This is a genomic window from Caballeronia fortuita (genome assembly GCF_001544835.2).
Classification (GTDB): domain Bacteria; phylum Pseudomonadota; class Gammaproteobacteria; order Burkholderiales; family Burkholderiaceae; genus Caballeronia; species Caballeronia fortuita.
Genome location: NZ_FCNX02000023.1, coordinates 1 through 102,380, shown reverse-complemented (window position 1 = coordinate 102,380; position 102,380 = coordinate 1). Strand labels below are relative to the sequence as shown.

The following is a 102,380-nucleotide window of genomic DNA, read 5'->3' as shown; positions in this document are numbered from 1 at the left end:
GCCGATGATAGTGCGGATTCCCGTGTGAAAGTAGGTAATCGTCAGGCTCCTCATGCTCCAAACAAAAACCCCACCCCGCAAAGGTGGGGTTTTTGCGTTTCGTCTTCACTATAAGTGAAAGCCTCGGTTATATCGGGTCGTAATAAACGCTTGACAACACCGCGTTGTTACCCCATAATCGATAGTTCTCTGCGGAGGGGTGCCCGAGTGGCTAAAGGGGGCAGACTGTAAATCTGTTGGCTTACGCCTACGTTGGTTCGAATCCAACCTCCTCCACCAGAATATAAGCGGTCAGGGAATCCAACCCTCGCGGGTGTAGCTCAATGGTAGAGCAGAAGCCTTCCAAGCTTACGACGAGGGTTCGATTCCCTTCACCCGCTCCAGTGTCGGTTTTGTAGTGCCCATGTGGCTCAGTGGTAGAGCACTCCCTTGGTAAGGGAGAGGTCGGCAGTTCGATCCTGCCCATGGGCACCAGCTGTATCAGTCCAGTAAGTTGCGCGCGGCGCAAGGTGCGAAAATCCTGTTAGGAGTCGAAAATGGCCAAAGGTAAATTCGAGCGGACCAAGCCGCACGTGAACGTGGGCACGATCGGTCACGTTGACCACGGCAAGACCACGCTGACGGCAGCGATCACGACGGTGCTGACCAAGAAGTTCGGCGGCGAAGCCAAGGCGTACGACCAGATCGACGCGGCGCCGGAAGAAAAGGCACGTGGTATCACGATCAACACCGCGCACGTCGAGTACAAAACGGCAAACCGCCACTACGCACACGTCGACTGCCCGGGCCACGCTGACTATGTGAAGAACATGATCACGGGCGCCGCGCAGATGGACGGCGCGATCCTGGTGTGCTCGGCCGCTGACGGCCCGATGCCGCAAACGCGTGAGCACATCCTGCTGGCCCGTCAGGTTGGCGTGCCGTACATCATCGTGTTCCTGAACAAGTGCGACATGGTGGACGACGCCGAGCTGCTCGAGCTCGTCGAAATGGAAGTGCGCGAGCTTCTCTCGAAGTACGACTTCCCGGGCGACGACACCCCGATCATCAAGGGTTCGGCAAAGCTGGCGCTGGAAGGCGACACGGGCGAGCTGGGCGAAGTGGCGATCATGAACCTGGCCGATGCGCTGGACACGTACATCCCGACGCCGGAGCGCGCTGTGGACGGTTCGTTCCTGATGCCGGTGGAAGACGTGTTCTCGATCTCGGGCCGCGGCACGGTGGTGACGGGCCGCGTCGAGCGCGGCGTGGTGAAGGTCGGCGAGGAAATCGAAATTGTCGGTATCAAGCCGACGGTGAAGACGACCTGCACGGGCGTGGAAATGTTCCGCAAGCTGCTCGACCAAGGTCAGGCAGGCGACAACGTCGGTATCCTGCTGCGCGGCACGAAGCGTGAAGACGTGGAGCGCGGCCAGGTTCTGGCCAAGCCGGGTTCGATCACGCCGCACACGCACTTCACGGCTGAAGTGTACGTGCTGAGCAAGGACGAAGGCGGCCGTCACACGCCGTTCTTCAACAACTACCGTCCGCAGTTCTACTTCCGTACAACGGACGTGACGGGCTCGATCGAGCTGCCGAAGGACAAGGAAATGGTGATGCCGGGCGACAACGTGTCGATCACGGTCAAGCTGATCGCCCCGATCGCCATGGAAGAAGGTCTGCGCTTCGCAATCCGCGAAGGCGGCCGTACCGTCGGCGCCGGTGTCGTGGCGAAGATTATCGAGTAAGAGCCAGAGATCTTCTCGGTAGCAAGTGTTTCGGGGTCGGCGCAGTCCGTCGGCCCCAAATGGTTTAGGGGTATAGCTCAACTGGCAGAGCGTCGGTCTCCAAAACCGAAGGTTGGGGGTTCGATTCCCTCTGCCCCTGCCAAAATTCATGCGCCAAGTGGCGCTGTTTAAGGTGTTATGGCGAATCCTTCCGTCGAAACTGTAAATACTTCCGGCGACAAGTTCATGTTGGTGGCGGGCGTATTGTTGGTCTTGGCCGGGTTCGTTGGATTCTTCTGGCTTTCCGGCCAAGAATGGTACGTCCGCGGCGCAGCGCTTGCTGTTGGTGTCATCGCGGGTGTCGCAGTTGGCCTTCTCTCTGCGCCCGGCAAGGGATTCATCGCCTTCGCCAAAGACTCGTACAAAGAAGTTCGTAAGGTTGTCTGGCCAACGCGCAAAGAGGCCACGCAAACGACCTTGGTGGTCTTCGCGTTTGTTCTGATCATGGCCATTTTCCTTTGGCTTAGCGATAAGTCGATCGAATGGGTGATTTTCTCGGCGATTCTGGGTTGGAAATGATATGAGCGATACTCCGACATCCCCGAGCGGAAAGCGTTGGTATGTGGTGCACGCCTACTCCGGCATGGAGAAGAGCGTGCAACGTGCGCTTCAAGAGCGCATCGAACGTGCAGGCATGCAAGATCAGTTCGGTCAGATCCTCGTCCCGACCGAAGAAGTGGTTGAAGTGAAGGGCGGTCACAAGTCGGTCACCGAGCGTCGTTTCTTCCCGGGCTATGTCCTGGTCGAGATGGAAATGACGGATGAAACGTGGCACTTGGTCAAGAACACGGCCAAGGTTACGGGATTCGTCGGTGGTGCGCGCAATCGCCCGAGCCCGATCTCGCCGCGCGAAGTCGAAAAGATCATGTCGCAGATGCAGGAAGGTGTCGAGAAGCCGCGGCCGAAGACGCTTTTCGAAGTTGGCGAGATGGTTCGCGTGAAGGAAGGCCCTTTCACCGACTTCAACGGCAATGTCGAAGAAGTGAACTACGAAAAGTCCCGAGTACGCGTCTCCGTGACGATCTTCGGGCGCTCGACGCCGGTCGAACTCGAGTTCGGTCAGGTCGAAAAGCTTTAATCGAATACATCGCGCGTGGCTCCCGGGCCATCGCGCGATTCGCGCTTACGGTCCGCGTAATGGCCGTTGAGGAGCGTCAGTAGCCGGCAACGTCGAAGGCGCGCTATCACTCACCGAACGCTCACGCGTTCAGCAGAGGTTTTCAACATGGCAAAAAAAATCATCGGCTTTATCAAGCTGCAGATTCCTGCAGGTAAAGCCAACCCGTCGCCGCCGGTCGGTCCGGCACTGGGCCAGCGCGGCCTGAACATCATGGAGTTCTGCAAGGCGTTCAACGCGCAGACTCAAGGCATGGAGCCGGGTCTGCCGGTGCCGGTCGTCATCACGGCGTTCGCGGACAAGAGCTTCACGTTCATCATGAAGACGCCGCCGGCTACCGTTCTGATCAAGAAGGCAGCCGCAGTGCAGAAGGGTTCGAGCAAGCCGCACACCGACAAGGTCGGCAACATCACCCGCGCTCAAGCGGAAGAAATCGCGAAGACCAAGATGCCGGATCTTACGGCAGCTGATCTGGACGCTGCCGTGCGCACGATCGCTGGCAGCGCGCGTTCGATGGGCATCACTGTGGAGGGCGTGTAAATGGCTAAGCTTTCTAAGCGCCTTCAGGCATTCGCAAGCAAGGTCGATCGTCAGAAGATGTATCCGATCGACGACGCACTGGCTCTCGTGAAAGAATGCGCGAGCGCAAAGTTCGACGAGTCGATCGACGTTGCCGTGCAACTCGGCATCGATGCGAAGAAGTCGGACCAGGTCGTTCGTGGCTCCGTCGTGCTGCCGGCCGGTACCGGTAAGTCGGTGCGCGTGGCAGTGTTCGCGCAAGGCGACAAGGCCGAGCAAGCTCGTGCAGCTGGTGCGGACGTGGTCGGTATGGAAGACCTGGCTGAGCAAGTCAAGGCCGGCAACCTGAATTTCGACGTTGTGATCGCTTCGCCCGACACGATGCGTGTCGTCGGTACGCTCGGTCAGATCCTCGGCCCCCGTGGCCTGATGCCGAACCCGAAGGTTGGTACGGTCACGCCCGACGTCGCTCAAGCGGTCAAGAATGCGAAGGCGGGTCAGGTTCAGTTCCGCGTCGACAAGGCCGGTATCATCCACGGCACGATCGGTCGCGCATCGTTCGAGCCGGCATCGCTGCGTCAAAACCTGGCTGCGCTGATCGAAGCGCTGCAAAAGGCAAAGCCGGCGACGAGCAAGGGCGTGTACCTGCGCAAGATCGCTGTGTCGAGCACGATGGGTGTCGGCGTTCGCGTGGATCAGTCCACGCTCGCGCAACAGTAAGAATTCGAGCGCGATCGTGTGATCGCGCTTCATATGGGCTTTGGGCGGTTGCGAGATTGCAGCTTTGAGTCGCGCAACCGGTTGTCAAAGACCGTTGGTGGGGATGCAGCAGGCAGGCATCGCCTTAATTCAAGCCAACGCAGATGGCGAACCCGGAACAGTTTTGCAGTGGTGGAAATCGGTTCTCGAGCGTCGTGAGATGTCTCACCAACCGATCGAAATACTCCTAACAGTCGGACGCCGTTGTCGAACGTGGTGCATGAGGGTAGTTCGCCCGAGTGCATCGAATCTGGAGGTTTAACCGTGCCACTGAACAAAGAAGATAAGCAGGCAGTCGTCGCTGAAGTCGCCGCGCAAGTCGCGAAGGCTCAGACGATGGTGCTCGCTGAGTATCGTGGGATCACGGTTGGCGATCTGACCAAGCTGCGCGCGAAAGCGCGTGAGCAACAAGTGTATCTGCGCGTGTTGAAGAACACGCTGGCGCGTCGCGCCGTCGAAGGTACGCCGTTCGCTCCGCTGGCCGAGCAGATGACCGGTCCTTTGATCTACGGCATCTCGGAAGATGCCATTGCCGCTGCCAAGGTCGTCAACGACTTCGGCAAGAGCAATGACAAGTTGATCATCAAGGCTGGTTCCTACGAAGGCAACGTGATGGACAAGGCAGGCGTGCAAGCGCTGGCCAACATCCCGAGCCGCGAAGAACTGCTCTCCAAGCTGCTGTTCGTCATGCAAGCACCTGTTTCCGGCTTTGCGCGTGCTCTGGCCGCGCTGGCTGAAAAGAAACAAGGCGAAGCTGCATAACGTTCGCGCTTGGGCGCTAGCCGCTTAAGTTGGGCAAAGCTAGATCGCTAGCTCGATCCGAATTCAAATTAGGAGTATTTCAAATGGCAATCGCAAAAGAAGACATCCTCGAAGCCGTTGGCTCGATGTCCGTTCTGGAACTGAACGAGCTGGTCAAGGCGTTCGAAGAGAAGTTTGGCGTGTCGGCTGCTGCTGTTGCAGTCGCTGGCCCGGCGGGTGCTGGTGGCGCCGCTGCTGCTGCTGAAGAGCAGACCGAGTTCACCGTGAACCTGCTCGAAGCAGGCGCGAACAAGGTTTCCGTGATTAAGGCTGTTCGTGAACTGACGGGTCTTGGCCTGAAGGAAGCGAAGGACCTGGTCGACGGCGCGCCGAAGCCCATCAAGGAAGCCGTGCCCAAGGCTGCTGCTGAAGAAGCCAAGAAGAAGCTGGAAGACGCTGGCGCGAAGGCTGAAATCAAGTAAGTTTCATTGCGCTACGCGAAGGCTGGCGGTTTTTCACCGCCGGCCTTTTTGTGCTTTGTGGGGACGCAGTTTTCATGCTTGCCAGCAAGCATAAATGTCCCCATAGAAGCCAAAGAAAACGCTCGGATCCGCAAATTATTCCGATTGTTTTCTTTGTCTTCTGAAGCGACTGCAGAAGGCAAGTTTGGTCGGGTAGCGGGAAACACAGGCATCCGCTGCCGTCAGCCAGCGGTTGGTAGCGGCCAACCACCAAGCTTCTAGATTCGCGCGTCCTCCCCGGACATTCGCGCGGGTCTCAGTCGGTGAACACCGGGCTGTGACATCGAGGTATCCCGCCTCGGTAACGCCCGCCGTGATTCGGAGATCGTATGCAATATTCCTTCACCGAGAAGAAGCGTATTCGCAAGAGTTTCGCGAAGCGCCCCATCGTTCACCAAGTTCCCTTTTTGCTGGCGACCCAGCTTGAATCATTCCAGACGTTTCTGCAAGCAGACACGTCGTCGTCGCAGCGCAAGTCGGAAGGCTTGCAGGCTGCGTTCAGCTCCGTTTTCCCGATCGTCTCGCACAACGGCTTCGCGCGGCTCGAGTTCGTCAGCTACATGCTGTCGTCGCCCGCTTTCAACATCAAGGAATGCCAGCAGCGCGGCCTCACGTACTGCTCGGCACTGCGCGCGAAAGTGCGCCTGGTTCTGCTCGACAAGGAATCGCCGAGCAAGCCGGTCGTCAAGGAAGTGAAAGAACAGGAAGTGTACATGGGCGAAATTCCGCTCATGACGCCGACGGGTTCGTTCGTCATCAACGGTACCGAGCGCGTGATCGTGTCGCAGCTCCACCGTTCGCCTGGCGTGTTCTTCGAGCACGACAAGGGCAAGACGCATAGCTCCGGCAAGCTGCTGTTCTCGGCTCGTATCATTCCTTACCGCGGCTCGTGGCTCGATTTCGAATTCGATCCGAAAGACGTGCTGTACTTCCGCGTCGACCGTCGCCGCAAGATGCCGGTCACGATTCTGCTGAAGGCCATCGGCATGACGCCGGAGCAGATCCTCGCGAACTTCTTCGTGTTCGACAACTTCGGTCTGATGAGCGAAGGCGCGCAGATGGAATTCGTTCCGGAGCGTCTGCGCGGTGAAGTCGCGCGCTTCGACATCCAGGATCGCGACGGCAACGTCATCGTCACGAAGGACAAGCGCATCAACGCGAAGCACATTCGCGACCTCGAAAACGCCAAGACGAAGTTTATCTCGGTGCCCGAGGAGTACTTGCTCGGCCGCGTGCTGGCGAAGAACGTGATCGATCCGGAAACGGGCGAAGTGATCGCGAACGCCAACGAAGAAATCACGGAAACGGTTCTCGAAAAGCTGCGCGAAGCGAAGGTCAAAGATATCCAGACGCTCTATACGAACGATCTGGATCAGGGCCCGTACATCTCGTCGACGCTGCGTATCGACGAAACCGCCGACAAGATGGCCGCGCGCATCGCGATCTACCGCATGATGCGTCCGGGCGAGCCGCCGACCGAAGAAGCGGTCGAGGCGCTGTTCAACCGTCTGTTTTACAGCGAAGATGCGTACGACCTGTCGAAGGTCGGCCGCATGAAGTTCAATCGCCGCGTCGGCCGTGACGAAATCATCGGACCGATGACGCTGCAGGACGACGACATCCTCGCAACGATCAAGATCCTCGTCGAGCTGCGTAACGGCAAGGGCGAAGTGGACGACATCGACCACCTCGGAAATCGTCGCGTGCGTTGCGTCGGCGAACTCGCGGAGAACCAGTTCCGCGCGGGTCTCGTGCGTGTCGAACGTGCCGTGAAGGAACGCCTCGGCCAGGCCGAAAGCGAAAACCTGATGCCGCACGACCTGATCAACTCGAAGCCGATTTCGTCGGCGATTCGCGAGTTCTTCGGTTCGTCGCAGCTCTCGCAGTTCATGGACCAGACCAACCCGCTGTCGGAAATCACGCACAAGCGTCGCGTGTCCGCACTGGGACCGGGCGGTCTGACGCGCGAGCGCGCGGGCTTCGAAGTTCGCGACGTGCATCCGACGCACTATGGCCGCGTGTGCCCGATCGAAACGCCGGAAGGTCCGAACATCGGCCTGATCAACTCGCTCGCTCTGTACGCGCATCTGAACGAATACGGCTTCCTCGAAACGCCGTACCGCAAGGTCGTGGACAGCAAGGTGACGGATCAGATCGACTATCTGTCGGCGATCGAAGAAGGCCGCTACGTGATCGCGCAGGCGAATGCCGCCGTCAGCGAAGACGGCACCCTGACCGACGAACTCGTCTCCTCGCGTGAAGCGGGCGAAACGCTGATGGTCACGCCGGACCGCATCCAGTACATGGACGTGGCGCCGTCGCAGATCGTGTCGGTGGCTGCATCGCTGATCCCGTTCCTCGAGCACGACGACGCGAACCGCGCGTTGATGGGTTCGAACATGCAGCGTCAGGCCGTGCCTTGCCTGCGTCCGGAAAAGCCGGTCGTCGGTACGGGCATCGAGCGCACGGTGGCGGTCGACTCGGGTACGACGGTTCAGGCGCTGCGCGGTGGCGTGGTGGATTACGTCGACGCGGGCCGTATCGTGATTCGCGTGAACGACGATGAAGCCGTCGCCGGCGATGTCGGCGTGGACATCTACAACCTCATCAAGTACACGCGTTCGAACCAGAACACGAACATCAACCAGCGTCCGATCGCGAAGGTCGGCGACAAGGTTGCGCGCGGCGACGTGCTGGCTGACGGCGCGTCGACCGATCTGGGCGAGCTCGCGCTTGGCCAGAACATGCTGGTCGCGTTCATGCCGTGGAACGGCTACAACTTCGAAGACTCGATTTTGATCTCGGAGAAGGTCGTCGCTGACGATCGCTATACGTCGATCCACATCGAAGAACTGAACGTCGTTGCTCGCGACACGAAGCTCGGACCGGAAGAAATCACGCGCGACATTTCGAATCTCGCGGAAGTGCAGCTTGGCCGTCTCGACGAGTCGGGCATCGTGTACATCGGCGCGGAAGTCGAAGCGGGCGACGTGCTCGTCGGCAAGGTCACGCCGAAGGGCGAAACCCAGCTGACGCCGGAAGAAAAGCTGCTGCGCGCGATTTTCGGCGAGAAGGCATCGGACGTGAAGGACACGTCGCTGCGCGTGCCGTCGGGCATGAGCGGCACGGTGATCGACGTGCAAGTGTTCACGCGCGAAGGCATCACGCGTGACAAGCGCGCGCAACAGATCATCGACGACGAACTGAAGCGCTATCGCCTCGATTTGAACGACCAGCTGCGCATCGTGGAAGGCGACGCGTTCCAGCGTCTCGCGCGCATGCTGAACGGCAAGGTTGCGAACGGCGGTCCGAAGAAGCTCGCGAAGGGCACGAAGATCGACCTCGCGTACCTCGAAGATCTCGACCACTATCACTGGTTCGACATCCGCCTCGCCGACGAAGAAGCAGCGGCTCAGCTGGAAGCGATCAAGGATTCGATCGAGCAGAAGCGTCACCAGTTCGATCTCGCGTTCGAAGAGAAGCGCAAGAAGCTCACGCAAGGCGACGAACTGCCGCCGGGCGTGCTGAAGATGGTCAAGGTGTACCTCGCGGTCAAGCGTCGTCTGCAGCCCGGCGACAAGATGGCGGGTCGTCACGGTAACAAGGGTGTTGTGTCGAAGATCGTGCCGATCGAAGACATGCCGTACATGGCCGATGGCCGTCCGGCCGACGTCGTGCTGAATCCGCTCGGCGTGCCGTCGCGGATGAACGTGGGTCAGATTCTCGAAGTGCACCTGGGCTGGGCCGCGAAGGGTCTCGGCTGGCGTATCGGCGAAATGCTGGCGCGTCAGACGAAGATCGAGGAACTGCGCCAGTTCCTGACGAAGATCTACAACGAATCGGGCCGCAAGGAAGAGCTGGAAAGCTTCTCCGATGACGAAATCTTCGAACTCGCGAAGAACCTGCGCGAAGGCGTGCCGTTCGCAACGCCGGTGTTCGATGGCGCAACCGAAGAGGAAATGGGGCGTGCGCTCGATCTGGCGTATCCGGACGACATCGCCACGAACCTCGGCATGAACTCGTCGAAGAATCAGGTTCAACTGCACGATGGTCGCACCGGCGAGCCGTTTGAGCGCAAGGTCACGGTCGGCTACATGCACTATCTGAAGCTGCACCACCTGGTCGACGACAAGATGCACGCGCGTTCGACCGGTCCGTACTCGCTCGTCACGCAGCAGCCGCTGGGTGGTAAGGCGCAGTTCGGTGGTCAGCGCTTCGGTGAAATGGAAGTGTGGGCACTCGAAGCGTACGGCGCGTCGTATGTGCTGCAGGAAATGCTGACGGTCAAGTCGGACGACGTGACGGGCCGGACGAAGGTTTATGAGAACCTCGTCAAGGGCGACCACGTGATCGACGCGGGCATGCCGGAATCCTTCAATGTGTTGGTGAAGGAAATCCGCTCGCTCGGTATCGATATCGATCTGGACCGCAACTAATCGGACTACGGAGAGAAAGCAATGAAAGCTCTGCTCGATCTATTCAAGCAAGTCCAACAAGAAGAAGTTTTTGATGCGATCAAGATCGGCCTCGCGTCGCCCGACAAGATTCGTTCTTGGTCGTTTGGCGAAGTGAAGAAGCCGGAGACCATCAACTACCGCACGTTCAAGCCGGAGCGGGATGGTCTGTTCTGCGCGAAGATCTTTGGTCCGATCAAGGACTATGAATGCCTTTGCGGCAAGTACAAGCGCCTGAAGCATCGCGGCGTGATCTGCGAAAAGTGCGGCGTCGAAGTGACGCTGGCGAAGGTGCGTCGCGAGCGGATGGGTCACATCGAGCTCGCGTCGCCGGTCGCGCACATCTGGTTCCTGAAGTCGCTGCCGTCGCGTCTGGGCATGGTGCTCGACATGACGCTGCGCGACATCGAGCGCGTGCTGTACTTCGAAGCATACGTGGTGATCGATCCGGGCATGACGCCGCTGAAAGCGCGGCAGATCATGACGGAAGAGGATTACTACAACAAGGTCGAAGAGTACGGTGACGAATTCCGTGCCGAAATGGGCGCGGAAGGCGTGCGCGAGCTGCTGCGCGCGATCAACATCGACGAACAGGTCGAGACGCTGCGCACGGAACTGAAGAACACCGGTTCCGAAGCGAAGATCAAGAAGTATGCGAAGCGCCTGAAAGTGCTCGAGGCTTTCCAGCGTTCGGGCATCAAGCCGGACTGGATGGTGCTCGACGTGCTGCCGGTGCTGCCGCCGGAACTGCGTCCGCTCGTGCCGCTCGACGGCGGCCGTTTCGCGACGTCGGACCTGAACGACCTGTATCGCCGCGTCATCAACCGTAACAACCGGTTGAAGCGTCTGCTCGAACTGAAGGCGCCTGAAATCATCGTCCGCAACGAAAAGCGGATGCTGCAGGAAGCCGTCGATTCGCTGCTCGACAACGGCCGTCGCGGCAAGGCGATGACCGGCGCGAACAAGCGTCCGCTGAAGTCGCTCGCCGACATGATCAAGGGTAAGGGCGGCCGCTTCCGTCAGAACCTGCTCGGTAAGCGCGTCGACTACTCGGGCCGTTCGGTGATCGTGGTCGGCCCGACGCTCAAGCTGCATCAGTGCGGTCTGCCGAAGCTGATGGCGCTCGAACTGTTCAAGCCTTTCATCTTCAACAAGCTGGAAGTGATGGGCGTGGCTACGACCATCAAGGCCGCGAAGAAGGAAGTCGAGAACCAGACGCCGGTGGTGTGGGACATTCTCGAGGAAGTCATTCGCGAACATCCGGTCATGCTGAACCGTGCGCCTACGCTTCACCGTCTCGGCATTCAAGCGTTCGAGCCGGTGCTGATCGAAGGGAAGGCGATTCAGCTGCACCCGCTCGTCTGCGCGGCGTTCAACGCCGACTTCGACGGTGACCAGATGGCCGTTCACGTGCCGCTGTCGCTCGAAGCGCAGATGGAAGCGCGCACGCTGATGCTGGCGTCGAACAACGTCTTGTTCCCGGCCAACGGCGATCCGTCGATCGTGCCGTCGCAGGATATCGTGCTGGGCCTTTACTACGCGTCGCGTGAAGCGATCAACGGCAAGGGCGAAGGCATGACGTTCACGGGCGTGTCGGAAGTGATCCGCGCGTACGAAAACAAGGAAGTCGAACTGGCTTCGCGCGTCAACGTGCGTATCACCGAAATGGTGGCGAACGAAGACACGAGCGAAGGCGCGCCGAAGTTCGTGCCGAAGATCTCGCTGTACGCGACGACCGTCGGCCGTTCGATCCTGTCGGAGATTCTGCCGCCGGGTCTGCCTTTCACGGTGCTGAACAAGCCGCTGAAGAAGAAAGAAATCTCGCGCCTGATCAACACGGCGTTCCGCAAGTGCGGTCTGCGCGAGACGGTGATCTTCGCCGACCAGTTGATGCAGATGGGTTTCCGTCTCGCGACGCGCGCCGGCATCTCGATCTGCGTGGACGACATGCTCGTGCCGCCGCAGAAAGAGACGATCGTCGGCGACGCCGCGAAGAAGGTGAAGGAGTACGACCGCCAGTACATGTCGGGTCTCGTCACCGCGCAAGAGCGCTACAACAACGTGGTCGATATCTGGTCGGCGACGTCGGAAGCGGTCGGCAAGGCGATGATGGAGCAGCTCGCGACGGAACCCGTCACGGATCGTGACGGCAACGAGACGAAGCAGGAGTCGTTCAACTCCATCTACATGATGGCCGACTCGGGCGCGCGCGGTTCCGCGGTGCAGATTCGTCAGCTCGCCGGTATGCGCGGCCTGATGGCGAAGCCGGACGGCTCGATTATCGAGACGCCGATTACCGCGAACTTCCGCGAAGGTCTGAACGTGTTGCAGTACTTCATCTCGACCCACGGTGCACGTAAGGGTCTGGCTGATACGGCACTGAAGACCGCGAACTCGGGTTACCTGACGCGTCGTCTCGTCGACGTGACGCAGGATCTCGTGGTCGTCGAAGACGATTGCGGCACGTCGAACGGCGTGGCGATGAAGGCGTTGGTCGAAGGCGGTGAAGTTGTCGAAGCGCTGCGTGACCGTATCCTCGGTCGCGTCGCGGTGGCGGACGTCGTCAATCCGGAAACGCAGGAAACGCTGTACGCGTCGGGCGATCTGCTCGATGAAGACGCGGTCGAAGAGATCGAACGCCTCGGCATCGACGAAGTGCGCGTGCGCACGCCGCTTACGTGCGAAACGCGTTATGGCCTCTGCGCCGCGTGCTACGGCCGCGACCTGGGCCGCGGTTCGCGCGTGAACGTCGGTGAGGCAGTCGGTGTGATCGCTGCTCAGTCGATCGGTGAGCCGGGCACGCAGCTGACGATGCGTACGTTCCACATCGGTGGTGCGGCATCGCGCGCGGCGGTGGCTTCGACGGTGGAAGCGAAGAGCAACGGTACGCTGCGCTTCACGGCCACGATGCGTTACGTCACCAACGCGAAGGGCGAGCAGGTCGTCATTTCGCGTTCGGGCGAGGCGATCATCGCGGACGACTTCGGTCGCGAGCGTGAGCGTCACAAGATCCCGTACGGCGCGACGCTGCTGCAACTCGACGGCGCTGCGATCAAGGCCGGCGCGCAACTGGCGCAATGGGATCCGCTGACGCGTCCGATCATCACCGAGTGGGGCGGTACGGTGAAGTTCGAGAACGTCGAGGAAGGCGTGACGGTTGCGAAGCAGATCGACGACGTGACCGGTCTTTCGACCCTGGTCGTGATCGACGTGAAGCGTCGCGGCTCGCAGGCTTCGAAGAGCGTGCGTCCGCAGGTGAAACTGCTCGACGCCAACGGCGAGGAAGTGAAGATCCCGAACACCGAGCATTCGGTGCAGATCGGCTTCCAGGTCGGCGCACTGATCACCGTGAAGGATGGTCAGCAAGTGCAGGTCGGTGAAGTGCTGGCGCGTATCCCGGTTGAAGCGCAGAAGACGCGCGACATTACCGGCGGTCTGCCGCGCGTGGCCGAACTGTTCGAAGCGCGCTCGCCGAAGGACGCCGGCATTCTGGCGGAAGTCACGGGCACGACGTCGTTCGGTAAGGACACGAAGGGCAAGCAGCGTCTCGTCATCACGGACCTCGAAGGCAATCAGCACGAGTTCCTGATCGCGAAGGAAAAGCAGGTTCTGGTGCACGATGGTCAGGTCGTCAACAAGGGCGAAATGATCGTCGACGGTCCTGCCGATCCGCACGACATCCTGCGCCTGCAGGGTATCGAGGCGTTGTCGCGCTACATCGTGGACGAAGTGCAGGACGTGTACCGTCTGCAGGGCGTGAAGATCAACGACAAGCACATCGAAGTGATTGTGCGTCAGATGCTGCGCCGCGTGCAGATCGTCGACAACGGCGATACGCGTTTCATCCCTGGCGAACAAGTCGAGCGTTCGGACATGCTCGACGAGAACGACAAGATGATCGCGGAAGACAAGCGTCCGGCGACGTACGACAACGTGCTGCTCGGTATCACGAAGGCATCGCTGTCGACCGACTCGTTCATCTCGGCAGCATCGTTCCAGGAAACGACGCGCGTGCTGACCGAAGCGGCGATCATGGGCAAGCGCGACGATCTGCGTGGCCTGAAGGAAAACGTGATCGTCGGCCGTCTGATTCCGGCCGGTACGGGTCTCGCGTTCCACAAGGCGCGCAAGGCGAAGGAATCGTCGGATCGCGAGCGTTTCGACCAGATCGCGGCCGAAGAAGCCTTCGACTTTGGTACGCCGGAAACCCCGGCAGCGGAGCAGCAACAGCCGCACACCAACGAGTAAGCGTCTTACGCTCGTAGCACCCGCAAACCGCTCAGCTTCGGCTGGGCGGTTTTTTTTCGTCTGCACGTGCCGCTGCCGCCATCGTCCGAATGGCTAACGTCGTTTTGACAGGCGGATGCGTTGGTAGAATTCGTTATCTCTCTCGTCGCAGTGCGCGCTCTTGTCCATGTCCCGGTCGCTCGAAATACTCAACGAAATCTTCGGCTATCCCGCGTTTCGCGGACAACAGGCGGAGATCGTCGAGCACGTCGCGAACGGTGGCGATTCGCTCGTGCTGATGCCGACAGGCGGCGGCAAGTCGCTGTGTTATCAGATTCCGTCACTCGTGCGGCGCGAGTCGGGGTTCGGCGCGGGAATCGTCGTGTCGCCACTCATCGCGTTGATGCAGGATCAGGTGGCCGCGTTGACCGAAGTTGGCGTGCGCGCGGCGTATCTCAATTCGACGCTCTCCGGCGCCGAAGCCGCCGCGACCGAGCGTGCGCTGCGCAATGGCGAGATCGACCTGCTGTACGTCGCGCCGGAACGCCTGATGACGCCGCGCTTTCTCGACTTGCTCGACAGCGCGCCGGTCGGTCTCTTCGCGATCGACGAAGCGCATTGCGTCTCGCAATGGGGCCACGATTTTCGCCCGGAGTACATCCAGCTTTCCGTGCTGCACGAGCGGTTCCCGGACGTGCCGCGTATCGCGCTCACCGCGACCGCCGACGCGATCACGCGCGATGAGATCGTCCATCGTCTGGCACTCGACGACGCGCGCATTTTCGTTTCCAGCTTTGACCGGCCGAACATCCGCTATCGGATCGTCGAAAAGGACAATGCGCGCTCCCAATTGCTCGACTTCATTCGCGCCGAGCACACGAACAAGGACGGCACGACCGACGCGGGCGTCGTCTACTGTCTGTCGCGCCGCAAAGTCGAGGAAACGGCGGACTGGCTGAAAGGGCAGGGCGTCCGCGCGCTGCCTTATCACGCGGGCATGGAGTTCGAGACGCGGCAGAAGCATCAGGAGATGTTCCAGCGCGAGGAAGGCATCGTCATGTGCGCGACGATCGCATTCGGCATGGGCATCGACAAGCCGGACGTGCGCTTCGTAGCGCACCTGGATTTGCCGAAGAGCGTCGAGGGCTACTATCAGGAAACCGGGCGCGCGGGCCGTGACGGCTTGCCCGCGAACGCGTGGATGGCCTACGGATTGGGCGACGTCGTGCAGCAACGCAAGATGATCGACGAATCCGACGCCGACGACGCCCACAAGCGCGTGCAGACCGGCAAGCTCGATGCGCTGCTCGGGCTCTGCGAAGCCGCGTCATGCCGCCGCGTGCGTCTGCTCGCGTACTTCGGCGAGACGAGCACGCCGTGCGGCAACTGCGATACGTGCATCGAACCGCCCGCCTCGTTCGACGCCATGCGCGAGGCGCAGATGGCGCTGTCGTGTGTGTATCGGGCGCAGAGGGCGAGCGGATTTCACTTCGGGGCCGGGCATCTGATCGACATTTTGCGTGGCACGCGCAGCGAAAAGGTTTTGCAACGCGGACACGAGAAGATCTCGACGTTCGGCGTCGGCGCCGCGCTTTCCGAGGCGGAATGGCGGGCAGTGTTCCGTCAACTGGTCGCGTTCGGCTATCTGGCTGTCGATCACGACGGCTTCGGCGCACTGGTTCTGACCGACGCCAGCAAGCCCGTGCTCAAGGGCGAAGAGCACGTCACGTTGCGCAAGTACGTGAAGCCGACGCGCGCGCGACAGTCCTCCAGCCGCACGGGCGAGCGCGCCGATCCTACCGCCGGCATGTCGCCGCGCGAGAAAGCACGCTGGGAACGCTTGCGCGCCTGGCGCGCGGAAACCGCGAAGAGCGACGGCGTGCCCGCGTATGTCATCTTTCACGACGCCACGCTCGCGGAGATCGCGCGGAGCGACCCTGACACAGTCGACGATCTGCGTCATATTCCCGGCATCGGCGTGCGCAAACTCGAGCGCTTCGGCGACGAACTGCTCGACGTCGTCGGTTCGGATTGAAGATCGTCGCTGGAAATTGCGTCGAAATCGATGCAACGTATTGACCCGATTGCGATTTTCGGAATATCATGCTTGGTTCTCGTTTTTGGTTCTTCTTCGGATCTGGCCTAGCGTCGGACGCGAATCGTGGAATTCAGTGGCGAGACTGTTGAACACGCAATTCATTGCGCTTTGCCCGTAAATGTTGCGTGGATTTCGTTCATTTTTAGGATTAGACAATGCCAACCATCAATCAACTGGTTCGCAAAGGCCGCACGTCGGAAACGACGAAGAGCAAGTCGCCGGCCCTGCAGGACTGCCCGCAGCGTCGCGGCGTGTGCACCCGCGTGTACACGACGACGCCGAAGAAGCCGAACTCGGCACTCCGTAAGGTCGCCAAGGTTCGCCTGACCAACGGCTTCGAAGTCATTTCGTACATCGGCGGTGAAGGCCACAACCTGCAAGAGCACTCGGTCGTGCTGATTCGCGGCGGCCGTGTGAAGGACTTGCCGGGTGTGCGTTACCACATGGTTCGCGGCTCGCTGGATACCCAGGGCGTCAAGGACCGTAAGCAAGCTCGTTCGAAGTACGGTGCGAAGCGCGCTAAGGCTGGCAAGTAAAACGCCGGTCTGCTGCAAGAAATCAGGTCGCCGCAAGGCGGTTTTAGGCGGTGGTGCCGGAATAGCCGGTGCTGTCGAGTAAGTGGTCACCCGGCCAAGCTGGTTAGTCGAATAGATGGATCGGGTTAGTTGGTGACCGCGGAGCGGGAAAGTCGCTCCAACTGAAAAGGTAAAGGAAGAATCATGCCGCGTCGTCGCGAAGTCCCCAAGCGGGAAGTGTTGCCGGATCCGAAGTTCGGTAACGTAGATGTAGCCAAGTTCATGAACGTGCTGATGCTCTCCGGCAAGAAGTCGGTTGCCGAGCGTATCGTGTACGGCGCTTTTGAGCAGATCCAGACCAAGGGTGGCAAGGACCCGCTGGAAGTGTTCACGGTTGCGCTCAACAACGTGAAGCCGGTGGTCGAAGTGAAGAGCCGTCGCGTTGGTGGTGCCAACTATCAAGTTCCGGTCGAAGTGCGTCCCTCGCGTCGTATGGCATTGGCGATGCGTTGGTTGCGTGAAGCCGCGAAGAAGCGCAGCGAAAAGTCGATGGCCCTGCGTCTCGCAGGTGAACTGCAGGAAGCGGCGGAAGGCCGTGGTGGCGCGATGAAGAAGCGCGACGAAGTTCACCGCATGGCAGAAGCCAACAAGGCATTCTCGCACTTCCGTTTCTAAGCTCCCGCTCACCGGGCAAACGGAAAATCAGGGCGGGTGCGCTAGTTTTGGCGCCTCGCCCGTTTGTGTTAAGACGCCGCCGGCAATCCGCCGGCGCGTCGACCGAAAAAGGATCCAAAGTGGCTCGCAAGACACCTATCGAGCGCTACCGCAATATCGGTATTAGCGCTCACATCGACGCCGGCAAGACGACGACGACCGAGCGCATCCTGTTCTACACGGGCGTGAACCACAAGATCGGTGAAGTTCACGACGGCGCAGCAACGATGGACTGGATGGAGCAGGAGCAGGAGCGCGGCATCACCATCACGTCGGCTGCTACGACGGCCTTCTGGAAGGGCATGGGCGGCAACTATCCCGAGCACCGCATCAACATCATCGACACCCCGGGACACGTCGACTTCACGATCGAAGTGGAGCGCTCGATGCGCGTTCTCGACGGCGCGTGCATGGTCTACTGCGCGGTGGGCGGTGTGCAGCCGCAGTCGGAAACCGTGTGGCGTCAGGCGAACAAGTACAAGGTTCCCCGTCTCGCGTTCGTCAACAAGATGGACCGTACCGGCGCAAACTTCTTCAAGGTCTACGACCAGCTGAAGACCCGCCTGAAGGCGAACCCGGTTCCGGTCGTGGTGCCGATCGGCGCGGAAGAAAACTTCAAGGGCGTCGTCGACCTGCTGAAGATGAAGGCGATCATTTGGGACGAAGCGTCCCAAGGCACGAAGTTCGACTACGTCGATATCCCCGCTGAACTCGTCGACACGTGCAACGAGTGGCGCGAGAAGATGATCGAATCGGCTGCGGAAGCCAGCGAAGAGCTGATGGAAAAGTACCTCGGCGGCGAAGAGCTGAGCGAAGCGGAAATCGTCAAGGCGATCCGCGACCGGACCATCGCGTGCGAAATCCAGCCGATGCTATGCGGCACTGCGTTCAAGAACAAGGGCGTGCAGCGCATGCTCGACGCCGTGATCGACTTCCTGCCGTCGCCGGTCGACATTCCCCCGGTTACGGGCGAACTCGAGAGCGGTGAGAAGGCCGAGCGTCGCGCAGCCGACGACGAGAAGTTCTCGTCGCTGGCGTTCAAGATCATGACGGACCCGTTCGTCGGTCAGCTGATCTTCTTCCGCGTGTACTCGGGCGTCGTGAATTCGGGTGACACCGTGCTGAACGCGACCAAGGACAAGAAGGAACGTCTGGGCCGTATTCTGCAGATGCACGCGAACCAGCGCGAGGAAATCAAGGAAGTGCGCGCGGGCGACATCGCCGCAGCCGTCGGCCTGAAGGAAGCAACCACGGGCGACACGCTGTGCGATCCGCAGCACCCGATCGTTCTCGAACGCATGATTTTCCCGGAGCCGGTGATTTCGCAGGCAGTCGAGCCGAAGACGAAGGCTGACCAGGAAAAGATGGGCCTGGCGCTGAACCGTCTCGCGCAGGAAGATCCGTCGTTCCGCGTCCAGACGGACGAAGAATCGGGCCAGACGATCATTTCGGGCATGGGCGAACTCCACCTCGAAATTCTGGTCGACCGCATGAAGCGCGAATTCAACGTGGAAGCGACCGTCGGCAAGCCGCAGGTTGCATACCGCGAAACGATCCGCACGACGGCGGCAGATGTCGACGGCAAGTTCGTCAAGCAGTCGGGTGGTCGCGGCCAGTACGGTCACGCGGTCATCACGCTCGAACCGAACGAGCAGGGCAAGGGCTACGAGTTCCTGGACGAGATCAAGGGCGGCGTAATTCCGCGCGAATACATCCCGGCCGTGGACAAGGGTATCCAGGAAACGCTGAAGTCAGGCGTGCTGGCTGGCTTCCCGGTCGTGGACGTGAAGGTTCACCTGACGTTCGGTTCGTACCACGACGTCGACTCGAACGAAAACGCGTTCCGTATGGCCGGCTCGATGGCCTTCAAGGAAGCAATGCGCAAGGCAAGCCCGGTCATCCTCGAACCGATGATGGCCGTGGAAGTCGAAACGCCTGAAGACTACATGGGCAACGTGATGGGCGACCTGTCAGGCCGTCGCGGTATCGTCCAGGGCATGGAAGACATGGTTGGCGGCGGCAAGATCGTCCGCGCCGAAGTGCCGCTGTCGGAAATGTTCGGCTATTCGACGTCGCTGCGCTCGCTGACGCAAGGCCGCGCTACGTACACGATGGAATTCAAGCACTATGCTGAAGCTCCGCGTAACGTCGCCGACGCGATCATCAACGCCAAGGGCAAGTAAGCCCGCAAGTAATTCGGCGCAAGCCACAAGCTTTAACCGATAACCAAACTTTGAACGAAGGTAATCATGGCAAAAGGTAAATTCGAGCGGACCAAGCCGCACGTGAACGTGGGCACGATCGGTCACGTTGACCACGGCAAGACCACGCTGACGGCAGCGATCACGACGGTGCTGACCAAGAAGTTCGGCGGCGAAGCCAAGGCGTACGACCAGATCGACGCGGCGCCGGAAGAAAAGGCACGTGGTATCACGATCAACACCGCGCACGTCGAGTACGAAACGGCTAACCGCCACTACGCACACGTCGACTGCCCGGGCCACGCTGACTATGTGAAGAACATGATCACGGGCGCCGCGCAGATGGACGGCGCGATCCTGGTGTGCTCGGCCGCTGACGGCCCGATGCCGCAAACGCGTGAGCACATCCTGCTGGCCCGTCAGGTTGGCGTGCCGTACATCATCGTGTTCCTGAACAAGTGCGACATGGTGGACGACGCCGAGCTGCTCGAGCTCGTCGAAATGGAAGTGCGCGAGCTTCTCTCGAAGTACGACTTCCCGGGCGACGACACCCCGATCATCAAGGGTTCGGCAAAGCTGGCGCTGGAAGGCGACACGGGCGAGCTGGGCGAAGTGGCGATCATGAACCTGGCCGATGCGCTGGACACGTACATCCCGACGCCGGAGCGCGCTGTGGACGGTTCGTTCCTGATGCCGGTGGAAGACGTGTTCTCGATCTCGGGCCGCGGCACGGTGGTGACGGGCCGCGTCGAGCGCGGCGTGGTGAAGGTCGGCGAGGAAATCGAAATTGTCGGTATCAAGCCGACGGTGAAGACGACCTGCACGGGCGTGGAAATGTTCCGCAAGCTGCTCGACCAAGGTCAGGCAGGCGACAACGTCGGTATCCTGCTGCGCGGCACGAAGCGTGAAGACGTGGAGCGCGGCCAGGTTCTGGCCAAGCCGGGTTCGATCACGCCGCACACGCACTTCACGGCTGAAGTGTACGTGCTGAGCAAGGACGAAGGCGGCCGTCACACGCCGTTCTTCAACAACTACCGTCCGCAGTTCTACTTCCGTACAACGGACGTGACGGGCTCGATCGAGCTGCCGAAGGACAAGGAAATGGTGATGCCGGGCGACAACGTGTCGATCACGGTCAAGCTGATCGCCCCGATCGCCATGGAAGAAGGTCTGCGCTTCGCAATCCGCGAAGGCGGCCGTACCGTCGGCGCCGGTGTCGTGGCGAAGATTATCGAGTAAGATATCGGGCTTGCTCGATTGAACTCGAAGTAAAGCAGTAGCAGTACCTACCGGGACCGGGCGTTCGCTCTCCGCGAGCGCCCGGTCCCATGCTCTTTTGCCAATGTGCGGTGCAATACCGCCTCGCTCTTTTCAAGGAATCGTCATGCAGAACCAGAAAATCCGCATTCGTCTGAAGGCTTTCGACTATCGTCTGATCGATCAATCGGCAGCTGAAATCGTCGATACGGCGAAGCGGACTGGCGCGATCGTCCGTGGCCCGGTGCCGCTGCCGACGCGTATTCAGCGTTTTGACATCCTGCGTTCGCCGCACGTCAACAAGACGTCGCGCGACCAGCTCGAAATCCGTACCCACCAGCGCCTGATGGACATCGTCGATCCGACGGACAAGACCGTCGACGCGCTGATGAAGCTCGACCTGCCGGCTGGCGTCGACGTCGAAATCAAGCTGCAGTAAGTCTTCAGAGCTCCGCTGGCCTGCCAGACGGAGCTAAGTCTTTGATTGCTTGCGGGATTCGAAAAGCCTTGTTATACTCCAAGGCTTTTCGCGCCCATGCACATGCAAAGGCGCAAGATAGCCGGCCCAGTTTCTCGTAACGAAGCCGGCATTTGTAAATCAGCCCCGACCAATCGCAGTCGGGAATGGAGAAAACGATGAGCCTTGGACTCGTAGGTCGCAAGGTTGGCATGACCCGTATCTTCACGCCTGAAGGGGACTCGATCCCCGTCACCGTGCTGGACGTGTCGGACAACCGCGTGACGCAGATCAAGACCGTTGAAACGGATGGTTATACCGCCGTTCAGGTTGCATTCGGTGCTCGCCGCGCATCGCGCGTGACGAAGCCGCTGGCGGGTCATCTCGCCAAAGCCGGTGTTCAAGCCGGTGAAATCCTCAAGGAATTCCATATCGATGCAGCCAAGGCAGGTGAACTGTCGAACGGCGCTGTCATCGCTACGGATATCTTCGAAGTCGGCCAGAAGGTCGATGTGCAAGGCACGTCGATCGGTAAGGGCTACGCCGGCACGATCAAGCGCTACAACTTCGCCTCGGGTCGCGCGACGCACGGTAACTCGCGTTCGCACAACGTTCCGGGTTCGATCGGTATGGCGCAGGATCCGGGTCGCGTGTTCCCGGGCAAGCGCATGACCGGCCACCTCGGTGACGAGACCGTGACGGTTCAAAACCTCGAAATCGCCCGCATCGACGCTGAGCGCAATCTGCTGCTCGTCCGCGGTGCTGTTCCGGGTGCGAAGGGCGGCAAGGTCTTCGTGACCCCGGCCGTCAAGACGCGTGCTGTGAAAGGAGCGAAATAATGGAACTTAAGCTCCTGAATGCCAATGGTCAGGAAGGCGCTGGCGTGAACGCATCGGACGTCGTGTTCGGTCGCGATTACAACGAAGCCCTGATTCACCAGGTCGTCGTCGCCTATCAGGCGAACGCACGTAGCGGCAACCGCGCGCAGAAGGACCGCGAGCAGGTCAAGCACACCACCAAGAAGCCGTGGCGCCAGAAGGGTACGGGTCGCGCTCGTGCCGGTATGTCGTCGAGCCCGTTGTGGCGCGGCGGTGGTCGCATCTTCCCGAATTCGCCGGAAGAGAACTTCTCGCACAAGGTCAACAAGAAGATGCATCGCGCGGGTCTCCGCTCGATCTTCTCGCAGTTGGCTCGCGAAGGCCGTATCGCCGTGGTTGAAGACTTCGTGCTCGAAGCGCCGAAGACCAAGCTGCTGGCCGAAAAATTCAAGGCGATGGGTCTCGACTCCGTGTTGGTCATCACCGATACGGTTGACGAAAACCTGTACCTCGCGTCGCGCAATCTGGCCCATGTGGCCGTTGTCGAGCCGCGTTACGCCGACCCGCTCTCGCTGATCTACTTCAAGAAAGTGCTGATCACGAAGGCTGCGGTCGCTCAGATCGAGGAGTTGCTGTCATGAGCGAAGTTCGCAAAAACGATCATCGTTTGATGCAAGTTCTGCTCGCGCCGGTGATCTCCGAAAAGGCGACGCTGGTTGCCGACAAGAACGAACAAGTCGTGTTCGAAGTCGCGCCGGACGCCACGAAGCAGGAAGTGAAGGCTGCTGTCGAGCTGCTGTTCAAGGTCGAAGTCAATTCCGTCAATGTGCTCGTCACGAAGGGCAAGGCAAAGCGCTTTGGCCGCTTCAACGGCAAGCGCAAGGACGTGAAGAAGGCGTACGTCTGCCTGAAGCCCGGCCAGGAAATCAACTTTGAAGCGGAGGCCAAGTAATCATGGCAATCGTGAAAGTTAAGCCGACCTCGCCGGGTCGCCGCGCGATGGTCAAGATCGTCAACAAGGATCTGCATAAGGGCAAGCCGCACGCAGCGCTGCTCGACTCGCAATCCAAGTCGGCGGGCCGTAACAACAACGGCCGTATCACCACGCGTCACCAGGGCGGTGGTCACAAGCAACACTATCGTATCGTCGATTTCCGTCGCAACAAGGACGGCATCCCGGCAAAGGTCGAGCGTCTCGAGTATGACCCGAACCGTAGCGCGAACATCGCGCTGGTTCTGTACGCAGACGGCGAGCGTCGCTACATCATCGCGCCGAAGGGCGTGACGGTCGGCACGCAGCTGATGTCCGGTTCGGAAGCGCCGATCCGCGCAGGCAACGCCCTGCCGATCCGCAACATCCCGGTCGGTACGACGATCCACTGCATCGAGATGCTGCCGGGCAAGGGCGCGCAAATGGCGCGTTCGGCTGGCACGTCCGCCATGCTGCTGGCGCGCGAGGGCGTCTATGCTCAAGTGCGCCTGCGTTCGGGTGAGATTCGCCGCGTGCACGTCGAGTGCCGCGCGACCATCGGCGAAGTGGGCAACGAAGAGCACAGCCTCCGCCAGATCGGTAAGGCCGGTGCGAATCGCTGGCGCGGTATCCGTCCGACGGTGCGTGGTGTTGCAATGAACCCGATCGATCACCCGCACGGTGGTGGTGAAGGCCGTACTGCAGCAGGTCGCGATCCGGTGAGCCCGTGGGGCACGCCGACGAAGGGTTATCGCACCCGCAGCAACAAGCGCACGACGACGATGATCGTCCAGCGCCGTCACAAGCGTTAAGGAGTAGGCAATGACACGTTCTGCTAAAAAAGGTCCGTTCTGCGACGCTCATTTGCTGAAGAAAGTTGAGACGGCTGCGTCCACGCGTGACAAGAAGCCGATCAAGACCTGGTCGCGTCGCTCGACGATTCTGCCGGACTTCATCGGCCTGACGATCGCCGTTCACAACGGCCGTCAACACGTTCCGGTTTATGTCACGGAAAACATGGTCGGCCATAAACTTGGCGAGTTCGCACTGACCCGTACGTTCAAGGGTCACGCGGCCGACAAGAAGGCCAAGAAATAAGGGGCAATCAAGATGGAAGTGAAAGCAATTCATCGCGGTGCCCGCATCTCGGCGCAGAAGACGCGCCTTGTGGCTGACCAGATTCGTGGTTTGCCGGTCGACAAGGCGCTGAACGTTCTGACGTTCTCGCCGAAGAAGGCGGCGGGTATCGTCAAGAAGGTCGTGCTGTCTGCGATCGCGAATGCGGAACACAACGAAGGCGCCGACATCGACGAGCTCAAGATCACGAGCATCTACGTCGACAAGGCTGCTTCGCTGAAGCGTTTCACCGCACGCGCAAAGGGTCGCGGTAACCGCATCGAGAAGCAATCCTGTCACATCACTGTGACGGTCGGGAATTAAGGAGCCAACGATGGGACAGAAAATTCATCCGACTGGCTTCCGTTTGGCCGTCAGCCGCAATTGGGCTTCGCGCTGGTACGCGAACAACAACAATTTCGCGGCGATGTTGCAGGAAGACATCGGTGTTCGTGAATACCTGAAGAAGAAGCTGAAGAACGCTTCTGTCGGTCGGGTCGTCATCGAGCGTCCGGCGAAGAACGCGCGCATCACGATTTACAGTTCGCGTCCGGGCGTTGTCATCGGCAAGAAGGGCGAGGACATCGAATCGCTGAAGGCTGAACTGCAGAAGCGCATGGGCGTTCCGGTTCACGTCAACATCGAAGAGATTCGCAAGCCGGAAACCGATGCTCAGCTGATCGCTGATTCCATCACGCAGCAGCTCGAGCGCCGGATCATGTTCCGCCGCGCGATGAAGCGCGCGATGCAAAACGCGATGCGTCTTGGCGCTCAAGGCATCAAGATCATGAGCGCGGGCCGTCTGAACGGTATCGAAATCGCTCGTACCGAGTGGTATCGCGAAGGTCGCGTGCCCCTCCATACGCTGCGCGCCGATATCGACTACGCGACGTCGGAAGCGAAGACCACGTACGGCATCATCGGCGTGAAGGTGTGGGTCTACAAGGGCGACACGCTGGGCCGCAACGAAGCGCCGGTGGTGGAAGAAGTGGCTGAAGAAAAGCGTCCGCGCCGCAACGCACGTCCGGGTGGCGATCGCCGTCCGCGCCGTGACGGTGAAGGCGCTCCGGCTGGCGCGCGTCGTGGTGCACCCCGTCGCGCTGGCGGTGACGCGAAGACTGGAGAATAACGATGCTGCAACCGAAACGCAGAAAGTATCGCAAAGAGCAAAAAGGTCGTAACACCGGCAAGGCGACGCGCGGAAACGCGGTGTCGTTCGGTGAATACGGTCTGAAGGCTATCGGTCGCGGCCGTTTGACCGCGCGTCAGATCGAAGCGGCGCGTCGTGCAATGACGCGTCACATCAAGCGTGGCGGCCGGATCTGGATCCGTATCTTCCCGGACAAGCCGATTTCGCAAAAGCCGGCCGAAGTGCGTATGGGTAACGGTAAGGGTAACCCGGAGTACTACGTCGCTGAAATTCAACCGGGCAAGATGCTGTACGAAATGGACGGTGTCTCCGAAGAACTGGCGCGCGAAGCGTTCCGTCTGGCCGCAGCCAAGCTGCCGCTCAAGACGAACTTCGTGGTCCGTCAGCTCGGCGCCTAAGGAGTAAATGATGAAGGCAACTGAACTTCGCCAGAAAGACCAGGCCGCGCTCAACAAGGAGCTGTCGGATCTGCTCAAGGCGCAATTTGGCTTGCGTATGCAACTCGCGACCCAGCAGCTCACGAACACGAGCCAGCTGAAGAAGGTCCGTCGCGACATCGCACGCGTGCGCACCGTCATGACCGAGAAGGCGAACCAGAAATGAACGATAGCGTAAAAACCTCGCTCAAGCGGACGCTGGTCGGCAAGGTCGTCAGCAATAAGATGGACAAGACGGTCACCGTTCTGGTCGAGCACCGCGTGAAGCATCCGATCTACGGCAAGTACGTCGTGCGTTCGAAGAAGTATCACGCGCATGACGACGCGAACACGTACAACGAAGGCGATCTCGTCGAAATCCAGGAAACTCGTCCGATTTCGAAGACGAAAGCCTGGGTTGTGTCGAAGCTGGTCGAAGCCGCTCGCGTGATCTAAAGCTGAAGTTGTAGGACAGCGATGCTGTAAGTAGCTGTATCGCAGTAAGTTTCGCTTGCAAGACCGAGATTATTTGTTATAATCTCGGTCTTCCCTCTTTGTGGGAGCCCCGTCGCGGGCGAAATTGGTGGGGGAAGCCGGTTCGGGCGCCAGCCTGTGCCGACAGATTCACCGGATTGCGATGGCGGGTTTCGTCTGCCGTTGCTGCCTGTTCTAACCCAAGCAGCCATTTGGCTGACGGGACCAAGACTGACCGGCTGTGCCATGGTGGTGCAATCGGATTAAGTTGGGAAAGATAAACCATGATCCAGACCGAAACTCGGCTTGAAGTGGCCGACAACACGGGTGCGCGTGAAGTCATGTGCATCAAGGTGCTCGGCGGCTCGAAGCGTCGTTACGCAAGCATTGGCGACATCATCAAGGTGACCGTCAAGGAAGCGACGCCGCGCGGACGCGTCAAAAAGGGCGAAATCTACAACGCCGTGGTCGTTCGTACGGCCAAGGGCGTGCGTCGCCAGGATGGCTCGCTCATCAAGTTCGACGGCAATGCCGCCGTTCTGCTGAACACGAAGCTCGAGCCGATCGGCACGCGTATTTTCGGGCCGGTTACGCGTGAACTGCGTAGCGAACGATTCATGAAGATCGTTTCGCTCGCTCCGGAAGTGCTGTAAGGAGTCGCGATGAATAAGATTCGCAAGGGTGACGAAGTCATCGTCACCACCGGCAAGGACAAGGGCAAGCGCGGCACCGTGCTGGTCGTTGCGGACGACCGTGTGACCGTCGAGGGCATCAACCTCGTCAAGAAGCACGTGAAGCCGAACCCGATGAAGGGTACGACGGGCGGCGTGGAAGCCAAAACGATGCCGCTGCATATTTCGAACGTCGCATTGGTCGACGCGAACGGCAAGGCATCGCGCGTTGGCATCAAGGTCGAAGACGGCAAGAAGGTTCGCTTCTTGAAGTCGACCGGCGCCACGTTGAACGCCTGACGCGGAGTTAAAAATGGCTCGTCTGCAAGAGATTTACAAAGAAAAGGTTGTACCGGAACTGGTCGAAAAGTTCGGTTACAAGTCGGTTATGGAAGTGCCGCGCCTCACCAAGATCACCCTGAACATGGGTCTTGGGGAAGCCGTCGCTGACAAGAAGGTGCTTGAGCACGCCGTTGGCGACCTCACGAAGATCGCGGGTCAAAAGCCTGTCATCACGAAGTCGCGTAAGGCAATCGCTGGTTTCAAGATCCGCGAAGGCTACCCGATTGGCACGATGGTTACCCTGCGTGGCAATGCCATGTACGAATTCCTGGACCGTTTCGTGACGGTCGCGCTGCCCCGCGTGCGCGACTTCCGCGGCGTGTCGGGCAAGGCGTTCGACGGCCGCGGTAACTACAACATCGGTGTGAAAGAGCAGATCATTTTCCCCGAAATCGACTACGACAAGATCGACGCGCTGCGTGGGCTGAACATCAGCATCACGACCACCGCGAAGACCGACGAAGAAGCAAAGGCACTGCTCGCCGGCTTCAAGTTCCCGTTCAGAAACTGAGGTTACCGTGGCTAAACTGGCACTGATCGAACGTGAAAAGAAGCGCGCGCGCCTGGCAGCCAAGTACGCTCCGAAGCGTGCTGAGCTGAAGGCTGTGATCGACGACGCAAGCAAGTCGGACGAAGAGCGCTACCTCGCGCGTCTGGCGCTGCAACAACTGCCGCGTAACTCGAACCCCACTCGCAAGCGTAACCGCTGCGCGATCACGGGTCGTCCGCGTGGCACGTTCCGCAAGTTCGGACTCGCACGCGGCAAGATTCGTGAAATCGCTTTCCGCGGCGAAATCCCTGGCCTGACCAAGGCGAGCTGGTAATAGGAGAAACATAAATGAGCATGAGTGATCCTATCGCCGATATGCTGACTCGCATCCGCAATGCGCAGATGGTCGAGAAGGTTTCGGTGACTATGCCCTCGTCGAAAGTCAAGGTTGCGATTGCGCAGGTTTTGAAGGACGAAGGTTATATCGACGACTTCGCAGTGAAGGCTGAAGGCGCGAAGATCGAATTGAATATCGCGTTGAAGTACTACGCTGGCCGTCCGGTGATCGAGCGCCTCGAGCGCGTTTCGAAGCCTGGCCTGCGCGTGTACCGCGGTCGCAACGACATTCCGCAGGTCATGAACGGCCTGGGCGTTGCAATCGTGTCGACGCCGAAGGGTGTGATGACCGACCGCAAGGCGCGCCAGAACGGCGTCGGTGGCGAAGTCATCTGCTACGTCGCTTAACGCCTAAGGAGAAGAAACATGTCTCGAGTAGGTAAAAGCCCGATCGCGCTGCCGCAAGGCGCGGAAGTGGCCATCAAGGGCGACGTCATCACCGTTAAGGGCCCGCTCGGCACGATCTCGCAACCGGCGAACAAGCTGGTGACCGTGACGAACGACAACGGCACGCTGAAGTTGGCTCCGGCCGACGAAAGCCGTGAAGCAAACGCGATGTCCGGCACGATGCGCGCCCTGGTGGCGAACATGGTGCAGGGCGTTACCAAGGGTTTCGAGCGCAAGCTGACGCTGGTTGGCGTCGGTTATCGTGCGCAAGCGCAGGGCGACAAGCTGAATCTGTCGCTGGGTTTCTCGCACCCGGTGGTGCACCAGATGCCGGAAGGCGTCAAGGCTGAAACCCCGTCGCAGACCGAAATCGTGATCAAGGGCATCGACAAGCAGAAAGTCGGACAGACCGCAGCAGAAGTGCGCGGCTATCGTCCGCCTGAGCCGTACAAGGGCAAGGGCGTGCGCTATTCCGACGAGGTCGTGATCCTCAAAGAAACGAAGAAGAAGTAAGGGTGCGCAATCATGGATAAGACTCAATCTCGCCTGCGCCGCGCTCGTCAGACGCGTATCAAGATCGCTGAGCTGCAGGTTCCGCGTCTGGCCGTGCATCGCACGAATACGCATATCTACGCGCAAGTGTTCTCGGCATGCGGTACGAAGGTCGTGGCAAGCGCCTCGACGCTCGAAGCTGAAGTGCGCGCCGAACTCGCCGACAAGTCGGGCAAGGGCGGCAACGTCAATGCCGCGACCCTGATCGGAAAGCGTATCGCCGAAAAGGCCAAGGCTGCCGGCATCGAATCCGTCGCCTTTGACCGCTCGGGTTTCCGCTACCACGGCCGCGTGAAGGCGCTGGCTGATGCGGCGCGTGAAGCCGGGCTCAAGTTCTAAGGGAAGAATTCGTCATGGCAAAGATGCAAGCGAAAGTTCAGGCTGACGAACGCGACGACGGCCTGCGCGAAAAGATGATTTCGGTCAACCGCGTGACCAAGGTCGTGAAGGGTGGCCGTATTCTCGGCTTCGCCGCACTGACCGTGGTTGGCGACGGCGATGGCCGGATCGGCATGGGCAAGGGCAAGGCCAAAGAAGTTCCGGTCGCTGTTCAGAAGGCAATGGAACAGGCCCGCCGCAACATGTTCAAGGTGCCCCTGAAGAACGGCACGCTGCAACACGAAGTGCACGGCAAGCACGGCGCATCGGCAGTCCTCCTCGCTCCGGCGAAGGACGGTACTGGCGTGATCGCTGGCGGCCCGATGCGCGCAGTGTTCGACGTGATGGGCGTGCAAAACGTCGTGGCCAAGAGCCACGGTTCGACGAACCCGTACAACCTCGTTCGTGCGACGCTGGACGGCCTGCGCAAGCAGTCGACCCCGGCAGACATCGCGGCGAAGCGTGGTAAGTCCGTCGAAGACATTCTGGGCTAAGGTGGTCACCATGTCTGAAAAAACTGTCAAGGTTCAGCTCGTCAAGAGCCTGATCGGGACCCGCGAATCGCACCGCGCAACGGTGCGTGGCCTCGGCCTGCGTCGCCTGAACTCGGTTTCCGAGCTGCAGGACACGCCGGCAGTGCGCGGGATGATCAACAAGGTCTCGTACCTCGTTAAGGTCATCGCCTGAGCGCGACCTACGGATCCAAGGAGTTGAACATGGAATTGAATAACCTGAAGCCGGCGGAAGGCGCGAAGCACGCTAAGCGTCGCGTCGGTCGCGGTATCGGCTCGGGCCTCGGCAAGACCGCTGGTCGCGGTCACAAGGGTCAGAAATCGCGTTCGGGCGGCTTTCACAAGGTCGGCTTCGAAGGCGGTCAGATGCCTCTGCAGCGTCGTCTGCCGAAGCGTGGCTTCACGTCGCTGACGAAGGAATTCGTCGGTGAAGTGCGCCTGGCTGATCTCGAGAAGCTGCCGGTCGACGAAATCGATCTGCTGGCGTTGAAGCAAGCAGGTCTGGTCGGCGAGCTCATCAAGAGCGCGAAGATCATCAAGACCGGCGAGATCACGCGCAAGGTCACGGTGAAGGGCCTGACGGCAACGAAGGGCGCCCGCGAGGCAATCGAAGCCGCTGGCGGCTCGTTCGCCGAGTAACGCGCTAATCGCCGTTACTAGCACTAGCATCGGAGAAGGTACTTGGCTAACAGCCCGAGTCTCGCAAAAACCGGTCGAAGCGCGGCGAAATTTGGCGATCTGCGTCGGCGTGCAGTGTTCCTGCTGCTGGCGTTGATCGTCTACCGCATTGGTGCGCATATTCCGGTACCCGGCATCGATCCGGATCAACTGGCGAAGCTTTTCCAAAGCCAGTCGGGCGGCATCCTCGGCATGTTCAACATGTTCTCGGGTGGCGCTCTGTCGCGATTCACGATCTTTGCGCTGGGCATCATGCCCTACATTTCGGCGTCGATCATCATGCAGTTGCTGTCGATCGTGTCGCCGCAGATGGAGGCGTTGAAGAAGGAAGGGCAGGCAGGACAACGGAAGATCACGCAGTACACGCGAATCTTCACCGTGGTTCTAGCGACCTTTCAGGCGTTCGGTATTGCAGTCGCGCTGGAAAATCAGCCGGCTCTGGTGCTGGACCCCGGCATGGTGTTCCGGCTGACGACGGTCGTCACGCTAGTGACGGGCACGATGTTCCTGATGTGGCTCGGTGAGCAGATCACGGAACGCGGTCTCGGCAACGGCATCTCGATCATCATCTTCGGTGGTATCGCGGCGGGCTTTCCGAACGCAATCGGTGGTCTGTTCGAGCTGGTTCGCACCGGTTCGATGAGCATCATCTCGGCGATCATCATCGTGGTTCTGATCGCGGCGGTCACGTATCTGGTCGTGTTCATCGAACGTGGTCAGCGCAAGATCCTCGTGAACTACGCGAAGCGCCAGGTCGGTAACAAGATTTACGGCGGACAGTCGTCTCATCTGCCGCTGAAGTTGAACATGTCGGGTGTGATTCCGCCGATCTTCGCGTCGTCGATCATCCTCTTCCCGGCAACCATCCTGAACTGGTTCAGTTCGGGTACGCGCACCAACTGGTTCGCGAACACGCTGCACAGCGTGGCCGAGGCGCTGAAGCCCGGTCAACCCGTGTACGTGCTGCTGTATGCGTTGGCGATTGTCTTCTTCTGCTTCTTTTACACCGCACTGGTGTTCAACAGCCGTGAGACCGCCGACAACTTGAAGAAGAGCGGTGCTTTCGTTCCGGGTATCCGTCCGGGCGATCAGACTGCACGATATATCGACCGCATCCTCACGCGTCTGACGCTGGCTGGTGCGATCTACATCGTATTCGTGTGCCTGCTGCCTGAGTTTCTGGTATTGCGCTGGAACGTGCCGTTTTATTTTGGTGGAACGTCGCTGCTGATCATTGTCGTCGTCACGATGGACTTCATGGCTCAGGTGCAGTCGTACGTTATGTCGCAACAATATGAATCGCTGCTCAAGAAGGCAAACTTCAAGGGTGGCAACGTCCCGATGCGTTAATAAGGACTATGGCCAAAGACGATGTTATCCAGATGCAGGGTGAGGTCATCGAAAACCTGCCCAACGCTACTTTCCGGGTGAAATTGGAAAATGGCCATGTCGTCCTGGGACATATTTCCGGAAAGATGCGGATGCACTACATCCGCATCCTGCCGGGCGACAAGGTTACGGTTGAATTGACGCCTTACGATCTGTCTCGTGCACGGATCGTGTTCCGGGCGAAGTGATTTGAAAAAAGGGTAATATCATGAAAGTGATGGCATCGGTTAAGCGCATTTGCCGCAATTGCAAGATCATCAAGCGCAAGGGCGTTGTGCGCGTGATTTGCAGCTCTGATCCGCGCCACAAACAGCGTCAAGGCTGAACGCCGCGCTTTTGCTTGCGCTTTTTGTTTGAGGAAAAACAATGGCTCGTATCGCAGGGGTTAACATCCCGAATCACCAGCATACCGAGATCGGCCTGACGGCAATCTTCGGCATCGGTCGCACGCGTTCCCGCGGCATTTGCACGGCAGCTGGTGTGGAATTTTCGAAGAAGGTCAAGGACCTTACCGACGCAGACCTCGAAAAGCTGCGTGACGAAGTGGGCAAGTTCATCGTCGAAGGCGACCTGCGCCGTGAAGTGACGATGAACATCAAGCGCCTGATGGACTTGGGTTGCTACCGCGGCATGCGCCATCGCAAGGGCCTGCCCCTGCGTGGCCAGCGCACGCGCACGAATGCCCGTACGCGCAAGGGTCCGCGTCGTGCAGCGCAATCGCTGAAGAAGTAAGCGGAACTGACAGTTACAGGAAAACGTAATGGCTAAGGCTTCGAACAACTCCGCGGCGCAACGCGTTCGCAAGAAGGTCAAGAAGAACGTCGCCGAGGGCGTGGTTCACGTTCACGCGTCGTTCAACAACACCATTATCACGATCACCGACCGTCAAGGTAACGCGCTCGCTTGGGCGACCTCGGGTGGTCAGGGCTTCAAGGGTTCGCGTAAATCGACTCCCTTCGCAGCTCAGGTCGCAGCCGAGTCGGCTGGCCGCGTGGCAATGGAATACGGCGTGAAGAACCTCGAAGTGCGGATCAAGGGCCCCGGTCCTGGCCGCGAATCGGCGGTGCGCGCGCTGCATGGTCTTGGCATCAAGATCACCGCGATCTCCGACGTGACGCCGGTCCCGCACAACGGCTGCCGTCCGCCGAAGCGCCGTCGTATCTAATACGTCGACGCAACCGCATGTTGCCTGTCGATGCGCGAGTATCGACGGGTTTCGTGCGTTAGTAAGTTTTGACTAAGCCCACCGTTCGGCCCAAAGGGTTCGGACTAGCGCAGACCGAAGTTCAACGGAAGTCTGCGTGATCAATATTTAAGGATGCAACGTGGCACGCTATACCGGTCCCAAAGCAAAGCTGTCCCGCCGTGAAGGCACCGATCTGTTCCTGAAGAGCGCACGCCGCTCCCTCGCCGACAAGTGCAAGCTCGACAGCAAGCCCGGCCAGCACGGCCGCACGTCGGGCGCGCGTACGTCCGACTACGGCACCCAGTTGCGCGAAAAGCAGAAAGTGAAGCGTATCTACGGTGTGCTGGAACGTCAGTTCCGCCGCTACTTCGCTGAAGCCGACCGCCGCAAGGGCCCGACGGGCGAAAACCTGCTGCAATTGCTCGAGTCGCGTCTCGACAACGTCGTCTATCGCATGGGCTTCGGCTCGACGCGCGCTGAAGCTCGTCAGCTCGTCAGCCACAAGGCGATCATGGTGAACGGCCAAGTCGCGAACATTCCGTCGCTGCAAGTGAAGTCGGGCGACGTCGTGTCCGTGCGCGAGCAGTCGCGCAAGCAGGCTCGTATCGTCGAAGCGCTCTCGCTGGCGCAGCAAGGCGGCATGCCGAGCTGGGTGTCGGTCGACGAGAAGAAGTTCGAAGGCACGTTCAAGTCGATGCCCGAGCGTAGCGATATCGCCGGCGACATCAACGAAAGCCTGATCGTCGAATTGTATTCGCGTTAATCGCGGCGGTAATGGATGGACAGCCGGGGAGGCTGATTGCTCGTGGCAAGAGGTGGCCTCGGCTGTTTATTTTCAGGTTGTCACCGGTCAGCCTTATCGGCGTAACGAGCCGAGGGTATTGAAAAGGAAAACCTATGCAAACCAGTTTGTTGAAGCCCAAGATCATTGCAGTTGAATCGCTTGGTGAGAACCATGCGAAAGTGGTTATGGAGCCGTTCGAACGCGGCTATGGCCACACCTTGGGTAACGCGCTTCGGCGCGTGCTGCTGTCGTCGATGATCGGCTACGCGCCGACCGAAGTGACGATCGCAGGCGTCGTGCACGAATACTCGACGCTCGATGGTGTGCAAGAGGATGTGGTCAACCTGCTGCTGAACCTGAAGGGCGTCGTCTTCAAGCTGCACAACCGCGACGAAGTCACGGTGACGCTGCGCAAGGAAGGCGAAGGCGTCGTCACGGCCGGCGATATCGAACTCGCGCACGACTGCGAGGTCATCAATCCCGAGCACGTGGTCGCGCACCTGTCGAAGGGCGGCAAGCTCGACGTTCAGATCAAGATCGAAAAAGGCCGCGGCTATGTGCCGGGCAACGTGCGCCGTTACGGCGAAGAGTCGGCGAAGATCATCGGCCGTATCGTGCTGGACGCGTCGTTCTCGCCGGTTCGCCGCGTGAGCTACGCCGTGGAAAGCGCGCGTGTCGAACAGCGTACCGACCTCGACAAGCTCGTGATGAACATCGAGACCAACGGCGTGATCTCGCCGGAAGAAGCGATCCGCCAGTCGGCTCGCATCCTGGTCGATCAGTTGTCGGTGTTCGCGGCCCTCGAAGGTACCGAAGCGGCAGCGGAAGCGCCGTCGCGCGCGCCGCAGATCGATCCGATCCTGCTGCGTCCGGTCGATGATCTGGAACTCACGGTTCGTTCCGCGAACTGCCTGAAGGCCGAGAACATCTACTACATCGGCGATCTGATCCAGCGCACGGAAAACGAGCTGCTCAAGACGCCGAACCTGGGCCGCAAGTCGCTGAATGAAATCAAGGAAGTGCTGGCTTCGCGCGGTCTGACGCTCGGTATGAAGCTCGAAAACTGGCCGCCGGCTGGTTTGGACAAGTAAGTCGGACGTCACAGGCGTTACTGGCAAAGACGTGGATTTTCCTTTAAAATCCGCGTCTTGCTTTTTCTCCGACCGGCCCGTGCCCCGCAGTCAGGGAGCAATAGAAGAGCTGGCTCTAAACTCGTTATAGGAAGCTGAAAAATGCGTCATAAGCATGGTCTGCGGAAACTGAACCGCACGAGCAGCCATCGTCTGGCAATGCTCCGCAATATGTCGAATTCGCTCATCGAGCACGAAGTCATCAAGACGACGCTGCCGAAGGCCAAGGAACTGCGCAAGGTCGTCGAGCCCCTCATCACGCTGGGCAAGAAGCCGTCGCTCGCGAACCGTCGTCTGGCGTTCAACCGCCTGCGCGATCGTGATTCCGTTGCGAAGCTGTTCGACGTCCTCGGCCCGCGCTACGCGAACCGTCCGGGTGGCTACCTCAGCATCCTGAAGTTCGGTTTCCGTGTCGGCGACAACGCGCCGATGGCGCTGGTCCAGTTGATGGATCGCCCGGAAGTCGAAGAGACGGAAGAAGTGCAAGAAGCGGAATAAATCCCGTTTTCGGTTGTTCGCAGAAAGGCCAGGCTCGAAGCTTGGCCTTTTTGCTTTTCGGGTGCGACGTCTCAGCGCGCCGATACGTCAAAGTACGTGTCAGCCGGCAATGCTACGATATGTGGCTGGCTTTGCGCGTCTTTCGGAGTTTTGCAAGTGAACGTCCCCGTCGTTTTGATGCTTTCCACGCTGCCCGATGCCGCCGCTGCCGATGCGCTCGCGCAGGCCGCGCTGGAATCGCGCCTCGCCGCGTGCGTGACGAAGCTCGGGTCGGTGTCGTCGCAATACCATTGGAAAGGCGCGCTGGAGTCGTCGCAAGAAGTGCAGTTGCTGTTCAAGACGAGCGTTGCGCGCTGCGAAGAACTGCAGCGCTTCGTCGAGAGTCGGCATCCGTATGAAACGCCCGAAATCCTCGCCTGGCAGGCCGATGCCTCGCCCGGCTACGGTCAATGGGTCAACGCAGAAACGCAGCGTCCTCTTCATGTTTGAGTCTTCCGGTCTCTTCGCGCGGCGTTTCTTCGGCGCGCTCCTGTTCCTGACGGCATTCGCGTTGCTCTCGGGCGCCGCGCGCGCGGCCGACGATTTTCTCGATCCCGACGTCGCGTTCAAATTCAGCGCATCGGAAAAGCCGGGCGAGGTCGACGTGCGCTACAAGATCGCGGACGGCTACTACATGTACCGTGAACGTTTCGCGTTCGCGGTGAAAAGCGGCGACGCGACCGTCGGCGCTGCGCAACTGCCGGCAGGCAAAGTCCACTTCGATCAGACCTTCGACAAGAACGTCGAAACGTATCGCGGCGAGTTGCTCATCCGCATCCCGGTGACGAAGGCGAGCGGACCGTTCGAGCTCGCAGTGACCTCGCAGGGTTGCGCGGATGGCGGCATCTGCTATCCGCCGATGGAAAAGACGTATTGCGTGCGCGGCGACGCGCTGCAACCCGCAGGCGCGGCGCCCGCCGCAGCCACGCACGCTGACTCGGGCGGCTCTTGGTTCGATCGCGCGACCAGCGCCGACTATGCGCAATCGATGCTCGAAGGCGGCGGCTTCTTCACCGTCGTCGGACTGTATTTCCTTGCGGGCACGGTGCTGAGCCTCTTGCCGTGTTCATATCCGATGATCCCGATCCTGTCCGCAATTATCGTCGGCGAGGGCGCGCGCGTGACGCGCTCGCGTGGATTTGCGCTGTCCGTCTCCTATGTGATCGGCATGGCGCTCGTGTACACCGTGCTCGGTATCGCCGCCGCGCTGATCGGTCAGAGCCTCGGCGCGTGGCTGCAGAATCCGTGGGTGCTCGGCGCATTCGGCGCACTGCTCGCGGCGTTTGCCGTTGCGTTGATATCGGGCGTCGATATAACGTTGCCCGAGCGCTGGCAAAGCGGCGTCAACGAGGCATCGCAGAGACGCAGCGGCGGCAAGTTCGCCGCGGTCGCGGTGATGGGCGCGCTGTCGGCGCTCGTCGTCGGTGCGTGCATGACGGCGCCGCTTTTCGCGGTGCTCGCGTTCATCGCCCATACGGGCAACGCGGCGCTCGGCGGCGCGGCGCTTTTCGCGATGGGCATCGGGCTCGGCGTGCCGCTGCTGATCATCGGGCTGGGCGCGGGCTCGATCTTGCCGCGCGCCGGCGCGTGGATGGATGGCGTGAAAGTGTTCTTCGGCGTGCTCTTACTCGCGGCCGCGCTGTGGATCGTGTGGCCGGTCATCGGCGGCGTCGCGCAAATGCTGCTCGCGGCGCTGTGGCTGCTGATCGCAGCGGCGTCGCTGGGACTGTTTTCGTCGGGCGCGGGTGTGTCTGTCGGCGTCTGGAAGCGGCTCGGACGCGGCCTCGGCGCGGCGTTCGCGATCTGGGCGGCGACCCTGCTCGTCGGTCTGGCCGCGGGTTCGACGGATCCGCTTCGTCCGCTCGCCGTGCTGGCTTCCCGCGGCGACGCGTCTGCGGCAGCGAACGCGCAAGCGCAAGGGCCGGCTTTCGCGCCGGTGCGCTCGTCGGCGGAACTGGATTCGGCGGTGAAGGCCGCAGCGCGCCCGGCGATGCTCGACTTCTACGCGGACTGGTGCGTGTCGTGCAAGGAAATGGAGAAGCTGACGTTCTCCGATGCCCGCGTGCAAGCGCGCCTTGCGCAATTGAATCTGCTGCGCGCGGACGTGACCGCCAACAACGTGAACGACCAGATTCTGCTCAAGCGCTTCAAGTTGTTCGGCCCGCCAGGAATCATCTTTTTCGATGCGCAAGGCAACGAAGTCGCTCGCGTGGTCGGCTACGAATCGGCGGACACGTTCCTGAAAAGTCTCGAAAAACTGAGCGGATAAAAAAGGGCGATGCGCTCGCATCGCCCCGTGGCGCTTACCTGGACGCCCGAAGAATCCGCGCCGCGTCCAGCGCGAAGTAAGTCAGCACGCCGTCCGCGCCTGCGCGTTTGAACGCGAGCAGCGCTTCCATCATGACCTTGTCATGATCGATCCACCCGTTCTGCGCGGCCGCCTTGATCATCGCGTACTCGCCGCTCACCTGATACGCGTACGTCGGGAAGCGGAATTCGTCCTTCACGCGACGCACGATGTCGAGATACGGCAGCCCTGGCTTGACCATCACCATGTCCGCGCCTTCCTCGATGTCCATGCGCACTTCGCGCATTGCTTCGTCGGAGTTGGCCGGGTCCATCTGATACGTCATCTTGTTGCTCTTGCCGAGATTCGCCGCCGAGCCGACGGCATCGCGGAACGGGCCATAGAACGCCGACGCGTACTTCGCCGCGTACGCCATGATGCGCGTGTGGATGTGGCTTTCGCTCTCGAGCATTTCGCGGATCGCGCCGATGCGTCCGTCCATCATGTCTGAAGGCGCGACGATATCCACGCCCGCTTCCGCCTGCGTACGCGCCTGCTCGACGAGAATCTCGCTCGTTTCGTCGTTCTTCACGTAGCCTTCTTCGTCGAGCACGCCGTCCTGGCCGTGACTCGTGTAGGGATCGAGCGCGACGTCGGTCAGCACGCCGAGCATCGGGAAGTTCTTCTTGAGTTCGCGCACGGCGCGCGGGATCAGACCTTCGGGATTCGTGGCTTCGCGGCCATCGGGCGTCTTGATCGACGGCTCGATCGCCGGAAACAGCGACAGTACCGGCACGCCCAGTTCGACGCACTGCTCTGCGACCTTCATCAGCAGATCGACGGACGTGCGCTCCACGCCGGGCATCGACGGCACGGCCTGCCGCACATTCGTCCCTTCGACGATGAACACGGGGTAAATGAGGTCGTTCGTCGTGAGGACGTTTTCGCGCATCAGACGGCGCGAGAAGTCATCGCGGCGCATGCGGCGCGGGCGATGGTGAGGGTAGAAGCTCATGTCTGGACTCGAATTTGGAGGGGTATTCCGGGGACGTCGAAAACGGCTTTCGACACGGCTAAAACCTTGCCGAACAAGCACTTGGCTGTGTCTGAAACCGTTTTGAGACAATGGTATATCATACCGATCGAGCGAGGCGCTTGCCGCCGGACTCCCCGCTTCTCCTCCCTGAGCGGGCGCCTGTCGATATTCGATAAGGCTGTTAACCCGCCGTCATGCGGCGGGTTTTTTTATGCCGCCGCGTGCATGCGGCGCTTCATTCGCCGCTTCAGTCGGCCGCATCTTCCGACGCGTTCTCGCCGGCTTCTTCAGGCATCAGCCAGCCTTCGATCTGCTCGTGCGCTTCATCGAGGCCGGTACGCTTGAGCGCGGAAAAAAGCTGAACCGTGAGCTCGCCGCGATACCCGGCATCCTTGTATTCGGCGAGCGATTTCTTCGTTGCGCGCAGGGCGTTGGTCATCTCCTGTCGCGTCAATTTGTCGCATTTGGTGAGCAGCGAGTGAATCGGCTTACCGGTCGGCGCGAACCAGTCGATCATGATCCGATCGAGCTCGGTGAGCGGACGGCGCGCATCCATCATCAGGATCATGCCGCGCAGTTGCGCGCGGCTTTGCAGATACGTGGACAGCAGCCGCTGCCAGTGCTCCTTCGCGGCGCCAGGCACTTCGGCGTAACCGTAGCCGGGAAGATCGACGAGATAGCCGACCGGCGCGGCTTCCGGCCCGACCGAGAAGTAATTGATGTGCTGCGTGCGGCCCGGCGTCTTACTCGCGAAGGCGAGCCGCTTCTGGTTGCACAGAATATTGATCGCCGTCGATTTACCCGCGTTCGAGCGGCCCGCGAATGCGATTTCGGGCTGCGGCGTGGGCGGCAGATCGCGCAGGTGGTTGACGGTCGTGAAGAAACGGGATTGATGAAGCAGGAATGACATGGGCGGGTCCAATCGAAAGCGCTGCGAAAACCGAAGCCTTGAGAACCCGGCGAATACTGGGCATGCCCCGACTGGCGTCTTTGCGTGTAGCGGGTTATTGTACAATACGACGGATTTTTAAAGATCAGCGCGGGCACGCAAGACCCAAGCCGCAGGCGGCACCCACAAGGAGCGAGACAGTTTTCAGAGGCATACTTTTGGGCCTCTTCGTTCAGAAGGCAGGGTATCTTGCGGCGATGATCGGTCGCCGTCGTTTTTTGCAGAACCTCACATTCTCACAAGACGAAAAACAGGGTACGCGAATGAACCGACTGTACAGGTCTCTGGTAGTGATTCGGGCAGCGGCGGCTTTCGGTGCAGGGTTGAGTGGACTAGCAGTATCGATGTCGGTGAATGCGGCCGAGCCCGCGCAAGCGGCAAAGCCGGATGTGACGCGCGGGCAGGCCATCGCGACACAGGTATGCGCGGCGTGTCACGCGGCGGACGGCAACAGCGCCGGCGCGGCGTTTCCGAAGCTCGCGGGTCAGCACGCCGAGTACATCGTCAAGCAGTTGAAGGACTACAAGACGCAGCCAGGTGCAAAGGCGCCGGCGCGCAACAATCCGATCATGGCGGGTATAGCGGGCGCCCTATCGGATCAGGATATGGTGAACGTGGCGGCATACTTTGCGTCGCAGAAGGCCAAGGCCAATTACGCGCGCGACAAGAACGACGTCGCGCTGGGGCAGAAGATCTACCGTGGCGGCATCGCGGATAAGGGCGTCCCGGCGTGCGCGGCGTGCCACGGCGCGACGGGCATGGGCATTCCGGTGCAGTATCCGCGGCTGTCGTGGCAATGGGGCGATTACACGGTGGCGCAGTTGAACGCCTTCGCATCCGGACAACGCAACAATAGCGAGCCGATGCACCAGATTTCCTCGCGCCTGAACGAAGCCGAGATGAAGGCGGTTGCCGACTACATCGCCGGTTTGCATTAAACGCGCAGCAGTCAGCGTCCAGCGGTTCTCCTCGTCGAAACGGAGAATTGCCCATACTAGAAGCCGGTCCCGGGAAGATCCGAGAAGACCGGCGCAAAAACAAGAAAAGGGTGGGACGTCGGTCGATAAGACCGCCAGCGTCTCCACCCTTTTTTGCTGTCCAGCCGGAGTTTGAATGAGCGTCACCACATCGGGTTTGCAGTCGAAGTCGAGCCGTCGGGCCATCAGGCATTTCGTCGAACTCGTGAGTTCGATGCGCTTCGCCATCGCGTTGCTGGTCATCCTGGCGATCGCGAGCGTCATCGGCACGGTGCTTACGCAGGACGATCCCTATCCCAACTACGTCAATCAGTTCGGCCCGTTCTGGGCGGACATCTTCCGTGGCTTGAGCATCTACACCGTGTACAGCGCATGGTGGTTCATGCTGATCCTGATCTTCCTGGTGATCTCGGTGTCGCTATGCGTGATCCGCAACAGCCCGAAGATGATCGCGGACATCAAGAGCTGGAAGGATCGCGTGCATGAAGGTGGGCTGCGCGCGTTCCATCACAAGGGCGAGTTCACGGTCACGGCTGATCGCGCGCAAACGGCGGCGACGCTCGAACGCCTGTCCGCGAAGATGGGCTACCGCTTCAAGACGCGCGAGACCGACAACGGCGCGACGCTCATCACCGCCAAGCGCGGCGCGATGACGAAGATCGGCTATATCTCGGCGCATCTGGCGATCGTCGTGATCTGCGTCGGCGGCCTGCTCGACAGCAATCTGCCCATCAAACTGCAGATGTGGATGTTCAACAAGACGCCGATCAACAGCAACGCCGTCATCAACGACATTCCGCCGGGACATCGTCTGTCGACGTCGAACCCGACGTTTCGCGGCTACGCGTGGGTGCCCGAAGGCCAGTTCGTCGGCACGGCGATCCTGAACCAGCAGGACGGTTCGATCATTCAGGACTTGCCGTTCTCGATCCAGTTGAACAAGTTCATCGTCGATTACTACTCGACGGGCATGCCGAAGCTCTTTGCGAGCGACATCGTCGTGATCGATCACAAGACGGGCAAGCGCATTCCAGCGCGCGTCGAGGTGAACAAGCCGTTCACCTACGACGGCATTTCCATCTATCAGTCGAGCTTTCAGGACGGCGGCTCGAAGCTCGACATGACCGCCTGGCCGATGACCGGCGGCAGCGCGAAGACCTCGCCGTTCAGCGGGACGATCGGCGGCACCGCGCCCATCGGCACGCAGTTCACGGGCGCGCAGGGCGAAACCGTCGAATTCACGGACTTCCGCGCGATCAATGTCGAGAACATGACCGATGGCAGCGGCGCACCCGACGCGCGCGGCGTCGGCAAGAAGGAAACCCTGCGCGATGCGTTCGACGAGCGTCTCGGCTCCGGCGCGAAAACATCGAAGCCAACGGATCTGCGCAATATCGGCCCGTCGGTGCAATACAAGGTGCGCGGCACGGACGGTCAGGCGCGCGAGTACAGCAACTACATGTTGCCGGTCGATGTCAGCGGTCAGCGCATGTTCCTCGCCGGCATGCGCGTGAGTCCGAACGATCCGTTCCGCTATCTGCGCATTCCCGCCGACGAACAGGGCACGATCAAACAGTGGATGGACCTGCGCGCCGCGCTCGCCACGCCCGCGACGCGCGCCGAGGCCGCCCACCGTTTCGCGCTGCGCTCGGTGCCGCAGGAAAACGGCGAATTGCAGAAGCATCTGGAAGAGAGCGCGGTTCGCGTGCTGAATCTCTTCGCAGGCGCCGACGAAACCGGCAAGGCGGCGAGCAATCCTCAGATGAACGGCGGCTTCCAGAGCATTGCGATGTTCATCGACAAATCGGTGCCGAAGGGTGAGCAGGAGAAAGCCGCCGGCTTGCTGATGCGCATGCTCGAAGGCGCGATGTGGGACGTCTGGCAGATTTCCCGCGAGCAGAACGGCCAGCCCGCGGCTAAAGTGGATGACAAGAACGCCGCGTTCGTACAGTCGTCGATCAACGCGCTTTCCGACAGCTTTCTGTACGGTTCGCCGGTCTTTCTGCAACTGGACAACTTCAGGCAGGTGCAAGCTTCGGTATTCCAGTTGACGCGCGCGCCAGGTAAAAATCTGGTGTATCTTGGCAGCCTTCTGCTCGTTGTGGGCATTTTCGCGATGTTCTACGTGCGCGAACGACGGCTCTGGTTCTGGCTCAAAGATTCGGGCCAAGGCGGGGCGAGCGTGCTGATGGCGATGTCCACGGCCCGCCGCACGTTCGATTTCGAAAAGGAATTCGTGCGCACGCGCGCGCAGATCGCGGCGGCGCTCGGTGTGAAACCGGCCGAGACCGGTGATCCGTCCCCGGCGCATGAAGCGCCCCGGCATTCGCAATCCGAGACATCGAGCTCGGAAGTTTCAACACGGTAAGATCATGGACCTCACACAGACTTCCTCCCACGCCTCCGCCAAGACGGAACGTCCGGCTTCGGGACTCCCCGATGTCGCCGTGTTCGACGATCGTCCGTTCCTGCGCAGGCTGACGCTCGTCGACTGGCTGTTCGCCCTCGCGATGGTCGCCGGCGCGGGCTTCGCGCTGAATCGCTATCACGCGTACATGGACGTGTACGACACGGCCGTGCTGATCGGCGCGGTGCCGACCTTCGTCGTGCTCGGATGGCGCTGGAAACCGGTGCGTCTGCTGATCGCGATGATCGCGGTCCTGTCGCTCTTTTCGATCCAGCTCTATCAGCACGACCTCGCGCGCGCCGAAACGAATTTCTTCCTCAAGTACTTTCTTTCGAGCCAGTCCGCGATTTTGTGGATGAGCGCGCTCTTCATCCTCGCGACGCTGTTCTACTGGATCGGTCTCGTGACGCGCTCGCAGACGGGCGGCGCGATCGGCTCGCGCATGACGTGGGTCGCCGTGCTGATGGGCTTCACCGGCCTGATGGTCCGCTGGTACGAGTCGTACATGATCGGCGCGGACGTCGGTCACATTCCCATCTCGAACCTGTACGAAGTCTTCGTGCTGTTCTGCCTGATTACGTCGCTGTTCTATCTCTACTACGAGCAGCATTACTCGACGCGCGCAATGGGCGCGTTCGTGCTGCTCGTCATCAGCGCGGCGGTCGGCTTCCTGATGTGGTATTCGATCGCGCGGGACGCGCAGCAGATCCAACCGCTCGTGCCCGCGCTGCAAAGCTGGTGGATGAAGATCCACGTGCCGGCGAACTTCATCGGCTACGGCAGCTTCGCGCTTTCCGCGATGGTTTCCGTCGCGTATCTCGGCAAGCAGCGCGGCTTCATGGCGGACCGCCTGCCGTCGCTCGAAGTGCTCGACGACGTGATGTACAAGTCGATCGCCGTCGGCTTCGCCTTCTTCACGATCGCGACGATTCTCGGCGCGCTGTGGGCGGCGGAAGCGTGGGGCGGCTACTGGAGCTGGGACCCGAAGGAAACGTGGGCGCTGATAGTCTGGCTGAACTACGCGGCATGGCTGCACATGCGTCTGATGAAGGGCCTGCGCGGCGCCGCTGCGGCATGGTGGGCGCTGACCGGTCTGGTCGTCACGACTTTTGCGTTCCTCGGCGTGAACATGTTCCTGTCGGGCCTGCATAGCTACGGCAAGCTTTGATCGGCGGCATTGGCCGAAAAAAAACCGCCATGCGTGACGCTGGCGGTTTTTTTTCGTTTTGCGGTGGAATACTGGCACTCAAACTGCTGTTTCCTCTTACAGGAATGAACGGAAGGAGTAGCGCTTCATGTGGATCAAACGCAATCGCCATCTATACGGCGATGACATCGCCGGTCACGAAATCACGCCGCGCGACGTGTTCGAGAACCGCCGGCGCGTGCTGCGCTCGATGGGCGCGATGGGCATGTTGAGCGCGAGCGGCCTCGCCCACGCGACGCTGACATCGCCCGACGCCAAGGGCCAGAAGCTCGCGGCGACCACCAACGCAAAGTTCGTCGCGCTCGACAAGCCGACGCCGTTCAAGGACATCACGAGCTACAACAACTTCTACGAATTCGGCACCGACAAGAGCGATCCCGCGGAGCACGCGGGCACGTTGCGTCCGCGCCCGTGGAAGGTGTCCGTCGAAGGCGCGATCAAGAATCCGAAGGTCTACGACCTCGACGACCTGCTCAAGCTCGCGCCGCTCGAAGAACGCGTGTACCGGCTGCGCTGCGTCGAGGGCTGGTCGATGGTGATTCCGTGGATCGGCGTGCCGCTGTCGGAACTCATCAAACGCGCCGAGCCGACGGGCAATGCCAAATACGTGCAGTTCATCACGCTTGCGGATGCGTCGCAGATGCCGGGACTTTCGACGCCAATCCTCGAATGGCCCTATTCCGAAGGCCTGCGCATGGACGAGGCGATGAACCCGCTCGCGCTGCTGACCGTCGGTCTGTACGGGCAAGTGCTGCCGAATCAGAACGGTGCGCCGGTGCGTATCGTCGTGCCGTGGAAGTACGGCTTCAAGAGCGCGAAATCGCTGGTGAAAATCCGCTTCGTCGAGAAGCAGCCGCCGACGAGCTGGAACCTCTACGCGCCGAGCGAATACGGCTTCTATTCGAACGTGAATCCGAACGTCGATCATCCGCGCTGGAGTCAGGCGACCGAGCGGCGCATCGGCGAAGACGGATTCTTCCAGCCGAAGCGCAAGACGCTGATGTTCAATGGCTACGGCGATCAGGTCGCGTCGCTTTACACGGGCATGGATCTCAAGAAGAACTTCTGAACGATGTCGTCGGCTTCCCAAATCAAGGGCGTGCGCGTCGCGTCCGGTCCGCGCTGGCTCGTGCCGGTGAAGATCGTCGTCTTCATCGCGATGCTGTTTCCGCTTGCGCGTCTCGTGCTGCTCGGCGCGACCGGAGGCCTGGGCGCGAATCCGATCGAGTTCATCACGCGCTCGACCGGGCTCTGGACGCTCGTCTATCTCTGCATCACGCTCGCGATCACGCCCGTGCGTCGGCTGACCGGCGTGACGGCGCTCGTGCGCTTTCGGCGGATGATCGGCCTCTTCGCGTTTTTCTACGCCGTGCTGCACTTCACGACGTACATCTGGTTCGACAAATGGTTCGATGTCGCCGCGATGCTGAAGGACATCGGCAAGCGGCCGTTCATCACGGTGGGATTCGCGGCGTTCCTGCTGCTGATCCCGCTCGCGGTCACATCGCCGAAAGCGATGGTGCGCAAGCTCGGTCGCCGCTGGCAGACCTTGCATCGCGCGATCTATCTGATTGCCGTGCTCGCGATCCTGCATTTCTGGTGGATGAAAGCAGGCAAGCACGATCTCGAATTGCCGAAGATTTATGGCGCGATCATGATCGTGCTGCTCGGCTGGCGTGTGATCGCGTGGCTCAGAACGCGGCGTGCATGAAAAAAGCGATGCTTCTCAGGGCATCGCTTTTTGTTGGAAGCGCGCGATTCAGTCCGGCAGGATCGATTCGCCGGCGAACAACTGCTTGACGTCCTCACGCTCGCGCACGAGCCGCGCGCGTTCGCCGTCGACCATGATTTCGGCGGCGCGGGGACGCGTGTTGTAGTTCGAGCTCATCACGAAGCCGTACGCGCCCGCCGAGCAGATCGCGAGCAGATCGCCGGATGCGATGGCCAGTTCGCGATCGCGCCCGAGCCAGTCGCCGCTTTCGCAAACCGGGCCGACGACATCGTAAACGTGAGCTTTCTCGTCGCGCTTCACGACCGGCACGATGCGATGGAACGCCTCGTACATGGCGGGACGCGCGAGATCGTTCATCGCGGCATCGACGATGGCAAAGTTCTTTTCCTCGCCCGGCTTCAGGAACTCGACGCGCGTCAGCAGCACGCCCGCATTGCCGACGAGCGAGCGCCCCGGCTCGAAATACACCTCGCGCTGGCCGTGGCCGCGCGCTTCGATGTGATCGAGCAGCGTCTTTACGAAAAGGCCGATCTCGGGCGGCGTTTCGTCGTCGTAGGTGATACCCAGACCGCCGCCGACATCCACGTGACGAATGCTCATGCCGTCCGCTTCGATCTGATCGACGAGTTCGAGCAGCTTGTCGAGCGCGTCGAGATACGGGCTGATCTCGGTGATCTGCGAGCCGATATGACAATCGATGCCGACGACATCGAGATTCGGCATGGCGTGGGCTTCGCGATACGTGGCGCGCGCATCGGCGAAGGCGACGCCGAACTTGTTCGACTTGAGGCCGGTGGAAATATACGGATGCGTTTTCGCGTCGACGTCGGGATTCACGCGCAATGAAACGGGTGCCTTCTTGCCGAGCGACTTCGCGACTTCGTTCAACGCGTGCAACTCGGGAATCGATTCGACGTTGAAGCACTTCACGCCTGCTTCGAGCGCCTCGCGCATTTCCGCCGCCGTCTTGCCGACGCCCGAGAACACCGTGTTTTCTGCCTTGCCGCCTGCGGCGAGCACGCGCGCGAGTTCGCCCGACGACACGATGTCGAAGCCCGCGCCCATGCGCGCGAACACGTTGAGCACCGCGAGATTGCTGTTCGCCTTCACCGCGACGTGCACGGTTGCCTTGCGGCCGGCGCAGGCATCGGCGTAAGCGTGATACGCGCGCGTCAGCGCATCGCGCGAATAGACATAGAGCGGCGTGCCGAACTGCTCCGCGAGCGACGCGGCTGAGACGCCTTCGACGTAGAGCACGCCGTCGACGTAATGGAATGCGGAATCACTCATGCGTGGAATCGAAAGTGCGCGTGTCAGCGCGCGAGGCGGAAGATCAGTCGGCGGACGAAGCGGGCTTGGGCGCCGAATTCAGATTGGTTTCGGGCGACAGCGACAGCGGTTGTCTCGATGCCGTTTCGTTACCCGGAGCGACGTTCGAAGGCGGCGTATTCTGGAGATTGTCAGGACGTTGCGGCAGCGGCGGCACCTTCGGCAGATACAGCGGACCACGTTGCCCACACCCGCCGAGCGAGAGTGTTGCGGCGGCGCCGATGCTCAAAGCCGCTACAATCGCGCTCATCCTGAAAACAACTCGCATGACCGTCCCTATACGTTTAATCGATGGAGTTTAGCATGACAGACCAGGAATACCTGACGCTGGCGGAGGCCGCGCTGACGGCCATCGAGCGCTCGGTGGACAACGCCGACGCCGACATCGAATTCGAGCGCAGCGGCAATGTTTTGACGCTGGAATTCGAGAATCGCACGAAGGTGATCGTCAATCTGCAGCCGCCGAAGCACGAGATCTGGCTCGCCGCGAAGGCGGGCGGATTCCACTACAAGTACGTCGACGGCGCCTGGCGCGACACGCGCGACAACAGCGAATTCTTCGCGACGCTGAGCAAGTATTCGAGCGAGCAGGCGGGCGAACCGATCCGCTTCAAGGCGTAAAAAAAACGGGCGGACCGCGTGATCCGCCCGCTTCGGGAAGCGCCGGGGCGCGCTTACTGCCCCTTGAACAGATTCATGATGTCCTGCTTTTCCTGCTCGCCGACTTCAGGCGCGGGCGCGGTGACGCCCGAGACGCCCTCCTGCGGCGGCGCCTGACTGACACCGATAGTCGCGACGAAGCCGCGGCCTGGCGTCATGTCGTCGTAGTACAGCTCATTGCCGAGCGAAGTGATATCGGGCGGCATCATCGGCTTGTACTCGGGCACGCCCTTCAACGCGCGGCTCATGTAATCCATCCACACCGGCAGCGCAAGGCCTCCGCCCGTTTCCTTGTCGCCGAGGCTGCGCGGATTGTCGTAGCCGATCCACGCGATCGCGACGAGCGTGCGCTGATAGCCGGCGAACCACGCATCGCGCGAGTCGTTCGTCGTGCCCGTCTTGCCGGCGAGATCGCCGCGCTTCAACTGATTCGTCTTCGCGCCCGTGCCGTGCTGCGCGACGCTCTGCAACAGGCTGTTCATGACGAACGCATTGCGCGGTGTGATCGCGAGCGGCGCGCTCTGCTGCGCGACGAGCGGCTGCGGATGCGACACGACGCGGCCGTAAGGATCGGTGATGTCGGCGATCAGATACGGATTCACGCGATAGCCGCCGTTCGCGAACACCGCGTAACCGGCCGCCATTTGCAGCGGCGTGACGAGACCCGCGCCGAGCGCCATCGGCAGATAGGCGGGATGACGATCCGCATCGAAGCCGAAGCGCGTGATGTACTGCTGCGCGTACTTCGTGCCGATATGACTCAGGATGCGGATCGACACCATGTTCTTCGAGCGCTGCAACGCCGAGCGCATGGTCATCGGGCCGTCGAAACCGCCGCCGTAGTTCTTCGGCTCCCACGCCTGCCCGCCGGTTTCGGCGGCGCTGAAGAAGAGCGGTCCGTCGTTGATGATCGTCGCGGGCGAAAGACCTTTTTCGAGCGATGCGGAATAAATGAACGGCTTGAAGCTCGAACCCGGCTGACGCCACGCCTGCGTGACGTGGTTGAACTTGTTCTTGTTGAAGTCGAAGCCGCCGACGAGCGCGCGGATCGCGCCGTCCTGCGGCACCATCGAGACGAGCGCGCCTTCGACCTGCGGCAGCTGCGTGATGATCCAGTCGCCGTCGTCGTTCTTCACGAGACGCACGATCGCGCCCGGACGGATGCGCGAATTCGGCTGTGCGCGCGCGCTGAGGGCGTATTGCACGAAGCGCAGATCGTTGCCGCTGATGGTCGCCGTATTGCCGTCGATGAAGCTCGCTTTCACTTCCTTCGGACTCGCCGACGTCACCACGGCCGCGACGATTTCGCCGTTGTCGGGATGCTCGGCGAGTGCATCGTCGATGGCCTGCTCGCGGTCGTCCGCATCCGCCGGCAAATCGATATAGCCCTCCGGCCCGCGATAGCCGTGACGGTGCTCGTAGTCCATCAGGCCTTTACGCACCGCGCGATAGGCGGCGTCCTGATCGGCGGAATCGATCGTCGTCACGACGTTCAGGCCGCGCGTGTACGCTTCCTCGCGATACTGCGCGTACAACATCTGACGCACCATTTCCGCCACGTACTCGGCGTGCACGCTGAACTCGCGGCCCTGTCCCTTCACGACGAGCGGCTGTTTTACGGCCTCGTCGTAGTCCGCCTGCGTGATGAAATTCAACTCGCGCATGCGTTGCAGGATGTACTCCTGCCGCACCTTCGCGCGCTTCGGATTGACGACCGGGTTATATGCCGACGGCGCTTTCGGCAGACCCGCGAGCATCGCGGCCTCGGCGAGCGAGACGTCCTTCAGATCCTTGCCGAAGTAGACGCGCGCGGCGCTCGCGAAACCGTACGCACGCTGTCCGAGATAGATCTGATTCATATAGACCTCGAGAATCTGATCCTTCGTCAACGCGCGTTCGATCTTGTACGCGAGCAGCATTTCGTAAATCTTGCGCGTGTAGGTCTTTTCGCTCGACAGAAAGAAGTTGCGCGCGACCTGCATCGTGATCGTGCTCGCGCCCTGCGACGCGTGGCCGTTGGTCAGCGCGACCGAGCCCGCACGCAGGATGCCGGTCAGATCGACGCCGCCGTGATCGTAGAAGCGCGCGTCTTCGATCGCGAGCACGGCTTTTTTCAGATGATCGGGCACGTCCTGAATTCGCACGACGCTGCGGCGTTCCTCGCCGAATTCGCCGATGAGAACGTGATCCGCCGTATAGATGCGCAGCGGCACCTTCGGCTTGTAGTCCGTCAGCGCTTCGAGCGACGGCAGGTTCGGCATCGCGACGACGAGCGCATAGCCGAGCACGAGGCCCGCGCAGACGACCAGCGCAAAAATGCCGACGAGACATCCGAGCATGACCCGCGCCCACCAGGGGCGTGCGGCTTTTTTCGGTTTCTCGGGCGGCGTGGACGGCGGGTTGGACGGGGAAGAGGATTGCATAGCACCACCAAAAACAGTCACGCGATTATAGCTGCCCCGATTTAGGACTTTTCCGGACGCTCTCGGCGCCCGCGCCCGCCGCGTGCGCTGGCACGCGCTGGCATACACGGTTGCCGCTTTCTTCAAGATACGCGCGATCCTGCCTGGAATCATCTTTCCATCGCGAGCGTTAGCCATTCGGCCGAGTGTTCGCCGCAGGCGACGCTCGCGACAATCCATCCGACCTCGAGCGCCCGAACGGTTCGGTGCGCGAGCGAACGGAAGGAGTGGTTCATGAGCAAGGAAAACACGCTGCGCGGCACGATGCTGACGGTCACGCGGCGCTATGCGGCGGGCATCGACGTGAGCGAGGACGCGGTGCGCGTCGCTGTCGTGAGCAGACGATTACGCGCGAACGCGTCGGTGTGCGTCGAGCATCTGGAAACGGTGGCGCTGCCGTCGGGCGCGGTGATCGATGGCGATTTCGTCGATCGCGCGGCGATCGTCGCGTCGTTGCGCGAGGCGTTCGGGCGTCTGCCGGAAAGCGGCGCGTGGCGCGCGTTGCGTTGCGCAATGGGGCTGCCCGCGTCCGCGACGCTGACCACGCAGATCCCACTCGCGCGGCTGATCGACGGCAGCGAACCGCTCGCTCCGTCGATCGGCGGCGATCCGCGCGGCATGCTCGAACCCGCCGTGCTCGCGCATGCCGAGCGCGCGGCGGGCATCGAACGCGGCGCGCTGGCGGTCGACTGGTCCGTGCAGACGCGGGAAGACAGCGAGGCGCTCGTGTCGATCGCGGCGACGGCGCGCCGGCACGTCGAGGCGCGCGTCGAGACGGCGGCGGAGGCGGGCATCGCGCTATCGGCGATCGATGGTGAGCCGGCCGCCGCCTTGCGCGCAATGCGCCACGCGGGTTCGGTCGAGCTCGATGCGGATGCGCGCTATCTCGTCTGCTGGCTGGAAAGCACCGGCCTGCACGGCTGGCTCGCCGGCGCGCGCGGCATCGAAAACGAGGTCCGTTATCCGGCGCCGGAGCATCGAAGCATCGCCGACGCCTTGCACGAACTCGCGGGCGACGCCGCGCCGCTCGATTGCATCTACATGGGCGGGCAGATCGAATTGCTGGCGCATGCGGGCGTTCCGCTTCCCGTGCTCGGCAAGACTTTCGGTTGCCCGGCGCTGCCGTTCGAGGCCGCGCCATATTGCAACGGCACCGCCGACATCCAGACGGCGCACAAGCATTCGCCGCGCTTCGCGGTGGCCTTCGGACTGGCTTTGCGCGAGGTGATGCAATGAACGCCGCCATGCACGAGGGATTCAACCTGCTGCCATATCGTGCGCGCAAGCGTCGTGAATTGCGGCGTCAGCGGCTCACGCTGATCGGGGCGGTCGGTCTTGCGGCCTTCGCGGCAGTGGGCGCCGTCGCGGGCTGGGACGCGTTCGAGCGCGTTCGTCTCGACGAAAGGCGCGTGGCGCTGGAGACGTCGCTGCGTGCATCGAGCGCACAGTTCGACGAACACGCACGGCTCCTGCGCGCCGAAAGCGAGCGGCGGCGTGCGCGTGAGGCCGCGCAGCCTCTGGCATTGCCGCGCGAGCGCTTTCTCGCGCTGCTCGAAGCGCTCGCAGACGCGCCCGCGCAACGCGGCGTCGCGCTCGCTCGCGTATCGCAGCGAACGAACGAGGTCGAACTCGCCGCGCTCGCGCCCGATTCGCAGTCGGCCACGCAATGGCTCAAGCGTCTGGAACGCCTGCGCGGCGTGCAGGCGGTGGAGGTAATCGAAATGAAGCGGCGCGCCGAGCCTGTGCAGGCGGCAAAACGCGGGGCACCGGCGTCGTTCGAAGCGCACGCTGCGCATTTTGAATTCGTCGCGCTCGTACGTTATGCGCCGGAACATTCATCCGATGAAGCGGCGGCGCGTCAGGCGCGCCCGGTCCTGGCGGCGGCAAAGGGGAAACGTCCATGAGCACGATCCCGATGAATATCGCGGTAAAGACGCGCGCGCGTACGGGTACACGCGGCGCGCGGTTCTTCTTCAGGGCGCTCGACGAATGGTCGTGGCGTCGAACGGCCGCGGCTGCGCTTGCGCTGGGTCTGCTCGTGTTCGCGTTCGGCGTGCATGCATGGCGGATGTCGGATGCAAACCAGCTCGACGCAAGCCGCGCTGCGTTGACGGCGACGCAGGCGAAAGTGCAGGACGCGGGGCGCATCGCTGGCGCATTGTCGGCGCTGCGGGCGCGCGCATCGTCGGATCGGCTGGAGCCGGAGCACTGGAGCGCCGCCGACGCGCTGCGTGATATTGCCGAACTCGCCGCGCAGAGCGGTTTGCGCGTCGCGGGCATCGAGCCTGTCGCGGGCAAGAGCGGCGGGCCGGTTCCGGAGCGCGCGCTCAAACTGCGCGCTGACGCGACCTTCGCGGAAATGCGGCGCTTTCTCGACGCGCTGGCCGGTCTGCCGCGACTCGTCGTGCCGGAGAACGTGCAGATCAAGCGGCAGGCGGGCGCGCTCGTCATCGAAGCGACGTTGCGCGTCTTCGAAACGCTGCCGCCGGTCGTGCACACGGCGGCGCCGCGCGCGAACGCGTTCATCGTCGATCCGTTCGGCAGCGCGGATGCGGCCGCGCAGACCGGCGACATGTTGCTCGTCGGCACGATCGTCGGACGTCGCCGCGCGATGGCGCTGCTGCAAAGCGGCCGCGACGTCGACAGTTTCGCGCCGGGCCAGAAGATCGGCGACGAGCGTATCGGAAGCGTCGTGCCGCGCGCGGTCGAGCTTGCTCGTCGGGACGGCGTGTCGCGCAAGCTGATGTTCGAGGAGGATCGCACGTGAGACATCCCGCGAAGCTTGCACGCATTTTCACGACGATGAGCGCGGCGTTGCTGCTCACGGCACACGCGGCGCTGGCCGCCGATAGCGCCGACGCGGTCATCGCGCCGCTTCCGCCGCTGCCCGCATCGTTCGATGCGCAGTCCGTCGATCAAGCCGCGTCCATCGCGCCCCTCGCGCCCCTCGCGCCCCTCGCGTCCGACGTGCCCGCCGTCCAGAGTGCGGACGCCGCCGCGCCCGCGAAGCCGGCTGCGGAATCGACGGATGCGCTGGAAGGCCCGCCCGTGCCTTTGCCGGCACTCGAACGTCTGAGCGGCGCATCGTCCGGCAACGACGACGGCAAGCCGATCACGCTCGACCTGAAAAACGCCGACCTCGCCGCCGCGCTCCACGCCTTCGCGCGGTTTGCTGGCGTGAACATCGTCGCGAGCGACAAGGTGCGCGGACAGGTGTCGATGAATCTCGTCGCCGTGCCGTGGCGGCGCGCGTTCGACACCTTCCTCGAAGTCCACGGTCTCGCGATGGAGCAGCACGGCAACGTGATCTGGGTCGCGCCGCTCGCCGAACTCGCCGCGCGCGAAAAGCTGCGCTTCGAAGCCCACGCGCGCGCCGCGGATCTCGAACCGCTCGCGAGCCGTACGTTCGTGCTGCGCTATTCGCGCGCGGATGAACTGCGCAAGATGCTGTCCGGCTCGGGGAGTCAGCGCGTCTTGTCCAAACGCGGCTCCGCCATTTCCGATCCGCGCACGAATCTGCTCTTCATCACCGATCTCGATGCACGCGTGCGGCAGATCGCGGAGCTGATCGCGCTGATCGACAAGCCGACTCCGCAAGTGATGATCGAAGCGCAGATCGTCGAAGGCGAGGCCGGGCTGTCGCGCAATCTCGGCGTCAAGTTGAGCGTCGCGCCGCGAAACGATCCGTCGACCGGCGTCGCGGGCGGCAAGGACGGTGTGGTATACGATCTGACGGCAGGGCCGATCAACGGTTTCGACGCGGCGAGCGCCGGACTCACGCTCTTCGTCGCGCAGGCGACCCGGCTGCTCAACCTGGAACTAAGCGCGATGGAAGCCGAAGGGCGCGGGCAGATCGTCTCGCGGCCGCGCGTCGTGACGGCGGACCGGGTGAAATCCATCGTCGAGCAAGGCATGGAAGTGCCGTATCAGGCGAAGGTCGGCAACGGTATGTCGGGCGTGCAGTTTCGGCGCGCAACGCTCAAACTGGAGGTCGAGCCTCAGATCACGCCGCATGGCCACGTCATCCTCGATCTCGACGTCACCAAAGACAGTGTCGGCGAGCAGACGGCGAACGGGCCGGCCATCCATACCAAGCATGTGCAGACGCGCGTGGAAGTGGAGAACGGCGGCACGGTCGCGATCGGCGGAATTTACTCCGATGACGAGCGGCAGGATACGACCGGCGTGCCGTTACTGTCGAAGCTGCCGCTCGTCGGATGGCTCTTCCGTCACCACGCGCGCCGCAGCTCGAAGAGCGAGCTCGTCGTGCTGATTACGCCGCACGTGATCGCGCCGGGCGGATGAGCCCGCCGCGGCGCCGCCAAAGGGCCGCGCGACTCGACAAAGCGGGCGGTTTGCCCTTAAGCTGCCGCACGAACAAATTGCATCGAACTGGAAGGAAACCGAGTTGCAGGAAGGGCACGCGAACGCGAACATTTATTTCGTCGGACTCATGGGGGCGGGTAAAACCACCGTGGGCCGTGCGGTTGCGCGCCGTCTGCAGCGCTCGTTCATCGATTCGGATCACGAGATCGAGGCGCGCACGGGCGCCCGCATTCCGGTGATCTGGGAACTCGAGGGCGAAGCGGGCTTCCGTCAGCGCGAGGCGAATGTCATCGACGAGCTGTCGCAGCGAAGCGGCATCGTGCTCGCGACGGGCGGCGGCGCGGTGCTGCGCCCGGAGAATCGCGAACATCTGAGGAATCGCGGCATCGTCATCTATCTGCGCGCCAATCCGCACGATCTCTGGCAGCGCACGCGGCGCGACAAGAATCGTCCGCTTCTGCAGACGGAAGATCCGCGCGGCAAGCTCGAAGCGCTCTTTCAGACGCGCGATCCGCTGTATCAGGAATGCGCGCATTTCGTCGTGGAAACGGGTCGGCCGACCGTGAACGCGCTCGTCAATATGGTCCTGATGCAACTGGAGGTCGCCGGCGTCGTCAAGTCGGCTGAGTCATAATGTCCGCCATGATTACCGTCAACGTCGAACTGGGCGAGCGCGCCTATCCCATTCACATCGGTGCGGGCCTGACCGGCCGCACGGAACTCTTCGCGCCGCATATCAAGGGCGCGTCCGTGGCGATCGTCACGAACTCGACCGTCGATCCGCTCTATGGCGACCGCTTGCGCGCGGCGCTCGAGCCGCTCGGCAAGAAAGTGACGACGGTCGTCCTGCCGGATGGCGAGGCGCACAAGAACTGGGAAACGCTCAACACGATCTTCGATGCGCTCCTCACCGAGCGCGCCGATCGCAAAACGACGCTGATTGCGCTCGGCGGCGGCGTCGTCGGCGACATGACGGGTTTTGCGGCCGCGTGCTACATGCGCGGCGTGCCGTTCATCCAGGTGCCGACCACGCTGCTTTCGCAAGTGGATTCGTCGGTCGGCGGCAAGACGGGCATCAATCATCCGCTCGGCAAGAACATGATCGGCGCGTTCTATCAGCCGCAGGCGGTGATCGCGGATATCGGCGCGCTGCACACGCTGCCGGAGCGCGAACTGGCGGCGGGCATCGCCGAGGTTATCAAGACCGCCGCCATCGCGGACGCCGAATTCTTCGACTGGATCGAAAGCAATGTCGACGCGCTCAATCGCCGCGACGACGAAGCGCTTGCGCACGCGGTGAAGCGTTCGTGCGAGATCAAGGCGTCGGTGGTGGCGTCGGACGAGCGCGAAGGCGGGCAGCGCGCGATCCTCAATTTCGGCCACACGTTCGGCCATGCAATCGAAGCCGGGCTCGGTTACGGCGAATGGCTGCACGGCGAAGCGGTCGGTTGCGGCATGGTGATGGCGGCGGATCTTTCGGTGCGTCTCGGCAGGCTCGACGAAGCCGCGCGCCAGCGGCTCGTGCGCGTGATCGAGGCGGCGAAGCTGCCGGTCATCGCGCCGAAGCTCGGCGACGATCGCTACGTGGACCTGATGAAGGTCGACAAGAAAGCCGAAGCCGGCGAGATCAAATTCATTCTGCTGACCCGTTTCGGCGCGACCGAAATCACGGGCGCGCCCGATCAGGCCGTGCGCGCGACGCTCGCAGCCAGCGTCTGATCCGCGCGAACGGCGGCTAGAACCACGACGATGCGGAGCAGCCGGTGAGCGAAACAGAAGATCAACCTTTGCCGGGCACGCCGTCGACGCGCGCGCTCGAAGAACATCTCGCGCCGTATGCGGCGCACGCGTCGCAATCGCGCGGGCGGCGCTTCGCCGAGACGCCGCCAGCGGCACGCACGGAGTTTCAGCGCGACCGCGACCGCATCGTCCATTCGACCGCGTTTCGCCGGCTCGAATACAAGACGCAGGTCTTCGTCAATCACGAAGGCGATCTCTTTCGCACGCGCCTCACGCACAGTCTCGAAGTCGCGCAGATCGCGCGTTCCGTCGCGCGAAATCTGCGGCTGAACGAGGATCTCGTCGAAGCCATTTCGCTCGCGCACGATCTCGGCCATACGCCCTTCGGCCACGCGGGACAGGACGCGCTGCACGACTGCATGCGCGATCACGGCGGCTTCGAGCACAATCTGCAAAGCCTCGCGGTGGTCGATCAACTCGAAGAGCACTACGGCGCGTTCAACGGCCTGAACCTGTGCTTCGAAACACGTGAAGGCATCCTCAAACATTGCTCGCGTGAAAACGCGCGCAAGCTCGGTGATCTCGGCGAGCGCTTTCTCACGGGCAAGCAGCCGTCGCTCGAAGCGCAGATCGCCAATGTCGCCGATGAAATCGCGTATAACAATCACGATGTCGACGACGGTCTGCGCTCCGGTCTCATCACGCTCGAACAGCTTTCCGAAGTGAGTCTCTGGCACACGCATTTCGATGCCGCGCGCGAGGACTATCCGGACATCGAAGGGCGCAGGCTAATTCATGAAACCATCCGCCGCATCATCAATACGCTGATCGTCGATCTGATCGAGGCGACGAGCCGCAATCTCGAACGTGTCGCGCCGCAATCGGTCGACGACGTGCGCAATGCGCCGTCGCTCGTCGCACACAGCGATGAAGTCGCGGCTCAGGCGGCGCAACTCAAGCGCTTCCTGTTCAAGAACCTGTACAGGCACTATCGCGTGATGCGGATGGCCAACAAGGCGAAGCGCGTGGTGACGGGTCTCTTCGAAGCCTTCACCGACGATCCGCGTCTCTTGCCGCCGGCGTATCAGGCGCGCGGGCCGGTCATCGAAGAATCCGCGAACGACGCGCCGTCGTCCACTCACGACAGTTCGCAGGCGCGGCTCATCGCGCATTACATCGCCGGGATGACTGACCGCTACGCATTGAAGGAGTATCAACGACTGTTTGTCATCGATAACAACTAACTTATAACGTTTAGACACGGAGACTCATCGATGGTCCGCAAGCCCTTGTTTCGCCTGATCACGACTGCTGCCGCTTTGACGTTCGGCCTCAGCACTGCCGCGCACGCCGCGACGGAAATCCAGTTCTGGCACGCGATGGAAGCCGCGCTCGGCGAACGCGTAAACGACATCGCCAACGACTTCAACAAGTCGCAGAGCGATTACAAGATCATCCCCGTGTTCAAGGGCACCTACGATCAGGCGCTCGCGGCGGGCATCGCGGCGTATCGCAGCGGCAATGCGCCCGCGATCCTGCAAGTCTATGAAGTCGGCACCGCGACGATGATGCAGGCGAAGAAGGCCGTCATTCCGGTCTACGACGTGTTCAAGCAGGCGGGCGTGCCGCTCGACGAAAAGGCGTTCGTGCCGACCATCGCCGGTTATTACAGCGACGCCAAGACGGGGCATCTGATCTCGATGCCGTTCAATAGCTCGACGCCCGTTCTTTACTACAACAAGGACGCGTTCAAGAAGGCCGGCCTCGATCCGAACCAGCCGCCGAAGACCTGGGCCGATGTCGAAGCCGACGCGAAGAAGCTGAAGGCCGCGGGCTATTCGTGCGGCTATTCATCGGGCTGGCAAAGCTGGATTCAGCTCGAAAACTACAGCGCATGGCACGCCGCGCCGTTCGCGACGAAGAACAACGGTTTCGACGGCCTCGACGCCAAGCTCGAATTCAACAAGCCGCTGCAGGTCGCGCACATCCAGTTCCTGCAGAACATGGCGAAGGAAGGCACGTTCACGTATGTCGGCCGCAAGGACGAGCCGGTGTCGAAGTTCTATAGCGGCGATTGCGGGATCATCACGAACTCGTCGGGCTCGCGCGCGACCATCGCCAAATTCGCGAAGTTCGATTACGGCGTCGGCATGATGCCGTACGACGCGAGCGTGAAGGGCGCGCCGCAGAACGCGATCATCGGCGGCGCGAGTCTGTGGGTGTTGTCGGGCAAGGACCCGGCCGTCTACAAGGGCGTCGCGAAGTTCCTCGCGTACCTGTCGACGCCGGAAGTCGCGGCGAAGTGGCATCAGGACACGGGCTATCTGCCGGTCACGCAGGCCGCGTACGAACTCACGCAGAAACAGGGCTTCTACGACAAGAATCCCGGCGCCGACATCGCCATCAAGCAAATGTTGAACAAGCCGCCGCTCGCGTACACGAAGGGCCTGCGTCTGGGCAACATGCCGCAGATCCGCACGATCGTCGACGAAGAGCTCGAGCAGGTCTGGGCCGAGAAGAAGACGCCGCAACAGGCGCTCGACGCGTCGGTGCAACGCGGCGACGAACTGCTGCGCCGCTTCGAAAAGAGCGGCAACTAAGCTCACGCGCCCGCGCGTTGAAAGCGCGGGCGCCTCGGGAAATCGAACCATGGAAAAACGCTCTCGTTTCGATACGAGCGTCTTGCCGTATCTGCTCGTCGCGCCGCAGCTCGCAATCACCGCGCTGTTCTTTCTCTGGCCCGCGGGCGAAGCGCTCTGGCAGGCGACGCAAAGCCAGGATGCGTTCGGCACGTCGAGCGAGTTCGTCGGGCTGCAAAACTTCAGGCAGTTGTTCGCCGATCCGCTCTATCTCTCGTCGTTCAGCACGACGATGATCTTCTGCGCGCTCGTCACGGTGTCGGGTCTCGTGATCTCGCTGTTGCTCGCCGCATGCGCCGATCGCGTGACGCGCGGCGCGAAGGCGTATCAGACGCTGCTGATCTGGCCGTATGCGGTCGCGCCCGCGATCGCCGCCGTGCTGTGGTCGTTCCTGTTCAATCCGAGCATCGGGCTCGTGACGTACGCATTGGCCAAGCAAGGCATCGTCTGGAATCACGCATTGAACGGCGCGCAGGCGATGTTCCTCGTCGTGCTTGCGTCGGTGTGGAAGCAGGTCAGCTACAACTTCCTGTTCTTCTACGCGGGTTTGCAGGCGATTCCGCAATCGCTGATCGAAGCGGCCGCGATCGACGGCGCCGGTCCCGTGCGCCGCTTCTTCGGTATCGCGCTGCCGCTCTTGTCGCCGACGTCGTTCTTTCTGCTCGTCGTGAATCTGGTCTACGCGTTCTTCGATACTTTCCCCGTCATCGATGCCGCGACCGGCGGCGGTCCTGCGCAATCGACCAAGACGCTCATCTACAAGATTTTCGCGGAAGGCTTCCAGGGACTCGACATTGGCAGTTCGGGCGCGCAGTCGGTCGTACTGATGGTGATCGTCGTCGTGTTGACGGTGGTGCAGTTCCGCTTCGTCGAACGCAGGGTGCAATACTCATGATCGAAAACCGTCGCGGCTTCGATATCTTCTGTCACGTCGTGCTGCTTCTCGGCGTCGCGCTGATCGTGTTTCCGGTGTACGTCGCGTTCTGCGCGGCCACGATGAACGCAAAGGAAGTGTTCAGCGTGCCGCTCTCGCTCGTGCCGAGCACGCATCTGTTCGAGAATATGGCGTACATCTGGGCGCACGGCAGCGGCAACGCGGCGGCGCCCTTCGGCCGCATGCTGCTGAACAGTCTCGTGATGGCGCTCGTGATTTCGCTCGGCAAGATCGCGGTGTCGATCGTCTCCGCCTACGCGATCGTCTTCTTCCGTTTCCCGATGAAGAACCTCGCGTTCTGGCTCATCTTCATCACGCTGATGCTGCCCGTCGAAGTGCGCATCTTTCCGACGGTGCAGGTCGTGTCGTCGATGCATCTGTCGAACACATATGCCGGACTGACACTGCCGCTGATCGCCTCTGCAACGGCTACGTTCCTGTTCCGCCAGTTCTTCATGACGCTGCCCGACGAACTGATGGAAGCCGCACGCATCGACGGCGCGGGGCCGCTGCGCTTCTTCTGGGACGTCGTGCTGCCGCTTTCGAAGACGAACATCGCGGCGCTGTTCGTCATCACGTTCATCTACGGCTGGAATCAGTATCTCTGGCCGATTCTCATCACCAACGAGGTGTCGCTGCAAACGGCGGTGGTCGGCATCAAGAGCATGATCGCTTCCGGCGATACCGCGACCGAATGGCATTACGTGATGGCCGCGACGCTGCTCGCGATGCTGCCGCCGCTCGCCGTCGTGCTGACGATGCAGCGCTGGTTCGTGCGTGGACTCGTCGATTCCGAGAAATAAAACATGGCTGCGTTGAATCTCAAAGGCGTCAAGAAAACCTACGACGGCACGAACTACGTGCTGCATGGCATCGATGTGGCGGTCGACGATGGCGAGTTCGTCGTGATGGTCGGTCCGTCCGGCTGCGGAAAGTCGACGCTGCTGCGCATGGTCGCGGGTCTCGAAAGCGTGTCGGATGGCGCGATCGAAATCGGCGGCAAGGTCGTGAACAAGCTGGAGCCGAAGGACCGCGATATCGCGATGGTCTTTCAGAACTATGCGCTGTATCCGCACATGAGCGTCGCGCAGAACATGGCGTATGCGCTGAAGATCGGCGGCGCGGACAGGAAGTCGATCGAATCGCGCGTCGCGAATGCCGCGCGTATCCTCGAACTCGAACATCTGCTCGAACGCAAGCCGCGCGAATTGTCGGGCGGTCAGCGGCAGCGCGTCGCGATGGGCCGCGCGATCGTGCGCGAACCGGCGGTCTTTCTGTTCGACGAACCGTTGTCCAATCTCGATGCGAAGCTGCGCGTGCAGATGCGGCTCGAAATCCAGCGCCTGCACGCGCGTCTCGCGACCACGAGCCTGTACGTCACGCACGATCAGATCGAGGCGATGACGCTCGCACAACGCGTCATCGTGATGAACAAGGGTCACGCGGAACAGATCGGCGCGCCGACCGAAGTGTACGAGCGTCCGGCGACGGTGTTCGTCGCGAGCTTCATCGGCTCGCCGGCGATGAATTTGCTCGAAGGACGTTTGTCGGATGACGGATCGACGTTTGCCGTTGCCGGCGACGGCCCTGCATTGCCGGTTTCCGGCGTGAATGGCGCGATGCACGGGCGCGAGTGGATCATCGGCATTCGTCCGGAGCATATGACGCCGGGCAATGAAAACGCGCCGAGCGCGCCGCTCGAAGTGGACTCGGCCGAGTTGCTGGGCGCGGACAATCTCGCGCATGGCAAGTGGGGCAAGCACGACATGGCGGCGCGCTTGCCGCATGAGCATCGGCCGCGGCGTGGCGAGCGGCTCGACGTGTCGTTGCCCGCGCGCCATCTGCATTTCTTCGATCCGGCAACGGGAATCCGCGCCAACTGAATGGAGCACACGCGATGAGAACCTGGCCTTATCCCGCGATCGTCGCGCATCGCGGCGGCGGCAAGCTCGCGCCGGAGAACACGCTCGAAGCGATCGACGTCGGCGCGCGTTTCGGCCACAAGATGATCGAGTTCGACGCGAAGCTCTCCGCCGACGATATCGTCTTCCTGCTGCACGATGACGCGGTCGATCGCACGTCGAACGAGCGCGGCGCGGCCAAGGCGATGACCTATGCGCAGTTGCGCGCGCTCGACGCGGGCACGTGGTTCAGCGCCGAGTTCGCGAACGCGCGCATGCCGACGCTCGCGCAAGTGCACGAACGATGCATGAAGCATGGGCTCGCGGCGAACATCGAGATCAAGCCGAGTCAGGGCCGCGACGTCGAAACGGGCGTGCTCGTCGCGCGCGAGGCGGCGCATTTATGGGCCGATGCGGAGGTCGCGCCGCTGGTGTCATCGTTTTCATATGCGGCGCTCGAAGCCGCGCGCGATGTCGCGCCGAATCTGCCGCGCGGCATGCTCTACGAGCGCGTGCCCGCGAACTGGCGTGCGCAGACTCAGGCGTTGTCGTGCGTGTCGCTGCACGCCAATCACCGCACGCTCGATGAAGCGCTCGTAGCGCAGATCAAGGACGCGGGCTTGCGCATTCTCGCTTATACGGTCAACGACCCGGCGCGCGCACGGCTGCTCGCGCAATGGGGCGTCGACGCGATCTGCACGGACCGCATCGACATCATCGGCGCTGATTTCCTGGAAGCGCCGGCCGGTTGAGACGTCAGCGCACGCGAGCCAGCAATACGCCTGCAACGAGCGCGAGCCCGCCGACGAGCGCGATGGTTTGCCACGGCTTTTCGTGGAGATAGGCGTCGGCGTCATCCAAGGCGGCGCCCGCGCGTTCGCGAAGCACCGCGTGGGTATCGTTCAGACGTGCGCGCGCGTTGTCGAGGCGTTGACCGATTTGCGCGCGCAGTGCGGCGGCATCGGCCGATGTGCCCTCGGCCAGCGCGCTTTCGAGTTCGCCCAGAAGCGTTCTGAGCTCGACGCCGATATCCTCGGCTGCTTCACGTCCATGCCGTGCCATGCGGCGTGCGCGGCGGCTCGTCGTGGTCCATGAATCTCCGATGGCGTCTCGCGTGTTAGGCAATGCGTTCATAGATCGCTCCGTCGATGGATGAGTCGTGGATGATCCGCCCGAGGCGGGAAAACCCATGATGCAGCAAATTCGATGCCGATGCTTCGACGTTGCGCAACGCTTCGGTAACCGCGACCGCGACTGTCACTCGACTCGAACGAACGCGTAAGAACTGCAAGCGACGCGTTTCGATGAAGGTCACATTTACAAGCGACATGCAAAAAATAACGCCGGCATTTGTGAATCATGCCGGCGCTATCCTGGTTTGCGATGACGCCTGTATCGTCGTTACATGCTCGAGAGCAGTTTGACTTTAGAAACGATAGCCGACTCGCAAATATGTGACGATCGGGTTGAGCGTGATTTTCGCCTGAGACTGGACATTGAGCGTACCGACCGGCGTTTGCGCCTGCGTGCTCAGCTTCGCCGTGGCCTTCAAAGGAATGAACGACACTGAAAATCCGGCGAACCAGTGTTCTGTGAAATTGTAAGTCGCACCGACATTAAACACCGGCGCCCACGAACTATCCGTATCGACGGTGGTCGGACCATGCAGGACCGAGCCTTCGAATTGCTGATTTGTGATCTTTGCGTCGGTGAACCACGTCCGCGTCACACCAACGCCGACGAACGGACGAAACTTCGCCGTAGGCGCATTGAAGAAGTATTTGAAGAGCAGCGTCGGGCTCCATTGCTTCGCGCTGCCGAGTTTGCCGTACTGGGAGAAGCTGCCCGTGCCTTCGAGGTCGAACGTGGGCGGCACGCCCATTTCGAGTTCGGCGGCGATATGGTCGGTGGCGAAGTAGCCTACCGTGAAGCCGGCTGTATCAGCACTCGAAATGCCCGCGCCTGTTCCTGGAACATCGATATTGACCGGAGATCCGCCTACACTTGTTTCTTTGAGCGGACCGCTGCTGTCTTGCGGGGCAAAGTGAAACCAGCCTGCCGTGGCATAGAAGGATCCGGCAGATTGCGCATGTGCCACAGTCGACACACACGCTAATGCCGCAATCCCCGTGATGACTTGTTTTATTTTCAATTTGTGCTCCTCCAAAAAGCACGCTCATTATGAACACAACATTTCACATAAACCATAGCGGCGCCGTAGAGCATTTTCCCTAGGGCAAAGAGCGGCTTTGGGGCCTCGTTGCACGGCACTTGCATGTGTTTTGTCCATGCTGCCGCTTAAGGCTCCGAAAGGCCCCCAATTGGGGTAACACAAACGCGACCAACGGAATATCCAGAATGGCACGGCTTGCACGACTCTACGTTCCCGAACAGCCGCAGCATGTCATCCTGCGTGGTCTCGACCAGCAGCCCGCATTCGTCGACGACCAGGACTACGAGCTCTTCATCGACTGCTTGAGGACGGCTTCGCGCGATCATCATCTTTCCATCCACGCCTATGCGCTGATGCCGCAAGCCGTGCATCTGCTCGTCACGCCGCGCGACGAAGCGAGCTTGCCCAAGGCGATGCAGGCCGTGGGACGTCGTTACGTAGCGCACTTCAATCGCCGTTACATGCGACGCGGCACGCTATGGGAAGGCCGCTATCGTGCCACGGTCATCGAAGGCGAACGTTACTTTCTGCTCGCCACGCGCGTCGTCGAAATGGCGCCCGTGCGGGCGCAGCTCGTCACGGCACCGCAGGACTACAAGTGGTCCAGCTTCCGCCATCACATCGGCGTCACGCTCGATGGACTCATCACCGACCATCCGCTGTTCTGGTCGCTCGGCAATACGCCGTTCGAACGCCAGCACGCCTATAAGGAGTTGTGCGAACAGCCGCTCGACGAGCGCGAGGCCAACCGTCTCTTGCAAGCGACACTCAAAGGCTGGGTGCTCGGCAGCGAGGCCTATCGCGAATGGGCGTCGGGCGCCGCGAACCGCCGCGTCTCGCCGCTGCCGCGCGGACGTCCACGCAAGATCCGCGAGACCCCCCAGCCTCAATAACGGCCTTACGCGGGCGTTCCTGAAGCCAAAGATGAAACGGCGTCTCGTATTTTCGCGGGTCGCCGTTTCTTTTTTTCGATGATTGATGCGGCCCCATTATATTGGGGCGCGTTTGCACCACATCGATAATTGGTGTCGTATCATCAAGTTTTATTTGCCATCGCTTTGATTCGTCGCGTATATTTCGATTTCCGGCGATTGCCGCGGTGCAGCGAGCCGCGCACGACCGTGCTTCGTGACACATCAAGTTGAAAAAGTCGTCGCAAGCGACAAGAAAACGGTTCAACGGCCGAGTCGATTCGGCCCCTCACAGTAGAGACGGTGTCCCCATGAACGATCATCAGCAACCGGCAGCCGGTTCGCTTCCCGCCGCGCAGGGCATGTACGACCCTGCGAACGAACACGACGCCTGCGGCGTCGGCTTCGTCGCCCATATCAAGGGGAAAAAGAGCCACGAGATCATTCAGCAGGGTCTCAAGATTCTCGAGAATCTCGATCACCGCGGCGCGGTTGGCGCTGATCCGCTCATGGGCGACGGCGCGGGCATCCTGATCCAGGTGCCGGACGGCTTCTACCGCGAGGAAATGGCCAAGCAGGGCGTGACGTTGCCGCCGGCTGGCGAATACGGCGTCGGCATGATTTTTCTGCCGAAGGAACACGCGTCGCGTCTCGCGTGCGAGCAGGAACTGGAACGCACGGTCAAGGCCGAAGGCCAGGTCGTGCTCGGCTGGCGCGACGTGCCCGTCGACGGCAACATGCCCATTTCGCCGACGGTCAAGGCGAGCGAGCCGCTGATTCGCCAGATCTTCATCGGGCGCGGCAAGGACATCGTCGTGACGGACGCGCTCGAGCGCAAGCTGTACATCATCCGCAAGACGGCGAGCCATCGCATCCAGGCGCTCAAGCTCAAGCACGGCAAGGAATACTTCGTGCCGTCGATGTCCTCGCGCACGGTCGTCTACAAGGGACTGCTGCTGGCCGGCCAGGTCGGCGTGTATTACCGCGATCTGCAGGACGAGCGCGTCGTATCGGCGCTCGCGCTTGTGCACCAGCGCTTCTCGACGAACACGTTCCCGGCATGGGAACTCGCGCATCCGTATCGGATGATCGCGCACAACGGTGAAATCAACACCGTGAAGGGCAACGTCAACTGGCTGAACGCCCGCACCGGCGCGATCGCCTCCTACGTGCTCGGCGACGATCTGCCGAAGCTCTGGCCGCTGATCTATCCGGGCCAGTCGGACACGGCTTCGTTCGACAACTGTCTCGAACTGCTCGTGATGGCCGGCTACCCGCTCGTCCACGCGATGATGATGATGATCCCGGAAGCGTGGGAACAGCACACGCTGATGGACGACAACCGCCGCGCGTTCTACGAATATCACGCCGCGATGATGGAGCCGTGGGACGGCCCCGCCGCGATCGCGTTCACGGACGGCCGTCAGATCGGCGCGACGCTCGACCGCAACGGTCTGCGTCCGGCGCGTTATCTCATCACCGACGACGATCTCGTGATCCTCGCGTCGGAATCCGGCGTGCTGCCGATTCCCGAGTCGAAGATCGTCAAGAAGTGGCGTCTGCAGCCGGGCAAGATGTTCCTGATCGACATGGAGCAGGGCCGCATCATCGAGGACAAGGAACTGAAGGACAACCTGTCCAACGCGAAGCCGTACAAGAGCTGGATCGATGCCGTGCGCATCAAGCTCGACGAAATCGAGCCGAAGGCCGAAGACGTCGAAACGCAACGCCGCGAAGCCGCCGCGCTGCTGGACCGTCAGCAGGCGTTCGGCTACACGCAGGAAGACCTCAAGTTCCTGATGGCGCCGATGGCGCAAGCGGGCGAAGAGGCCGTCGGCTCGATGGGCAACGACTCGCCGCTCGCGGTCATGTCCAACAAGAACAAGACGCTCTACAACTACTTCAAGCAGTTGTTCGCGCAAGTGACGAACCCGCCGATCGATCCGATCCGCGAAAACATGGTGATGTCGCTGAATTCGTTCATCGGACCGAAGCCGAACCTGCTCGACACGACCAACATCAACCCGACGATGCGCCTCGAAGTGTCGCAGCCCGTGCTCGACTTCAAGGACATCGCGAAGATTCGCGCGATCGACAAGTACACGGGCGGCAAGTTCAGCTCGTACGAACTGAACATCTGCTATCCGGTCGCGTGGGGCAAGGAAGGCATCGAAGCGCGCATCGCGTCGTTGTGCGCGGAAGCGGTCGATGCCGTGAAGTCCGGCTACAACATCCTGATCGTCTCCGATCGCAAGATGGACCGCGATAACGTCGCGATTCCCGCGCTGCTCGCCACGTCGGCGATTCACTCGCATCTCGTCGCGCACGGTCTGCGCACGAGCACGGGTCTCGTCGTGGAAACGGGCTCGGCGCGCGAGACGCATCACTTCGCGCTGCTCGCGGGCTACGGCGCGGAAGCCGTTCATCCGTACCTCGCGCTGGAAACGCTCGCGAACATGGCCGAGGGCCTGAAGGGCGATCTGTCGGCCGACAAGGTCATCTACAACTTCACGAAGGCGGTCGGCAAGGGCTTGCTGAAGGTCATGTCGAAGATGGGCATTTCGACGTACATGTCCTATACCGGCGCGCAGATTTTCGAAGGCGTGGGCCTGTCGTCGGAACTGGTCGAAAAGTACTTCAAGGGCACGGCGACGAAGGTCGGCGGCATCGGCATCTTCGAAGTGGCGGAAGAGGCGATCCATCTGCATCGCGATGCGTTCGGCGACAACCCGGTCCTCGCGACGATGCTCGACGCGGGTGGCGAGTACGCCTATCGCGTGCGCGGCGAAGAGCACATGTGGACGCCGGATGCGATCGCGAAGCTCCAGCACTCCGCGCGCAGCAATTCGTACCAGACGTACAAGGAATACGCCCACATCATCAATGACCAGACGAAGCGTCACATGACGTTCCGCGGTCTTTTCGAGTTCAAGGTGTCGCCATCGAAGGCGATTCCGCTCGATGAAGTCGAATCGGCGAAGGACATCGTCAAGCGTTTCGCGACCGGCGCGATGTCGCTCGGCTCGATCAGCACGGAAGCGCACGCCACGCTCGCCGTCGCAATGAACCGCATCGGCGGCAAGTCGAACACGGGCGAAGGCGGCGAGGACGAAACGCGTTATCGCAACGAACTGCGCGGCATCCCGATCAAGAACGGCGACACGCTGCAATCGATCATCGGCCGCGAAGTCGTCACCGACATTCCGCTGAAGGACGGCGATTCGCTGCGCTCGAAGATCAAGCAGGTCGCGTCTGGACGTTTCGGCGTGACGGCGGAATATCTGTCGTCGGCGGATCAGATTCAGATCAAGATGGCGCAGGGCGCAAAGCCCGGCGAAGGCGGCCAGTTGCCGGGCCACAAGGTCTCGGATTACATCGGCAAGCTGCGTTACTCGGTGCCGGGCGTCGGCCTCATTTCGCCGCCGCCGCACCACGACATCTATTCGATCGAAGACCTGGCGCAGCTCATTCACGATCTGAAGAACGTGAATTCGTCGTCGAGTATTTCGGTGAAGCTGGTGTCGGAAGTCGGCGTCGGCACGGTGGCCGCTGGCGTGGCGAAGGCGAAGGCGGATCACGTCGTGATCGCGGGACATGACGGCGGCACGGGTGCATCGCCGCTGTCGTCGCTCAAGCACGCGGGCACGCCGTGGGAACTGGGTCTCGCCGAAACGCAGCAGACGCTGGTGCTGAACCGTCTGCGCGGCCGTATCCGCGTTCAGGCCGACGGCCAGATGAAGACCGGCCGCGATGTCGTGATCGGCGCGCTGCTGGGCGCGGACGAGTTCGGCTTCGCGACGGCGCCGCTCGTCGTCGAAGGCTGCATCATGATGCGCAAGTGCCATCTGAATACGTGCCCGGTCGGCGTCGCGACGCAAGACCCCGTGCTGCGCGCGAAATTCTCGGGCCAGCCGGAACACGTCGTCAACTTCTTCTTCTTCGTTGCTGAAGAAGTGCGCGAGATCATGGCGCAGTTCGGCATCCGCAAGTTCGACGATCTCATCGGCCGCGTCGATCTGCTCGACATGAAGAAAGGCATCGAGCACTGGAAGGCGAAGGGTCTCGACTTCTCGCGCATCTTCTATCAGGTGCCGGTGGGCGAAGACGTCGCGCGCAAGCACGTCGACGTGCAGGATCACGGTCTCGACAAGGCGCTCGATCACGTGCTGATCGAGAAGTCGAAGGCGGCGATCGAGAAGGGCGAGCATGTGTCGTTCATTCAGCCGGTCCGCAACGTGAACCGCACGGTCGGCGCGATGCTGTCCGGGCTGATCGCGAAGAAGCACGGCCACGACGGCCTGCCCGACGACTCGATCCACATCCAGTTGAAGGGCACGGCGGGCCAGAGCTTCGGCGCGTTCCTCGCGAAGGGCGTGACGCTCGATCTCGTCGGCGACGGCAACGACTACGTCGGCAAGGGGCTGTCGGGCGGACGCATCATCATTCGCCCGACGAACGACTTCCGCGGCAAGTCTGAGGAAAACATCATCTGCGGCAACACGGTGATGTACGGCGCGATCGAAGGCGAATCGTATTTCCGCGGGGTCGCGGGCGAGCGCTTCTGCGTGCGTAACTCAGGCGCGACGGCGGTCGTCGAAGGCACGGGCGATCACGGCTGCGAGTACATGACGGGCGGCACGGTGGTCGTACTCGGCGAGACGGGCCGCAACTTCGCGGCGGGCATGTCGGGCGGCATCGCGTTCGTGTACGACCCGGACGGCACGTTCGCCGGCAAGTGCAACAAGTCGATGGTCGCGCTCGATCCGGTGCTGCAACAGGCCGAACAGGAGCGCACGGTGGATCGCACGCTGTGGCATGCCGGCAAGACCGACGAGGCGCTGCTCAAGGGTTTGATCGAGCGTCATTTCCAGTTCACCGGCTCGCCGCGCGCGAAGTCGCTGCTCGAGAACTGGGATTCGGCCCGACGTCAGTTCGTCAAGGTGTTCCCGACCGAGTACAAGCGTGCGCTCACCGAGCTTGGCGCGAAGAAGGGCAAGGAAGCGGTCGCGGCATAAGCCTCGTTATTCGACAGACGCGCGCTCCGGGAGCGCGCGCGATCCTCACTAAATACAGAGAAAGAAATGGGCAAGGCAACCGGTTTTCTCGAGTTCGAACGCCGCCACGAGGCGTACGAAGCTCCGCTTACCCGCGTCAAGCATTACAAGGAATTCGTCGCCGCGCTGACCGATGAAGACGCGAAGGTTCAAGGCGCGCGCTGCATGGATTGCGGCATCCCGTTCTGCAACAACGGCTGCCCGGTCAACAACATCATTCCGGACTTCAACGATCTCGTGTTCCAGCAGGACTGGAAGAGCGCGATCAACGTGCTGCATTCGACGAACAACTTCCCGGAGTTCACGGGCCGCATCTGCCCGGCGCCGTGCGAAGCGGCGTGCACGCTCGGCATCAACGACGATCCGGTCGGCATCAAGTCGATCGAACACGCGATCATCGACAAAGCGTTCGCCGAAGGCTGGGTCGTGCCGCAGCCGGCGAAGCACAAGACGGGCAAGAAGGTCGCGGTCGTCGGTTCGGGGCCTGCGGGTCTCGCCGCCGCGCAGCAGCTCGGGCGCGCGGGTCACGAAGTGGTCGTGTTCGAGAAGAACGATCGCATCGGCGGTCTGCTGCGTTACGGCATCCCCGATTTCAAGCTGGAGAAGTGGCTGATCGACCGCCGCATGCGCCAGATGGAAGCGGAAGGCGTGTCGTTCCGTACCAACGTGTTCGTCGGAAAGGATGGACTGCCGGCGTACATCGCGAATACGGCGAAGGAAACCATCACGCCGGACGAGCTGAAGGAACAGTTCGACGCGGTCGTGATCGCGGGTGGCTCCGAAACGCCGCGCGATCTGCCGGTGCCGGGGCGCGAGCTCGAAGGCATCTACTACGCGATGGAATTCCTGCCGCAGCAGAACAAGGTCAACGCGGGCGACAAGCTGCCGGATCAACTGCTAGCGAAGGGCAAGCATGTTGTCGTGATCGGCGGCGGCGATACCGGTTCGGATTGCGTCGGCACGTCGAATCGTCATGGCGCGAAGGACGTGACGCAGTTCGAACTGCTCGCTCAGCCGCCCGAGGAAGAGAACAAGCCGCTCGTGTGGCCGTATTGGCCGATCAAGCTGCGCACGTCGTCGTCGCATGAGGAAGGTTGCGAGCGCGACTGGTCGGTTGCGACCAAGCGCTTCGAAGGCAAGAACGGCAAGGTCGAGAAGCTGATCGCGGTGCGTGTCGAATGGAAGGGCGGCAAGATGCAGGAAGTGCCGAATTCCGAGTTCGAGATGAAGGCCGATCTCGTGCTGCTCGCGATGGGCTTCACGCAGCCGGTGTCGCCGGTGCTGGACGCGTTCGGCGTCGAGAAGGATGCGCGCGGCAACGTGCGTGCCGCGACCGAGGGCGACAAGGCGTATTACACGTCGGTAGACAAGGTGTTCACGGCGGGCGATATGCGGCGCGGTCAGTCGCTCGTCGTCTGGGCGATTCGTGAAGGACGCCAGTGCGCGCGGTCGGTCGATGCGTATCTGATGGGAGCGAGCGAGTTGCCGCGGTAAGTTCTCGCGGTTGCGACGAAACGAAAAGGCCACGCGATTGCGTGGCCTTTTGGCTTTAGCGCGATGGAAAGCTCAAGCCTCCGCCATCGCCCGCTCGATCTCGATCTTGTAGTCATGGAACATCGCCACCGACTCGCGGTGCGCCACGCTCAAGATCGCCGCCTTCGGCAGCCGCTCGACGAGCGTGTTGTAGATATGCAGCTCGTTCTCGGCGTCGAGTGCGCTCGTGGCTTCGTCGAGGAACACGAAGTCCGGCTTGTGCAGCAGCACGCGCGCGGCGGCAAGCCGCTGCTGTTCGCCCGGCGACAGACTCCGCGCCCAGTGCGCGCTTTCCTCCAGCCGGTCCGCATAGGCTTCCAGATTGCACAGGCGCAGTGCCTCGCGCGATTCGTCGTCGCTGAACGTGCCGCCTGGCGACGGATACGACAGCGCCGCGCGCAATGTCCCGATCGGCAGATAGCTCATCTGCGGGATGAACATCAGCTTTGCGTCGACGGGTGCGTCGATCGTGCCGTCGCCGAACGGCCACAAGCCGGCGAGCGCGCGCATCAACGTGCTCTTGCCCGAGCCCGACGGACCGACGACCAGCCAGCGCGATCCCGGCTCGATCGACACGTTCGCCACACGCGAGAGCGGCGTGCCGTTGGGCAGCGCGAGCGTGAGCCCCTTCGTCGTGAGCGACGACGTGCTCGTGTAATGCAGGTTGATGCCGCCGCGCTCCGTGGCCGGCGACGTTTCCTCGCGGATATGCGTCGAACGCATCACGCGCTTGAATTCGCGCAGACGATTCACCGTGGCGCGCCATTCGACCAAGGTCGAGTAACTGTTGATGAACCAGGAAAACGAATCGCTGACCGTGCCGAACGCCGATGAAATCTGCATCAGCACGCCGAACGAAAACGCGCCCGCGAAGTAGCGGGGCGCGGCGACCATGATCGGAAAGATGATCGCGATCTGGCCGTAGAACGACAGCACGAAGGTCATGCGCTTCGTGTACTTCATGATCATCCACCAGTTGTCGCGGATGCGCTGGAAGATGGTCTTTGCGTTCGCCGTTTCGGTCGCGATGCCGTCGTAGAACGCGATCTGCTCGGCGTTCTCGCGCACGCGGATCAGGCCGAAACGGAAATCCGCCTCGACCTTCTGCTGCTGATAGTTGATCGACACCAGCGGATGCCCGACCTTCTGAATGATGAGCGAGCCGATGATCGCGTAGAGCGCGGCGGCCCAGACCATGTAGCCCGGGATCGTGATGGGCGTGCCGCCGAGCGAAAACGTCAGCGCGCCCGCGATGGTCCAGAGAATCGTGATGAAGGTGACGAGCGTGACGAGCGTCGAGAGCAGATCGAGCGACAGCGAAAGCGTGGTGGTGGCGAACGACTGCAGGTCGTCGGAGATACGCTGGTCGGGGTTGTCGGCGAGGCGGTCGCGCTCGATCCGGTAGAACGCCTTGTCGCCGAGCCATTGCTCCAGAAACCGGTTCGTGAGCCATTGCCGCCAGCGGAACGCGAGCATCTGCCGCAGATATCGCCCGTACACGGCGAGCAGGATGTATGCGAACGCGAGACCCGTGAAGATCAGCAGCAGATGCGGAAAATCCCGGACGTTCTTGTTCTGCAGCGCGTTGTAGAAGTCCGCGTTCCAGCTATTGAGCCGGACATTGATCCACACGACCGTCATGTTGATCGCGATGATCGCAACGAGCAGTCCCCACGCGATGCCGCGCTCCTCCGACACCCAGAAGGGCTTGATGAGGCTCCAGGCCGAGACATCGTCGGCCTTCTGCTGTGTGTTTTCGGTAGAAGTGTTGGTCATGAGCTTTCTGATGATGCGCCTTACGGCGCCCGATTGTTGCGTCCGCGGACCGGCCGCGCACGGACCTTTCCGGCTCCGCAGATTGTTCCGGGGTTCTCTTAACGCTCACTTAATTTCGCGCGGTCGTTCGGCAAACCGTGTTCGCGGCATTGTGCCAGAGTGCCGCCTTGTACGATAAAAGGCGGGCAATTCCGGTTTGCAGCGGCTTCGCCTTTCATGTTTTAATGACCTTCGACGAAACAGGGGTGCTTCGCGTGCATCGGCGGCCAGAACGGCCGGCAGCGCGGCGAGGCTGAGAGAGACCCTTTGCACCCGATCCGGGTAATACCGGCGAGGGAAGTTTCCGGAGAACGCGCGAGCCTCGCGCCATTCCTCCTGTCTCTTCCAGTACGTCTTTCCGTCCGGCGCATTTTTTCCGATGCCGGGCCGGTCTCTCTCCGCTGATTTCGTCCTTGTGATGTGGCGCCGCGCCCGCACGGTCGAGATCGCGTGTTCCGTCTCCTTCGTGCAGCGCAGCGTCACGCGTACGGAGACATCGAATTGTGAACAGAATCGATCAGGGCGCCGCGCGCGGACCGGATTTCGCCGTCGTCGGTGGCGGGCTCGTCGGACGGCTCGTCGCGTGGCAGCTCGCGGGCGCCGGCCACGACGTCGCGCTCTACGAACGTGGCGACGCCGCGGGCACACAGTCGGCCGCGTGGGTCGCCGCCGCCATGCTCGCGCCGCTCGCGGAGGCGGCGAGCGCGGAGCCGCTCGTCGTCGGGCTCGGGGCGGCATCGCTGGAAAGCTGGCCGCGTCTCATCGCGCAATTGCCTGTGCCGGTCTTTTTTCAGCGCAACGGCACGCTCGTGGTCTGGCACGGCGCGGATCGCGCGGAAGCGCCGCTATTCGAGCGCCGCCTGAAGGCTAATTCGCCCGCCAATCTGCTCGATGGCGGCTTCGTCAAGCTCGCGGGCGCGCAAGTCGCGCAGGCGGAGCCGGCGCTCGGGACGCGCTTTGCCCAAGGCTGGCTGCTGCCGAACGAAGGGCAACTGGACAACCGCCAGGCGCTCGGCGCGCTCGGCGCCGGGCTCGCCGAGCGCGGTGTGCGAACGCACTGGAATACCGCCATCGACGCGATGCCTGACGCGCGCTGGATCATCGATTGCCGGGGGCTCGGCGGCAAGCCCGCGTGGCCGGCGCTGCGCGGCATCCGCGGCGAGGTCGCGCGCGTGCATGCGCCGGGCATCGGATTGACGCGTCCGGTGCGGCTGCTGCATCCGCGCTATCCGCTCTATATCGCGCCGAAGGAAAACGATCTCTACGTGATCGGCGCGACGGAAGTGGAAGGCGAGGACATGTCGCCGGTGAGCGTGCGCTCGGCGCTCGAACTGCTGAGCGCCGCGTTCGCGGTGCATCCGGGTTTCGGCGAGGCGCGCATCCTCGAACTGAATTCGCATTGCCGGCCGACGTTGCCGGATCACCGTCCGGCGATCGTCTGGGACGGGGCGCGTACCTTGCGCGTGAACGGCCTGTACCGGCACGGCTTCATGATCGCGCCGGAAGTGGCGGATGCCGCGTGCGCGCTCGCAGCCGCGCTCGTGTCGGGCGATGTCGCCGATCACGATGCCTTCGCGCAGTTCCGCGAAGCTGCGCGCTGGCCCGAACTGCTCCACGACGAAAACGCCGTCGCCGCGCTCTAATCGACAGGAAAAAGCATGAACATCCACATCAACCAGCGCGTCTTCGATTTGCCCGACGCGACCACCGTCACCGACGCGCTCGCCGCGTTCGGCGCGAAGCCGCCGTTCGCGGTCGCGCTGAACGGCCAGTTCGTCGCGCGCGGCGAACACGCCACCAGAACGCTCGCCGCCGGCGACAAGCTCGATGTCGTGTCGCCCGTCGCGGGCGGCTGAATTCCGAAAACGAAGGATCGAATCATGACCATCTCCACCGCCGACGTCCTCACGCTCTACGGCGAGACGTTCCCGAGCCGCGTGCTGCTCGGCACGTCGCGTTATCCGTCGCTGCAATCGCTTTCCGACTCCATCGACGCCGCGCGGCCGGGCATGGTCACGGTCGCGCTGCGCCGCCAGTCGGAGACCGGCGAGGCCGGTTTCTTCGATGTCCTGAAGCGCCACGGCGTCGCGCTCCTGCCGAATACGGCGGGCTGCCAGAGCGTCGATGAAGTGCTGACGACCGCGCATATGGCGTGCGAAGTCTTCGATACGCCGTGGATCAAGCTGGAGTTGATCGGCGACGACTACACGCTGCAGCCCGATCCGATCGGCCTCGTCGAAGCGGCGGGCAAGCTGATCCGCGACGGCTTCAAGGTTCTGCCGTATTGCACGGAGGATCTCGTCATCGGCCGGCGTCTGCTCGATGCGGGCTGCGAGGCGCTGATGCCGTGGGGCGCGCCGATCGGCACCGGCCGTGGCGTGACCAATCCGTACGGGTTGCGCACGCTGCGCGAACGGCTGCCGGATGTACCGCTCATCGTCGATGCGGGTCTCGGCGTGCCGTCGCATGCGTGTCAGGTGATGGAGTGGGGCTTCGACGGCGTGTTGCTCAACACGGCCGTATCGCAGGCGACTTTCCCGCCGCAGATGGCGCGCGCCTTCGCGCTCGGCGTCGAAGCGGGGCGCACCGCGTTCCTCGCCGGACCGATGGCCGAACGCGACAGCGCGCAGGCGAGCACGCCGGTCGTCGGCATGCCGTTCTGGCATCAGGACGGAGGCGCGGCATGAGCTTGCTGAATCGCGAAGTGTTCTGGCCGCCCGCCGACGAACTGACCGAAGTCGCCGAGCGCATTCGCGCGCGTCTGGGCGGCTGGCCGGCCGCCGAAACGCGCTGGCGTATCTGTCTGACCGTGCCGGAAGCGCCGAAAGCGGACGATCTGATCGTGTTCAGCGAGCCGCACGATGGGGCCGTCGAAGGCGCCGGGGCGGTTCTCGAAGCGCACGGCGACCGCGTCACGCTGCGTCGCGGGGAGGAGCGTTTCGCGCTCGAGGGCGATCGGTCGGACGACTGGCTGTCCGCGTTAGCCGCGTTTCTCGATTGCAACTTCGAGCCGCACGACGCGTTGACGCTCGCGCTCGCCTGGCGTTCCGGCGACGAGAACAGGGACGACGCATGGCCCGTCGATTTCGCGACGTTCCCGCGCGTCGCCGATCTGCCGCCTGCGCCGGAAGGCGGATTCCTCGCGTGTCCCAATGCACTCGGTCTTTATCCGGTGCTGCCGAGCGCCGAATGGGTCGAGCGCGTCCTGGATCTCGGTGTGCGGACGACGCAACTGCGCCGCAAATCGGCCGATCCGGCTGATCTGCAACGCGAAATCGCGCGCTCGGTGGAAGCAGGGCGCCGGCATGACGCACAACTCTTCATCAACGATCACTGGCGCGAGGCGATCGCGGCGGGCGCGTATGGCGTACATCTCGGACAGGAAGACGTGCAGACGGCCGACCTGAGCGCGATCGCGAAAGCCGGCGTTCGGCTCGGCCTGTCGACGCACGGTTACTACGAGATGCTGCGCGCATTGCATTTCAGGCCGAGCTATCTTGCGCTGGGCGCCGTCTTCCCGACGACCACGAAAGTCATGCCGACCAAGCCGCAAGGCCTCGCGCGCCTCGGACGCTATGTGCAACTGCTGTCGGGGCGCGTGCCGCTCGTCGCGATCGGCGGAATCGACGCGAAAGTAATGCCGGACGTGCTCGCGACAGGCGTCGGCAGCGCGGCGGTCGTGCGCGCGGTCACGGAAGCGCCGGACACGGCGGCGGCGGTCTCGTCGCTGCAACAAATGTTTGCAAGTCAACGGTGAAAATTCCCAAAAACAAGGGGGCGCAGGCCTAGGCAAAGCACCGATTGCGCGCAGGCCCTATAATTCGGCCTTTTGCGTCAACGGACTCTCTTACCCAGTGCCTGCTTCTTCCGAGACTCTGCTAGAGCTACGCGACGTCGATTTCGGCTACGGCGACCGGCTCGTTCTGTCGAACCTGAACATGCGCTTTACGCGCGGGCAGGTGGTCGCGGTCATGGGCGGCTCAGGCTGCGGCAAAACCACGACCCTGCGCCTCGTCGGCGGCCTCGTGAAGGCGAGCCGCGGCAAAGTCATGTTCGACGGGCAGGACGTCGGCGCGCAATCGCGGGACGGCCTGTACGCGTTGCGCCGCAAGATGGGCATGCTGTTTCAGTTCGGCGCGCTGTTCACGGACCAGACCGTGTTCGAGAACGTCGCGTTTCCGCTGCGCGAACACACTGATCTGCCCGAAGCGTTGATCCGCGATCTCGTGCTCATGAAGCTGAACGCGGTCGGTCTGCGCGGCGCGCGCGATCTCGCGCCGTCGGAGATTTCGGGCGGCATGGCGCGACGCGTGGCGCTCGCACGCGCCATCGCACTCGATCCGCAACTCATGATGTACGACGAGCCCTTCGCCGGTCTCGATCCCATCTCGCTCGGCATTACCGCGCAACTGATCCGCACGATCAACGACGCCCTCGGCGCGACTTCCATTCTCGTCACGCATGACGTGCCGGAGTCTTTCGCGATCGCGGACTACGTGTATTTCATCGCCAACGGCGGCATTCACGCCGAAGGCACGCCGGCGGAGTTGCGCGCGTCGCAGGATCCGACCGTGCGCCAGTTCATCGACGGGACGCCCGACGGCCCGTTCAAGTTCCACTACGCCAGTACGCCGCTCGCGGCCGATTTCGGCATCGGAGGGCAGGCATGATCAGCGCGATCGGACGCTGGGTGCTCGACGGTTTCGGCACCGCGGGTTACGCCACGCGCATGTTCCTGCGCCTCGTGGCGGAATTCTTCGCGCTGCTGCGCCGCCCGCGCCTCGTCACGAAACAGATCCACTTCGTCGGCAATTATTCGCTCGTCATCATCGCGGTGTCGGGCCTGTTCGTCGGCTTCGTGCTTGGCTTGCAGGGCTATTACACGCTGAGCCGCTACGGGTCGGAACAGGCGCTCGGCTTGCTAGTGGCGCTGTCGCTCGTGCGCGAACTCGGGCCGGTCGTCACGGCGCTGCTGTTCGCGGGGCGCGCGGGCACGTCGCTGACGGCGGAAATCGGCTTGATGAAGGCAGGCGAGCAACTGACGGCGATGGAAATGATGGCCGTCGATCCGCTCAAGGTGGTCGTCGCGCCGCGCATGTGGGCGGGCATCATCGCCATGCCGGTGCTGGCGGCCATTTTCAGTGCGGTGGGCATTCTCGGCGGCTATGTCGTCGGCGTGATGCTGATTGGCGTCGATCCGGGCGCGTTCTGGTCGCAGATGCAGGGCGGCGTGGACGTGTGGCGCGACGTCGGCAACGGTGTCATCAAGAGCATCGTGTTCGGCTTCGCGGTGACGTTCATCGCGTTGTTCCAGGGCTACGAGGCGAGACCGACGCCGGAAGGCGTGTCGCGCGCGACGACGAAAACCGTCGTCTACGCGTCGCTCGGCGTGCTCGGGCTCGATTTCCTGCTGACCGCACTGATGTTCAGCTAATGGACCAAGCGCAGGCGCCGGGCAAGGCGCGGGCGTTGTGAAGGGCACAGACCGTCACGCGCCATCTGCGAAAAGATTCTTTTGGAAAGACGATGAAAAAGACTGCTCTCGACTTTTGGGTCGGCCTCTTCGTGGTGCTCGGTTTCGTGGCGCTGCTGTTTCTCGCGCTGAAAGCGGGCAACATGAGCTCCCTGTCGTTCCAGCAAACCTACGCGGTGAAACTCAAGTTCGATAACATCGGCGGGCTGAAGGCGCGCGCGCCTGTCAAGAGCGCGGGCGTGACGGTCGGGCGCGTCGGCGGCATCGGCTTCGACGCGAACACGTACCAGGCCGTCGTCACGATCGATATCGACAAGCAGTACCAGTTCCCGAAAGACTCGTCGGCCAAGATTCTCACGTCGGGCTTGCTCGGCGAGCAATACATCGGCCTCGAGCCGGGCGGCGACGACCAGATGTTGAAGAACGGCGACACCATCACCATGACGCAATCGGCCGTGGTGCTCGAAAACCTGATCGGACAGTTCCTGTACAACAAGGCGGCGGATTCCGGCGCCTCGAAACCGTCGACAGCGCCGGCAGCGCCCGCACCGGCATTCCCGGGCGCGGCGAGCGCGATGGGCGCGTCGGGCGCGGCTCAATAAGGAGAGAAGCATGCAGGCGATGGGGATGCGGCGCGCAATCATCGTGGCAAGTGTCATGACGCTCGCCGGTTGCGCGACGGTAACGACGCCGACGAAAGGTGATCCGTTCGAGCGCTACAACCGGACGATGTTCACGATCAACGACACCGTCGATCAGTACGCGCTGAAGCCGGTCGCGAAGGGTTACGTGTGGGCGGTGCCGGAGCCGGTGCGCAACAGCGTGACCAACTTCTTCTCGAATATCGGCGACGTGTATATCGCCGCGAACAATCTGATGCAGTTGAAGATCGCGGACGGCGTGTCGGACATCATGCGCGTTGCGATCAACACGGTGTTCGGCGTCGGCGGCCTCTTCGACGTCGCGACGCTCGCGAAGCTGCCGAAGCACGCCGGCGATTTCGGCCTGACGCTCGGCCACTACGGTGTGCCGTCCGGTCCGTACGTCGTGCTGCCGCTGCTCGGGCCGAGCACGGTTCGGGATTCCGCGGGGCTCGTCGTCGACTATTTCGGCAATCCGCTCACGTACGTCAGCCCGGATTCGGTGAGCTGGGCGCTCTACGGCGTGAACCTCATCAACGTGCGCGCGAATCTGCTGGGCGCGACCGACGTCCTCGCCGATGCCGCGCTCGACAAGTATTCGTTCGTGCGCAACGCGTATCTGCAACGCCGTCAGTATCTGATCACCGGCGGCGACGGCAATGCGCCGGATTACGGTGAAGCGCCGCTGCCGAACTATGGCGACGATGGCGCGGAAGGCGCGCCGGCCAGTCCGTCCGCCACCACGCCCGCTTCGGGCACGGCCGCCGCGCCTGCTCCGGCAAGCGGCCCGAGCAATACGGTGCCGGGCAACCAGTATGTGCCACCGTCTGGCTTCCCTTCGTTCCGCTTGCGTTAAGCAGCGTTTCGCTAACGCGCGGTAACATATCAAACGACATTTCTTACGCTTTGGCTACCGTGCCGCCTGAACTCGATTCGGGCGGCACGCTCAAACCTAAGCCTCTACTTTTGCAGGGTCCGTGATGAAAAAACTTTTGCTTCTTCCCCTCTTCGCGATGTTCATGGCGATCTGCGGCGCGGCGTCGGCGCAAAGCGTCGACACCAGTTCCCCTGACGTGATGATCAAGACGGTCACGCAACAGGTCCTCGACGAGATCAAGTCGGACCAGAAGATCCAGTCGGGCGACATCAACAAGATCACTCAACTCGTCAACCAGAAGATCCTGCCGTACACGGACTTCACGCGCACGACGCGTCTCGTGATGGGCCGCAACTGGAACTCGGCGACGCCGGAGCAGCAGAAGCAGATCGTCGAGCAGTTCAAGATGCTCCTGATCCGCACGTATTCGGGCGCGCTCGCGCAAGTGCGTAACCAGACGGTTCAGTACAAGCCGTTCCGCGCGAATCCGGACGACACCGACGTCGTCGTTCGCTCGGTCGTGATGAACAATGGCTCGCCGGTCGAACTCGACTATCGTCTGTACAAGACGGCGCAAGGCTGGCGCGTGTACGACATCAACGTGCTCGGCGCATGGCTGATCCAGGCTTATCAGCAGCAGTTCAACGAGCAGATCTCGCAAAACGGCGTGGCCGGTCTGTTGCAGTTCCTGACGCAGCGTAACCAGCAACTCGCAAGCGGCAAGGCATCGTGAGCACGCTGGCTACCGGCGGCCGTTTCCAGACGGCCGCCACTCTGACCCACGAGAGCGCGAAGGCCGCGCTCGACGCGGGTTTGTCGCGCATCGCCGCGGGCGCGACAGAAGTCGATTGCGCGCCGCTCACGCAGTTCGATTCTTCCGCGCTCGCCGTGCTGCTCGCATGGCAACGCGCGGCATCCGCGCGCGGCGCCGCACTGGCCGTCGTCAATCTTCCTTCCGGGCTCGTCAGTCTTGCGCGAGCCTATGGCGTCGATACGCTCCTCTCGTTCCGACATTGATCCTGTTCTGACGACACACTCAGAACGCGGCAGCACACTTCGCTGCCGCAATCAGGATCGCTCCGAAGTCGGCCCCAGCCGCTTTGCCCTATAATCAAACGTTTTTTTCGGGTCCGCACCCGGCCCCTTTTGTCTGAGCCCGGGTCCGTTCGGCGAAATCCCGCACATTCGAGGCGCGGCCGGGCGAGGCGCGCGCACTGTCTACATGTCAGCCATAGAAATCCGAAACGTCCGCAAGCGCTACAAGGATCTTCAGGCGCTCAAGGGCGTGAGCCTCACCGTGGAAGAGGGCGAGTTCTTCGGCTTGCTCGGCCCAAACGGCGCGGGCAAAACCACGTTGATCAGCATCCTGGCGGGCCTCGCGCGCGCCGACAGCGGCACGATCTCCGTGCGCGGCCATGACGTCGTCAGCGACTTCCGGGCTGCGCGCCGCGCGCTCGGCGTCGTGCCGCAGGAACTCGTGTTCGACCCGTTCTTTACCGTGCGCGAGTCGCTGCGCATCCAGTCGGGCTATTTCGGCTTGCGCAACAACGATGACTGGATCGACGAGGTCATGGCCAATCTCGATCTCACCGAGAAAGCCGACGTCAACACGCGCGCGCTCTCGGGCGGGATGAAGCGCCGCGTGCTCGTCGCGCAGGCGCTGGTGCATCGGCCGCCGGTGATCGTCCTCGACGAGCCCACTGCCGGCGTCGATGTCGAACTGCGTCAGACGCTCTGGAAGTTCATCTCGCGCCTGAATCGCGAAGGTCACACCATCGTGCTGACGACGCACTATCTCGAAGAAGCCGAATCGCTGTGTCACCGTCTCGCGATGCTTCGTCGCGGTGAGGTCGTCGCGCTCGAGCGAACGAGCACGCTGCTTCAGCGTTTCTCGGGCATGCAACTGTATCTGCGTTTGTCGAACGGCGCGTTGCCGGCGGAGTTGCGCGCGCTCGAAGTCGATCCGCACGCGGTGACGGGTGCGCAGCATCTGCTACGCCTCACGAGCTACGACGACGTCGAGCCGATTCTCGCGAAATGCCGCGCAGCCGGCTGCACGTTCGATGAGATCGAAGTGCGCAAGGCGGATCTGGAAGACGTGTTCGTGCAGGTGATGAACGAGCCGGAAGTGGTCGAGGGACTTTCATGAGCGGTTTCCAGACGTTGTTCTATAAGGAGCTGCTGCGCTTCTGGAAGGTTTCGTTTCAGACGGTGCTCGCGCCGGTCGTGACGGCGCTCCTGTATCTGACCATTTTCGGTCATGCGCTGTCGGGGCACGTGCAGGTGTATCCGGGCGTCGGCTATACGAGCTTCCTCGTGCCGGGCCTCGTCATGATGAGCGTGCTGCAGAACGCGTTCGCGAACAGTTCGTCGTCGTTGATTCAATCGAAGATCACGGGCAATCTGGTGTTCGTGCTGCTGCCGCCGATCGCGCATTGGGAAATGTTCTTCGCGTATGTGCTGGCGTCGGTCGTGCGCGGCTTGTGCGTGGGTTTCGGCGTGTTCGTCGTGACGATCTGGTTCATCCCGATGTCGTTTTCCGCGCCGCTTTACATCATCGCCTTCGCGATTCTCGGTTCGGGCATTCTCGGCACGCTGGGCCTGATCGCGGGCATCTGGGCCGACAAGTTCGACCAGCTCGCGGCGTTCCAGAATTTCCTCATCATGCCGCTCACGTTTCTCTCCGGCGTGTTCTACTCGACGCATACGCTGCCGCCCGTATGGCGCGCGGTGTCGCATCTGAATCCGTTCTTCTACATGATCGACGGTTTCCGCTACGGATTTTTCGGCCTGTCCGACGTCAACCCGCTGCTGAGTCTCGGCATCGTCGGCGGATTCCTGGCCGTGCTGGCGTTGATCGCCGTGCGACTGCTCGCAAGCGGCTACAAGCTGCGTCACTAATTCACAAGGAGACTTCCACCATGTTGCCGACTCCGGAGCAGGTGAAGGATTACATCGCCAAAGGTCTTGCCTGCCAGCATCTCGAAGTGGAAGGCGACGGCCAGCATTTCTTCGCGACCATCGTGAGCGACGCATTCGTCGGCAAGCGGCTGATCGCGCGTCATCAACTGGTTTATGCGGCGCTCGGCGAGCGCATGAAACAGGAGATTCATGCGCTCAGCATGAAGACCCTGACCCCCGACGAGTGGAAACCGGCCTGAGTCCACCCGGCGAAGCCAATCAGGTCATACGACTCAACCCAAGCAACACCGGCATCACCGGAAAGACAAAGGCAGTAGATAGTGCGATTCATTCAAGATAACCGCGGCGCCGAAAGCGGCACCGCAGGCAGCTCGGTCGAAGGACAAGCCATGGATAAACTGGTCATCACGGGAGGCGCGAAGCTCTCCGGCGAAATCACCGTTTCGGGTGCGAAGAACGCGGCGCTGCCGATTCTCTGCGCGAGCCTTCTCACCGCCGACGACGTCCATCTGTCGAACGTGCCGAATCTCCAGGACGTTCGCACGATGGTCAAGCTGCTGCGGCAGATGGGCGTGCAGTCCGAAGTGTCCGGCGACGGCCGCGTGAACCTGAACGCGTCGAAGGTCGACAAGCTCGTCGCGCCGTACGAAATGGTCAAGACGATGCGCGCGTCGATTCTCGTGCTCGGTCCGCTCGTCGCGCGTTTCGGCGAGGCGAAGGTGTCGCTGCCCGGCGGCTGCGCGATCGGCGCGCGTCCGGTCGATCAGCACATCAAGGGCCTGCAGGCGATGGGCGCCGAGATCAACATCGAGCACGGCTTCATCGAAGCGCGCGCGAAGCGTCTGAAGGGCGCGCGCATCATCACCGACATGATCACCGTCACCGGCACCGAGAACCTGCTGATGGCGGCGGTGCTGTCCGAAGGCGAGACGGTCATCGAGAACGCGGCGCGCGAACCGGAAGTGAGCGACCTTGCGCACCTGCTCGTGAAGATGGGCGCGAAGATCGACGGCATCGGCACGGATCGTCTCGTGATTCAGGGCGTCGACAAACTGCACGGCGCGAAGCACGACGTCGTGCCGGATCGTATCGAAGCGGGCACGTTCCTGTGCGCGGTCGCGGCCGCCGGCGGCGATGTCACGCTGCGTCGGGTAAGTTCGCATCTGCTCGACGCTGTCACGGCGAAGCTGCGCGAAGCGGGCGTGACCATCGAGGAAGGCGACGACTGGATGCGCGTGCGCATGGCGAAGCGCGCCGACGCCGTGAACATCCGCACGTCGGAATATCCGGCGTTCCCGACCGACATGCAGGCGCAGTTCATGGCGCTGAACTCGATCGCGAACGGCACCTCGCAGGTCGTCGAGACGATCTTCGAGAACCGCTTCATGCACGTGCAGGAACTGAATCGCCTGGGCGCGCGCATTACGATCGACGGCAACACGGCGCTCGTCGCGGGCGTCGAAAAGCTGTCCGGCGCGAAGGTCATGGCGACCGATCTGCGCGCGTCGGCGAGTCTCGTGATCGCGGCGATGTGCGCAGACGGCGAAACGCTGATCGACCGCATCTATCACCTGGATCGCGGCTACGACCGCATGGAATCGAAGCTGACGGCGGTCGGCGCGAACGTGCGCCGCATCAAGGGCAGCGGGAGCGAGCAATGAGTTCTCTGCCGCAGACGTCGTCGTCGGTGGGGCCGAGCGCGCCGCTGACGCTCGCGCTGTCGAAAGGGCGTATCTTCGAGGAAACGCTGCCGCTGCTCGCCGCCGCCGGCGTGCAGGTGGCCGAAGATCCGGAAAGCTCGCGCAAGCTGATTCTTCCGACCACGAACCCGAACCTGCGCGTGATCATCGTGCGCGCGACCGATGTGCCGACCTACGTCGAATACGGCGCGGCGGACTTCGGCGTCGCGGGCAAGGACGTGCTGATCGAGCACGGCGGCAGCGGTCTGTATCAGCCGATCGATCTCGATATCGCGCGTTGCCGGATGTCGGTCGCGGTGAAGAACGGTTTCGATTACGCGAGCGCCGTGCGCCAGGGCGCGCGGTTGAAGGTGGCGACGAAGTACACCGAAACCGCGCGTCAGCATTTCGCGGCGAAGGGCGTGCATGTCGACCTGATCAAGCTGTACGGTTCGATGGAACTCGCGCCGCTCGTCGGTCTCGCGGATGCGATCGTCGATCTGGTCAGTTCGGGCGGCACGCTGCGCGCGAACAATCTCGTCGAAGTGGAAGAGATCATGCAGATTTCGTCGCGGCTCGTCGTGAATCAGGCGGCGCTCAAGCTCAAGCGCGCGGCGCTCAAGCCTTACCTCGACGCCTTCGAACGGGCGACTGCGGCAACAGGAAATTAGGCGAGCCGTACGACGCGGCGCGCCACAGCAAAACGGAAAACCAGCATGTCTATCAAGATTCGCAAACTCGATTCCAGCACCGATGGTTTTCACAAGGCGCTGCGTGCGGTCCTCGCCTTCGAAGCAAGCGAGGATGAAGCGATCGAGCGCTCGGTCGCGCAGATTCTCGCGGACGTGAAGGCGCGCGGCGACGACGCCGTGCTCGAATACACCAACAGGTTCGATCGGCTGAAGGCGCACAGCGTCGCGGCGCTCGAACTGCCGCTCTCCGAAATGGAAGCCGCGCTCGAAGGGCTCGAGCCGAAGCGCCGCGCGGCGCTCGAAGCGGCGGCTGCGCGCGTGCGCGGTTATCACGAGAAACAGCGCATCGAATGCGGCAGCCATAGCTGGCAATACACGGAGGCCGACGGCACCGTGCTCGGTCAGAAGGTCATGCCGCTCGATCGCGCGGGCATTTACGTGCCGGGCGGCAAGGCGGCGTATCCATCGTCGGTGTTGATGAACGCGATTCCGGCGCGCGTCGCGGGCGTGAAGGAAATCGTGATGGTCGTGCCGACGCCCGATGGCGTGAAGAATCCGCTCGTGCTTGCGGCGGCGCTGCTCGGCGGTGTGGATCGCGTGTTCACGATCGGCGGCGCGCAGGCTATCGGCGCGCTCGCGTACGGCACGCAGAGCGTTCCGGCCGTCGACAAGATTTGCGGCCCGGGCAACGCGTATGTCGCGTCGGCCAAGCGGCGCGTGTTCGGCACGGTCGGCATCGACATGATCGCGGGGCCGTCCGAAATTCTCGTGATCTGCGACGCCACCACCGATCCGCGCTGGGTCGCGATGGACCTTTTCTCGCAGGCCGAGCACGACGAACTCGCGCAATCCATTCTGCTGTGCCCGGACGATCACTTCATCCAGCGCGTGGAAGACGCGATCGTCGAGATGCTGCCGTCGATGCCGCGCCGCGATGTCATCCAGCGTTCGCTCGAAGATCGCGGCGCGCTCATCAAGGTGAAGGACATGAACGAAGCGTGCGCGATCGCGAACGAGATCGCGCCGGAGCATCTGGAAATCTCGGCGCTCGATCCGCATCAGTGGGCCGCGCAGATTCACAACGCGGGCGCCATGTTCCTCGGCCGCTACACGAGCGAAAGCCTCGGCGATTACTGCGCGGGCCCGAACCACGTGCTGCCGACTTCGCGCACGGCGCGCTTCTCGTCGCCGCTTGGCGTGTATGACTTCATGAAGCGTTCGAGCGTGATCGAAGTCAGCGCGGAAGGCGCGCAGACCCTCGGCGAGATCGCGGCGGAGCTCGCGTACGGCGAAGGCCTGCAGGCGCACGCGAAGAGCGCCGAATATCGAATGAAAAACATCGGCTGAGCCGGATCGAACGAGGCGGCCTGAGAGCCGCCATTCAAAACCGGCGAGAGAGCGCCGGGACAACATGACGACATCACAAGACATCATCCGCCCCGACATCCTCGCGATGACGAGCTATCCCGTGCCCGATTCCACGGGCCTCATCAAGCTCGACGCGATGGAAAATCCCTACAGCTTGCCCGCCGATCTCGCGAAAGCATTGGGCGAGCATCTCGCGGGCGTCGCGCTGAACCGCTATCCGGCGCCGCGTCCGGCCGCGCTGATCGCGAAGATCAAGCGCACGATGAACGTGCCCGACACCTGCGACGTGCTGCTCGGCAACGGCTCGGACGAACTCATCAGCATGATGTCGGTCGCGTGCGCGAAGCCAGGCGCGAAGGTCGTCGCGCCCGTGCCGGGCTTCGTGATGTACGAGATGTCGGCCAGGTTCGCGCATCTGGAGTTCGTCGGCGTGCCGCTGAAGCCGGATTTCACGCTCGACGCCGACGCGCTCATCGCCGCCATCGGCGAACACGCGCCCGCGCTCGTGTACCTTGCGTATCCGAACAATCCGACCGGTACGCTCTACGACGACGCGGACATCGAGCGCGTGATCGCCGCGTCGAAGAAGAGTCTCGTCGTGATCGACGAGGCGTATCAGCCGTTCGCCGAAAAGACGTGGATGCCGCGCGCGGCGGAATTCGACAATGTCGTCGTGATGCGTACGGTCTCGAAGCTCGGACTCGCGGGCATCCGTCTCGGTTACATGGCGGGGCGGCCCGCGTGGATCACGCAATTCGACAAGGTGCGCCCGCCATACAACATCAACGTTCTGACGCAGGCGACCGCCGAATTTCTGCTCGATCATCTGGACGTGCTCGACGCGCAAGCCGCCGAACTGCGCGCGCAACGCACGAAGCTCGCGCGCGAAGTCGCCGCACTTCCCGGCATGACGGTTTTTCCGAGCGCGGGTAATTTCCTGCTCGTGCGCGTGCCGGACGCCGCCGTTGCTTTCGAAACCCTTCTGACTTCGCGGGTTTTGATAAAAAACGTGGGTAAAATGCATCCGTTGCTGGCTAATTGCGTGCGTTTGACCGTCGGCTCGGCAGAAGAGAACGCGCACATGATCGCCGCGCTCAAAAAGCTCCCCACTCTCGATTAAGTCTCAAGGAATCACCATGCGCATTGCGGAAGTCGTTCGCAACACCAGCGAAACGCAGATCCGTGTGAAGCTCGATCTGGACGGCACCGGCAAGCAGAAGCTCGCCACGGGCGTCCCGTTCCTCGATCACATGCTCGATCAGATCGCCCGTCATGGGCTCATCGATCTCGACATCGAAGCGCATGGCGACCTCCATATCGACGATCACCATACCGTCGAAGATACCGGCATCACGCTGGGCATGGCCATCGCGAAGGCGATCGGCGACCGCAAGGGCATTCGTCGCTACGGGCATTCGTACGTGCCGCTCGACGAAGCGCTCTCGCGCGTCGTGATCGATTTTTCGGGGCGTCCGGGTCTGGAGTTCCATGTGCCGTTTACGCGTGCGCGCATCGGCACGTTCGACGTCGATCTGACCATCGAATTTTTCCGCGGCTTCGTGAATCACGCGGGCGTGACGCTGCATATCGACAATCTGCGCGGCATCAACGCGCATCATCAGGTCGAAACCGTGTTCAAGGCGTTCGGCCGCGCGCTGCGCATGGCGTGCGAAGTGGATGAACGCGCGGCGGGACAGATTCCGTCGACCAAGGGCAGTCTCTGATCGACTCACGCCGCTTCGGCGCGCGTGCGTCGAAAACACGATGGATCTGTTCAAGTCGTTCATATCGTTGCTCGCGCTGATCAATCCGATCGGCGCCATACCGTTTTTTCTCAGTCTTACCCAGCAGCAATCGGACATCGAGAGACGCAACACGATTCGCGTCGCGTCGATTTCGGTGTTCTGCGTGATCGCGGTGACGGCGCTGCTCGGGCAGCAGATCATCGCGTTCTTCGGCATTTCGGTCGGCTCGTTCGAAGTGGGCGGCGGCATCATCATGCTGCTCATGGCGATCAGCATGTTGAACGCGCAGGTCGGCAACGCGCGCTCGACGCCGGAAGAACGCATGGAAGCGGAAGAGCGCAACAGCATCGCGGTCGTGCCGCTCGCGATTCCGCTGCTCACCGGCCCTGGCTCGATCAGCACGGTGATCGTCTATGCTGCCAGTGCGCAGCATTGGTACGACCGCTTCGGGCTCGTCGTGCTGGGCGCGATCATCGCGGGGTTGTGCTTCGGCGCGCTGAATCTCGCCGAGCCGATCGCGCGCGTGGTCGGACGCACGGGAATCAATATCGGCACGCGTCTCATGGGTTTGATGTTGTCCGCGTTGGCGGTGGAGTTCATCGTCAATGGGTTGAAGGCCTTGATGCCATCTTTGAAATGAATACTTCGATTGCGATTGTTGATTACGGAATGGGCAACCTGCGCTCGGTGTATCAGGCGCTGAAAAAGGCTGCACCCGAAGCGAACGTGGCGATCGTCGATCAGCCGCAAGGCATCCACGCGGCGGATCGCATCGTGCTGCCGGGTCAGGGCGCGATGCGCGACTGTATGGGACATCTTGCCGAATCCGGCCTGCAGGAAGCGGTGATGCAGGCGGCGCGCGACAAGCCGATGCTCGGCGTGTGCGTCGGCGAGCAGATGCTGTTCGACTGGAGCGAAGAGGGCGACACGAAGGGCCTCGGGCTCTTGCCCGGCAAAGTGGTGCGCTTCCAGCTCGACGGTCTCTTGCAGGACGACGGCTCGCGCTTCAAGGTGCCGCAAATGGGCTGGAACCGCGTTCGTCAGGCGCAGGACCATCCGCTCTGGGACGGCGTCGCGGACGGCGCGTTCTTCTACTTCGTGCACAGCTACTACGTGGTGCCGGACGATCCGGCGCACACCTCCGGCGAAACCGTGTACGGCGGCGCATTTACGTCGGCGGTGGCGCGGGACAATATCTTCGCGACGCAGTTTCACCCGGAGAAGAGCGCGGACGCGGGTTTGCGCCTCTATCGCAATTTCGTGCACTGGAACCCGTGAAATGCCGCGCCCGCTAGCGTTTTCGCTGATTACTACGGGCGCATGACCGTTGCAAGACTTGTACTACACTAGCGAGACGGCCCGCGACACAGGCACGAAAGACCGCACGTGCGCCGTTTTGATCAACTCCACCCAGAAAATACGCGATACCTATGCTGCTCATTCCGGCCATCGATCTTAAGGACGGTCAGTGCGTGCGCCTCAAGCAGGGCGATATGGACCAGGCGACCATTTTTTCAGAGGATCCGGCGGCCATGGCCCGACATTGGGTCGATCGCGGCGCGCGGCGTTTGCATCTGGTCGACCTGAACGGCGCGTTCGCCGGCAAACCGCGCAACGGCGATGCGATCCGTGCGATTCTCGACGAAGTCGGCAGCCAGATTCCCGTGCAACTGGGCGGCGGCATCCGCGATCTGGAAACCATCGAGCGCTATCTGGACGACGGCCTGTCGTACATCATCATCGGCACGGCGGCGGTGAAGAATCCGGGCTTCCTGCAGGACGCGTGCAGCGCGTTCGGCGGCCACATCATCGTCGGGCTGGACGCAAAGGACGGCAAGGTCGCCACCGACGGCTGGAGCAAGCTCACCGGTCACGAAGTCGTCGATCTCGCGCAAAAGTTCGAGGACTACGGCTGCGAATCGATCATCTACACCGACATCGGCCGCGACGGGATGCTTCAGGGCATCAACATCGACGCGACCGTGCGCCTCGCGCAAGCGGTGAAAATTCCGGTGATCGCGAGCGGCGGGTTGTCGAGCATCGCGGACATCGAATCGCTCTGCGAGGTCGAGGACGAAGGCATCGAAGGCGTGATCTGCGGCCGCGCGATCTACTCCGGCGATCTCGATTTCAAGGCCGCCCAGACGCGCGCCGACGCACTGCGCGAGGCCGACGGCGCCTGACACGCTTGAGCGCGAGCACATCGAGCAGCACTCCGGGCGGCCGCGACGCCGCCCTTATCCCGTAAGTGGCAAGAATATGGCTCTCGCAAAACGCATCATTCCCTGTCTCGACGTGACCGCGGGCCGCGTCGTCAAAGGGGTCAACTTCCTCGAGTTGCGCGACGCGGGCGATCCTGTCGAAATCGCGCGCCGCTACGACGATCAGGGCGCCGACGAACTCACGTTCCTCGACATCACCGCAACCTCCGATCAGCGCGACCTCATTCTGCCGATCATTGAGTCGGTGGCGTCGCAGGTGTTCATTCCGCTGACCGTCGGCGGCGGCGTGCGCGCGGTCGAAGACGTGCGGCGACTGCTCAACGCGGGCGCGGACAAGATCAGCATGAATTCGTCGGCGGTGGCGAATCCGCAACTCGTGCGCGACGCGTCGGACAAGCACGGCTCGCAATGCATCGTCGTCGCAATCGACGCGAAGCGCGTGTCGGGCGAAGGCGAAGCGCCGCGCTGGGAAGTCTTCACGCACGGCGGCCGCAAGGCGACGGGCATCGACGCGGTCGAATGGGCGCGCAAGATGGCCGAATACGGCGCGGGCGAAATCCTGCTCACCAGCATGGATCGCGACGGCACGAAAGCCGGCTTCGATCTCGCGTTGACGCGGGCCGTGTCGGACGCGGTGCCGGTGCCGGTGATCGCGTCGGGCGGCGTCGGGTCGTTGCAGCATCTGGCCGATGGCATCGTCGAAGGTCATGCGGACGCGGTGCTCGCCGCGAGCATCTTCCACTACGGCGAGCACACGGTCGGCGAAGCGAAGCGCTTCATGGCCGACCACGGCATTTCGGTGAGGACGTAAGCGGTGAGCGATCAGATGACCTGGCTCGACAAGGTGAAGTGGGACGCGAACGGCCTCGTGCCCGTGATCGCGCAGGAAGCGTCGACCAACGACGTGCTCATGTTCGCGTGGATGAATCGCGAGGCGCTCGCGAAAACCATCGAATTGAAGCGCGCGGTGTACTTTTCGCGCTCGCGGCAGCGTCTGTGGTTCAAAGGCGAAGAATCGGGTCACGTGCAGCACGTGCACGACGTGCGCCTCGATTGCGACGAAGACGTCGTGCTGCTCAAGGTCGAGCAGGTGTCGGGCATCGCGTGCCACACTGGCCGCCATTCGTGTTTTTTCCAGAAATTCGAGGGCACGGCGGATGACGGCGAGTGGGTTGCCGTCGAGCCGGTCCTGAAAGACCCAGAAAGCATCTACAAATGACGCAAGCCAATACGCTGGACACGCTTCTGCGCCTCGCCGCCGTCATCGACAGCCGCAAGGGCGGAGATCCGGAACAATCCTACGTCTCCCGACTCTTTCATAAGGGCGACGATGCGGTCCTGAAGAAGATCGGTGAGGAAGCGACGGAAGTCGTGCTCGCCGCGAAGGACGCGCGTCACGGCGGCGCGCCAAAGGCGCTCGTCGGTGAAGTCGCCGACCTGTGGTTTCATTGTCTCGTGATGCTGTCGCATTTCGACCTGAGCCCCGCCGACGTCGTCGCGGAACTGGAACGCCGCGAAGGTTTATCGGGTATCGAGGAGAAAGCGCTGCGCAAGTCGCGCGAGCGCGAGCAGAACGGCGGCTGACGAGCATTTCGCATCCGCGAAGGAGGGCAAGCATGAACCGGCAGTACGAACCGTATCCGCCACCCGTGGTACAGGACTCGGCCGACCCGCGCAACATGCGCACGTTCACGCATATCCTGTATGCGCTGTACGCGCTTTACTGGTTGACGGGCGGGCTGACCGGCCTCGTCGCCATCATCCTGAATTACATCAAGCGCAGTGACGCTGCCGGCACGCCGTACGAGGATCACTTCACCTGGCAGATCCGCACGTTCTGGATTTCGCTGCTCGGGCATGTCGTCGGCTTCGCATTGATCTGGGTCGTCGGGCTCGGCTTTCTGATCATCGGCGCGGCCTGGATCTGGACGCTCTATCGGATCATCAAGGGCTGGCTCTTCCTCTACGAGAACAAGGCGATCGAACCCCGCGCGTGGTTCTGATCACATCCGTCAACGAAATCCGGCAACTTCATGAGTCAAGACAACTGCATTTTCTGCAAGATCGCTTCCGGGGAACTGCCGAGCACGAAGGTGTACGAAGACGATGAGTTCGTCGCCTTCAACGACATCAATCCCGCCGCGCCGGTGCATGTGTTGGTGATTCCCCGGAAGCATATTGAAACACTTTCCCACTGCACAGAAAGTGACGTTCCGCTACTTGGTAGAATGGTGAGTCTCGTCGGACGGTTGGCGAAAGATCTCGGTGTTGCTTACACGGGAGGCGAAACCGGATTTCGCACGGTAATCAATACCGGTCCGGGTGGCGGGCAAGAGGTGTATCACATTCACGCGCATTTGTTGGCCGGCGAGCGCCCGTGGCGCCGAATGGGTTAACGCCGCGATTATTGTCGGCGTTTTCCTTTCCAATGAAATATTGGGCGAGCAAAATCGATAGTTGACGCTGAGGCGAATTGCCTCGGTCGCGGCCGCGAGGCCGAACGTCCGGCCCGGTATTCACGTCGGGGCGGAATCACGGAGAGTTTTCATTCATGGGTTCGTTTAGCATTTGGCATTGGTTGATCGTTCTGCTGATCGTGGCACTCGTGTTCGGCACGAAGAAGCTGCGCAACATCGGCGGCGATCTGGGCGGCGCGGTCAAGGGCTTCAAGGACGGCATGCGCGAGAACGACACGGCGGCGAATCCGGCCGATCAGCGCGAACTGCCGCGCAATGGCGCCGTCGATGTCGAAGCGAAGGACAAGTCGCGTTCGGGCGACTACCGCTAATCCGTCCCGCCGAGGGTAACCTTCCACTTCTCGTTCAATGCTCGATCTTGGTCTGACCAAAATGGCGGTCATCGGCGTCGTTGCGCTGGTGGTCCTCGGGCCGGAGCGTCTGCCCGGCGTCGCCCGTACGGCGGGCGCGCTTTTCGGGCGCGCGCAGCGCTACATCAACGACGTCAAATCGGAAGTTGCGCGCGAAATGGAGCTCGACGAGCTCAAGAAAATGCGCACCGAGTTCGAGAACGCGGCGTCGAATGTCGAATCGTCGATTCACGACACGCTCAAGCGCCACGAATCCGAACTGAACGACGCCTGGAAAGAGGGCACATCGGTCGCGCCGAGCATCGCCGGCGGCGCGGATGAAGCGGCGGACAGTGCCGCTTCGGACAAGCCCTGGGCCACTTCGTACTCGTCGACGTCGACGTCGACCCGGCGCAAGAACTGGCGCGTGAAGCAGGCCGCGATTCCCAACTGGTACAAGCGCACGACCTCGCGTCGCACGCGGGTTCAATCGGGTGCGGCGCGCGTCGCTCGCCATACGCCCGCCACCCTGCGCCGGCAGACGAAGTTCTTTTGAGCGAGCCGCGTTTCCTTCATCTGATTTCTACCGAGGGCCGGCGTGAGCGACCCGCAACATACTAAAGAAGAGCCCGTCGAAGAGACGTTCATTTCGCATCTTGTCGAACTGCGCGACCGCATCATCCGCGCGGGCGCTTCGGTCATCGTGGTGTTCATTGCGCTGGTTTATTGGGCGCCGGACATCTTCAAGCTGCTGGCGCGTCCGCTGATGCAGAACCTGCCCGCCGACGGCAAGATGATCGTCACCGACGTCACCGGCTCGTTCTTCGTGCCGATGAAAGTGACGATGCTCGTCGCCTTCGTGATCGCGCTCCCGTTCGTGCTGTACCAGGTCTGGGCGTTCGTCGCGCCGGGCTTGTACCAGCATGAGAAGAAGCTTGTCGGGCCGCTCGTTTTCAGCAGTTACACGCTTTTTCTGTGCGGAATGGCGTTCGCGTACTTCGTCGTGTTCCCGACGATTTTCCGCGTCATGGCGCACTACAACGCGCCGCTCGGCGCGGAGATGACGACGGATATCGACAACTACCTGAGCTTCGTGCTGACGATGTTCATCGCGTTCGGCGTGACGTTCGAAGTACCGATCGTCGTCGTGCTGCTCGCGCGCATGGGCGTCGTGTCGATCCAGAAGCTCAAGCAGATTCGCCCTTACGTGATCGTCGGCGCGTTCATCATTTCGGCGGTCGTGACGCCGCCCGATGTCTTCTCGCAACTGATTCTCGCGATTCCGCTCGTCATTCTGTACGAGGCGGGCATCATCGCGGCGCGGCTCGTGATCGGCAAGGATCAGATCAAGACCGAGGAGCCGGCGGCGGAATAAGTGCGGCGTATCGTCGCATGCGCGGATGTCTCACGGACATGAAAAAGGCAGCTTCGATCACTCGAAGCTGCCTTTTTTTTCGTGCGTGCCGCGGTTATTCGTCGCCTTGATCGCCCTGATCTTCGTCGGGCATCTGCGGTGCGCGCGGCGGCGCGGGGCGTTTGCCGATCATCACGTTGACGTCCAGCTCCTTGTTCTTGCGCATCAGGTGAACCTTCACCGACGTGCCCGGCTTGATCTGCGCGACGACGTTGAGCAGACGCGTGGTGTCGGTGATTGTGTCGTCGTTGATCGACACGAGGATGTCGCCCGGCTTGATGCCCGCCTTGTCCGCGGGGCCGCCTTGCAGCACGCCCGCGACGATCGCGCCGGATTTCTGATCCAGCCCGAACGATTCGGCGATCTCCGGCGTCACATCCTGCGGCTCCACACCGATCCAGCCGCGCGTCACGCTGCCCGTCGTGATGATGCTCTCGAGCACGCTGCGCGCGGTCGACACGGGAATCGCGAAGCCGATGCCGAGCGAGCCGCCGCTGCGCGAGTAGATCGCCGTGTTGATGCCGAGCAGGTTGCCATTGACGTCGACGAGCGCTCCGCCCGAATTGCCGGGGTTGATGGCGGCATCGGTCTGGATGAAGTTCTCGAACGTGTTGATGCCAAGGTGATTGCGACCGAGCGCGCTGACGATGCCCATCGTGACCGTCTGACCGACGCCGAACGGATTGCCGATCGCAAGCACGACATCGCCGACGCGCGTCTGATCCATGCGCCCGAGCGTGATCGACGGGAGATTGGTCATGTTGATCTTCAGCACGGCCAGGTCGGTTTCCGGATCGACGCCGATCACCTTCGCGCTTGACGTGCGACCATCTGCGAGAGCGACTTCGATTTGATCCGCTCCGTCGACGACATGCTGGTTCGTTAGAATGTAACCTTCCGAGCTGACGATGACACCTGAGCCGAGATTCGAGGCCGGCGGCTCGTCGCTCTTGCGTTTGTTCTTGTCGCCGAAGAAGTAGCGGAAAAGCGGGTCTTTGGCACGCGGATCGGGCGGCAGATTGCCGTCCTTGCTGGAGAACACGTTCACGACGGCTGGCATCGCCTTTTGCGCGCCTTCCGAATAGGACGATTGAACGGGGCGCGAGCCGATGCTCGGCGCCACTTCCTGCAACGCGACGATCGGCTCGGCAAGCTGCTTGCCGAATTGACCCTGACGTTGAAGCCACTGCGGTTTCAAGGTCGCGATGATGAACATCAGGGCCAAAAGCACGGTGACCGCTTGGGCAAAAAATAGCCAGAAGCGTCTAAGCATTTGAAGGGATAGAGGATTTCATGGATCGGATCGAACTCGAATTGTATCTGAACAATCTGCTGGAAATCGGCCGCTTCAAGGACTATTGCCCGAACGGTCTGCAGGTTGAAGGCGCGCGCCGCGTGCAGAAGATTGCGACCGGCGTGACGGCCTCGCAAGCCTTTCTCGACGCCGCTCTGGAGTGGGGCGCGGACACCGTGCTCGTGCATCACGGCTACTTCTGGCGCAACGAGGCGCCGCAGATCACCGGGCGCAAGTATCGGCGGCTGCGCACGCTGATCGCGAACGACATCAATCTCTTCGCCTATCACCTTCCGCTCGACTCGCATCCGGAGTTCGGCAACAACGCGCAGATCGGCGCGCGACTCGGGCTGATCGCGGATGCGCGTTTCGGCGATCAGGATCTCGGCTGGGTGGCGACGCTCGCGATGCCGCTATCGCTCGAGCACTTCAGCGCGATGGTCGAGAACGCGCTCGGCAGAAAGCCGCTCGTCTTCGGCGATACGAACAGGGAGTTGCGGCGCGTGGCGTGGTGCACGGGCGGCGCGCAGGGCTATTTCGAGAACGCCATCGCGGCGGGCGCGGACGTGTATCTGAGCGGCGAAGTTTCGGAGCAGACGATGCACATTGCGGCGGAATCGGGTGTGGCATATATCTCGGCCGGTCATCACGCGACGGAGCGTTATGGCGTGCAGGCAGTGGGCGCGCATCTGTCGGAGCAATTCGATATCGAGCATCTTTTTATCGATATCGATAATCCCGTTTAATGGCCGATTAAGCTGTGAGCGCGATTATGTGCGCTTGCAGTAGGCTTAAATGAACGCTTCACGATCTTGCGCGCAAAACGTCGGGAAAACCCTGAAGCATCAATCACTTCGAGTGATTTTTGCTAGTCAGGCCTTGTAAATGCCAACTCCATTCGCGCACACTAGCGGCGAACGACTGATGTGACGGTATAAATCCAACTCAGAAGTGGGGCGTGTGATGCGAGACAAGGATGAAAAACGCGTCGACGGCGGCCGCCGTACCTGGCTGATTACGACGACCGCAGTGGGTGGTGTGGGCGCTGTGGCAACCGTGGTTCCTTTTGTGGGTTCGTTTGCTCCATCGGAGAAGGCCAAGGCGGCGGGCGCGCCCGTCGAGGTCGATATCAGCGGACTCAAGCCAGGCGAAATGATGACGGTCGCCTGGCGCGGCAAACCGGTGTGGATCGTGAACCGCACCGACGAGATGCTGGCCGACGTCAAGAAGGCCGACAACGAAGTCGCCGACCCGAAGTCCAAGATGGAATTCTCGATGCCGTTGCCGGAATACTGCAACAACGAGTTCCGGTCGCGCGCGGATCACAAGAACATTCTCGTGGCGGTCGCCGTGTGCACGCATCTCGGCTGTACGCCGACGCCGCGCTTCCAGGAGGGTCCCCAACCCAATCTCCCCGATAACTGGCCGGGCGGTTTCCTCTGCCCGTGCCACGGCTCGACCTACGACATGGCCGGCCGCGTCTTCAAGAACAAGCCCGCGCCGCAGAACCTGGACATTCCTCCGTTCATGTTCACTTCCGCGACGCAACTCGTGATCGGCAAGGACGAAAAGGGAGAGGCGTAAATGGCGACCGCAGACAAGGAAGTAGAGACAACGGGCTTGACCGGTTGGATCGACCGCCGGTTTCCGCTGACCTCGACCTGGAAGAAGCACGTTTCCGAGTACTACGCGCCGAAGAACTTCAACTTCTGGTACTTCTTCGGCTCGCTCGCGTTGCTGGTGCTGGTGAATCAGATCGTCACCGGCATCTTCCTCACGATGAACTACAAGCCCGATGCGACGCTCGCGTTCGCGTCGGTCGAGTACATCATGCGCGAGGTTCCGTGGGGCTGGCTCATTCGATACATGCACTCCACAGGCGCGTCGATGTTCTTCGTCGTCGTCTATCTGCACATGTTCCGCGGGCTGATGTACGGGTCGTATCGCAAGCCGCGCGAGCTCGTGTGGATTTTCGGCTGCGCGATCTTCCTGTGTCTCATGGCCGAAGCGTTCTTCGGCTATCTGCTGCCTTGGGGGCAGATGTCGTTCTGGGGCGCGCAGGTGATCGTGAACCTGTTCTCGGCGATTCCGTTCATCGGTCCTGATCTGTCGTTGTGGATTCGCGGCGACTATGTGGTGTCCGATGTCACGCTCAACCGCTTCTTCGCGTTCCACGTGATCGCGATTCCGCTCGTGCTGATCGGACTTGTCGTCGCGCATCTGGTCGCGTTGCATGAGGTTGGATCGAATAATCCGGACGGCGTCGAAATCAAGGCGAAGAAGGACGCCAACGGCATTCCGCTCGACGGCATTCCGTTTCATCCGTACTACTCGGTGCACGACTTTATGGGCGTGTGCGTGTTTCTGCTGATCTTCGCGGCGATCATCTTCTTCGCGCCGGAAATGGGCGGCTACTTCCTCGAAGCAAATAACTTCGTGCCGGCCAATCCGCTGCAGACGCCGCCGGAGATCGCGCCGGTGTGGTACTTCACGGCGTTCTACGCAATGCTTCGCGCCACGACGGACCCGTTCAAGATCGTGCTGATGATCGTGATCGCGCTGCTCGGCCTGCTGGCGTTGCTGAAGGCGCGCGGAAAATGGAAGCTCGGCCTGCCGGTGCTCGCGGTGCTCGTGCTGGTCTTCATGGCGCTGACGGAGTCGAAGTTCTGGGGCGTGGTCGTGATGGGCACCGCGGTCGTGTCGCTCTTCTTTCTGCCGTGGCTGGATCGCAGTCCGGTGAAGTCGATCCGTTATCGGCCGCTCTTCCATAAGGTCTTCTATGCGATCTTCGTCCTGGCGTTTCTGATGCTCGGCTTTTTGGGCACGCGACCGCCATCGCCGGCCGCGACGCTAATCGCGCAGATCTGCGCGCTGATCTATTTCGCGTTTTTCCTCGGCATGCCTTTCTGGACACCGCGCGGCAGATTCAAGAAGCCGCCTGAGCGCGTGCACTACAAACCTCATTGAGCGCACGTCCGGAGACGAATACGATGAAAAAATGGCTCTCTACAATAGCGATGATCGGCGCGGCGCTGCTCGCGTTCGGCGCGGCGCCGGCGTTCGCGCAGGAAGAAGCGGTGCTGGATCGCGCCCCTGACGGATCGGACAATCTCGCGTCTTTGCAGCACGGCGCTCAAGTTTTTGTAAACTACTGTCTGAACTGCCATAGCGCGACGCTGATGCGGTACAACCGGTTGGCCGATCTCGGCATCAGCGAGAAGCAGATTCAGGAGAATCTGCTCTTCACGACGGACAAGGTCGGCAACACGATGTCCATCGCCATGCGCCCGGAAGACGCGAAAGCGTGGTTCGGCGCATCGCCGCCGGATTTGTCGGTTGAGGCGCGGGCGCGTGGCAAGGACTGGCTGTACACGTACTTGCGGAGTTTTTACCGCGATCCGGCGCGTCCGACCGGCTGGAACAACCGCGTTTATGAAAATGTCGGCATGCCGCACGTGCTGTGGACGCTTCAAGGCATCCGCGATGCGAAGTTCGAGACCGATACGGACGAAAAGACCGGTGAAAAGGTAAGAAGATTCGTCGGTTACACTCAGGTAACGCCTGGTGCGATGTCGTCCGTGGATTATGATTCAACTGTGGCCGATCTGGTTTCGTACATGTCGTGGATGGCGGAACCTGCGCAGCAGACGCGCAAGCGGCTCGGCGTCTGGGTCCTGCTGTTCCTGGCGCTCCTGAGTTTTCTCGCGTGGCGCCTGAACGCGGCATACTGGAAAGATATCAAATAGCGCGCCTTCGAAGGCGTGGGTCGGCGCGACGGCGTTTTCCGCGAGGGAACGCCGCGGCCGGCCCTTCGAGTTTACTGAAGGAACTTTAAAAACATGATGGTTCTGTATTCCGGCACTACTTGCCCCTTCTCCCAGCGCTGCCGGCTGGTGTTGTTCGAGAAGGGCATGGATTTCGAGATTCGCGACGTTGACCTGTTCAACAAGCCGGAAGACATCGCGGTGATGAACCCTTACGGACAGGTGCCGATTCTCGTCGAACGCGACCTGATCCTGTACGAGTCGAATATCATCAACGAATACATCGACGAGCGTTTCCCGCACCCGCAACTGATGCCGGCAGATCCCGTGCAGCGCGCCCGCGCGCGGCTGTTCCTGCTGAACTTCGAGAAGGAATTGTTCGTTCACGTCGGCACGCTCGAGAACGAGAAGGGCAAGGCGGCGGAGAAGAACCACGAGAAGGCGCGCAGCGCGATCCGCGATCGCCTCACGCAGCTCGCGCCCATCTTCCTGAAGAACAAGTACATGCTGGGCGAAGAATTTTCGATGCTCGACGTCGCGATCGCGCCGCTGCTGTGGCGTCTGGATCACTATGGCATCGAACTGTCGAAGAACGCAGCACCGTTGATGAAGTACGCCGAGCGGATTTTCAGCCGCCCGGCTTATATTGAAGCGCTGACGCCTTCCGAAAAGGTGATGCGTCGATAGTTTGAGTGCGTTGGGACGCGGCGGCGCGGGTTTCGCGCGGCCGTATTCCGACAGAGGAAAGTTGATGCAAGAGATTTCCACCAAGCCGTATTTGTTGCGTGCGCTCTACGAGTGGTGCACTGACAACGGTTTTACGCCTCACATCGCCGTGCGGGTAGATGCGGCTACGCGCGTGCCGCGCCAGTTCGTCCGCAACGACGAAATCGTGTTGAACATCAGCTTCGAGGCGACGAGCCAGCTGCAGATGGGCAACGAGTGGATTGAGTTCAGCGCGCGGTTCTCCGGCAAGTCGCACAAGATCGAAGTTCAGGTCGCCAACGTGCTCGCGATTTATGCACGCGAGAACGGGCAAGGGATGGCGTTCCCGGTCGAGCAATCGCATTCGGGAGCGGAGTTGACGAGTCCCCAGGCCGGGGCGCGATCGGCTGAGCGCGAGGCACGGCAGATCGAAGAGGCCGCCGGTGCGCACGCGGATTCCGCGGCGAAAGACGAGTCGCAAGCATCCGCGGACGATGAAGCGGCCAAATCGGCGGCGAGGACTCACCTCAAAGTCGTTAAATGAAGTAGAATCTTGCTCTTCGCCGGCTTAGCTCATCTGGTAGAGCAGTTGATTTGTAATCATCAGGTGGCGGGTTCGAGTCCTGCAGCCGGCACCAAGATTTATGTCGACGGGTCGTGCGATGTCCGCACGGCCCGTTTGTTTTAGGTCGATAGGATGAGTAGGCCGAGTCAATAGGAACGTTCCAAATTCTTGTTGACACGAACCGAAGCGGTGTTCATAATCTCGTTTCTCTGCTGCTGATGCAGCGACGCAAGACGGTGGTTGGGTTTGACGGTCTTGCGATGTGCTCTTTAAAAACTAACAGCCGATAAGTGTGGGCGCTTGATGGCGAGTGCGGCTGCAGTGCTTAGGTGCTGCGGCAATAGCAAAAGTATCAAGAGTCTCACACGAAGTATCAGAGGAAGGTTTTTGTCTTAGGACAATAATCATCGTCAGTACGT

The 102,380-nt window shown here is 61.9% G+C and carries 110 protein-coding genes, 5 tRNA genes and 1 riboswitch; of the genes, 106 read left to right on the top strand and 9 right to left on the bottom strand.

Annotation, left to right across the window (positions count from 1 at the left end; translation table 11 throughout):
• Window positions 1–193 precede the first annotated feature (193 nt).
• The 49 genes from AWB77_RS31690 to dsbD all read left to right on the top strand — a co-directional run bounded on the left by AWB77_RS31690 (window position 194) and on the right by dsbD (window position 37,991).
• Window positions 194–279, top strand: a tRNA-Tyr gene (locus AWB77_RS31690).
• A gap of 30 nt (window positions 280–309) precedes the next feature.
• A tRNA-Gly gene (locus AWB77_RS31685) sits at window positions 310–383 on the top strand.
• A gap of 16 nt (window positions 384–399) precedes the next feature.
• Window positions 400–474: transfer RNA gene (locus tag AWB77_RS31680), tRNA-Thr, on the top strand.
• A gap of 62 nt (window positions 475–536) precedes the next feature.
• Complete coding sequence (gene tuf / locus AWB77_RS31675) at window positions 537–1,727, top strand: elongation factor Tu (RefSeq protein ID WP_061138401.1); 1,191 nt, start codon at window positions 537–539, stop codon at window positions 1,725–1,727.
• A 66-nt stretch (window positions 1,728–1,793) separates the two neighbouring features.
• A tRNA-Trp gene (locus tag AWB77_RS31670) sits at window positions 1,794–1,869 on the top strand.
• Between the two features lie 35 nt (window positions 1,870–1,904).
• Window positions 1,905–2,285 (top strand): preprotein translocase subunit SecE, encoded by a 381-nt coding sequence (gene secE, locus AWB77_RS31665; protein WP_061138400.1) that lies wholly within the window; start codon window positions 1,905–1,907, stop codon window positions 2,283–2,285.
• Window position 2,286: 1 nt separating this feature from the next.
• Window positions 2,287–2,844: a transcription termination/antitermination protein NusG gene (gene nusG, locus AWB77_RS31660; protein ID WP_014192489.1), complete on the top strand. Its 558-nt coding sequence runs from the start codon at window positions 2,287–2,289 to the stop codon at window positions 2,842–2,844.
• A 147-nt stretch (window positions 2,845–2,991) separates the two neighbouring features.
• Entirely contained in the window at window positions 2,992–3,423 is a 432-nt protein-coding gene (gene rplK / locus AWB77_RS31655) for a 50S ribosomal protein L11 (RefSeq protein ID WP_008343796.1), read from the top strand.
• Window positions 3,424–4,122, top strand: coding sequence for a 50S ribosomal protein L1 (gene rplA, locus AWB77_RS31650; RefSeq protein WP_061138399.1), 699 nt, complete (start codon window positions 3,424–3,426; stop codon window positions 4,120–4,122).
• A 303-nt stretch (window positions 4,123–4,425) separates the two neighbouring features.
• Window positions 4,426–4,923, top strand: coding sequence for a 50S ribosomal protein L10 (gene rplJ / locus AWB77_RS31645; protein WP_034473109.1), 498 nt, complete (start codon window positions 4,426–4,428; stop codon window positions 4,921–4,923).
• An 83-nt stretch (window positions 4,924–5,006) separates the two neighbouring features.
• Window positions 5,007–5,384 carry a 50S ribosomal protein L7/L12 gene (rplL, locus tag AWB77_RS31640; RefSeq protein ID WP_008343803.1) on the top strand — a complete coding sequence of 126 codons (378 nt, stop codon included), beginning with the start codon at window positions 5,007–5,009 and terminating at the stop codon, window positions 5,382–5,384.
• 368 nt (window positions 5,385–5,752) lie between these two features.
• Window positions 5,753–9,859, top strand: a complete 4,107-nt coding sequence (gene rpoB / locus AWB77_RS31635) for a DNA-directed RNA polymerase subunit beta (RefSeq protein ID WP_061138398.1) — start codon at window positions 5,753–5,755, stop codon at window positions 9,857–9,859.
• A gap of 21 nt (window positions 9,860–9,880) precedes the next feature.
• The gene (rpoC, locus tag AWB77_RS31630) at window positions 9,881–14,125 is read left to right on the top strand and encodes a DNA-directed RNA polymerase subunit beta' (RefSeq protein WP_061138397.1); all 4,245 of its coding nucleotides are present in this window, start codon (window positions 9,881–9,883) and stop codon (window positions 14,123–14,125) included.
• A 166-nt stretch (window positions 14,126–14,291) separates the two neighbouring features.
• Complete coding sequence (recQ, locus tag AWB77_RS31625; protein ID WP_061138396.1) at window positions 14,292–16,139, top strand: DNA helicase RecQ; 1,848 nt, start codon at window positions 14,292–14,294, stop codon at window positions 16,137–16,139.
• 218 nt (window positions 16,140–16,357) lie between these two features.
• The gene (gene rpsL, locus AWB77_RS31620; protein ID WP_006053290.1) at window positions 16,358–16,738 is read left to right on the top strand and encodes a 30S ribosomal protein S12; all 381 of its coding nucleotides are present in this window, start codon (window positions 16,358–16,360) and stop codon (window positions 16,736–16,738) included.
• 183 nt (window positions 16,739–16,921) lie between these two features.
• Window positions 16,922–17,392: a 30S ribosomal protein S7 gene (gene rpsG, locus AWB77_RS31615; protein WP_008343817.1), complete on the top strand. Its 471-nt coding sequence runs from the start codon at window positions 16,922–16,924 to the stop codon at window positions 17,390–17,392.
• A gap of 119 nt (window positions 17,393–17,511) precedes the next feature.
• Window positions 17,512–19,614, top strand: a complete 2,103-nt coding sequence (fusA, locus tag AWB77_RS31610) for an elongation factor G (protein WP_061138395.1) — start codon at window positions 17,512–17,514, stop codon at window positions 19,612–19,614.
• 66 nt (window positions 19,615–19,680) lie between these two features.
• Window positions 19,681–20,871 (top strand): elongation factor Tu, encoded by a 1,191-nt coding sequence (gene tuf, locus AWB77_RS31605; RefSeq protein ID WP_061138394.1) that lies wholly within the window; start codon window positions 19,681–19,683, stop codon window positions 20,869–20,871.
• A gap of 145 nt (window positions 20,872–21,016) precedes the next feature.
• Window positions 21,017–21,328 (top strand): 30S ribosomal protein S10, encoded by a 312-nt coding sequence (gene rpsJ / locus AWB77_RS31600; RefSeq protein WP_006998489.1) that lies wholly within the window; start codon window positions 21,017–21,019, stop codon window positions 21,326–21,328.
• 197 nt (window positions 21,329–21,525) lie between these two features.
• The gene (rplC, locus tag AWB77_RS31595) at window positions 21,526–22,185 is read left to right on the top strand and encodes a 50S ribosomal protein L3 (RefSeq protein WP_050454147.1); all 660 of its coding nucleotides are present in this window, start codon (window positions 21,526–21,528) and stop codon (window positions 22,183–22,185) included.
• Entirely contained in the window at window positions 22,185–22,805 is a 621-nt protein-coding gene (gene rplD, locus AWB77_RS31590) for a 50S ribosomal protein L4 (protein ID WP_008343845.1), read from the top strand. Before rplC ends, rplD begins: the two co-directional genes overlap by 1 nt.
• Window positions 22,802–23,116, top strand: a complete 315-nt coding sequence (gene rplW, locus AWB77_RS31585) for a 50S ribosomal protein L23 (RefSeq protein ID WP_035967599.1) — start codon at window positions 22,802–22,804, stop codon at window positions 23,114–23,116. The genes rplD and rplW overlap by 4 nt, the downstream gene beginning before the upstream one ends.
• Before the next feature lie 2 nt (window positions 23,117–23,118).
• Entirely contained in the window at window positions 23,119–23,946 is an 828-nt protein-coding gene (rplB, locus tag AWB77_RS31580) for a 50S ribosomal protein L2 (protein ID WP_061138393.1), read from the top strand.
• 10 nt (window positions 23,947–23,956) lie between these two features.
• Window positions 23,957–24,232 (top strand): 30S ribosomal protein S19, encoded by a 276-nt coding sequence (rpsS, locus tag AWB77_RS31575; RefSeq protein WP_061138392.1) that lies wholly within the window; start codon window positions 23,957–23,959, stop codon window positions 24,230–24,232.
• 12 nt (window positions 24,233–24,244) lie between these two features.
• Window positions 24,245–24,574 (top strand): 50S ribosomal protein L22, encoded by a 330-nt coding sequence (gene rplV, locus AWB77_RS31570; RefSeq protein WP_007730533.1) that lies wholly within the window; start codon window positions 24,245–24,247, stop codon window positions 24,572–24,574.
• 10 nt (window positions 24,575–24,584) lie between these two features.
• On the top strand, window positions 24,585–25,379 hold the full coding sequence (gene rpsC, locus AWB77_RS31565) for a 30S ribosomal protein S3 (RefSeq protein ID WP_035506762.1): 795 nt from the start codon (window positions 24,585–24,587) through the stop codon (window positions 25,377–25,379).
• A 2-nt stretch (window positions 25,380–25,381) separates the two neighbouring features.
• Complete coding sequence (gene rplP / locus AWB77_RS31560; protein ID WP_008343852.1) at window positions 25,382–25,798, top strand: 50S ribosomal protein L16; 417 nt, start codon at window positions 25,382–25,384, stop codon at window positions 25,796–25,798.
• A gap of 10 nt (window positions 25,799–25,808) precedes the next feature.
• Entirely contained in the window at window positions 25,809–26,003 is a 195-nt protein-coding gene (gene rpmC / locus AWB77_RS31555) for a 50S ribosomal protein L29 (protein ID WP_008343853.1), read from the top strand.
• On the top strand, window positions 26,000–26,272 hold the full coding sequence (gene rpsQ, locus AWB77_RS31550; protein WP_008343854.1) for a 30S ribosomal protein S17: 273 nt from the start codon (window positions 26,000–26,002) through the stop codon (window positions 26,270–26,272). Before rpmC ends, rpsQ begins: the two co-directional genes overlap by 4 nt.
• Window positions 26,273–26,574: 302 nt before the next feature.
• On the top strand, window positions 26,575–26,943 hold the full coding sequence (gene rplN / locus AWB77_RS31545; protein WP_006998478.1) for a 50S ribosomal protein L14: 369 nt from the start codon (window positions 26,575–26,577) through the stop codon (window positions 26,941–26,943).
• Between the two features lie 9 nt (window positions 26,944–26,952).
• The gene (gene rplX, locus AWB77_RS31540; RefSeq protein WP_061138391.1) at window positions 26,953–27,261 is read left to right on the top strand and encodes a 50S ribosomal protein L24; all 309 of its coding nucleotides are present in this window, start codon (window positions 26,953–26,955) and stop codon (window positions 27,259–27,261) included.
• Between the two features lie 13 nt (window positions 27,262–27,274).
• Window positions 27,275–27,814 (top strand): 50S ribosomal protein L5, encoded by a 540-nt coding sequence (gene rplE / locus AWB77_RS31535; protein WP_061138390.1) that lies wholly within the window; start codon window positions 27,275–27,277, stop codon window positions 27,812–27,814.
• A gap of 7 nt (window positions 27,815–27,821) precedes the next feature.
• Window positions 27,822–28,127: a 30S ribosomal protein S14 gene (gene rpsN, locus AWB77_RS31530; protein WP_008343864.1), complete on the top strand. Its 306-nt coding sequence runs from the start codon at window positions 27,822–27,824 to the stop codon at window positions 28,125–28,127.
• Between the two features lie 14 nt (window positions 28,128–28,141).
• Window positions 28,142–28,537, top strand: a complete 396-nt coding sequence (gene rpsH / locus AWB77_RS31525) for a 30S ribosomal protein S8 (RefSeq protein ID WP_035506756.1) — start codon at window positions 28,142–28,144, stop codon at window positions 28,535–28,537.
• Between the two features lie 18 nt (window positions 28,538–28,555).
• On the top strand, window positions 28,556–29,089 hold the full coding sequence (gene rplF, locus AWB77_RS31520) for a 50S ribosomal protein L6 (RefSeq protein WP_061120221.1): 534 nt from the start codon (window positions 28,556–28,558) through the stop codon (window positions 29,087–29,089).
• A 12-nt stretch (window positions 29,090–29,101) separates the two neighbouring features.
• The gene (rplR, locus tag AWB77_RS31515; protein WP_008343872.1) at window positions 29,102–29,467 is read left to right on the top strand and encodes a 50S ribosomal protein L18; all 366 of its coding nucleotides are present in this window, start codon (window positions 29,102–29,104) and stop codon (window positions 29,465–29,467) included.
• 14 nt (window positions 29,468–29,481) lie between these two features.
• On the top strand, window positions 29,482–30,000 hold the full coding sequence (rpsE, locus tag AWB77_RS31510) for a 30S ribosomal protein S5 (RefSeq protein ID WP_008343875.1): 519 nt from the start codon (window positions 29,482–29,484) through the stop codon (window positions 29,998–30,000).
• Window positions 30,001–30,010: 10 nt separating this feature from the next.
• A complete protein-coding gene (gene rpmD / locus AWB77_RS31505) occupies window positions 30,011–30,193 on the top strand; it encodes a 50S ribosomal protein L30 (protein WP_006400644.1) in 183 nt (60 codons plus the stop codon).
• A gap of 29 nt (window positions 30,194–30,222) precedes the next feature.
• Window positions 30,223–30,657: a 50S ribosomal protein L15 gene (gene rplO / locus AWB77_RS31500; RefSeq protein ID WP_008343934.1), complete on the top strand. Its 435-nt coding sequence runs from the start codon at window positions 30,223–30,225 to the stop codon at window positions 30,655–30,657.
• 42 nt (window positions 30,658–30,699) lie between these two features.
• On the top strand, window positions 30,700–32,046 hold the full coding sequence (secY, locus tag AWB77_RS31495) for a preprotein translocase subunit SecY (RefSeq protein WP_061138389.1): 1,347 nt from the start codon (window positions 30,700–30,702) through the stop codon (window positions 32,044–32,046).
• Between the two features lie 8 nt (window positions 32,047–32,054).
• Window positions 32,055–32,273, top strand: coding sequence for a translation initiation factor IF-1 (gene infA / locus AWB77_RS31490; RefSeq protein WP_004521905.1), 219 nt, complete (start codon window positions 32,055–32,057; stop codon window positions 32,271–32,273).
• A gap of 20 nt (window positions 32,274–32,293) precedes the next feature.
• On the top strand, window positions 32,294–32,410 hold the full coding sequence (rpmJ, locus tag AWB77_RS31485) for a 50S ribosomal protein L36 (RefSeq protein ID WP_004199844.1): 117 nt from the start codon (window positions 32,294–32,296) through the stop codon (window positions 32,408–32,410).
• A gap of 41 nt (window positions 32,411–32,451) precedes the next feature.
• Entirely contained in the window at window positions 32,452–32,817 is a 366-nt protein-coding gene (gene rpsM / locus AWB77_RS31480) for a 30S ribosomal protein S13 (protein ID WP_008344037.1), read from the top strand.
• A gap of 28 nt (window positions 32,818–32,845) precedes the next feature.
• The gene (gene rpsK, locus AWB77_RS31475) at window positions 32,846–33,250 is read left to right on the top strand and encodes a 30S ribosomal protein S11 (RefSeq protein WP_006052224.1); all 405 of its coding nucleotides are present in this window, start codon (window positions 32,846–32,848) and stop codon (window positions 33,248–33,250) included.
• A gap of 160 nt (window positions 33,251–33,410) precedes the next feature.
• Window positions 33,411–34,034 (top strand): 30S ribosomal protein S4, encoded by a 624-nt coding sequence (rpsD, locus tag AWB77_RS31470; protein ID WP_008344042.1) that lies wholly within the window; start codon window positions 33,411–33,413, stop codon window positions 34,032–34,034.
• Window positions 34,035–34,168: 134 nt separating this feature from the next.
• Window positions 34,169–35,146, top strand: coding sequence for a DNA-directed RNA polymerase subunit alpha (locus AWB77_RS31465; RefSeq protein ID WP_044041638.1), 978 nt, complete (start codon window positions 34,169–34,171; stop codon window positions 35,144–35,146).
• 141 nt (window positions 35,147–35,287) lie between these two features.
• Window positions 35,288–35,683 carry a 50S ribosomal protein L17 gene (gene rplQ, locus AWB77_RS31460; protein ID WP_008344047.1) on the top strand — a complete coding sequence of 132 codons (396 nt, stop codon included), beginning with the start codon at window positions 35,288–35,290 and terminating at the stop codon, window positions 35,681–35,683.
• A gap of 156 nt (window positions 35,684–35,839) precedes the next feature.
• On the top strand, window positions 35,840–36,172 hold the full coding sequence (cutA, locus tag AWB77_RS31455; RefSeq protein WP_061138409.1) for a divalent-cation tolerance protein CutA: 333 nt from the start codon (window positions 35,840–35,842) through the stop codon (window positions 36,170–36,172).
• Window positions 36,165–37,991, top strand: a complete 1,827-nt coding sequence (gene dsbD, locus AWB77_RS31450; protein ID WP_061138388.1) for a protein-disulfide reductase DsbD — start codon at window positions 36,165–36,167, stop codon at window positions 37,989–37,991. Before cutA ends, dsbD begins: the two co-directional genes overlap by 8 nt.
• 34 nt (window positions 37,992–38,025) lie before the next feature.
• Here dsbD and hemB read toward each other — a convergent pair whose 3' ends face one another.
• Both hemB and yihA read right to left on the bottom strand, forming a co-directional pair.
• Window positions 38,026–39,024 carry a porphobilinogen synthase gene (gene hemB, locus AWB77_RS31445; protein WP_061138387.1) on the bottom strand — a complete coding sequence of 333 codons (999 nt, stop codon included), beginning with the start codon at window positions 39,022–39,024 and terminating at the stop codon, window positions 38,026–38,028.
• 268 nt (window positions 39,025–39,292) lie between these two features.
• Window positions 39,293–39,955, bottom strand: a complete 663-nt coding sequence (gene yihA, locus AWB77_RS31440; protein ID WP_061138386.1) for a ribosome biogenesis GTP-binding protein YihA/YsxC — start codon at window positions 39,953–39,955, stop codon at window positions 39,293–39,295.
• A gap of 302 nt (window positions 39,956–40,257) precedes the next feature.
• Here yihA and AWB77_RS31435 point away from each other — a divergent pair, with 302 nt between their 5' ends.
• The 5 genes from AWB77_RS31435 to msrQ all read left to right on the top strand — a co-directional run bounded on the left by AWB77_RS31435 (window position 40,258) and on the right by msrQ (window position 46,296).
• Window positions 40,258–40,932 carry a c-type cytochrome gene (locus tag AWB77_RS31435; protein ID WP_061138408.1) on the top strand — a complete coding sequence of 225 codons (675 nt, stop codon included), beginning with the start codon at window positions 40,258–40,260 and terminating at the stop codon, window positions 40,930–40,932.
• Between the two features lie 175 nt (window positions 40,933–41,107).
• On the top strand, window positions 41,108–43,339 hold the full coding sequence (locus AWB77_RS31430; protein WP_061138385.1) for a cytochrome c biogenesis protein ResB: 2,232 nt from the start codon (window positions 41,108–41,110) through the stop codon (window positions 43,337–43,339).
• Window positions 43,340–43,343: 4 nt separating this feature from the next.
• Complete coding sequence (gene ccsB / locus AWB77_RS31425) at window positions 43,344–44,546, top strand: c-type cytochrome biogenesis protein CcsB (RefSeq protein WP_061138384.1); 1,203 nt, start codon at window positions 43,344–43,346, stop codon at window positions 44,544–44,546.
• Between the two features lie 127 nt (window positions 44,547–44,673).
• Window positions 44,674–45,654: a protein-methionine-sulfoxide reductase catalytic subunit MsrP gene (msrP, locus tag AWB77_RS31420; protein WP_061138383.1), complete on the top strand. Its 981-nt coding sequence runs from the start codon at window positions 44,674–44,676 to the stop codon at window positions 45,652–45,654.
• Between the two features lie 3 nt (window positions 45,655–45,657).
• Entirely contained in the window at window positions 45,658–46,296 is a 639-nt protein-coding gene (gene msrQ / locus AWB77_RS31415; protein ID WP_061138382.1) for a protein-methionine-sulfoxide reductase heme-binding subunit MsrQ, read from the top strand.
• Between the two features lie 48 nt (window positions 46,297–46,344).
• On the opposite strand, the gene lysA is transcribed toward msrQ, so the two are convergent.
• Entirely contained in the window at window positions 46,345–47,607 is a 1,263-nt protein-coding gene (gene lysA, locus AWB77_RS31410; RefSeq protein ID WP_061138381.1) for a diaminopimelate decarboxylase, read from the bottom strand.
• Window positions 47,608–47,650: 43 nt separating this feature from the next.
• Complete coding sequence (lptM, locus tag AWB77_RS31405) at window positions 47,651–47,914, bottom strand: LPS translocon maturation chaperone LptM (protein WP_061138380.1); 264 nt, start codon at window positions 47,912–47,914, stop codon at window positions 47,651–47,653.
• A 35-nt stretch (window positions 47,915–47,949) separates the two neighbouring features.
• Between lptM and cyaY the strand changes: the two genes are divergently transcribed.
• On the top strand, window positions 47,950–48,267 hold the full coding sequence (cyaY, locus tag AWB77_RS31400) for an iron donor protein CyaY (RefSeq protein WP_061138379.1): 318 nt from the start codon (window positions 47,950–47,952) through the stop codon (window positions 48,265–48,267).
• Between the two features lie 53 nt (window positions 48,268–48,320).
• On the opposite strand, the gene AWB77_RS31395 is transcribed toward cyaY, so the two are convergent.
• Window positions 48,321–50,729 (bottom strand): penicillin-binding protein 1A, encoded by a 2,409-nt coding sequence (locus AWB77_RS31395; protein WP_061138378.1) that lies wholly within the window; start codon window positions 50,727–50,729, stop codon window positions 48,321–48,323.
• Window positions 50,730–51,002: 273 nt separating this feature from the next.
• Between AWB77_RS31395 and pilM the strand changes: the two genes are divergently transcribed.
• The 12 genes from pilM to ugpQ all read left to right on the top strand — a co-directional run bounded on the left by pilM (window position 51,003) and on the right by ugpQ (window position 63,060).
• Window positions 51,003–52,004, top strand: coding sequence for a type IV pilus biogenesis protein PilM (pilM, locus tag AWB77_RS31390; RefSeq protein WP_061138377.1), 1,002 nt, complete (start codon window positions 51,003–51,005; stop codon window positions 52,002–52,004).
• Complete coding sequence (locus tag AWB77_RS31385) at window positions 52,001–52,672, top strand: hypothetical protein (protein WP_061138376.1); 672 nt, start codon at window positions 52,001–52,003, stop codon at window positions 52,670–52,672. Before pilM ends, AWB77_RS31385 begins: the two co-directional genes overlap by 4 nt.
• The gene (pilO, locus tag AWB77_RS31380; protein WP_061138375.1) at window positions 52,669–53,535 is read left to right on the top strand and encodes a type 4a pilus biogenesis protein PilO; all 867 of its coding nucleotides are present in this window, start codon (window positions 52,669–52,671) and stop codon (window positions 53,533–53,535) included. Before AWB77_RS31385 ends, pilO begins: the two co-directional genes overlap by 4 nt.
• 35 nt (window positions 53,536–53,570) lie before the next feature.
• Complete coding sequence (locus tag AWB77_RS31375; protein ID WP_061138407.1) at window positions 53,571–55,073, top strand: type IV pilus secretin PilQ; 1,503 nt, start codon at window positions 53,571–53,573, stop codon at window positions 55,071–55,073.
• 103 nt (window positions 55,074–55,176) lie between these two features.
• A complete protein-coding gene (locus AWB77_RS31370; RefSeq protein WP_061138374.1) occupies window positions 55,177–55,728 on the top strand; it encodes a shikimate kinase in 552 nt (183 codons plus the stop codon).
• 8 nt (window positions 55,729–55,736) lie between these two features.
• On the top strand, window positions 55,737–56,813 hold the full coding sequence (aroB, locus tag AWB77_RS31365) for a 3-dehydroquinate synthase (RefSeq protein WP_061138406.1): 1,077 nt from the start codon (window positions 55,737–55,739) through the stop codon (window positions 56,811–56,813).
• Between the two features lie 44 nt (window positions 56,814–56,857).
• Complete coding sequence (locus AWB77_RS31360; RefSeq protein ID WP_061138373.1) at window positions 56,858–58,078, top strand: deoxyguanosinetriphosphate triphosphohydrolase; 1,221 nt, start codon at window positions 56,858–56,860, stop codon at window positions 58,076–58,078.
• Window positions 58,079–58,108: 30 nt separating this feature from the next.
• Window positions 58,109–59,434 carry a sn-glycerol-3-phosphate ABC transporter substrate-binding protein UgpB gene (ugpB, locus tag AWB77_RS31355; protein ID WP_061138372.1) on the top strand — a complete coding sequence of 442 codons (1,326 nt, stop codon included), beginning with the start codon at window positions 58,109–58,111 and terminating at the stop codon, window positions 59,432–59,434.
• A 49-nt stretch (window positions 59,435–59,483) separates the two neighbouring features.
• Window positions 59,484–60,368 (top strand): sn-glycerol-3-phosphate ABC transporter permease UgpA, encoded by an 885-nt coding sequence (gene ugpA / locus AWB77_RS31350; protein WP_061138371.1) that lies wholly within the window; start codon window positions 59,484–59,486, stop codon window positions 60,366–60,368.
• On the top strand, window positions 60,365–61,210 hold the full coding sequence (gene ugpE, locus AWB77_RS31345) for a sn-glycerol-3-phosphate ABC transporter permease UgpE (protein WP_061138370.1): 846 nt from the start codon (window positions 60,365–60,367) through the stop codon (window positions 61,208–61,210). Before ugpA ends, ugpE begins: the two co-directional genes overlap by 4 nt.
• Window positions 61,211–61,213: 3 nt before the next feature.
• Window positions 61,214–62,290: a sn-glycerol-3-phosphate import ATP-binding protein UgpC gene (locus AWB77_RS31340; RefSeq protein ID WP_061138369.1), complete on the top strand. Its 1,077-nt coding sequence runs from the start codon at window positions 61,214–61,216 to the stop codon at window positions 62,288–62,290.
• A gap of 14 nt (window positions 62,291–62,304) precedes the next feature.
• On the top strand, window positions 62,305–63,060 hold the full coding sequence (gene ugpQ, locus AWB77_RS31335; RefSeq protein ID WP_061138368.1) for a glycerophosphodiester phosphodiesterase: 756 nt from the start codon (window positions 62,305–62,307) through the stop codon (window positions 63,058–63,060).
• Window positions 63,061–63,064: 4 nt separating this feature from the next.
• Here ugpQ and AWB77_RS31330 read toward each other — a convergent pair whose 3' ends face one another.
• Both AWB77_RS31330 and AWB77_RS31320 read right to left on the bottom strand, forming a co-directional pair.
• Entirely contained in the window at window positions 63,065–63,442 is a 378-nt protein-coding gene (locus tag AWB77_RS31330) for an ElaB/YgaM/YqjD family protein (protein WP_061138367.1), read from the bottom strand.
• Between the two features lie 292 nt (window positions 63,443–63,734).
• Window positions 63,735–64,460, bottom strand: a complete 726-nt coding sequence (locus AWB77_RS31320; RefSeq protein ID WP_061138405.1) for an OmpW/AlkL family protein — start codon at window positions 64,458–64,460, stop codon at window positions 63,735–63,737.
• A 206-nt stretch (window positions 64,461–64,666) separates the two neighbouring features.
• On the opposite strand from AWB77_RS31320, the gene AWB77_RS31315 reads away from it, so the two are divergent.
• From AWB77_RS31315 to AWB77_RS31305, 3 genes are all read left to right on the top strand, one after another.
• Complete coding sequence (locus tag AWB77_RS31315; RefSeq protein ID WP_061138365.1) at window positions 64,667–65,374, top strand: transposase; 708 nt, start codon at window positions 64,667–64,669, stop codon at window positions 65,372–65,374.
• A 329-nt stretch (window positions 65,375–65,703) separates the two neighbouring features.
• The gene (locus AWB77_RS31310) at window positions 65,704–70,407 is read left to right on the top strand and encodes a glutamate synthase-related protein (protein ID WP_061138364.1); all 4,704 of its coding nucleotides are present in this window, start codon (window positions 65,704–65,706) and stop codon (window positions 70,405–70,407) included.
• A 66-nt stretch (window positions 70,408–70,473) separates the two neighbouring features.
• A complete protein-coding gene (locus AWB77_RS31305; protein ID WP_061138363.1) occupies window positions 70,474–71,940 on the top strand; it encodes a glutamate synthase subunit beta in 1,467 nt (488 codons plus the stop codon).
• A 72-nt stretch (window positions 71,941–72,012) separates the two neighbouring features.
• On the opposite strand, the gene AWB77_RS31300 is transcribed toward AWB77_RS31305, so the two are convergent.
• Window positions 72,013–73,755: an ABC transporter ATP-binding protein/permease gene (locus AWB77_RS31300; RefSeq protein ID WP_061138362.1), complete on the bottom strand. Its 1,743-nt coding sequence runs from the start codon at window positions 73,753–73,755 to the stop codon at window positions 72,013–72,015.
• A gap of 231 nt (window positions 73,756–73,986) precedes the next feature.
• Window positions 73,987–74,111, top strand: a riboswitch (TPP riboswitch).
• A gap of 186 nt (window positions 74,112–74,297) precedes the next feature.
• Between AWB77_RS31300 and AWB77_RS31295 the strand changes: the two genes are divergently transcribed.
• From AWB77_RS31295 to tatC, 29 genes are all read left to right on the top strand, one after another.
• Window positions 74,298–75,437, top strand: coding sequence for an FAD-dependent oxidoreductase (locus AWB77_RS31295; RefSeq protein WP_061138361.1), 1,140 nt, complete (start codon window positions 74,298–74,300; stop codon window positions 75,435–75,437).
• 15 nt (window positions 75,438–75,452) lie between these two features.
• Window positions 75,453–75,650: a sulfur carrier protein ThiS gene (gene thiS, locus AWB77_RS31290; protein WP_061138360.1), complete on the top strand. Its 198-nt coding sequence runs from the start codon at window positions 75,453–75,455 to the stop codon at window positions 75,648–75,650.
• A gap of 24 nt (window positions 75,651–75,674) precedes the next feature.
• Window positions 75,675–76,481, top strand: coding sequence for a thiazole synthase (locus AWB77_RS31285; RefSeq protein WP_063936595.1), 807 nt, complete (start codon window positions 75,675–75,677; stop codon window positions 76,479–76,481).
• Window positions 76,478–77,551, top strand: coding sequence for a thiamine phosphate synthase (gene thiE / locus AWB77_RS34885; protein ID WP_074168997.1), 1,074 nt, complete (start codon window positions 76,478–76,480; stop codon window positions 77,549–77,551). Before AWB77_RS31285 ends, thiE begins: the two co-directional genes overlap by 4 nt.
• A gap of 97 nt (window positions 77,552–77,648) precedes the next feature.
• On the top strand, window positions 77,649–78,464 hold the full coding sequence (locus AWB77_RS31275; RefSeq protein WP_061138358.1) for an ABC transporter ATP-binding protein: 816 nt from the start codon (window positions 77,649–77,651) through the stop codon (window positions 78,462–78,464).
• Window positions 78,461–79,228 (top strand): lipid asymmetry maintenance ABC transporter permease subunit MlaE, encoded by a 768-nt coding sequence (gene mlaE / locus AWB77_RS31270; RefSeq protein WP_061138357.1) that lies wholly within the window; start codon window positions 78,461–78,463, stop codon window positions 79,226–79,228. The genes AWB77_RS31275 and mlaE overlap by 4 nt, the downstream gene beginning before the upstream one ends.
• A 92-nt stretch (window positions 79,229–79,320) precedes the next feature.
• A complete protein-coding gene (mlaD, locus tag AWB77_RS31265) occupies window positions 79,321–79,869 on the top strand; it encodes an outer membrane lipid asymmetry maintenance protein MlaD (RefSeq protein ID WP_061138356.1) in 549 nt (182 codons plus the stop codon).
• Between the two features lie 10 nt (window positions 79,870–79,879).
• Window positions 79,880–80,764 carry an MlaA family lipoprotein gene (locus tag AWB77_RS31260; RefSeq protein WP_061138355.1) on the top strand — a complete coding sequence of 295 codons (885 nt, stop codon included), beginning with the start codon at window positions 79,880–79,882 and terminating at the stop codon, window positions 80,762–80,764.
• 124 nt (window positions 80,765–80,888) lie between these two features.
• Window positions 80,889–81,518 carry an MlaC/ttg2D family ABC transporter substrate-binding protein gene (locus AWB77_RS31255; RefSeq protein WP_061138354.1) on the top strand — a complete coding sequence of 210 codons (630 nt, stop codon included), beginning with the start codon at window positions 80,889–80,891 and terminating at the stop codon, window positions 81,516–81,518.
• The gene (locus AWB77_RS31250; RefSeq protein ID WP_061138353.1) at window positions 81,515–81,802 is read left to right on the top strand and encodes an STAS domain-containing protein; all 288 of its coding nucleotides are present in this window, start codon (window positions 81,515–81,517) and stop codon (window positions 81,800–81,802) included. The genes AWB77_RS31255 and AWB77_RS31250 overlap by 4 nt, the downstream gene beginning before the upstream one ends.
• 205 nt (window positions 81,803–82,007) lie before the next feature.
• Window positions 82,008–82,934, top strand: coding sequence for an ABC transporter ATP-binding protein (locus AWB77_RS31245; RefSeq protein ID WP_061138352.1), 927 nt, complete (start codon window positions 82,008–82,010; stop codon window positions 82,932–82,934).
• Window positions 82,931–83,686 carry an ABC transporter permease gene (locus AWB77_RS31240; RefSeq protein ID WP_061138351.1) on the top strand — a complete coding sequence of 252 codons (756 nt, stop codon included), beginning with the start codon at window positions 82,931–82,933 and terminating at the stop codon, window positions 83,684–83,686. Before AWB77_RS31245 ends, AWB77_RS31240 begins: the two co-directional genes overlap by 4 nt.
• 20 nt (window positions 83,687–83,706) lie before the next feature.
• A complete protein-coding gene (locus AWB77_RS31235; RefSeq protein ID WP_061138350.1) occupies window positions 83,707–83,946 on the top strand; it encodes a BolA family protein in 240 nt (79 codons plus the stop codon).
• A gap of 150 nt (window positions 83,947–84,096) precedes the next feature.
• A complete protein-coding gene (murA, locus tag AWB77_RS31230) occupies window positions 84,097–85,368 on the top strand; it encodes a UDP-N-acetylglucosamine 1-carboxyvinyltransferase (protein ID WP_061138403.1) in 1,272 nt (423 codons plus the stop codon).
• Window positions 85,365–86,057, top strand: a complete 693-nt coding sequence (gene hisG / locus AWB77_RS31225) for an ATP phosphoribosyltransferase (protein WP_061138349.1) — start codon at window positions 85,365–85,367, stop codon at window positions 86,055–86,057. The genes murA and hisG overlap by 4 nt, the downstream gene beginning before the upstream one ends.
• Window positions 86,058–86,102: 45 nt before the next feature.
• On the top strand, window positions 86,103–87,425 hold the full coding sequence (hisD, locus tag AWB77_RS31220; RefSeq protein WP_061138348.1) for a histidinol dehydrogenase: 1,323 nt from the start codon (window positions 86,103–86,105) through the stop codon (window positions 87,423–87,425).
• Window positions 87,426–87,489: 64 nt separating this feature from the next.
• Window positions 87,490–88,566: a histidinol-phosphate transaminase gene (hisC, locus tag AWB77_RS31215; RefSeq protein WP_061138347.1), complete on the top strand. Its 1,077-nt coding sequence runs from the start codon at window positions 87,490–87,492 to the stop codon at window positions 88,564–88,566.
• Between the two features lie 16 nt (window positions 88,567–88,582).
• Complete coding sequence (gene hisB / locus AWB77_RS31210; RefSeq protein ID WP_008344136.1) at window positions 88,583–89,170, top strand: imidazoleglycerol-phosphate dehydratase HisB; 588 nt, start codon at window positions 88,583–88,585, stop codon at window positions 89,168–89,170.
• Window positions 89,171–89,210: 40 nt separating this feature from the next.
• Window positions 89,211–89,831 carry a YchE family NAAT transporter gene (locus AWB77_RS31205; RefSeq protein ID WP_061138346.1) on the top strand — a complete coding sequence of 207 codons (621 nt, stop codon included), beginning with the start codon at window positions 89,211–89,213 and terminating at the stop codon, window positions 89,829–89,831.
• The gene (gene hisH, locus AWB77_RS31200) at window positions 89,828–90,469 is read left to right on the top strand and encodes an imidazole glycerol phosphate synthase subunit HisH (RefSeq protein ID WP_061138345.1); all 642 of its coding nucleotides are present in this window, start codon (window positions 89,828–89,830) and stop codon (window positions 90,467–90,469) included. Before AWB77_RS31205 ends, hisH begins: the two co-directional genes overlap by 4 nt.
• A gap of 152 nt (window positions 90,470–90,621) precedes the next feature.
• The gene (gene hisA / locus AWB77_RS31195; RefSeq protein ID WP_061138344.1) at window positions 90,622–91,374 is read left to right on the top strand and encodes a 1-(5-phosphoribosyl)-5-[(5-phosphoribosylamino)methylideneamino]imidazole-4-carboxamide isomerase; all 753 of its coding nucleotides are present in this window, start codon (window positions 90,622–90,624) and stop codon (window positions 91,372–91,374) included.
• Between the two features lie 76 nt (window positions 91,375–91,450).
• Complete coding sequence (gene hisF, locus AWB77_RS31190) at window positions 91,451–92,224, top strand: imidazole glycerol phosphate synthase subunit HisF (protein ID WP_061138343.1); 774 nt, start codon at window positions 91,451–91,453, stop codon at window positions 92,222–92,224.
• 15 nt (window positions 92,225–92,239) lie between these two features.
• A complete protein-coding gene (hisI, locus tag AWB77_RS31185; protein ID WP_096031215.1) occupies window positions 92,240–92,632 on the top strand; it encodes a phosphoribosyl-AMP cyclohydrolase in 393 nt (130 codons plus the stop codon).
• Window positions 92,629–92,997 carry a phosphoribosyl-ATP diphosphatase gene (locus AWB77_RS31180; protein WP_061138341.1) on the top strand — a complete coding sequence of 123 codons (369 nt, stop codon included), beginning with the start codon at window positions 92,629–92,631 and terminating at the stop codon, window positions 92,995–92,997. Before hisI ends, AWB77_RS31180 begins: the two co-directional genes overlap by 4 nt.
• Before the next feature lie 32 nt (window positions 92,998–93,029).
• Window positions 93,030–93,416 (top strand): DUF4870 family protein, encoded by a 387-nt coding sequence (locus AWB77_RS31175; protein ID WP_061138340.1) that lies wholly within the window; start codon window positions 93,030–93,032, stop codon window positions 93,414–93,416.
• A gap of 30 nt (window positions 93,417–93,446) precedes the next feature.
• Window positions 93,447–93,809, top strand: a complete 363-nt coding sequence (locus AWB77_RS31170) for a histidine triad nucleotide-binding protein (RefSeq protein ID WP_061138339.1) — start codon at window positions 93,447–93,449, stop codon at window positions 93,807–93,809.
• Between the two features lie 155 nt (window positions 93,810–93,964).
• Window positions 93,965–94,201, top strand: coding sequence for a Sec-independent protein translocase subunit TatA (gene tatA / locus AWB77_RS31165; RefSeq protein WP_061138338.1), 237 nt, complete (start codon window positions 93,965–93,967; stop codon window positions 94,199–94,201).
• Between the two features lie 37 nt (window positions 94,202–94,238).
• On the top strand, window positions 94,239–94,775 hold the full coding sequence (tatB, locus tag AWB77_RS31160; RefSeq protein ID WP_061138337.1) for a Sec-independent protein translocase protein TatB: 537 nt from the start codon (window positions 94,239–94,241) through the stop codon (window positions 94,773–94,775).
• 42 nt (window positions 94,776–94,817) lie between these two features.
• A complete protein-coding gene (gene tatC / locus AWB77_RS31155) occupies window positions 94,818–95,594 on the top strand; it encodes a twin-arginine translocase subunit TatC (RefSeq protein ID WP_061138336.1) in 777 nt (258 codons plus the stop codon).
• 94 nt (window positions 95,595–95,688) lie between these two features.
• Here the strand turns inward: tatC and AWB77_RS31150 are convergent, their stop codons facing one another.
• Window positions 95,689–96,906, bottom strand: a complete 1,218-nt coding sequence (locus AWB77_RS31150; protein WP_061138335.1) for a S1C family serine protease — start codon at window positions 96,904–96,906, stop codon at window positions 95,689–95,691.
• A 20-nt stretch (window positions 96,907–96,926) separates the two neighbouring features.
• On the opposite strand from AWB77_RS31150, the gene AWB77_RS31145 reads away from it, so the two are divergent.
• The 7 genes from AWB77_RS31145 (at window position 96,927) to AWB77_RS31115 (ending at window position 102,034) form a co-directional block, all read left to right on the top strand.
• Complete coding sequence (locus AWB77_RS31145; RefSeq protein WP_061138334.1) at window positions 96,927–97,673, top strand: Nif3-like dinuclear metal center hexameric protein; 747 nt, start codon at window positions 96,927–96,929, stop codon at window positions 97,671–97,673.
• Between the two features lie 217 nt (window positions 97,674–97,890).
• Window positions 97,891–98,511: a ubiquinol-cytochrome c reductase iron-sulfur subunit gene (gene petA / locus AWB77_RS31140; protein ID WP_061138333.1), complete on the top strand. Its 621-nt coding sequence runs from the start codon at window positions 97,891–97,893 to the stop codon at window positions 98,509–98,511.
• Window positions 98,512–99,894 (top strand): cytochrome b, encoded by a 1,383-nt coding sequence (locus tag AWB77_RS31135; protein WP_061138332.1) that lies wholly within the window; start codon window positions 98,512–98,514, stop codon window positions 99,892–99,894.
• A gap of 23 nt (window positions 99,895–99,917) precedes the next feature.
• The gene (locus AWB77_RS31130) at window positions 99,918–100,673 is read left to right on the top strand and encodes a cytochrome c1 (RefSeq protein WP_061138402.1); all 756 of its coding nucleotides are present in this window, start codon (window positions 99,918–99,920) and stop codon (window positions 100,671–100,673) included.
• Between the two features lie 93 nt (window positions 100,674–100,766).
• Window positions 100,767–101,378: a glutathione S-transferase N-terminal domain-containing protein gene (locus tag AWB77_RS31125; RefSeq protein ID WP_008344155.1), complete on the top strand. Its 612-nt coding sequence runs from the start codon at window positions 100,767–100,769 to the stop codon at window positions 101,376–101,378.
• 64 nt (window positions 101,379–101,442) lie between these two features.
• Window positions 101,443–101,940 carry a ClpXP protease specificity-enhancing factor gene (locus AWB77_RS31120; RefSeq protein WP_061138331.1) on the top strand — a complete coding sequence of 166 codons (498 nt, stop codon included), beginning with the start codon at window positions 101,443–101,445 and terminating at the stop codon, window positions 101,938–101,940.
• 18 nt (window positions 101,941–101,958) lie between these two features.
• Window positions 101,959–102,034: transfer RNA gene (locus AWB77_RS31115), tRNA-Thr, on the top strand.
• Window positions 102,035–102,380 lie beyond the last annotated feature (346 nt).

Coding starts and splice junctions, on each gene's coding strand:
- lptM (WP_061138380.1), bottom strand. CDS start 47,914: ATGCGAGTTGTTTTCAGGATGAGCGCGATTGTAGCGGCTTTGAGCATC.
- hisI (WP_096031215.1), top strand. CDS start 92,240: ATGACCTGGCTCGACAAGGTGAAGTGGGACGCGAACGGCCTCGTGCCC.
- thiS (WP_061138360.1), top strand. CDS start 75,453: ATGAACATCCACATCAACCAGCGCGTCTTCGATTTGCCCGACGCGACC.
- rplO (WP_008343934.1), top strand. CDS start 30,223: ATGGAATTGAATAACCTGAAGCCGGCGGAAGGCGCGAAGCACGCTAAG.
- AWB77_RS31385 (WP_061138376.1), top strand. CDS start 52,001: ATGAACGCCGCCATGCACGAGGGATTCAACCTGCTGCCATATCGTGCG.
- hisA (WP_061138344.1), top strand. CDS start 90,622: ATGCTGCTCATTCCGGCCATCGATCTTAAGGACGGTCAGTGCGTGCGC.
- ugpQ (WP_061138368.1), top strand. CDS start 62,305: ATGAGAACCTGGCCTTATCCCGCGATCGTCGCGCATCGCGGCGGCGGC.
- rpsQ (WP_008343854.1), top strand. CDS start 26,000: ATGAACGATAGCGTAAAAACCTCGCTCAAGCGGACGCTGGTCGGCAAG.
- AWB77_RS31435 (WP_061138408.1), top strand. CDS start 40,258: ATGAACCGACTGTACAGGTCTCTGGTAGTGATTCGGGCAGCGGCGGCT.
- AWB77_RS31255 (WP_061138354.1), top strand. CDS start 80,889: ATGAAAAAACTTTTGCTTCTTCCCCTCTTCGCGATGTTCATGGCGATC.
- ugpA (WP_061138371.1), top strand. CDS start 59,484: ATGGAAAAACGCTCTCGTTTCGATACGAGCGTCTTGCCGTATCTGCTC.
- rplN (WP_006998478.1), top strand. CDS start 26,575: ATGATCCAGACCGAAACTCGGCTTGAAGTGGCCGACAACACGGGTGCG.
- ugpE (WP_061138370.1), top strand. CDS start 60,365: ATGATCGAAAACCGTCGCGGCTTCGATATCTTCTGTCACGTCGTGCTG.
- rpmD (WP_006400644.1), top strand. CDS start 30,011: ATGTCTGAAAAAACTGTCAAGGTTCAGCTCGTCAAGAGCCTGATCGGG.
- rpsS (WP_061138392.1), top strand. CDS start 23,957: ATGACACGTTCTGCTAAAAAAGGTCCGTTCTGCGACGCTCATTTGCTG.
- recQ (WP_061138396.1), top strand. CDS start 14,292: ATGTCCCGGTCGCTCGAAATACTCAACGAAATCTTCGGCTATCCCGCG.
- msrQ (WP_061138382.1), top strand. CDS start 45,658: ATGTCGTCGGCTTCCCAAATCAAGGGCGTGCGCGTCGCGTCCGGTCCG.
- AWB77_RS31170 (WP_061138339.1), top strand. CDS start 93,447: ATGAGTCAAGACAACTGCATTTTCTGCAAGATCGCTTCCGGGGAACTG.
- AWB77_RS31125 (WP_008344155.1), top strand. CDS start 100,767: ATGATGGTTCTGTATTCCGGCACTACTTGCCCCTTCTCCCAGCGCTGC.
- AWB77_RS31310 (WP_061138364.1), top strand. CDS start 65,704: ATGAACGATCATCAGCAACCGGCAGCCGGTTCGCTTCCCGCCGCGCAG.
- rpsK (WP_006052224.1), top strand. CDS start 32,846: ATGGCTAAGGCTTCGAACAACTCCGCGGCGCAACGCGTTCGCAAGAAG.
- yihA (WP_061138386.1), bottom strand. CDS start 39,955: ATGTCATTCCTGCTTCATCAATCCCGTTTCTTCACGACCGTCAACCAC.
- rpmJ (WP_004199844.1), top strand. CDS start 32,294: ATGAAAGTGATGGCATCGGTTAAGCGCATTTGCCGCAATTGCAAGATC.
- rplP (WP_008343852.1), top strand. CDS start 25,382: ATGCTGCAACCGAAACGCAGAAAGTATCGCAAAGAGCAAAAAGGTCGT.
- AWB77_RS31330 (WP_061138367.1), bottom strand. CDS start 63,442: ATGAACGCATTGCCTAACACGCGAGACGCCATCGGAGATTCATGGACC.
- rplA (WP_061138399.1), top strand. CDS start 3,424: ATGGCTAAGCTTTCTAAGCGCCTTCAGGCATTCGCAAGCAAGGTCGAT.
- rpsC (WP_035506762.1), top strand. CDS start 24,585: ATGGGACAGAAAATTCATCCGACTGGCTTCCGTTTGGCCGTCAGCCGC.
- hisD (WP_061138348.1), top strand. CDS start 86,103: ATGTCTATCAAGATTCGCAAACTCGATTCCAGCACCGATGGTTTTCAC.
- mlaE (WP_061138357.1), top strand. CDS start 78,461: ATGATCAGCGCGATCGGACGCTGGGTGCTCGACGGTTTCGGCACCGCG.
- rpsG (WP_008343817.1), top strand. CDS start 16,922: ATGCCGCGTCGTCGCGAAGTCCCCAAGCGGGAAGTGTTGCCGGATCCG.
- AWB77_RS31305 (WP_061138363.1), top strand. CDS start 70,474: ATGGGCAAGGCAACCGGTTTTCTCGAGTTCGAACGCCGCCACGAGGCG.
- rpsH (WP_035506756.1), top strand. CDS start 28,142: ATGAGCATGAGTGATCCTATCGCCGATATGCTGACTCGCATCCGCAAT.
- hemB (WP_061138387.1), bottom strand. CDS start 39,024: ATGAGCTTCTACCCTCACCATCGCCCGCGCCGCATGCGCCGCGATGAC.
- AWB77_RS31135 (WP_061138332.1), top strand. CDS start 98,512: ATGGCGACCGCAGACAAGGAAGTAGAGACAACGGGCTTGACCGGTTGG.
- hisB (WP_008344136.1), top strand. CDS start 88,583: ATGCGCATTGCGGAAGTCGTTCGCAACACCAGCGAAACGCAGATCCGT.
- rpsE (WP_008343875.1), top strand. CDS start 29,482: ATGGCAAAGATGCAAGCGAAAGTTCAGGCTGACGAACGCGACGACGGC.
- AWB77_RS31120 (WP_061138331.1), top strand. CDS start 101,443: ATGCAAGAGATTTCCACCAAGCCGTATTTGTTGCGTGCGCTCTACGAG.
- tatB (WP_061138337.1), top strand. CDS start 94,239: ATGCTCGATCTTGGTCTGACCAAAATGGCGGTCATCGGCGTCGTTGCG.
- pilM (WP_061138377.1), top strand. CDS start 51,003: ATGAGCAAGGAAAACACGCTGCGCGGCACGATGCTGACGGTCACGCGG.
- AWB77_RS31205 (WP_061138346.1), top strand. CDS start 89,211: ATGGATCTGTTCAAGTCGTTCATATCGTTGCTCGCGCTGATCAATCCG.
- rplB (WP_061138393.1), top strand. CDS start 23,119: ATGGCAATCGTGAAAGTTAAGCCGACCTCGCCGGGTCGCCGCGCGATG.
- AWB77_RS31375 (WP_061138407.1), top strand. CDS start 53,571: ATGAGCGCGGCGTTGCTGCTCACGGCACACGCGGCGCTGGCCGCCGAT.
- rpsM (WP_008344037.1), top strand. CDS start 32,452: ATGGCTCGTATCGCAGGGGTTAACATCCCGAATCACCAGCATACCGAG.
- mlaD (WP_061138356.1), top strand. CDS start 79,321: ATGAAAAAGACTGCTCTCGACTTTTGGGTCGGCCTCTTCGTGGTGCTC.
- rplR (WP_008343872.1), top strand. CDS start 29,102: ATGGATAAGACTCAATCTCGCCTGCGCCGCGCTCGTCAGACGCGTATC.
- AWB77_RS31465 (WP_044041638.1), top strand. CDS start 34,169: ATGCAAACCAGTTTGTTGAAGCCCAAGATCATTGCAGTTGAATCGCTT.
- rplX (WP_061138391.1), top strand. CDS start 26,953: ATGAATAAGATTCGCAAGGGTGACGAAGTCATCGTCACCACCGGCAAG.
- rplC (WP_050454147.1), top strand. CDS start 21,526: ATGAGCCTTGGACTCGTAGGTCGCAAGGTTGGCATGACCCGTATCTTC.
- AWB77_RS31180 (WP_061138341.1), top strand. CDS start 92,629: ATGACGCAAGCCAATACGCTGGACACGCTTCTGCGCCTCGCCGCCGTC.
- petA (WP_061138333.1), top strand. CDS start 97,891: ATGCGAGACAAGGATGAAAAACGCGTCGACGGCGGCCGCCGTACCTGG.
- rplF (WP_061120221.1), top strand. CDS start 28,556: ATGTCTCGAGTAGGTAAAAGCCCGATCGCGCTGCCGCAAGGCGCGGAA.
- AWB77_RS31130 (WP_061138402.1), top strand. CDS start 99,918: ATGAAAAAATGGCTCTCTACAATAGCGATGATCGGCGCGGCGCTGCTC.
- rpmC (WP_008343853.1), top strand. CDS start 25,809: ATGAAGGCAACTGAACTTCGCCAGAAAGACCAGGCCGCGCTCAACAAG.
- AWB77_RS31150 (WP_061138335.1), bottom strand. CDS start 96,906: ATGCTTAGACGCTTCTGGCTATTTTTTGCCCAAGCGGTCACCGTGCTT.
- AWB77_RS31395 (WP_061138378.1), bottom strand. CDS start 50,729: ATGCAATCCTCTTCCCCGTCCAACCCGCCGTCCACGCCGCCCGAGAAA.
- ugpB (WP_061138372.1), top strand. CDS start 58,109: ATGGTCCGCAAGCCCTTGTTTCGCCTGATCACGACTGCTGCCGCTTTG.
- tuf (WP_061138401.1), top strand. CDS start 537: ATGGCCAAAGGTAAATTCGAGCGGACCAAGCCGCACGTGAACGTGGGC.
- rpsJ (WP_006998489.1), top strand. CDS start 21,017: ATGCAGAACCAGAAAATCCGCATTCGTCTGAAGGCTTTCGACTATCGT.
- aroB (WP_061138406.1), top strand. CDS start 55,737: ATGATTACCGTCAACGTCGAACTGGGCGAGCGCGCCTATCCCATTCAC.
- cyaY (WP_061138379.1), top strand. CDS start 47,950: ATGACAGACCAGGAATACCTGACGCTGGCGGAGGCCGCGCTGACGGCC.
- secE (WP_061138400.1), top strand. CDS start 1,905: ATGGCGAATCCTTCCGTCGAAACTGTAAATACTTCCGGCGACAAGTTC.
- AWB77_RS31315 (WP_061138365.1), top strand. CDS start 64,667: ATGGCACGGCTTGCACGACTCTACGTTCCCGAACAGCCGCAGCATGTC.
- rpoC (WP_061138397.1), top strand. CDS start 9,881: ATGAAAGCTCTGCTCGATCTATTCAAGCAAGTCCAACAAGAAGAAGTT.
- rplQ (WP_008344047.1), top strand. CDS start 35,288: ATGCGTCATAAGCATGGTCTGCGGAAACTGAACCGCACGAGCAGCCAT.
- AWB77_RS31285 (WP_063936595.1), top strand. CDS start 75,675: ATGACCATCTCCACCGCCGACGTCCTCACGCTCTACGGCGAGACGTTC.
- infA (WP_004521905.1), top strand. CDS start 32,055: ATGGCCAAAGACGATGTTATCCAGATGCAGGGTGAGGTCATCGAAAAC.
- AWB77_RS31260 (WP_061138355.1), top strand. CDS start 79,880: ATGCAGGCGATGGGGATGCGGCGCGCAATCATCGTGGCAAGTGTCATG.
- rplW (WP_035967599.1), top strand. CDS start 22,802: ATGAGCGAAGTTCGCAAAAACGATCATCGTTTGATGCAAGTTCTGCTC.
- rplE (WP_061138390.1), top strand. CDS start 27,275: ATGGCTCGTCTGCAAGAGATTTACAAAGAAAAGGTTGTACCGGAACTG.
- hisF (WP_061138343.1), top strand. CDS start 91,451: ATGGCTCTCGCAAAACGCATCATTCCCTGTCTCGACGTGACCGCGGGC.
- thiE (WP_074168997.1), top strand. CDS start 76,478: ATGAGCTTGCTGAATCGCGAAGTGTTCTGGCCGCCCGCCGACGAACTG.
- AWB77_RS31240 (WP_061138351.1), top strand. CDS start 82,931: ATGAGCGGTTTCCAGACGTTGTTCTATAAGGAGCTGCTGCGCTTCTGG.
- hisG (WP_061138349.1), top strand. CDS start 85,365: ATGAGTTCTCTGCCGCAGACGTCGTCGTCGGTGGGGCCGAGCGCGCCG.
- tatA (WP_061138338.1), top strand. CDS start 93,965: ATGGGTTCGTTTAGCATTTGGCATTGGTTGATCGTTCTGCTGATCGTG.
- msrP (WP_061138383.1), top strand. CDS start 44,674: ATGTGGATCAAACGCAATCGCCATCTATACGGCGATGACATCGCCGGT.
- ccsB (WP_061138384.1), top strand. CDS start 43,344: ATGGACCTCACACAGACTTCCTCCCACGCCTCCGCCAAGACGGAACGT.
- dsbD (WP_061138388.1), top strand. CDS start 36,165: ATGTTTGAGTCTTCCGGTCTCTTCGCGCGGCGTTTCTTCGGCGCGCTC.
- lysA (WP_061138381.1), bottom strand. CDS start 47,607: ATGAGTGATTCCGCATTCCATTACGTCGACGGCGTGCTCTACGTCGAA.
- rpoB (WP_061138398.1), top strand. CDS start 5,753: ATGCAATATTCCTTCACCGAGAAGAAGCGTATTCGCAAGAGTTTCGCG.
- pilO (WP_061138375.1), top strand. CDS start 52,669: ATGAGCACGATCCCGATGAATATCGCGGTAAAGACGCGCGCGCGTACG.
- rplV (WP_007730533.1), top strand. CDS start 24,245: ATGGAAGTGAAAGCAATTCATCGCGGTGCCCGCATCTCGGCGCAGAAG.
- rplL (WP_008343803.1), top strand. CDS start 5,007: ATGGCAATCGCAAAAGAAGACATCCTCGAAGCCGTTGGCTCGATGTCC.
- nusG (WP_014192489.1), top strand. CDS start 2,287: ATGAGCGATACTCCGACATCCCCGAGCGGAAAGCGTTGGTATGTGGTG.
- rplK (WP_008343796.1), top strand. CDS start 2,992: ATGGCAAAAAAAATCATCGGCTTTATCAAGCTGCAGATTCCTGCAGGT.
- AWB77_RS31235 (WP_061138350.1), top strand. CDS start 83,707: ATGTTGCCGACTCCGGAGCAGGTGAAGGATTACATCGCCAAAGGTCTT.
- AWB77_RS31300 (WP_061138362.1), bottom strand. CDS start 73,755: ATGACCAACACTTCTACCGAAAACACACAGCAGAAGGCCGACGATGTC.
- tuf (WP_061138394.1), top strand. CDS start 19,681: ATGGCAAAAGGTAAATTCGAGCGGACCAAGCCGCACGTGAACGTGGGC.
- AWB77_RS31245 (WP_061138352.1), top strand. CDS start 82,008: ATGTCAGCCATAGAAATCCGAAACGTCCGCAAGCGCTACAAGGATCTT.
- rpsL (WP_006053290.1), top strand. CDS start 16,358: ATGCCAACCATCAATCAACTGGTTCGCAAAGGCCGCACGTCGGAAACG.
- hisC (WP_061138347.1), top strand. CDS start 87,490: ATGACGACATCACAAGACATCATCCGCCCCGACATCCTCGCGATGACG.
- AWB77_RS31175 (WP_061138340.1), top strand. CDS start 93,030: ATGAACCGGCAGTACGAACCGTATCCGCCACCCGTGGTACAGGACTCG.
- rplD (WP_008343845.1), top strand. CDS start 22,185: ATGGAACTTAAGCTCCTGAATGCCAATGGTCAGGAAGGCGCTGGCGTG.
- AWB77_RS31340 (WP_061138369.1), top strand. CDS start 61,214: ATGGCTGCGTTGAATCTCAAAGGCGTCAAGAAAACCTACGACGGCACG.
- murA (WP_061138403.1), top strand. CDS start 84,097: ATGGATAAACTGGTCATCACGGGAGGCGCGAAGCTCTCCGGCGAAATC.
- hisH (WP_061138345.1), top strand. CDS start 89,828: ATGAATACTTCGATTGCGATTGTTGATTACGGAATGGGCAACCTGCGC.
- AWB77_RS31430 (WP_061138385.1), top strand. CDS start 41,108: ATGAGCGTCACCACATCGGGTTTGCAGTCGAAGTCGAGCCGTCGGGCC.
- AWB77_RS31145 (WP_061138334.1), top strand. CDS start 96,927: ATGGATCGGATCGAACTCGAATTGTATCTGAACAATCTGCTGGAAATC.